General features: G+C 63.0%; 109 protein-coding genes (2 of these 109 running past the window's edge). 64 read left to right on the top strand and 45 right to left on the bottom strand.

The genetic code is table 11. The features are described from left to right. Positions 1-686, top strand: partial view of a CoA transferase gene (locus ACSMXN_RS20630; protein ID WP_196811442.1) — the 3' portion only. The gene continues 550 nt to the left of window position 1, outside the view; the window shows 686 of its 1236 coding nt (coding positions 551-1236); its start codon lies beyond the left edge, outside the window; the stop codon is at positions 684-686. A 448-nt stretch (positions 687-1134) separates the two neighbouring features. On the opposite strand, the gene ACSMXN_RS20625 is transcribed toward ACSMXN_RS20630, so the two are convergent. Then, positions 1135-1425, bottom strand: coding sequence for a Dabb family protein (locus ACSMXN_RS20625; protein WP_155958545.1), 291 nt, complete (start codon positions 1423-1425; stop codon positions 1135-1137). Positions 1426-1610: 185 nt separating this feature from the next. Next, positions 1611-2021: an acyl-CoA dehydrogenase family protein gene (locus ACSMXN_RS20620; RefSeq protein WP_155958546.1), complete on the bottom strand. Its 411-nt coding sequence runs from the start codon at positions 2019-2021 to the stop codon at positions 1611-1613. Between the two features lie 299 nt (positions 2022-2320). On the opposite strand from ACSMXN_RS20620, the gene ACSMXN_RS20615 reads away from it, so the two are divergent. The 21 genes from ACSMXN_RS20615 to acs all read left to right on the top strand — a co-directional run bounded on the left by ACSMXN_RS20615 (position 2321) and on the right by acs (position 28682). Then, positions 2321-3154, top strand: a complete 834-nt coding sequence (locus ACSMXN_RS20615; protein WP_022915435.1) for an enoyl-CoA hydratase/isomerase family protein — start codon at positions 2321-2323, stop codon at positions 3152-3154. Between the two features lie 173 nt (positions 3155-3327). After that, complete coding sequence (locus tag ACSMXN_RS20610) at positions 3328-4206, top strand: mycofactocin-coupled SDR family oxidoreductase (protein WP_022915436.1); 879 nt, start codon at positions 3328-3330, stop codon at positions 4204-4206. A 1717-nt stretch (positions 4207-5923) separates the two neighbouring features. After that, on the top strand, positions 5924-7321 hold the full coding sequence (locus tag ACSMXN_RS20605; RefSeq protein ID WP_022915438.1) for an amidohydrolase family protein: 1398 nt from the start codon (positions 5924-5926) through the stop codon (positions 7319-7321). A 182-nt stretch (positions 7322-7503) separates the two neighbouring features. Continuing rightward, entirely contained in the window at positions 7504-8772 is a 1269-nt protein-coding gene (locus tag ACSMXN_RS20600; protein WP_081649354.1) for an ABC transporter substrate-binding protein, read from the top strand. A 142-nt stretch (positions 8773-8914) separates the two neighbouring features. Next, positions 8915-11629 (top strand): branched-chain amino acid ABC transporter permease/ATP-binding protein, encoded by a 2715-nt coding sequence (locus ACSMXN_RS20595; protein ID WP_022915440.1) that lies wholly within the window; start codon positions 8915-8917, stop codon positions 11627-11629. A gap of 38 nt (positions 11630-11667) precedes the next feature. Further along, entirely contained in the window at positions 11668-12414 is a 747-nt protein-coding gene (locus ACSMXN_RS20590; RefSeq protein ID WP_035944733.1) for a branched-chain amino acid ABC transporter ATP-binding protein, read from the top strand. 56 nt (positions 12415-12470) lie between these two features. Then, a complete protein-coding gene (locus ACSMXN_RS20585) occupies positions 12471-13256 on the top strand; it encodes an enoyl-CoA hydratase-related protein (protein WP_022915442.1) in 786 nt (261 codons plus the stop codon). Positions 13257-13296: 40 nt separating this feature from the next. After that, a complete protein-coding gene (locus tag ACSMXN_RS20580; RefSeq protein WP_155958547.1) occupies positions 13297-14472 on the top strand; it encodes a hypothetical protein in 1176 nt (391 codons plus the stop codon). A 316-nt stretch (positions 14473-14788) separates the two neighbouring features. Continuing rightward, positions 14789-15220 carry a zinc ribbon domain-containing protein gene (locus ACSMXN_RS20575; protein ID WP_022915444.1) on the top strand — a complete coding sequence of 144 codons (432 nt, stop codon included), beginning with the start codon at positions 14789-14791 and terminating at the stop codon, positions 15218-15220. Next, positions 15217-16395 carry a thiolase family protein gene (locus ACSMXN_RS20570; protein ID WP_022915445.1) on the top strand — a complete coding sequence of 393 codons (1179 nt, stop codon included), beginning with the start codon at positions 15217-15219 and terminating at the stop codon, positions 16393-16395. The genes ACSMXN_RS20575 and ACSMXN_RS20570 overlap by 4 nt, the downstream gene beginning before the upstream one ends. A gap of 36 nt (positions 16396-16431) precedes the next feature. Next, positions 16432-17211 carry an enoyl-CoA hydratase/isomerase family protein gene (locus ACSMXN_RS20565; protein ID WP_022915446.1) on the top strand — a complete coding sequence of 260 codons (780 nt, stop codon included), beginning with the start codon at positions 16432-16434 and terminating at the stop codon, positions 17209-17211. Between the two features lie 76 nt (positions 17212-17287). Further along, positions 17288-18922: a flavin-containing monooxygenase gene (locus ACSMXN_RS20560; protein ID WP_022915447.1), complete on the top strand. Its 1635-nt coding sequence runs from the start codon at positions 17288-17290 to the stop codon at positions 18920-18922. Between the two features lie 11 nt (positions 18923-18933). Next, positions 18934-19890, top strand: a complete 957-nt coding sequence (locus ACSMXN_RS20555; RefSeq protein WP_022915448.1) for an alpha/beta hydrolase — start codon at positions 18934-18936, stop codon at positions 19888-19890. Between the two features lie 109 nt (positions 19891-19999). Next, positions 20000-20770: an IclR family transcriptional regulator gene (locus tag ACSMXN_RS20550; RefSeq protein ID WP_155958548.1), complete on the top strand. Its 771-nt coding sequence runs from the start codon at positions 20000-20002 to the stop codon at positions 20768-20770. Between the two features lie 568 nt (positions 20771-21338). Then, positions 21339-22541, top strand: coding sequence for an amidohydrolase family protein (locus ACSMXN_RS20545; RefSeq protein WP_022915450.1), 1203 nt, complete (start codon positions 21339-21341; stop codon positions 22539-22541). A 191-nt stretch (positions 22542-22732) separates the two neighbouring features. Next, a complete protein-coding gene (locus ACSMXN_RS20540; RefSeq protein ID WP_022915451.1) occupies positions 22733-23029 on the top strand; it encodes a Dabb family protein in 297 nt (98 codons plus the stop codon). 8 nt (positions 23030-23037) lie between these two features. Then, a complete protein-coding gene (locus ACSMXN_RS20535) occupies positions 23038-23907 on the top strand; it encodes an SDR family NAD(P)-dependent oxidoreductase (protein ID WP_022915452.1) in 870 nt (289 codons plus the stop codon). A 196-nt stretch (positions 23908-24103) separates the two neighbouring features. Then, a complete protein-coding gene (locus ACSMXN_RS20530; protein WP_022915453.1) occupies positions 24104-25468 on the top strand; it encodes an FAD-linked oxidase C-terminal domain-containing protein in 1365 nt (454 codons plus the stop codon). Positions 25469-25671: 203 nt separating this feature from the next. After that, complete coding sequence (locus ACSMXN_RS20525; protein WP_027139968.1) at positions 25672-26109, top strand: heme-binding protein; 438 nt, start codon at positions 25672-25674, stop codon at positions 26107-26109. A gap of 173 nt (positions 26110-26282) precedes the next feature. Beyond that, positions 26283-26435 carry a hypothetical protein gene (locus ACSMXN_RS20520; RefSeq protein ID WP_022915455.1) on the top strand — a complete coding sequence of 51 codons (153 nt, stop codon included), beginning with the start codon at positions 26283-26285 and terminating at the stop codon, positions 26433-26435. Between the two features lie 279 nt (positions 26436-26714). Then, complete coding sequence (gene acs, locus ACSMXN_RS20515; protein ID WP_051149065.1) at positions 26715-28682, top strand: acetate--CoA ligase; 1968 nt, start codon at positions 26715-26717, stop codon at positions 28680-28682. 749 nt (positions 28683-29431) lie between these two features. Here acs and ACSMXN_RS20510 read toward each other — a convergent pair. The 3 genes from ACSMXN_RS20510 to ACSMXN_RS20500 all read right to left on the bottom strand — a co-directional run bounded on the left by ACSMXN_RS20510 (position 29432) and on the right by ACSMXN_RS20500 (position 32203). After that, positions 29432-30391, bottom strand: a complete 960-nt coding sequence (locus ACSMXN_RS20510; protein WP_022915457.1) for an NADP-dependent oxidoreductase — start codon at positions 30389-30391, stop codon at positions 29432-29434. Positions 30392-31488: 1097 nt separating this feature from the next. Then, positions 31489-31926 (bottom strand): universal stress protein, encoded by a 438-nt coding sequence (locus tag ACSMXN_RS20505; RefSeq protein WP_022915458.1) that lies wholly within the window; start codon positions 31924-31926, stop codon positions 31489-31491. 1 nt (position 31927) lies between these two features. Continuing rightward, the gene (locus ACSMXN_RS20500) at positions 31928-32203 is read right to left on the bottom strand and encodes a hypothetical protein (protein ID WP_455407631.1); all 276 of its coding nucleotides are present in this window, start codon (positions 32201-32203) and stop codon (positions 31928-31930) included. 96 nt (positions 32204-32299) lie between these two features. On the opposite strand from ACSMXN_RS20500, the gene ACSMXN_RS20495 reads away from it, so the two are divergent. From ACSMXN_RS20495 to ACSMXN_RS20460, 8 genes are all read left to right on the top strand, one after another. Beyond that, positions 32300-32773: a LysR substrate-binding domain-containing protein gene (locus ACSMXN_RS20495; protein WP_455407630.1), complete on the top strand. Its 474-nt coding sequence runs from the start codon at positions 32300-32302 to the stop codon at positions 32771-32773. 605 nt (positions 32774-33378) lie between these two features. Continuing rightward, positions 33379-34533 carry a substrate-binding domain-containing protein gene (locus ACSMXN_RS20490; RefSeq protein ID WP_081649382.1) on the top strand — a complete coding sequence of 385 codons (1155 nt, stop codon included), beginning with the start codon at positions 33379-33381 and terminating at the stop codon, positions 34531-34533. Positions 34534-34552: 19 nt separating this feature from the next. Next, positions 34553-36124: a sugar ABC transporter ATP-binding protein gene (locus ACSMXN_RS20485; protein WP_081649381.1), complete on the top strand. Its 1572-nt coding sequence runs from the start codon at positions 34553-34555 to the stop codon at positions 36122-36124. After that, the gene (locus tag ACSMXN_RS20480) at positions 36121-37125 is read left to right on the top strand and encodes an ABC transporter permease (RefSeq protein ID WP_022915731.1); all 1005 of its coding nucleotides are present in this window, start codon (positions 36121-36123) and stop codon (positions 37123-37125) included. Before ACSMXN_RS20485 ends, ACSMXN_RS20480 begins: the two co-directional genes overlap by 4 nt. Next, entirely contained in the window at positions 37122-38099 is a 978-nt protein-coding gene (locus ACSMXN_RS20475) for an ABC transporter permease subunit (protein WP_022915730.1), read from the top strand. Before ACSMXN_RS20480 ends, ACSMXN_RS20475 begins: the two co-directional genes overlap by 4 nt. Before the next feature lie 118 nt (positions 38100-38217). Beyond that, positions 38218-38559, top strand: coding sequence for a Dabb family protein (locus ACSMXN_RS20470; RefSeq protein WP_022915729.1), 342 nt, complete (start codon positions 38218-38220; stop codon positions 38557-38559). 196 nt (positions 38560-38755) lie between these two features. Then, positions 38756-39985, top strand: coding sequence for a CoA transferase (locus tag ACSMXN_RS20465; RefSeq protein ID WP_022915728.1), 1230 nt, complete (start codon positions 38756-38758; stop codon positions 39983-39985). Further along, positions 39982-41151 carry a CaiB/BaiF CoA transferase family protein gene (locus ACSMXN_RS20460; protein WP_051149087.1) on the top strand — a complete coding sequence of 390 codons (1170 nt, stop codon included), beginning with the start codon at positions 39982-39984 and terminating at the stop codon, positions 41149-41151. The genes ACSMXN_RS20465 and ACSMXN_RS20460 overlap by 4 nt, the downstream gene beginning before the upstream one ends. A 6-nt stretch (positions 41152-41157) precedes the next feature. Here the strand turns inward: ACSMXN_RS20460 and ACSMXN_RS20455 are convergent, their stop codons facing one another. Next, entirely contained in the window at positions 41158-41949 is a 792-nt protein-coding gene (locus ACSMXN_RS20455; RefSeq protein ID WP_196811463.1) for an IclR family transcriptional regulator, read from the bottom strand. 203 nt (positions 41950-42152) lie between these two features. Here ACSMXN_RS20455 and ACSMXN_RS20450 point away from each other — a divergent pair, with 203 nt between their 5' ends. Both ACSMXN_RS20450 and ACSMXN_RS20445 read left to right on the top strand, forming a co-directional pair. Further along, positions 42153-43298 carry an acyl-CoA dehydrogenase family protein gene (locus tag ACSMXN_RS20450; RefSeq protein WP_196811462.1) on the top strand — a complete coding sequence of 382 codons (1146 nt, stop codon included), beginning with the start codon at positions 42153-42155 and terminating at the stop codon, positions 43296-43298. Positions 43299-43647: 349 nt separating this feature from the next. Further along, entirely contained in the window at positions 43648-44319 is a 672-nt protein-coding gene (locus ACSMXN_RS20445) for a nitroreductase (RefSeq protein ID WP_022915724.1), read from the top strand. A gap of 363 nt (positions 44320-44682) precedes the next feature. Here the strand turns inward: ACSMXN_RS20445 and aceA are convergent, their stop codons facing one another. Then, positions 44683-45972 (bottom strand): isocitrate lyase, encoded by a 1290-nt coding sequence (gene aceA / locus ACSMXN_RS20440; RefSeq protein ID WP_027140037.1) that lies wholly within the window; start codon positions 45970-45972, stop codon positions 44683-44685. Positions 45973-46166: 194 nt separating this feature from the next. Between aceA and ACSMXN_RS20435 the strand changes: the two genes are divergently transcribed. After that, positions 46167-47582 (top strand): short-chain fatty acyl-CoA regulator family protein, encoded by a 1416-nt coding sequence (locus ACSMXN_RS20435; protein ID WP_455407629.1) that lies wholly within the window; start codon positions 46167-46169, stop codon positions 47580-47582. Positions 47583-47881: 299 nt separating this feature from the next. Continuing rightward, complete coding sequence (gene panD, locus ACSMXN_RS20430) at positions 47882-48301, top strand: aspartate 1-decarboxylase (RefSeq protein WP_027140036.1); 420 nt, start codon at positions 47882-47884, stop codon at positions 48299-48301. 473 nt (positions 48302-48774) lie between these two features. Here the strand turns inward: panD and ACSMXN_RS20425 are convergent, their stop codons facing one another. From ACSMXN_RS20425 to ACSMXN_RS20405, 5 genes are all read right to left on the bottom strand, one after another. Then, complete coding sequence (locus ACSMXN_RS20425) at positions 48775-49002, bottom strand: hypothetical protein (RefSeq protein WP_155958575.1); 228 nt, start codon at positions 49000-49002, stop codon at positions 48775-48777. Between the two features lie 103 nt (positions 49003-49105). Then, positions 49106-49912, bottom strand: coding sequence for an HpcH/HpaI aldolase/citrate lyase family protein (locus tag ACSMXN_RS20420; protein ID WP_035944907.1), 807 nt, complete (start codon positions 49910-49912; stop codon positions 49106-49108). After that, positions 49896-50393, bottom strand: coding sequence for a MaoC family dehydratase (locus tag ACSMXN_RS20415; protein WP_022915719.1), 498 nt, complete (start codon positions 50391-50393; stop codon positions 49896-49898). Before ACSMXN_RS20415 ends, ACSMXN_RS20420 begins: the two co-directional genes overlap by 17 nt. Then, positions 50390-51037, bottom strand: a complete 648-nt coding sequence (locus ACSMXN_RS20410) for a CoA transferase subunit B (RefSeq protein ID WP_022915718.1) — start codon at positions 51035-51037, stop codon at positions 50390-50392. Before ACSMXN_RS20410 ends, ACSMXN_RS20415 begins: the two co-directional genes overlap by 4 nt. Beyond that, positions 51034-51744: a CoA transferase subunit A gene (locus ACSMXN_RS20405; protein WP_022915717.1), complete on the bottom strand. Its 711-nt coding sequence runs from the start codon at positions 51742-51744 to the stop codon at positions 51034-51036. The genes ACSMXN_RS20410 and ACSMXN_RS20405 overlap by 4 nt, the downstream gene beginning before the upstream one ends. Positions 51745-51983: 239 nt before the next feature. On the opposite strand from ACSMXN_RS20405, the gene ACSMXN_RS20400 reads away from it, so the two are divergent. Further along, positions 51984-52766 (top strand): IclR family transcriptional regulator, encoded by a 783-nt coding sequence (locus tag ACSMXN_RS20400; protein ID WP_022915716.1) that lies wholly within the window; start codon positions 51984-51986, stop codon positions 52764-52766. Between the two features lie 598 nt (positions 52767-53364). Here ACSMXN_RS20400 and ACSMXN_RS20395 read toward each other — a convergent pair. Next, positions 53365-54504 (bottom strand): FAS1-like dehydratase domain-containing protein, encoded by a 1140-nt coding sequence (locus ACSMXN_RS20395; protein ID WP_022915714.1) that lies wholly within the window; start codon positions 54502-54504, stop codon positions 53365-53367. Between the two features lie 172 nt (positions 54505-54676). Between ACSMXN_RS20395 and ACSMXN_RS20390 the strand changes: the two genes are divergently transcribed. The 6 genes from ACSMXN_RS20390 (at position 54677) to hpnH (ending at position 62497) form a co-directional block, all read left to right on the top strand. Then, a complete protein-coding gene (locus ACSMXN_RS20390) occupies positions 54677-56275 on the top strand; it encodes a class I adenylate-forming enzyme family protein (RefSeq protein WP_027140033.1) in 1599 nt (532 codons plus the stop codon). Then, the gene (locus ACSMXN_RS20385; RefSeq protein ID WP_022915712.1) at positions 56272-57495 is read left to right on the top strand and encodes a CaiB/BaiF CoA transferase family protein; all 1224 of its coding nucleotides are present in this window, start codon (positions 56272-56274) and stop codon (positions 57493-57495) included. Before ACSMXN_RS20390 ends, ACSMXN_RS20385 begins: the two co-directional genes overlap by 4 nt. Then, positions 57492-57848 carry a hypothetical protein gene (locus tag ACSMXN_RS20380; RefSeq protein WP_022915711.1) on the top strand — a complete coding sequence of 119 codons (357 nt, stop codon included), beginning with the start codon at positions 57492-57494 and terminating at the stop codon, positions 57846-57848. The genes ACSMXN_RS20385 and ACSMXN_RS20380 overlap by 4 nt, the downstream gene beginning before the upstream one ends. A gap of 26 nt (positions 57849-57874) precedes the next feature. Then, the gene (gene shc / locus ACSMXN_RS20375) at positions 57875-59842 is read left to right on the top strand and encodes a squalene--hopene cyclase (protein WP_455407628.1); all 1968 of its coding nucleotides are present in this window, start codon (positions 57875-57877) and stop codon (positions 59840-59842) included. Between the two features lie 100 nt (positions 59843-59942). Beyond that, a complete protein-coding gene (ispH, locus tag ACSMXN_RS20370; protein WP_455407627.1) occupies positions 59943-61484 on the top strand; it encodes a 4-hydroxy-3-methylbut-2-enyl diphosphate reductase in 1542 nt (513 codons plus the stop codon). Next, positions 61484-62497 carry an adenosyl-hopene transferase HpnH gene (hpnH, locus tag ACSMXN_RS20365; RefSeq protein WP_455407622.1) on the top strand — a complete coding sequence of 338 codons (1014 nt, stop codon included), beginning with the start codon at positions 61484-61486 and terminating at the stop codon, positions 62495-62497. The genes ispH and hpnH overlap by 1 nt, the downstream gene beginning before the upstream one ends. Positions 62498-62523: 26 nt before the next feature. Here hpnH and ACSMXN_RS20360 read toward each other — a convergent pair whose 3' ends face one another. Next, positions 62524-62868, bottom strand: a complete 345-nt coding sequence (locus tag ACSMXN_RS20360; RefSeq protein ID WP_022916087.1) for a hypothetical protein — start codon at positions 62866-62868, stop codon at positions 62524-62526. A 77-nt stretch (positions 62869-62945) separates the two neighbouring features. Here ACSMXN_RS20360 and ACSMXN_RS20355 point away from each other — a divergent pair, with 77 nt between their 5' ends. The 4 genes from ACSMXN_RS20355 (at position 62946) to ACSMXN_RS20340 (ending at position 66220) form a co-directional block, all read left to right on the top strand. Beyond that, the gene (locus ACSMXN_RS20355; RefSeq protein ID WP_081649420.1) at positions 62946-63941 is read left to right on the top strand and encodes a phosphatase PAP2 family protein; all 996 of its coding nucleotides are present in this window, start codon (positions 62946-62948) and stop codon (positions 63939-63941) included. Further along, positions 63923-64405 (top strand): hypothetical protein, encoded by a 483-nt coding sequence (locus ACSMXN_RS20350; RefSeq protein ID WP_022916089.1) that lies wholly within the window; start codon positions 63923-63925, stop codon positions 64403-64405. The genes ACSMXN_RS20355 and ACSMXN_RS20350 overlap by 19 nt, the downstream gene beginning before the upstream one ends. Before the next feature lie 67 nt (positions 64406-64472). Continuing rightward, positions 64473-65027, top strand: coding sequence for a glycosyltransferase (locus ACSMXN_RS20345; RefSeq protein WP_081649421.1), 555 nt, complete (start codon positions 64473-64475; stop codon positions 65025-65027). A gap of 89 nt (positions 65028-65116) precedes the next feature. Beyond that, positions 65117-66220 carry a lysylphosphatidylglycerol synthase transmembrane domain-containing protein gene (locus ACSMXN_RS20340; RefSeq protein WP_155958622.1) on the top strand — a complete coding sequence of 368 codons (1104 nt, stop codon included), beginning with the start codon at positions 65117-65119 and terminating at the stop codon, positions 66218-66220. Between the two features lie 392 nt (positions 66221-66612). On the opposite strand, the gene panC is transcribed toward ACSMXN_RS20340, so the two are convergent. Together panC and ACSMXN_RS20330 are read right to left on the bottom strand one after the other, a co-directional pair. Then, positions 66613-67458, bottom strand: coding sequence for a pantoate--beta-alanine ligase (panC, locus tag ACSMXN_RS20335; protein ID WP_022916092.1), 846 nt, complete (start codon positions 67456-67458; stop codon positions 66613-66615). A 303-nt stretch (positions 67459-67761) separates the two neighbouring features. Then, on the bottom strand, positions 67762-69315 hold the full coding sequence (locus ACSMXN_RS20330) for an MFS transporter (RefSeq protein WP_455407626.1): 1554 nt from the start codon (positions 69313-69315) through the stop codon (positions 67762-67764). A 95-nt stretch (positions 69316-69410) separates the two neighbouring features. Between ACSMXN_RS20330 and ACSMXN_RS20325 the strand changes: the two genes are divergently transcribed. Beyond that, entirely contained in the window at positions 69411-69923 is a 513-nt protein-coding gene (locus ACSMXN_RS20325) for a MarR family winged helix-turn-helix transcriptional regulator (protein ID WP_455407625.1), read from the top strand. A 122-nt stretch (positions 69924-70045) separates the two neighbouring features. Here ACSMXN_RS20325 and ACSMXN_RS20320 read toward each other — a convergent pair whose 3' ends face one another. From ACSMXN_RS20320 to ACSMXN_RS20300, 5 genes are all read right to left on the bottom strand, one after another. Further along, positions 70046-70975, bottom strand: coding sequence for an NADP-dependent oxidoreductase (locus ACSMXN_RS20320; protein WP_455407624.1), 930 nt, complete (start codon positions 70973-70975; stop codon positions 70046-70048). A gap of 115 nt (positions 70976-71090) precedes the next feature. Then, positions 71091-71342, bottom strand: a complete 252-nt coding sequence (locus ACSMXN_RS20315; protein WP_022914557.1) for a hypothetical protein — start codon at positions 71340-71342, stop codon at positions 71091-71093. Between the two features lie 73 nt (positions 71343-71415). Further along, positions 71416-72099, bottom strand: a complete 684-nt coding sequence (locus ACSMXN_RS20310) for an NAD(P)-binding domain-containing protein (RefSeq protein WP_022914558.1) — start codon at positions 72097-72099, stop codon at positions 71416-71418. 91 nt (positions 72100-72190) lie between these two features. After that, complete coding sequence (locus ACSMXN_RS20305) at positions 72191-72673, bottom strand: nuclear transport factor 2 family protein (protein WP_022914559.1); 483 nt, start codon at positions 72671-72673, stop codon at positions 72191-72193. Between the two features lie 134 nt (positions 72674-72807). Beyond that, positions 72808-73590 (bottom strand): SDR family oxidoreductase, encoded by a 783-nt coding sequence (locus ACSMXN_RS20300; RefSeq protein WP_022914560.1) that lies wholly within the window; start codon positions 73588-73590, stop codon positions 72808-72810. Positions 73591-73686: 96 nt separating this feature from the next. Here ACSMXN_RS20300 and ACSMXN_RS20295 point away from each other — a divergent pair, with 96 nt between their 5' ends. Continuing rightward, positions 73687-73833 carry a hypothetical protein gene (locus ACSMXN_RS20295; protein WP_022914561.1) on the top strand — a complete coding sequence of 49 codons (147 nt, stop codon included), beginning with the start codon at positions 73687-73689 and terminating at the stop codon, positions 73831-73833. A 19-nt stretch (positions 73834-73852) separates the two neighbouring features. On the opposite strand, the gene ACSMXN_RS20290 is transcribed toward ACSMXN_RS20295, so the two are convergent. After that, positions 73853-74398 carry a helix-turn-helix domain-containing protein gene (locus tag ACSMXN_RS20290; RefSeq protein ID WP_022914562.1) on the bottom strand — a complete coding sequence of 182 codons (546 nt, stop codon included), beginning with the start codon at positions 74396-74398 and terminating at the stop codon, positions 73853-73855. 171 nt (positions 74399-74569) lie between these two features. Here ACSMXN_RS20290 and ACSMXN_RS20285 point away from each other — a divergent pair, with 171 nt between their 5' ends. The 3 genes from ACSMXN_RS20285 (at position 74570) to ACSMXN_RS20275 (ending at position 79521) form a co-directional block, all read left to right on the top strand. Then, positions 74570-75484 (top strand): SDR family NAD(P)-dependent oxidoreductase, encoded by a 915-nt coding sequence (locus tag ACSMXN_RS20285; RefSeq protein WP_051148977.1) that lies wholly within the window; start codon positions 74570-74572, stop codon positions 75482-75484. 55 nt (positions 75485-75539) lie between these two features. Then, positions 75540-76994 carry an aldehyde dehydrogenase gene (locus ACSMXN_RS20280; RefSeq protein WP_022914564.1) on the top strand — a complete coding sequence of 485 codons (1455 nt, stop codon included), beginning with the start codon at positions 75540-75542 and terminating at the stop codon, positions 76992-76994. 1711 nt (positions 76995-78705) lie between these two features. Further along, complete coding sequence (locus tag ACSMXN_RS20275) at positions 78706-79521, top strand: hypothetical protein (protein WP_196811380.1); 816 nt, start codon at positions 78706-78708, stop codon at positions 79519-79521. 726 nt (positions 79522-80247) lie between these two features. On the opposite strand, the gene ACSMXN_RS20270 is transcribed toward ACSMXN_RS20275, so the two are convergent. Next, the gene (locus ACSMXN_RS20270) at positions 80248-80886 is read right to left on the bottom strand and encodes a cation transporter (RefSeq protein WP_022914569.1); all 639 of its coding nucleotides are present in this window, start codon (positions 80884-80886) and stop codon (positions 80248-80250) included. A gap of 145 nt (positions 80887-81031) precedes the next feature. On the opposite strand from ACSMXN_RS20270, the gene ACSMXN_RS20265 reads away from it, so the two are divergent. The 4 genes from ACSMXN_RS20265 to ACSMXN_RS20250 all read left to right on the top strand — a co-directional run bounded on the left by ACSMXN_RS20265 (position 81032) and on the right by ACSMXN_RS20250 (position 83562). After that, on the top strand, positions 81032-82093 hold the full coding sequence (locus tag ACSMXN_RS20265) for a cation diffusion facilitator family transporter (RefSeq protein ID WP_022914570.1): 1062 nt from the start codon (positions 81032-81034) through the stop codon (positions 82091-82093). Between the two features lie 108 nt (positions 82094-82201). Then, entirely contained in the window at positions 82202-82804 is a 603-nt protein-coding gene (locus ACSMXN_RS20260) for a cation transporter (protein ID WP_027139748.1), read from the top strand. A gap of 192 nt (positions 82805-82996) precedes the next feature. Further along, positions 82997-83188 (top strand): hypothetical protein, encoded by a 192-nt coding sequence (locus tag ACSMXN_RS20255; protein ID WP_022914572.1) that lies wholly within the window; start codon positions 82997-82999, stop codon positions 83186-83188. Positions 83189-83316: 128 nt separating this feature from the next. Beyond that, the gene (locus tag ACSMXN_RS20250) at positions 83317-83562 is read left to right on the top strand and encodes a hypothetical protein (RefSeq protein WP_155958480.1); all 246 of its coding nucleotides are present in this window, start codon (positions 83317-83319) and stop codon (positions 83560-83562) included. A 98-nt stretch (positions 83563-83660) separates the two neighbouring features. Here the strand turns inward: ACSMXN_RS20250 and ACSMXN_RS20245 are convergent, their stop codons facing one another. From ACSMXN_RS20245 to ACSMXN_RS20175, 15 genes are all read right to left on the bottom strand, one after another. Next, a complete protein-coding gene (locus ACSMXN_RS20245) occupies positions 83661-84110 on the bottom strand; it encodes a DUF1931 family protein (protein WP_027139749.1) in 450 nt (149 codons plus the stop codon). A gap of 118 nt (positions 84111-84228) precedes the next feature. Next, on the bottom strand, positions 84229-85032 hold the full coding sequence (locus ACSMXN_RS20240; protein ID WP_022914574.1) for a DUF2267 domain-containing protein: 804 nt from the start codon (positions 85030-85032) through the stop codon (positions 84229-84231). Between the two features lie 137 nt (positions 85033-85169). After that, positions 85170-86420 (bottom strand): hypothetical protein, encoded by a 1251-nt coding sequence (locus tag ACSMXN_RS20235; protein WP_196811381.1) that lies wholly within the window; start codon positions 86418-86420, stop codon positions 85170-85172. Next, a complete protein-coding gene (locus ACSMXN_RS20230) occupies positions 86413-86541 on the bottom strand; it encodes a hypothetical protein (RefSeq protein WP_022914576.1) in 129 nt (42 codons plus the stop codon). Before ACSMXN_RS20230 ends, ACSMXN_RS20235 begins: the two co-directional genes overlap by 8 nt. Further along, the gene (locus ACSMXN_RS20225) at positions 86538-86966 is read right to left on the bottom strand and encodes an STAS domain-containing protein (protein WP_022914577.1); all 429 of its coding nucleotides are present in this window, start codon (positions 86964-86966) and stop codon (positions 86538-86540) included. The genes ACSMXN_RS20230 and ACSMXN_RS20225 overlap by 4 nt, the downstream gene beginning before the upstream one ends. A gap of 109 nt (positions 86967-87075) precedes the next feature. After that, on the bottom strand, positions 87076-87531 hold the full coding sequence (locus ACSMXN_RS20220) for an Hsp20/alpha crystallin family protein (RefSeq protein WP_022914578.1): 456 nt from the start codon (positions 87529-87531) through the stop codon (positions 87076-87078). A 163-nt stretch (positions 87532-87694) separates the two neighbouring features. Further along, positions 87695-89389 (bottom strand): FAD-dependent oxidoreductase, encoded by a 1695-nt coding sequence (locus ACSMXN_RS20215; protein ID WP_027139750.1) that lies wholly within the window; start codon positions 89387-89389, stop codon positions 87695-87697. Continuing rightward, positions 89367-89630: a UBP-type zinc finger domain-containing protein gene (locus ACSMXN_RS20210; RefSeq protein ID WP_022914580.1), complete on the bottom strand. Its 264-nt coding sequence runs from the start codon at positions 89628-89630 to the stop codon at positions 89367-89369. Before ACSMXN_RS20210 ends, ACSMXN_RS20215 begins: the two co-directional genes overlap by 23 nt. Then, positions 89627-90085, bottom strand: a complete 459-nt coding sequence (gene trxA, locus ACSMXN_RS20205; protein ID WP_022914581.1) for a thioredoxin — start codon at positions 90083-90085, stop codon at positions 89627-89629. Before trxA ends, ACSMXN_RS20210 begins: the two co-directional genes overlap by 4 nt. Next, a complete protein-coding gene (gene clpB, locus ACSMXN_RS20200; RefSeq protein ID WP_022914582.1) occupies positions 90082-92709 on the bottom strand; it encodes an ATP-dependent chaperone ClpB in 2628 nt (875 codons plus the stop codon). Before clpB ends, trxA begins: the two co-directional genes overlap by 4 nt. Next, positions 92700-93047 carry a chaperone modulator CbpM gene (locus ACSMXN_RS20195; RefSeq protein ID WP_022914583.1) on the bottom strand — a complete coding sequence of 116 codons (348 nt, stop codon included), beginning with the start codon at positions 93045-93047 and terminating at the stop codon, positions 92700-92702. Before ACSMXN_RS20195 ends, clpB begins: the two co-directional genes overlap by 10 nt. Further along, on the bottom strand, positions 93044-94018 hold the full coding sequence (locus ACSMXN_RS20190) for a J domain-containing protein (protein ID WP_022914584.1): 975 nt from the start codon (positions 94016-94018) through the stop codon (positions 93044-93046). The genes ACSMXN_RS20195 and ACSMXN_RS20190 overlap by 4 nt, the downstream gene beginning before the upstream one ends. Positions 94019-94024: 6 nt before the next feature. Then, entirely contained in the window at positions 94025-94630 is a 606-nt protein-coding gene (gene grpE, locus ACSMXN_RS20185) for a nucleotide exchange factor GrpE (protein WP_022914585.1), read from the bottom strand. Between the two features lie 10 nt (positions 94631-94640). Further along, complete coding sequence (gene dnaK / locus ACSMXN_RS20180) at positions 94641-96542, bottom strand: molecular chaperone DnaK (protein WP_022914586.1); 1902 nt, start codon at positions 96540-96542, stop codon at positions 94641-94643. 246 nt (positions 96543-96788) lie between these two features. Continuing rightward, the gene (locus tag ACSMXN_RS20175) at positions 96789-97283 is read right to left on the bottom strand and encodes an Hsp20/alpha crystallin family protein (RefSeq protein WP_022914588.1); all 495 of its coding nucleotides are present in this window, start codon (positions 97281-97283) and stop codon (positions 96789-96791) included. A 206-nt stretch (positions 97284-97489) separates the two neighbouring features. Here ACSMXN_RS20175 and ACSMXN_RS20170 point away from each other — a divergent pair, with 206 nt between their 5' ends. Beyond that, on the top strand, positions 97490-99208 hold the full coding sequence (locus ACSMXN_RS20170) for a helix-turn-helix domain-containing protein (RefSeq protein WP_022914589.1): 1719 nt from the start codon (positions 97490-97492) through the stop codon (positions 99206-99208). Between the two features lie 141 nt (positions 99209-99349). Continuing rightward, positions 99350-99958 carry an MEDS domain-containing protein gene (locus ACSMXN_RS20165; protein WP_022914590.1) on the top strand — a complete coding sequence of 203 codons (609 nt, stop codon included), beginning with the start codon at positions 99350-99352 and terminating at the stop codon, positions 99956-99958. Positions 99959-100022: 64 nt separating this feature from the next. On the opposite strand, the gene ACSMXN_RS20160 is transcribed toward ACSMXN_RS20165, so the two are convergent. After that, complete coding sequence (locus ACSMXN_RS20160) at positions 100023-100472, bottom strand: hypothetical protein (protein WP_155958482.1); 450 nt, start codon at positions 100470-100472, stop codon at positions 100023-100025. Positions 100473-100703: 231 nt separating this feature from the next. Here ACSMXN_RS20160 and ACSMXN_RS20155 point away from each other — a divergent pair, with 231 nt between their 5' ends. Further along, positions 100704-101762 carry a trypsin-like peptidase domain-containing protein gene (locus tag ACSMXN_RS20155; protein WP_051148980.1) on the top strand — a complete coding sequence of 353 codons (1059 nt, stop codon included), beginning with the start codon at positions 100704-100706 and terminating at the stop codon, positions 101760-101762. A gap of 53 nt (positions 101763-101815) precedes the next feature. Here ACSMXN_RS20155 and ACSMXN_RS20150 read toward each other — a convergent pair whose 3' ends face one another. Together ACSMXN_RS20150 and ACSMXN_RS20145 are read right to left on the bottom strand one after the other, a co-directional pair. Then, the gene (locus tag ACSMXN_RS20150; RefSeq protein WP_022914593.1) at positions 101816-102829 is read right to left on the bottom strand and encodes an AraC family transcriptional regulator; all 1014 of its coding nucleotides are present in this window, start codon (positions 102827-102829) and stop codon (positions 101816-101818) included. Positions 102830-103408: 579 nt separating this feature from the next. After that, positions 103409-103858: a hypothetical protein gene (locus tag ACSMXN_RS20145; RefSeq protein WP_022914595.1), complete on the bottom strand. Its 450-nt coding sequence runs from the start codon at positions 103856-103858 to the stop codon at positions 103409-103411. A gap of 575 nt (positions 103859-104433) precedes the next feature. Here ACSMXN_RS20145 and ACSMXN_RS20140 point away from each other — a divergent pair. Further along, entirely contained in the window at positions 104434-106779 is a 2346-nt protein-coding gene (locus tag ACSMXN_RS20140; protein WP_022914596.1) for an arylsulfatase, read from the top strand. A 25-nt stretch (positions 106780-106804) separates the two neighbouring features. Here ACSMXN_RS20140 and ACSMXN_RS20135 read toward each other — a convergent pair whose 3' ends face one another. The 3 genes from ACSMXN_RS20135 to ACSMXN_RS20125 form a co-directional block, all read right to left on the bottom strand. After that, complete coding sequence (locus ACSMXN_RS20135; RefSeq protein WP_022914597.1) at positions 106805-108316, bottom strand: amidase; 1512 nt, start codon at positions 108314-108316, stop codon at positions 106805-106807. Positions 108317-108420: 104 nt separating this feature from the next. Further along, positions 108421-109014: a TetR/AcrR family transcriptional regulator gene (locus ACSMXN_RS20130; protein ID WP_022914598.1), complete on the bottom strand. Its 594-nt coding sequence runs from the start codon at positions 109012-109014 to the stop codon at positions 108421-108423. A gap of 27 nt (positions 109015-109041) precedes the next feature. Continuing rightward, on the bottom strand, positions 109042-109668 hold the full coding sequence (locus ACSMXN_RS20125) for a TetR/AcrR family transcriptional regulator C-terminal domain-containing protein (protein ID WP_022914599.1): 627 nt from the start codon (positions 109666-109668) through the stop codon (positions 109042-109044). Between the two features lie 223 nt (positions 109669-109891). Here ACSMXN_RS20125 and ACSMXN_RS20120 point away from each other — a divergent pair, with 223 nt between their 5' ends. The 6 genes from ACSMXN_RS20120 (at position 109892) to ACSMXN_RS20095 (ending at position 115043) form a co-directional block, all read left to right on the top strand. Then, positions 109892-111106, top strand: coding sequence for a cytochrome P450 (locus ACSMXN_RS20120; protein WP_155958483.1), 1215 nt, complete (start codon positions 109892-109894; stop codon positions 111104-111106). 72 nt (positions 111107-111178) lie between these two features. Next, the gene (locus ACSMXN_RS20115; protein ID WP_022914601.1) at positions 111179-111808 is read left to right on the top strand and encodes a TetR/AcrR family transcriptional regulator; all 630 of its coding nucleotides are present in this window, start codon (positions 111179-111181) and stop codon (positions 111806-111808) included. A gap of 98 nt (positions 111809-111906) precedes the next feature. Next, positions 111907-113139: a CoA transferase gene (locus tag ACSMXN_RS20110; RefSeq protein WP_027139754.1), complete on the top strand. Its 1233-nt coding sequence runs from the start codon at positions 111907-111909 to the stop codon at positions 113137-113139. Between the two features lie 70 nt (positions 113140-113209). Further along, positions 113210-114070, top strand: coding sequence for a TIGR03619 family F420-dependent LLM class oxidoreductase (locus tag ACSMXN_RS20105; RefSeq protein ID WP_022914603.1), 861 nt, complete (start codon positions 113210-113212; stop codon positions 114068-114070). Between the two features lie 282 nt (positions 114071-114352). Further along, positions 114353-114757, top strand: a complete 405-nt coding sequence (locus ACSMXN_RS20100; RefSeq protein WP_022914604.1) for a DUF6325 family protein — start codon at positions 114353-114355, stop codon at positions 114755-114757. Positions 114758-114794: 37 nt separating this feature from the next. After that, positions 114795-115043: a hypothetical protein gene (locus ACSMXN_RS20095; RefSeq protein ID WP_022914605.1), complete on the top strand. Its 249-nt coding sequence runs from the start codon at positions 114795-114797 to the stop codon at positions 115041-115043. A 49-nt stretch (positions 115044-115092) separates the two neighbouring features. Here the strand turns inward: ACSMXN_RS20095 and ACSMXN_RS20090 are convergent, their stop codons facing one another. Further along, on the bottom strand, positions 115093-115343 hold the 3' end of the coding sequence (locus ACSMXN_RS20090; RefSeq protein WP_027139755.1) for a phospholipase D-like domain-containing protein. The gene runs 856 nt beyond the window's last position; the window shows 251 of its 1107 coding nt (coding positions 857-1107); the start codon falls outside the window, past its right edge; the stop codon is at positions 115093-115095.

Below are 115343 nucleotides of genomic sequence, written 5' to 3'. Positions count from 1 at the left end.
CCACGTACGCGGTGCTCGCAGGTTTGGTGAAGCGAGGGTTAACGGGCATGGGAGGCCGAATTGAGGTTCCGATGCTCGATAGCGCCCTAGCATTCGTCCTGACTGAACACCTATCTGGCGCCACGATGCCGGGCGGGACTACTGGACACGCTCGCATCTTGACTCCGTTTCGTCGACCGCACCGCACAATAGATGGTTACATATCAATTTTGCCTTACTCTGACCGCGACTGGAGGTCGCTCTACACGGCTGCGGGTCGAGATGCAGAACTTTCCGATCCGCGATTCAAAACACGTGAGTCAAGGAACCAACACCCGGAATATGTGTATGAGAGCTTAGGACAGCTGGCTCGTTCCTACTTGACGCAAGACCTTTTAGATATCTGTAGGAATCTTGACGTTCCAGCCTCGTCCGTGAACTCTCTCGAAGATATAGTCGCCGACCCAGCCAAGCACCGATCAACCATTACGAACGCCATGCATCCTGTAGTAGGCGAGTATCTCAGTATTGCTTCCCCGGCGATATTTGATGGAGAGCGAGCCAAGGTGCGACGGCACGCTCCGCTAGTTGGCGAGCACACCGTCGAGATACTCCAAGGGCTTGGGTATGCGCGCAAGCGAATTGAAACATTGCTGAGCGACGGTGTTATTGCTGAATCCATGCCCGTATCAGCGACGTCTGCCTAAGGACCTGGTGTATCGTCGAGTAGTTCCCGTTCCCATGAGAAGCAGGTCGACGATGCCGTGAGAAGCTGGTGCTTCGTCATGACTACCTCGATTAACCTGTCGGGATGAGCGAACAAGCCAGCCGTGGCTATATGGTCATCATTAACTAATCGGCAATGGGTGGCAATCCATCCTTCATTGCCCTAAGCTGATCCGCCCACCAGGCTTCCTCCAACTCGACCACCATCTCGTAGGGAACGGCAGATCCCGCCGCCCAGGCGCCTCTTATGAACCCAAGAAGCCATCGCGAGCGACGAAGACTTCGAAGAATTTGCCTTATGTTGGGTTCGTCGTTGGATTTCATTCCCACTGCCACTGCGCCTCCCTGCAGACATACGCTTTCTATGCAACGCACTCCTAGCTGGTGCGGTGGGCCATTTTCGGGTGGTGCCGCACGCTGGCCAGTCGCTCAATCAACGGTGTAGGAGATCGCATTGCGCTCGAGCACCATCGGCGTCACTAAGTCGACTGCGGCGTGATGGGCGGCGTGCGAGTCGTACCTGAGGAACGCCTCCTCGTTATCCAGATCTATGATCACCGCGAGGTCAGCCTCGCCGGCTGCTGGTCCCCCTACGCCCACTTCGACCCGACGCACATCTGGAATCTTCTGTTGTAATGTCGCGATCGTTTCAATGACCCTCTGGAGCATAAGCTCGGAGTGGTCCGCATGAAGTTTGAGTAGAACGATGTGTCTGTACATTTCAGCCCCTTCGAAGAAGATGGTTACGGGTAGATCCCAAAATGCGATGAGCAATGGGAATGGGCGGAATGTCGGTTGTGCCTTCACGCATCAGAGCTGGGTCGCATCACTCTCCGCGACAAAAGTTCTCCGTGGCATAGCAACCAAGACTCGGGAGCCCACCCGGCAGGCCATGGCCGCCAACTTCAGCGGGGATCGTTGATGTTGCGCAATGGGCTTGCCCGTTCAGGTGCGGAGGCGGCCGTGCGCATGAGCTCCGCAAAGTACGCGGAGTCAGCGGCCCCTACGCCGCGCGGCGCGACACTGATCCACCCGACCTTTGAACCTACGAAGGTCTGCTCGAAGCCCTCTCCCTTGGCGCCACCGATTAGCTGACGTACCGGTACTCGAACGCAGTCTGAGATCACTTCACAGGCATCGATGCGGCGGTGTGTGAGTACGTCAAACATCTTGCTGACCGAGTGGCTGTCGTCTTTCCCGACAGAGAACAGCGACATGTGCGCCGGGCCAATCTCAGTGCCTGCCTTGCACACCACCGCAAGACAATTTCCGCTAGTCATCGCTGCTAGCAACTGCCCGTTCCATCCGTAGGTCACCGTACGCCACATCGTTTGATGTGTTGTCGGTGTGGCGAATCAGCGAAGGTTCCACATTCTAGACGTTACCAATAAAACCATATAGAATCTAGGCTACAGGCCTGCAGCGCAGGCAGTAGTTATTCGCTAGACAGAATAAATCGCGTATTGCGAGGTCGGGCGCCCCAGGTTATGTTGAGCGCGAACCACGGCGCGTTTCTATCCTGCCCCGTTATCCGCCAGGCGCTTCCCTGCGCGAGGCGGGGGCCGCTCGATATCCCCGGGCGAGAACCGTTGCCCATCTTTCACTAGGAGTCGCCATGCGGACGTTTTCTTCGTTGCAGGTAATACGCGAGGGGCAGGTTGCGACGATCAAGCTCAGGCGCCTCGAGGAGCTTCTAGAGGTGCGGCCGCAGCCGGATATCCACTGGGACCTCGGCGCCGCGCTGACCGACCTGCGGGAAGACCACGGTATTCGAGTCATCGTCATCTGTGGAGCAATCGATGGCGAGTTCTTGGTGACGCCGCAAGCAAAGAACTTCCCTCGGGAAGGAGCGAGCTATCGCCTTGCTGACCCCAAAGGGGCTTGGACGATGATGATGGGAAACGTCCGTACTAATCGGCTGATGGCTGAAATCGAGAAGCCGATCGTCGCAAAGGTGAACGGCGACGCGATCGGCTTTGGCCAGAGCATAGCCTTCGGCTCTGATTTCATCCTCGCTCGAGCGGACGCCAAATTTAATGACATGCACCTCGGCCAAGGCGAGGTCACGTCGTCGGCGGGCACACCGATCGGTCCTCCGTTCGGGATGGTTCCAGGCGATGGCGCGGGTGCGTTGGTGCCACTATTCATGAGCCCCGTCAAGGCCAAAGAGTATTTGATGCTCTCGACCGATATGACTGGTGAACAGCTGGCCGCAATGCATTGCATCAATGCGGCTGTATCCGCAGAGTTGCTCGACGACGCGGTGGACGATTTGGTACAGCGTCTGCTGAGTAAATCAGCGTATGCCTTAGCTTGGACGAAACAGATTATCAACCGTCGCGTCGTCGACCAGCTCAACGGCAGTCTCGAGCTGAGCGTTGCCTACGAGACCATCAATTTTCTCCAGATCGAGCGTCTGGGATTCCGGGACCCCCTCAGCTTGGACTGATCCGGAAACGTCTTGGACTGATGCGGAAACGTCTTGGACTAATGAGGAAACGTCGGTTTTGATCGCCGGCTGTTAAGCCGGACGCCGCCGGTACCGGCTGAGAGTCGGTGCGTGCAGCTTCGATATCGGCGCGATTAGTCCTTTCCGGTTAAACCGTTGAGATAGGGGAAGATATGGATAGTACAACCGGGTGGGAAGGCAAGACTCTCGTCGGAGGGCAAGGACGGGTAGCAGGGCAAGTCGCCCTAGTAACCGGTGCTGCTCGCGGCCAGGGTAGGGCTCATGCGCTGCGCCTTGCTGAAGAGGGAGCGGCTGTCATCGCTGTCGACGTCGGCCGGCCTGTCTCGCATCTTCCATACGACCTCGCCACGCAGGAAGACCTTGATGAAACGGCTCGGCTGGTCAGGCAAGGCGGCGGCACGATTATCACCGCGCGGACCGACGTGCGTGATGTGGAAGAGCTTGCCCAGGTCGTCAACGATGCGGTAAGACAGCTCGGACGTCTGGACATAGTAGTCGCCAACGCGGGCATAGGAACCTTGCCTTGGAAGACCCACGAGATGCCACCTGAAGTATGGCGCACCATGATCGATGTCAACCTCACGGGCGTTTGGAGCACGGCCAGGGCCGGCATCCCACACATCATCGAAGGCGGGTCTGGCGGATCGATCATCATGATCAGTTCATCCGCCGGCCTCAAAGGACAGCCAAACATTTCGCACTATGTCGCTGCTAAGACGGGTGTTGTAGGGCTGATGAGGAGCCTGGCATCCGAGTTGGCCGAGCACAGTATTCGTGTCAACAGCATCCATCCGACGCAAGTGCACACACCCATGATCATCAACGAACAAATGTTTCGGCTATTCAGCCCTGAATTGGACCAACCGACCATAGACGACTTCAGCAAAGTCGCCCAGAGTATGAATCTGCTTCCGACGCCCTGGGTTGACGCTCGTGATGTCAGCAACGCGGTGCTGTTTCTCGCTTCGTCGGACGGTCGGTACATCACGGGTACGGCGCTACCCGTGGATGCGGGCGCGGTTCTTCGCTGAAGGAAGCGCAAGGTGGTTGCTTAGCTCCCATCAGCTGAGCCTGCCTCACCGTCGATCCGAGTGATGACGGACGGATCGCTTGCACTCGTCCGCGGGAGAGCGCGACGCCGCTGAGCGGGGGAGACGATTTCGTTTGCGAACCGTGCCCCTTCCTAGTCGCTGGCAAGCGAAAGCGAACTACCGTTGGGCAACCGAAATATGACCAGTTTCCCGAAACCTGTGAGCCGCGGAGATCGGGCAGCGTGATTTCTGTTCCCGACATCCGGGTGCCAGTCGACTTAGATCGTCACAGCACGCCTAGGCAGTTGCCGGTGTTGACCGTAAGAGCGGATATGCGCGCTGGTCTCCGCGATGTCGATTCCGACGCCTAACGCCGAAGATCGTTTCGCTGGCTGGTGGCAGTTGATCGCGGCGTTGCGTGTCTCGCCAGCGAACTTCAACACCCGGCTATAGCGCTGGCCGGTCCGGGCCGACTACCGTCAGACACCCCAGGATCGGTTGCCCACCGGCCTGCGGCTCGAGGCCGACAGGCAGGCGATGCTGACCCTGCCACCCGTGCTCGGCTGGCGGTCATCGCAGCGACTGCCGCGCGATCACGGCATCCGCCTGACAACAACGACTATTCAATGCAGCGCTCGAGGCCGGGCGGTGCATTGAGATCACCACACACACGAGGGATCAGGGAGTTCGGCGACGGCAGGGTCGTCGCCAACCACGAACGGGTCTTGGCCAAACACGAGAAGATCGACGACCCCGAATACCTCGCCGCTGCCGAGGCTCTCGCGAGCGGCTCGGGTGGCGCGACCGGTCCTGGAGTCGGACGTCGAAAGGGGGCCCCCTCCGTGACTACGACACGCTGCTCGGCCTCGACGGCGGGGTCTTCTCATGGCCAAAACAAAATCGGGTGACGGGGGCTCGAACCCGCGACACCGGTGTCGCGGTCGCGTTCCTGGCCGCGTGCCGAAAGCAGCCATTCAGCGGCCGCGATCCAGCGGCTCGCCGAACGAGCTAGGGCCGAGTCCTCGACGCTGAGGAGTGCCTGACCGCGTGCCCGCAAAGGCGAAGTATGGACACGAGAATCGCGCGGCAGCGAAGGCCGAATCCGCGCTGCGAGATTCCCGCCCATACGTCGATAGAGATGGACAGATTTCGATTGCCGGAAACCGGTAAGAGTTTTCGCTTGCCGGGACATTCCCCTCATACTGCAGACAATAATCACCACCTGCGTCGCGGACCGGTCATGCCCTAGCAACTCCCAGTCCGCGTGTCTCTCACGCGGCGTCCCCGCCTTTGGCCTCAGATTCGCCTCTCGACGAATTCGAGCAGACGGCCCACCCGCTGCGTAGGAGGGCAAGACCGAGGCCAAGCCGTGAGCCATCGCTGGCGAAGTCGGTCATCCAGCCGGGGCCTAAATCGCAGTCATGCCAGCCAAGCGTTTATTCGGTGCGCCGAATCGATCATCGTCCATAGGGATCGAATTGTTACCGTCAAAACGCTTTACAGGGCAAGTTTTCCGGGTGTAGTGTCGCGCAACGTAGCCGAAACCCAGCGTTCACTATTCGCTATCACGAATATAATTTGGCCACTAGCAGGGCGAACCCCGCGATAAATCAGACTGGGTTGGCGCACCACCCCTATCGATAACGTCACGCGAAACATGGGGCTACCGACGGGGCACGACGGTGGCTGATCCAATCAGACAGAGGAGATACGTACGATGGCGAATGAAATCGGCACTCCATCGATCCTGCAAAACCTTCACACCGAGGAGTTCGCTGCGGTTCCTCTCACCAAGCACGATCTGCGTGGCGCCGCCAATGTAGCCGAACGCGGAGAGGCCATCGCGCCTAAATTGGGAGTCAGCCACCGGGAATGGGCGGCGAGCAGGCTCGGTACCGCCGCCGGACTCCGCGCCCTGAATCAGGAGCACGGCGGAGCGTTCTACAACGTTCCCCAAGCAGCCGAGACGGATCGTGACGCTGCCGCCGAGGTATTCAACAGCGACGTTCCGGTCATTGATGTTCAGTCACACTTCATAGCACCCGGTGTGCAGAACGAGACGATGCACGGATTCTTGGCTGAGTTCCGCAAGATCGCCGGTCCCACATGGTGGGCGGACAACCCGCAGCAGTTCTGGATGGACGAGTACTTCAGATGCCTGTTCGTCGAGAGTGAGACGGCGGTCGCCGTGCTCACATCTGCTCCCGGCAACAGCGGTCACTACTTCCTGCGTAACGACGAGATGGCTGCAACCCGTGAACTCACCGAGCGCCTCGGCGGCGCTGGGCGCCTTCTCAACCACACCGTTGTACGCCCGAAGAACCCTGGCGATCTCGAGGCCATGGCGGGCTGGTCCGAGCGGTTCCAGACCGTGGGCTGGAAGGTCTACACCCTCGGTGAGCTAACAGACTCAAACCGAAACGAGTGGGACCACACCAATTCATGGATGCTCGATGACGACGAGACGGGGGCGGCCTTCCTCGACCGCGTCATGGAGGTCGGGCCGCGCCTCGTATGCGCCCACAAGGGGATGAGTCAGCTTGCGCCGAGTGGATCTCCGCGGGACGTAGGACCCGCTGCTAAGGCCTACCCAGACATTACGTTCCTGATCTACCACTCAGGCATGGAACCGCCATTTGCGGACTACTACAAAGAAGGCCCTTATAGCGAAGAGGTGTCCGATCTCGGCACCAACCGACTGGTGAAGTCGCTCCGCAACGCGGGCGTTTCACCGGGGTCTAATGTGTACGCCGAAATTGGTGCGACGTGGTTCGTTGTGATCAAAAGGCCGATCGAAGCTGCCCACGTGCTCGGCAAACTGTTGCTGGCTGTGGGTGAGGACAACATTGTGTGGGGCACAGACAGCATCTGGTTTGGCCCAACGCAGCCCTTGATCGATGCGTTCCGAGCGTTCCAAATTCCAGCCGAGCTTCAGGAACGGTACGGGTATCCCGCCCTGACGCCGGCGATCAAGAACAAGATCTTATTCTATAACGCGGCCAGGGTTTATGGCATTGACATTCCTTCCGCACGACAGTTCCGCGACGACGATGTTGAGTGGGCACGCGCCGCAATGCGCGAGTACCAGAAAAATGGCGTTCCCACTCTCGCGTAGAGCACTCGCAGTAGCACTGACGAATAAATCGGCGTTATTGGGCCGCGAGACAAAAGGCTCGCGGGCTTAATGCAACTGTGCCGATCGCAATCACATGGCTTAGAGGCTTTATGGGAACGTGCGTTAACCCATTCAGTCGTTGAACCGGACAAAACATCCCACTTCCAGGAAGAGAGATCGCGATGTCATCTGCCCCTAAGTGGCCGGCGAGACGCAAACACAGCCGGACCGGTGCAATAACGCTTGTCTGCCTGATCGCTGCGGGCTTACTGGCTGCATGTTCTTCGGACTCAAAACCAACTGCTGAGGCCTTGGGTAATCCCTCGGCAAGCGGAGGGGCCGGGAACTGTAATGGCTCGCCAACAGCCACAAAGAGCACGATCGTTGTCGGCACCATCGGGAGCTACAGCGGGCAAGCCGAGGCAACCACTGGTCCAGCGCTTGCAGCGATCAAGGCGTGGGCTTGCAACGTGAACGCTCACGGTGGCCTCAACGGTCATCCCGTCAAGCTCATAGTCAAGGACGACAAGACGACAGGGTCCACTGCCATCGCAGCGGCGAAAGAACTCGTCGACCAGGAGGGTATCGTCGCTGTCCTAAACGACTGGTCGGGATTCGATACCCAGTGGGCGACTTTCTTGCAGAGCAAGAATGTCCCGGTGCTAGGCGGTCATAATTTAGGCGAGTTTTCTACGAGTCCGCTGTTCTTCCCCAGCGGGACGACCCTCGCGAACCTACTTGCGGTCGCGTTCAAAGCCGCACATGGTCTCGGCGCCGATCAGATCGGCGTCCCATATTGCTCAGCTACTCCAGCATGCAAACAAGGCGTCGATTTTGCGGCCTCCGCAGCGGCGAAGTCGGACTCCAAGGTGGTGTGGTCGGGCGCCTTCTCCGAGTCCTCAACTGACTTCACTTCTCAGTGTCTCGCAGCACGGGATGCTAAGGCGAATGGCATGTTGATCCAGGATGTTACGGATGTCGTCGTCCGCTTTGCGGCGTCCTGTGAGCAGCAGGGCTTCCTCCCGCGGCAGATCACGTACGCCGGCACGCCAGGCGACGCGATGCTGAAGGATAAAGCCTGGGAAGGACTCATCGGAGCCGAGAGTAACGCTCCGTGGTACGACACCTCAACGCCGGCGACGAAGGAATTCGCAACCGCTATGGCAACCTACGCTTCTGGCTCTAAGGTGAACGCGGCATCCATGCAAGCCTGGGCCGCTGGAAAGCTATTCGAGGCGGCCTATACGGCGGATGGATCACCAGACAAGCCAAGTTCGGCCGACATCCTAAACGGTCTCTACAGCTTCAAGGGAGAGACCCTGCAGGGTCTGGCGCCGCCGCTGACCTACTCAAAGGGCCAGGTCGCGGACATCAAATGCGGCTTCCTTATTGGTATCAAATCCGGCCAGTGGTCCGAGCCAGACGGTATGAACACGAACTGCGCCCCGTAACTTTTGCGGCCGTAATTCCACCTAAAGGCGATGCCGAGGCGGGCCGGGGGAGTGAACAAATCCCCGGGCCCGCACGCACCGCTTAGGTGGCACCTCGCAGATAACGACCTTCCCGTTCAACCGATCGCTATAGGTGAAATCGATGAGCTCACTACTACCCTTCATCGTCTCCGGACTGGTGGCAGGCTCGATCTACGGACTGGCCGGCATCGGTCTCGTGCTTACGTACAAGACTTCTGGAATCTTCAACTTCGCCTACGGTGCGTTGGCGGCGGTGGGTGCGTATACCTTCTATGGCTTATTCGTTCAGGTCAATCTCAGTTGGGGTGTTTCGGCCGCCCTGGCCGTGCTTATCGTCGGGCCAGCGCTTGGTATCGCGCTTGAACTAATCGCTCGCCGCGTCGCCGCTACCTCCCTCGTGTGGCAGATAACAGCGACCATCGGAATCTTGCTCGTCATCGAGGCGAGTTACCAGCTGCTCTACGGGAGTGAAACGCGAACCGTCGATCATTTTCTACCGCGCGAAACGTTCAATCTATTCGGTACCCGGGTGTCGTACGAGTCCCTCATCATCTTTGTTCTGTCGGTGGTTATCGCGGTCGCGCTATTCGTCTTCTTTCGAGTGTCGCGCGTCGGAAGCGCGATGCGGGCGGTCGTGGATGACCCAGCATTGCTCTCAATCACGGGTACGAGCCCGACGACTGTCCGACGGTATGCATGGATTGCGGGAAGTTGCCTGGCCGTGCTCTCCGGGATCTTGCTTGCCCCGAATGTGAGCCTGCAGGCGTCCTCGTTAACGCTCCTCGTGGTGCAGGCGTTCGGCGCGGCCGCAGTCGGGCGATTCTCCAACTTGCCGATGACCTGGGTAGGCGGCATCATCGTCGGCGTGTGCGGCTCAGTCGCCACGAAGTACTTCAGTTCAACTTCCATCCTGGGAAGCCTTCCCTCGAGTCTGCCGTTCGTACTTCTGTTCGTCATTCTCCTGACGTCGCCCCGGGCCCCGATGCTGTCGAGAAGCGGCCCACGCATGCGTCAGCGGCCTGCAACCACCTCTCCACTCGCTATGCAGGCCCTGATATCCGTCATCGTTATTCCAGCGTTGGCTATCGTGCCCCTTGTCGTCGTATCGGCCCACCTTGTCATCTGGACGTCGGGCCTGATAGCGGTCGTGCTCTTCATGTCGCTGGGACTCCTGGTGCGCACATCTGGTCAGATATCTTTATGCCAAGTTGGCTTCGCAGCAATCGGCGCGGTCGTCTTTTCCCGATTGCTCACCGAAGTACACGTGCCGTGGATAGTGGCTTTGCTACTGGCAGGTCTCGCCACGGTACCATTTGGGGCCTTTATAGCGATTCCCGCCATACGGCTCAACGGGCTCTATCTTGCACTCGCTACCCTGGGCTTCGGTCTGACATTGAACTATATGTTCTATAGCTCGAACCTTATGTTTGGCCCATCAACAGGTGGTCTTATGGTGCCGCGGCCCCATCTTGACTGGCTGAGTGTGGACTCCGATAAGGGGTTCTATTACGTCGTATTAGTGATAGTCGTTCTTGTTGGTATTTCCATCGTCGCCCTGGGCAGAGGCCGCTTCGGGCGTTCCCTCATGCGAATGTCGGACTCTCCCGTCGGACTCTCAACCTCAGGCGTAAATGTTGATTTGCTTCGTTTGCTAGCCTTCTGTATATCGGCGGGTATCGCCGGAATATCCGGTGCTCTTATGGGATCATCGCTGACCTTCGTATCAGGAACGGACTTCGATCCATTCAACTCCCTCGTCTACGTCGCGGTCATAATGATTGCCGTTGGCAGCTCGCCTTGGAACGCCGTAGTGGCTGGCCTAGGGCTAATCGTCATCCCGGGGTATATCGCCAGTCCAGACGCAGCCGACTACCTGCAAATCGTGTTCGGCGTCGCGGCAGTCGCGGGCGCCCTTGGGATTGAGCCGAGATTTCGCCGGCCGCGGGCGAAGTCACCCACCGACTCAGCTGTCCTACAGCCGATATCAGCGCAAGTCGTTCCTGGTAGCACCGTCGACGGGATGAACGGGATACGGACGACCCGGTCAGACATTCTGGTGCCACAGACCTCCCGTATCACTGGTAAGGGAATACGAGTCGCATTTGGCGGACTCGTAGCCGTTGATGATGTGCAGCTATCCGCAAAGGCAGGCGCCATCGTTGGACTGATCGGCCCTAACGGAGCGGGTAAGACGACAACTTTCAACGTGCTCTCGGGCATTGCGACGCCGCAGTCAGGTTCAGTCTGGTGGGGCGAACACGATATCTCTAGGGTCGGTCTTCCGAGGCGCGCGAGGCTCGGCATTGGCAGAACGTTCCAGCAGCCCGAGCTCTTCGACTCACTCACGGTGGAGCAGAACGTATCTGCCGGATACGAAGGTCACTTGGCCGGCGCGCACCCACTACGACAGTTCTTTTCCGCGCGTGGTGAAAACAAGCTAATTCAAAGGCGAGCAGATGAGGCGTTGGCACTTTGCGGGGTGGCAAATCTTGCCGACCGCACGGTTGGGTCTCTCACCACCGGGCAACGGCGCCTAGTGGAGTTGGCTCGTTGTCTGGCCGGACGGTTCAACATCATTCTCCTGGATGAGCCATCCGCAGGACTTGACAAGACGGAAACTGCCTTATTCGGTGCGGTGCTGCGTACTGCAGTTCGGACGCGCGGCATTGGCATCCTCTTGGTCGAGCATGACATGGAACTCGTGATGGACCTTTGTGACTACATATACGTCCTTGATTTTGGCAAGTTGATCTTTGAAGGCACACCGGTCCAGGTCCAGCAGGATGTGACCGTTCGTGCCGCCTATCTCGGATCGGATGCAGTCCCGGCCACCTAATGAGGTCCAACCAAGCATCTGAGCGGAAAGGAACTGCCATGACAGACAGGGATCCAGATCCGAATGTCGTACATGCTGATCTCGATCTGTCCGGAGTAGAGGCGGGGTACGGCCGTTCGGTCGTGCTGTCCGACTTCAACCTGCGCATCTCCGCGTCAGAGGTCATCGCGGTCCTCGGACCGAACGGAGCGGGAAAGAGCACAGCCCTGAAGGTGGCCGCGGGCCTTCTGCCGACAAACGGCGGAAAGGTCAATATTGGTGGCAAGGACGCGACGCGGTTCAGTGCGGAGCGGCGCGTTCGCGCAGGCGTTTGCTTGATCCCCGAAGGCCGAGGGATATTCCGCTCGCTGAGCGTGCGGGAGAACCTCGAACTCCAAGTGCCGTCGTGGCGGAAGGATCTGTCAATCGAGCCGGCGCTCGTAGCTTTCCCGAAACTGGGGCAACGCCTCCGACAACAAGCGGGTTCGATGTCTGGAGGAGAGCAGCAGATGCTTGCCTTGTCTCGTGCGTTCGTCTCGGACCCACGGGTCGTACTGCTCGACGAGGTCTCGCTCGGCCTGGCCCCAGTAATCGTCGATCAGATTTTTGAGGCATTAGCGGCGTTGGCCGGTACCGGTGTCGCGTTGATCATCGTTGAGCAGTACGTACAGCGCGCGCTTGCCATTGCAACCCGCGCTTGTGTGATTAGCAGCGGCCAAATTCGATGGCAGGGCGCTGCTTCCAGTCTTGACCAGGACGTCCTGCACGCGACGTACTTCGGCGACGGGGTTGCCACTGTGCTGTGACGGTAGGTCGGGTTGGAGTGCGTTCCATTTCATCAAGTTAAGAAAGCAGAATCAGCGTGACATATGAAACAATAACTTACGAAACCAACAAGAGCATCGCGCGAATCAATATCAATCGTCCTGAGCGCGGAAATTCGCTGGCGTGGCTGACGATGCGAGAGTTGGCCCTGGCGTTCCAGCGTGCCTCCGCGGATGATGAGGTTCGCGTTGTGGTGCTTTCCGCAGCCGGCTCAAAAGCCTTTTGCACCGGGGCTGATCTGGCGGGCATGCGCGCGGGCGGGAGCTTTATCGAGCTGCACGACGGGCGTGGCGCTATGCCGAGGTTGATGAAGGAGATGTGGGACCTCGGCAAGCCGATCATTGCTCGCGTTTTTGGCAACTGTCTGGCCGGCGGCTTTGGGCTCGCGCTGTCATGCGACTTCATCGTCGCTGCCGACGATGCGGTTTTCTCGACGCCCGAGATCGACCGAGGTATCTGGCCTTATATGATCAGCGTGCCGTTACGGCGGTCGATGCCACCAAAGCTCGCCCTAGAGCTCCTAATGACCGGCCGGAAAATGTCTGCGCTCGAGGGCGTGACCGCGGGATTCGTTAATCGGGCAGTTGCCTACGCGGACCTCGACGCAGCCGTGGACGAGCTCGCTACCGTCTTGGCATCGAAACCACCGGTGGCAATGCGGCTCGGGCGCACGGCGTTCTACGAATCCTGGGAGAAGCCGGCCGAGGATGTGCTACCGATGTTGCACGCACTGCTGACGGTGACCGCGTCAACACATGAAGCCGAAGAGGGCATCGCGGCTTTTGTTGAGAAGCGTACCCCAGTCTGGAAGGCGCCGAGCTAGATCACGGCGCGGCGTCCGTTCACAAAGGTAGGTCTCGGAGATGGCTCGAATAAGTTTGTTCACGTATCCGTGGGACCTACTCGTCCCGAGTATTCACGACATCCTCAGCGAGCTAGAAGACCTGGGAGTTGCGGGTATAGATGTCGCTTCGGCTTATCACGCGATAGAAGCATTTTCGCCACGCCGGATGTCCCTGTTCTCCTCGCCCCGTGGAGAGGTGCACGCTCCCGTAGCTGCGGAACGATTCTCGGGAATCCGCCCACTCGCTCGCGTCGAGGGATCCGCTGGATGGCATCGCCTTGCAGAGGCCATACCCGGCCATCGACTGAAGTTGAACGCGTGGACGGTGCTAACGCTTCAGCCGTGGATGGCACAGGACTACCCAGATACCGCTCGCGTGTTCTCGACCGGGGATCCAAGCGACGTTGCGGTGTGTCCGTTGAACGAGGATGTCGTGGAGTTCTTCGTCACCCTGGTGGGTGAGCTCTGCAAGGGATTTCCGCTCGAGGAGGTGAGACTGGAAGCCTGCGGCTTTATTCCTTTCGACTACGGTATGGTCCGCCCCCGTGTGCTTGTGCCAATGGATGCGTTCACGCGGTGGAATCTCGGGCTCTGCTTCTGCCGTAGTTGCACGGAACAGGCGGTCGCGGTAGGCATCGATGTGCCCGCGTTGCAGTCTCGGACTGCTGGACGGGTCGCCGCTGGTTTATATGCTCAGCACAAACGTGATCCGCAATGGCAGGCGAGCCTTCTCGCATCAGACCCTGAACTAGCGACGTTTCTGAATCAGAAGACCGACGGGGTAGCCCAGTTCGTGGCTGAGCTCAGCCGTGTTGCGGGCGAATATGGAACTGGCTTATCGATTAGCTACCCCACGGAGCTGAGCGGGGCTCCCACTCTGTCGGTGGACAGAGCGGCAGGCCTAGTCAGCAGCGTGTTGGTGCGCGCCGGCGATGCCGCCGCTGCTCGGGCCGCGGCTGAGTATCGGGCACTGTTCCAACGGAACGGGTCCGATGTCGAACTGCGGGCGTTCGCACCCGACTGGATGATGGCCGCCGGACCGTTCGACATCCGTTCGCCGCAAGGCTTACGGGGTCTCGCAGAAGTCGGACGGTCCCACATAGATGAGATCACACTTTTCCACTTTGGTTTGCTCCGCCCGGAGGATCTCTCTGTCCTCGTTCGCACCGCATCGGGGAATGCGACTTCTACTTGATTCAAGCACATGCATCACAGCGTCACGATCTCCCCACACGTTCCTTCAACGTTATTCGGACAAGCGAATCAAGCAATGAAAAGTGAGAGCATTTGCTCTACGATTATACTCGCTAACCTGATACGCTAACGTTGATACGAACCGAAACCAGATGGTTTCGGGTGTTCGGAGCCCCGAATGCGGGCCCGTCGTCGGGTTCACTCTTCACCGTCGTAGAGACCAACGGCTAGCAGCGAAGGCCTTGGCCAGCAGGTAGGCGAAGGCGACCCCGACCCCGACGTGGCCGTGGAAACAGACTTCGTAAAAGGACCTGACAGTGACCGTTCGATCGGAACCCGTTCTCGAGGAGTACTCGAGGCCATACTGGGACGCCGCGGCGCAAGGCACCCTGAGTATTCAGCGATGCATCAGTTGTGACGCAACTGTTTTCCCGCCGTATCCGGAATGCCTCGAATGCGGGTCGCAAGATCTGAAGTGGATCGAGACGAGCGGGCGCGGTGTTGTTCACTCAGCATCGGTGGTGAAAAGCGAAATTCTGCCCGGCCTCGAAGACCGCCTCCCCCTGGTGTGCGCCCTAGTTTCCCTGGACGACGCGCCGGATGCTTTGATCCCCACAAACATCATCGATGCGATCGATGTACCGGTATTGCATGGAACCTTGGTCGAGTTGGCATTTGAAATGGCGGGAACGGTCGCCTTGCCCGTCTTCAGACCCCGGAGTGACGAGGACGGAGGCGCTGCCGCATGACCTCGCCCAAGGATATCCTGGTCGTTAGTGCTGCTTACTCGGAGATTCAGCGAAGATCCGCCAAAACGGTCGGTCAGCTCTCCGCAGAGGCCGCGCGTAAGGCAATCGCCGTCGCGGGCCTCAAAGTGCACGACATTGACGGCCTTGCAAACTTCCCGAGTCCGTCCCGACCGGGAGCAGGCGCACTTGACGGCGTGGATATTGCGTCCCCGGTCTACATGGCGCAAGCCTTAGGCTTGTCCGGCCTTCGGTGGCACACATCGCTCACTCGCGGCTCATTCACGGCCTCTGTCGCCGAGGCTGCCAATGCCCTGGCTGCGGGAGCGTGTGACTACGCACTGGTGTGGCGTTCGATGAGGAACCCCCCTGGCAAGTACGGTCGCGTGAAGCCCGGCCCGGTGTCTGGCGACGACGCGTTCACGGGCCCCTACGGCTTCAGTAACGAGGTCGTGAAAGCATCAATGATCTATTCCCGTTATATGCATGAATACGGGACTACACGTGCCGACATGGCCGCCTTCGCTGTGGCTAATCGGGCGAACGCAGCCAAAAACCCAGACGCGGTCTTTTACGAGAAGCCGATTACGCACGACGAGTACATGAATGCGCAACCTATCGCAGACCCGCTCTCTTTGCTCGACTGCGATATGGCGGTGGATGGCAGCGCAGCAATCGTCATGTCTCGCCGCGAAAACGCGCCGCGTACGGAACTACCACCAGTTCAACTGGTTGCGCATCTCAACCTTGGAATGCCGCCGAAGCGTCGAAATTACTACGTACTTGAAGAGTTCGAGGATGCTGCAAAGAACATGGCCAATATGGTGTTGGAACAAGCCAAGATGAGCGGCGGAGATTTGACCGTACTTCAATTCTACGACGGATTCGTCTACTTCCCGTGGCTCTGGATGGAAGCATTCGGCATCGCAAAGCGCGGCCAGGCAGCGTCGTTGATGACGGAGGGCGAAACGGGGCCTCAGGGTCGTCGCCCGCTGAACACAAGCGGCGGCTCCCTCGGCATGGGCCGCATACATGGAGGCGCGCAGGTCATTGAAGCAGTTCGTCAGCTGCAGGGCGCCTGCGGATCTCGACAGATTGCGACCCTGGGCCCGGCAGTTGCGACGTCTGGATCCCCCTTATCCGGCTGCGGTGCCCTAATCTTCGCCCCTACCAACTGATACGACTCGTCACATTCGCTCGCGAGGAGGCATGAGATGGCACCAGTTCACCTCGATCAGTACGTCGATAAGTTTGAGCATGTGCGCCTCGCACGTGACGAGCACGGGATTCTCGAAGTCACGTTCCACACAGCAGGCTCCGACCTCGTTTGGGGACTCGTCGCTCACGAAGAAATCGCTGAGGCATGGGACAGCATCGCGCGCGATTCGGACAATCGAGTCGTAATCGTCACAGGCGCCGGCGAGAGCTTCATAAGCGAGGGTGGCATCTTCTCTGGCAGTGGAAACTGGATCACACCGGAGGGCTGGAAGCGGGTTCATACCGTAGGTCGCCGGATGGTGATGAGCCACCTGGATATTGAGGTACCGATGATTGCGGCCGTTAATGGCCCAGCAACAATTCATTCGGAGCAGGCGCTGCTCTGTGACATCGTCATCGCATCGGACGATGCTCTGTTCGCCGACCGTGTCCATTTTGTTCACGGGGTTGTGCCCGGAGACGGCATTCAAGTGATCTGGCCCCACCTTATAGGCCTCAACCGTGGCCGTTACATGATGCTCATGGGGCAGGAGTTCAGCGCTAAAGAAGCTAAAGAGCTGGGCGTGGTCAATGAGGTCGTGCCGAAAGGAAACGTCCTGGCGCGCGCGAGAGAGATCGCTCAAATACTCGCAGCTAAACCGACAGTTGCACTCCGATCGACGAGGATGCTTCTTGTCAGCGAACTCAGAAAGTCCATGTCCGACGGCGTTGATCTAGGCCTTATGGCCGAGGGGATCGCTGGTATGCAGCACTGGCCGCAAGCGGACACACGATAACTTACCTGCACCAGACACATATCGGTAGTTTGCGGGCGCAAGGATCGAGCTGAGCGCTTGAAAATGGAGAAAGGAAGTGGTTCTGATCGTCAAAGTACCCGACTATGACGTGATCGTTATTGGAGCAGGGTTTTCGGGCCTCGGTATGCTCCACAGACTGAATGACTTGGGATTCAATGCGTGCATCCTCGAGCGTGGTGATGATATTGGCGGAACATGGTTTTGGAACCGTTACCCAGGTGCTAGGTGCGACCTTCAGAGCGTCGAGTACAGCTACAGCTATCCCGAAATTCAGGATGATTGGGAGTGGACGGAGCTCTTCGCCGCGCAACCGGAGATCGAGTCGTATATCCACTTTGTCGCGGATCGATGGAAGCTGCATGACCAGATCCACCTGTCAACAACAGTGAAGTCGGCGTCATGGGATGGTGAGTACTGGACCATCGGGACTGATTCTCGCGGCTCCCTAATAACACGAACGGTAGTCGCTGCGACCGGTGGTCTTTCCGAACCGTTAGTTCCTCAAATTGACGGCATTGAGCGCTTCAATGGGGACGTACTGATATCGGGTACGTACCCGAAAGAAGGCTACGACTACACCGCAAAGAACGTGGCTATCTTTGGCACCGGCTCCTCCGGTGTCCAAATGGTTCCGCATCTGGCTCAACAGGCAGACAACCTTTACATCGTTCAGCGTTCGGCTGCCTACGCCCGTCCTGCGCACAATCGACAGCTAGAGCCAGGCGAGATGGACCAATTAAAGAAGGAATATCCCGAGCTGCGAGCGGCACAGCTAGCCTCGCCGATCGGCACTGTGCGACTCGGTGCTTTGACAGCCCCGCCGCCGCTGGCGACGGGACCGCAACCCGATCGGCGCTTGCTCGAAAGCACGCCAGACGAGCGCGCCGAGGTTTTGCGAGAGTTAGGATGGGCGGGGCCGTGGGCTTGGGCAGACTTGTTGACTGACCCTGAGGCAAATCTGGTCGCCAATGGGATGTTTCGGGACTTGATCGCGTCCGTAGTCGAAGATGATGGACTTGTCGATTCGCTGCTGCCCCAATATCCGATCGGCTGCAAGCGGCAGGTTCTGGGTATCGACTATTTCGAGACATTCAATCGTGAGAATGTGCACCTCATCGACCTGAAGAAGACGACAGTCTCAGTCGGCGAAGGCGGCGACTCGTTAATAGCCGAGGCGGATTCGATCCACATCGACACCATTGTCCTTGCGACGGGCTTCGACGCCATGACGGGCGCGCTGTCGAAGATCGATATCCGCGGTCTCGGGGGCACCTCGCTCGCCGACACGTGGGCCAGTCTGGGCCCGGTGAATTACCTGGGCCTCCAAATCAGTGGATTCCCGAATTTCTTCATGATGACGGGTCCTGGCAGCCCCTCGACCAATGTCAATTTTCTGCCGGCTATCGAGCAGCACATTGACGTCATCGGTTCCATGCTGGTGTACCTACGCGACAGCGGGTTCAGCTCGATGGAGGCCCGTAGCGAAGCTCAGAGTTCGTGGATCGAGACCGTCGCGGCCGCCGCCCATGGATCCGTGCGAACCTGGAGCACATGCAACTCCTGGTATCTCGGATCAAACGTGCCCGGGAAGCCCAGAGTTTACCTGCCGTATATGGGAGGCATGCTGAAGTATCGCGCGATCTGTGACTTAGAGGCGGCGTCTGATTATCCACACTTCGTCTTCAAGTGAGGTAGGGAGATTTGCTAGACAGAGAGATAGCAGCTGCGATCGGTCGGTCTGGCTTCGGCGATGAGCTGAGCGCCGAGACACTTGGAGACAATCGATCTCTAATCGACAACTGGTCGGCGGATGCTCAGGTTGCGATCCCCGATGTAGAGGTCCGCGATGTCCATATACCGGGAAGCAGGTCGTTACGTTTGCGGATCTTTACCCCTTCGCGGGCGACGGGTCCGCTGCCTGTGATCTATTCGATCCATGGTGGCGGTTACGTGAGCGGATCGTACCGGCAGGATGACGGACGCCTGTCAGAGTGGTGCGATCGGTTTGCCTCGCTCGTCGTATCGGTCGACTACGCGCTAGCGCCTGAGCATCCGTATCCGGCCGCACTACACGATTGCCGGCTTGGGCTTGATTGGATCCGGGAGAACCATGACGAGGTTCGGGCGGATCCCAATCGGATCGGCTTGTCGGGCTTCAGCGCTGGCGGCGGGCTCGCCGCCGCACTATCGATCTTCCTTCGAGACCACGCTGGGCTTCAAGGCATAAAGTGGCAGGTATTAGCGTATCCAATGGTAAACGACCGAAATGTACAGCGAGCAGAAGACGTGCCGGTCTGGAACGCACGTTCGAACGCATTCGCTTGGCAGAGCTACCTCGGTGAATTATTCGGATCAGAAGACGTCTCTCAGTATGCGGCTGCCAGCCGCGCCGTGGATCTGCAGGGTCTCCCGCCGACATTTCTTATGGTCGGCTCTGCGGATCTTTTCTACGAAGAGGGCGTCGCCCTAGCGCGTCAGCTCTTAGCCGACGGCGTAGAGACGGAGTTCCACGTCTATGCCGGAGCACCCCACGGATTTTTTTCTTTGGCTCCGGAGGCCGAAGTGACTCGGCGCGCCGCCTGCGCGTTGGAATCTTGGCTCTCCGACCAACTGCGACGCGGTCAAACTGCGACGGCCGAGCGGGCCGGCTCACGCTAACTTCGGCACGGCGACGACCGCTGAACTCCTGCTACCGCTGGGTTTATCTGGCAAGTCAGGCACTACACTGGCTGAGCGAAGATGGACGAGAGGGCAGGCGGTGGCGGTAGTGTCGACTCCGGAGCCGAACGGCGATCGCAAGGTGCCGGCGGTCCTATCGGCGATGAAGATTCTTGATTACATCGCGTCTGTCGGGTGTGCACGAGGAAATCAGGTAAGGGTTGCTCTTGGCCTCAACCCAAGTACTTGTCACGACACCTTACAAACGCTGCTCAGCGGCGGTTACCTGAGCCGCGACAACTCGACAAAGGAATACTTCCTGGGCCCCATCCTGACTGCAGTCGGCGTCAAAGCTTTCAGCGAAGAGTTCGTAATCCGCGTAGGTCGACCAGTCCTCCGTCAGTGGGTGGTCCAGACGTCCTTCTCTGCCTTCTTGGCTCGCGCGCTCCCTGATATGTCGACGGTAGTGATCGATTCGATCGAAGGCACGCAACAATTCAAGTTGGTCGTCGGGGTCGGTCAAAGGTTCCCACCGACGGCCGGGGGCCTCGGCAAGATTTACTATGCCTTTGCGGATCCTGCAGTCCGGCTACCGGTGGAACTGCCGAGGTTCGCCGAAAATACGATAAGTGATCTCGACGAGTGGAAGAGGGATCTTGAGCTAGTCCGTACTCGAGGCTGGGCCGAATCTCGTGGCGAATATTACGGCAGTGGAAATGCCGTTGCCGCGCCTATCCTTGGCCCGAACGGCGAAGTCGTAGCCGTACTCGGAAGTATCGCTCCAGGCCAAGAGATGAAGGACGAAGATCTACACGACTACGGCAGCGTGATCCGTGACGCGGCCCGCTCGATCGCTGAAGGACTGAAACCCCGCCTTTGAGGCCATGGCCGCCATGTTGCTCGGAATCCTATCTGCGCCAATTGAATACGACTGAGACCGAGCCGTCTCAGTCTGTTATGCCGAGAAATCCGTCGCGAAGGGCCAATTCCCAGGTGCCGTGTACTACGGGAAAGGCCCAGATTCGAACAAGTCGCCACTGCCTAGACGGCATTGCAGGGTAGTGAGCTCATAGTTCAATTCACGATCCTGCCTGCCGCGGCACTAGATCCAGTCTGAGAATAACGCTCACGAGCGTGACCAAAGCGGAAGAAAGCACCGGCACGGCGGTAAATTCGGCAGCCCGAACATAGATCGACGACGCAACCGAATCGTGATGTTGAAGAGGGCTCATAATTTCACGGAAACCTGTACACGCGCCTGACTGCGGGCTACAGTGTGAGGCACGGCGTAGCCACCGTATTCGGTATACCGACTATACGTCGGAGGCGAGCACGTCGCGGTTTCCGGAGAGCCTGCAGGCCGGCCCAAACGTCGATCTCCTACCGCTGGTCAAGGCTCGCCAACCTAGCCATCCGCACCAATGATCAGTTCAGGGAGGATCGTTAACATGACCGAAATCGACTACAAATTTATCGATTCAGACACCCACTTCTACGAGCCCGACGATTGCTTCTCTCGGCATATCGAACCGGCATTCCGGGACAAGGTTATTCACCTGGTACCCACAGAGGATCCGAACCTCAGCCAGTGGGCCCTTGGCGACAAGTTGGTCGTTGGCACGCCGAATAACCTCGCGGACGCGGTTCCGGCTCCGGGCGCGTTCGAGGAGATGTTCGCGGGCAAGGCCTCGCCCGAGCAGACCGAGCTGATTCGCCCGCGCGATGTCCCCGCACTGATGATGCGCGAGGCGCGCTATCCACTGATGGACGAGCAGGGCATTCAGGCGCAGATCATGTTGCCGACGGTTGGGCTGGCGGTCGAGCATGACTTCGAGAATGATGTTCCTGCGCTGTGCGCGAACTACCGCGCCTTCAACCGCTGGTTGGAAGATGACTGGGGCTACGGGGGCGACGGTCGAATCTGGTCGGTCCCGATGATCACAACGCTCGATGTCGAATGGGCGGTCAAGGAGACCATCCGCGTCGTCGAGTTGGGCTCGCCGTTTATCTATGTCAAGACTGGGCCGGTCGGCGGGAAGTCTCCGGCTGACCCCTACTTCGACCGATTCTGGAAGACCGTCGAAGACACCGGTGTCAAGGTCATCTTCCACATCGACTTTACTGACTTCAACCACATGTACGCGAGCCACTGGAGCGAGGACCCTGTTCGCTCCGTGTTCCAGTATTCGCCGTTGCAGATGTACTACAGCCTAATCGAGCGGCCCATCATGGACACCATGGCCGCGCTGCTTCTGCACAACCTCTTCGGACGCTTCCCGAAGGTGCAGGTGCTTTCGATCGAGTGGGGCTCAGCGTGGATCCGCCCACTGATGCGCCTTGCAGACAAGGCGGCGAAGATGGGGGCGAAGGGCGGCAGCTGGCTGGGTGGTCCGCTGAAGGATTTGCCCAGCGAAACCCTAGCCAACCATTTGACTGTTGCGCCGTACTTCGAGGAGGACATGATCGAGCTGAAAGAGACGATTGGGGTCGACCGAATCCTTTTCGGTTCGGATTACCCCCACCCCGAGGGGCTGCGCGTTCCGCGGCACTTCCTCAACGGACTCAAGGGATATTCGGACGACGAGATCCGCATGGTTATGCACGACAACGCAGCGAAGCTGCTCGGGCTACCGGTCCTTGCACCGGTGTAGTCTCGCTCGCTGATACGCGCGTGGCTGGTTTACGTTATCTCCATTGACGATGGCCCGCGCCCCGCAAGCAAGCAACCGAACGAAGACGAGTACATCGTACGAGCCGTAGACCGACGGTATGGGCGGCGAAAGACGCCCGTGCCGTCGGCTTCGCCATTGCGCGTATTTTCATCGAACTTTGAGCAGTAGGGATGTCAATGTTGCGTCATGTAGTCACCATTAAGTTCGACGGATCAGTGTCGCCCGCGCAAAGATCCGAGATCGCCGCATCGCTGCTGGCGCTTGGCGACGACATCGCCGATGTACAAAGTCTCGAGTTCGGGATGGATGTAAGCAACGAGGAGCACAGCTCCGATGCCGTGCTCATCGTAGATCTCGCGGACGACGCCGCGTACCGGCGGTACGAGGCCCACCCAGCACATATCGCGGCGACGAAGCTGATCGGCCCAGCGTTAGCGGGCAGCAGCGTGCTTCGCTACGAGCGCTAGTAGACAGGGTGAAGACCATCAACGATTCAAGTCCGGTCGCCGTCGTAACAGGCGCTAGCCGTGGCACGGGCAAGGGCATTGCAGTCGCGCTGGGGGCTCGTGGGGCGACGGTCTATGTGACGGGGCGATCGCGGCGTGGTCAACACGCGGAATACCCTGGCTCCATTGAGGAAACTGCTGATTGTGTAACGGCGGCCGGCGGCAATGGAATCGCAGTACCGTGCGATCATGCGGACGATAGAGAAGTCGAGCGACTGTTCACCCTCGTAGGGGAGACCGAGGGACACCTGGACATCTTGGTCAACAATGCGGCTCACGTTGACGAAGGCATCCTTGCCCCCGGGGGGTTTTGGGAGAAACCAGTTGCCGTAGCTAAGATCCTCGACGTAGGACTACGTTCCAGCTACGTATCTAGTTACTACGCCGCCCCGTTGATGGTCGCACAGAAGAGCGGGCTAATCGTGAACACGTCGTTCTACGGTGGCGTTTGCTACTTCCATGGCCCTGCTTACGGCGCGCAAAAAGCTGGGCTGGACAAGTTGGCTGCCGACATGGCGGTTGATCTGCGCCCACACAATGTTTGTGCGGTCTCTCTGTGGATGGGTTTCGTCACAACGGAAAGAACGCTCGCCGCCATCGGAGCCGATCCGGACCGTTATGGAACGATGTTGGATCAGTTTGAGTCGCCGGAATTTAGCGGACACGTTATCGCCTCGATGTACCACGATCCAGAGCTGATGCGTATGTCCGGAAACACGGTAATTGGCGCCGAATTGGCGGTCACCTACGGGATCAAGGACACCGATGGACGCCAACCCCCGTCCTACCGCGAGACCATGGGCGCACCACGTGAGCCACAGGCCGCCGTTTTCGGTTAGAGCTGATTGTGTTCGTGTGGGTTCTGCGGCCAAGGCTGCCAATGACCGCGCAGCCCGTGCCGAGTGCGCCATTTCTGCGCGGGCTAGAACGACCGGAGCGGTTTCTATTGAGTAGCAATCTTTGTGACGCCGCGATGTCGCGAATCAGTTGGAAACGTCTGCGATAAGTACGGAAAGAGATGAGGCCCGTAAGCGTATGAGTGCTCTCGATGATCTTGTCAGTGCTTTGCCACCTGGAATGGTGCTGACCGATCCGGATCGACTAGATAAGTACCGTTGGGACCGTGCTATCGACCCCGGCGCCGAAATTCCAATGGCAGCCGTTCGAGCTGAATCCACGGATCACGTCGTTCAGACGCTGCGATGGGCCAGCCGGCATCGCGTTCCGGTAGTTCCGCGGGGCGCTGGAACGGGCTTGTCTGGAGGCGCCACGGCGTTGGCGGACGGCATTGTGCTATCCACTGAGCGGATGCGCGGAATTCGCATAGACGCGCAAACCCGGATGGCCGTCGTGCAGCCTGGCTTGCTGAACGTCGAGGTCAAGCGCGCAGCAGCCGATGCTGGCCTTTGGTATCCACCGGATCCGTCCTCGTTCGAGATCTGCAGTATCGGTGGCAACGTCGCGACGAATGCTGGCGGGTTGTGCTGCGTCAAATACGGTGTTACTTCAGACTATGTGCTAGGCCTCGAGGTGGTCTTAAGCGACGGTGCGGTGGTCCGCCTCGGAGGTTCGCGCCTAAAGGATGTCGCAGGGTTGTCGCTGACCAAACTCTTCGTCGGTAGTGAAGGAACGCTAGGCGTTGTTACGGAGATTACGCTACGCCTAATGCCCCCTCAGCCTGAATCGCACACAATTGCTGCGTGGTTCCGGACATCGGCCGAGGCTACAGCCGCGATACTGGAGATAGCGTCGAAGATTCGTCCATCGATGCTTGAGTATATGGATCGTGTCTCGATCAATGCGGTCGAGGACATGTTGAAGATGGGGCTTGACCGAACGGCGGAGGCGCTCATCGTTGCTCGTTCCGATTCGTGGGATCCCGACGGCACTGAAGCTAAGGTGCTATATGAAGCCTGTATAAACCACAACGCGATCGAGGTATTGACAACGAACGACGCCGAGGAGGGCGAGGCGTTTGTGACGGTCAGACGCATGGCTATCCCTGCAGTCGAGCGGCGTGGGCGGCTGCTTCTCGAAGACGTCGGCGTTCCCGTACCTCGACTACCAGACTTGGTAAGCGGCATCGAGAAAATCGCGGCCGAGCATGACGTGCTCATCGCGCTGATTGCACACGCAGGGGATGGCAACACACATCCACTGATCGTGTTTGACCCGGCAGATCCGATGATGGAACAACGAGCCCAGCTTGCATTTGGCGAGATTATGGATCTTGCGATTCGCCTTGGCGGGACGATCACAGGTGAACACGGCGTGGGCAGGCTGAAACGGCCGTGGTTGGAGAGTCAGATCGGCCATGAGGTGATGGGTCTCTCTTGGCGCATCAAACGTGCTTTGGATCCCCTCAACATATTGAATCCAGGCTCCATCTTCGCGAAGTGAAGCCTGTCTGTCTTCCAGCTAGCTCGTCGTCGATTCGTGCGGCTGTCGACTGCCGTGGCCAGTGCGCCGGGCAAACCACCTCGCAGCGAAATGCGTAGAGGAAATGCGACGGCGTGTCGCCGAGTCACCGGTATCCGACTCGCTGTGGTCGATCCGTTGTCTCCGATTAGATGCATTTCAACGCTCACATCGAAAGGCAAGTCATGACTAACGACAGCATCACCCTTTCCGTCGCGAGAACGATCGTTGCGGGCTCGCTCGCCGAGGGCTTGAAGCGACAATTCAAGCCACTCTCCGTCGCCGTTCTTGATGCTGGTGGCCATCTTACCGCGTTCGAAAGGGAAGACGGCGCTTCCAACATGCGGTTCCAGATTGCGTTCGGTAAAGCCCACGGTGCGCTAGCCCTCGGATTGGGCTCGCGAGCACTCATGAATCGAGCTGAGCAGCAGCCTTACTTTATCGCGGCCGCGACTGCCGCCATCGGCGGTTCCCTCATTCCGGTGCCGGGAGGAGTTCTCGTCCTCGATACTGAGGGAAACACGATCGGCGCAGTCGGTGTTTCAGGCGAGTCTTCTGACAATGATGAGGCAGTTGCGGTGGCCGGAGTGGTGGCCGCTGGGTTTCTGCCGCAGACCGGGTGAAGCTAGATTCGAAGGATGCCTACATGGACTCGACACCGTGGTGACACGCTGCATGACGAGATCAAACCCAGGCCAGAATCCCTAAACCGACGCGGCGAGGGAATGGTCATCTTCGAGCGCACTGGTAGGAACCAGCGAGGTCGTCGCTGTGGCAATCCGCAAGGCTCTGGTTCATGGATCCGACTCGCAAGGCGCTGCGGGTCAATGCGGCAGACACCGACGCGCACGTGGCGGCCTTGCAGCTGTGTCTCGACAAGTTACCGGGTGGTGATGCCGGCCAAACCGAGGCCGCTGAACAGAGCGCGGCGCTGGGCCAATGGCCGTAACGGCGTAGATCGAATCGGCGTCGGCGTGGCACGTGTCCTCGATTGCGCAGCAAGCGAGAACAAGGTGCTGTCATCTGAGGCGCCGAGGATCTGATCGCATCCGTGGACGGCATTCGCGGCCGCCATTACGTCGGTAGTGCGATCGTGCTCGCGGGTCACCGCACTTGGGCATCGCGCCGCACTGTGGCAACCGTCGTCCGGCCGGCCGGCGGCATCATTCGGTCAACGGGACAAGTTGGTGCCCGGCGAGATAAGTGGGGAAGCTTCATGTCTATGTCTATGTCAGCTGAGGGATTGTCGAATCTGTTGGATGAAGACAGGCGGTTCGGGCCGTCGGCAGAATTCGTCGCGACGGCGAACGTGACCGCGCGCGCGTACGAGGCGGCGGGCTCGGATCGGTTGGGGTTTTGGGCTGAGCAGGCCGGACGGTTGGACTGGTCGAGCCCGTGGACCGAGGTGCTGGATTGGTCGGCTCGTCCGGTGGCGAAGTGGTTCGTCGGGGGCCGGTTAAACGCGGCGGTGAATTGCGTGGATCGGCACGTGGCTGCTGGGCGCGGTGATAAGGTCGCGATCCATTTCGAGGGCGAGCCGGGCGACACCCGCACGGTGACGTACGCGCAGTTGGGCGAATTGGTCTCCCAGGCTGCGCACGCGTTGACCGGGTTGGGGATCGCACGTGGTGACCGGGTAGCGATCTACCTTCCGATGAGTGTCGAGGCGGTCGTGGCGATGCTCGCCTGCGCGAGGCTCGGAGCGATCCATTCGGTGATCTTCGGTGGGTTCTCCGCGCCCGCGATCCATGACCGGGTATTGGACACTGAGGCCAGACTCGTGATAACCGCTGATGGCGGGTACCGGCGGGGAAAGGTCTTCGCGTTGAAACCAATCGTGGACGAAGCGCTGGCTGGGGGCGACACGAAGATCGAGCATGTCCTAGTCGTCAAGCGAGGCGGCAACGACATCGACTGGGTCGACGGCAGGGATCTGTGGTGGGACGAACAACTGACGCCTCACCCGACGGCCCACGAGCCGGAGTTCTTTGACTCCGAGAATCCGTTGTTCATCCTCTACACCTCGGGCACGACCGGGCGGCCCAAGGGAATCCTGCATACAACCGGGGGTTATCTCACTCAGGCCGCGTACACCCATTGGGCGGTATTCGACCTCAAACCCGACACCGACGTGTATTGGTGCACAGCCGACATCGGCTGGGTGACTGGGCACTCGTACATCGTGTACGGGCCATTGGCCAACGGTGCCACCCAGGTGATCTACGAGGGCACGCCCGACAGCCCGCACCAGGGCCGGATCTTCGAAATCATCCAGAAGTACGCGGTCAGCATCTTATACACGGCGCCGACCACGATCCGGACGTTCATGAAGTGGGGCCAGGACATCCCGGCCAAGTACGACCTGACCAGTCTGCGGGTACTCGGTTCGGTCGGCGAACCGATCAACCCCGAGGCCTGGATATGGTATCGCCAGGTTATCGGTGGCGACCGCTGTCCGATCGTCGACACGTGGTGGCAGACTGAGACCGGGGCGATCCTGATCAGCCCGCTGCCCGGGGTCACCGTGACGAAGCCCGGTTCGGCGATGCGCAGCATCCCGGGCGTCGCGGTCGAGGTAGTCGACGAGAAGGGTACCCCTGTCGATGACGGGTGCGGGGGGCTACTGGTGGTGTCCGAGCCGTGGCCGGCGATGCTGCGCGGGATCTGGCGGGATCCCGAACGGTTCGCCGAAACCTACTGGTCCCGTTTCACCGAGCAGGGTTACTACTTTGCCGGGGACGGGGCCAAGAAAGACAACGACGGCGACTTGTGGCTACTCGGCCGGGTCGATGATGTGATGAGCGTGTCCGGCCACCGCATCTCCACGAGCGAGGTCGAATCAGCTCTGGTTTCCCATCCGGCGATCGCCGAGGCCGCCGTCGTCGGCGCAAGTGACCCGACCACCGGTCAGGGCATCGTCGCATTCGTCATCGTCAGGGCCACCGAGGGCGCGCCCGACCCGGACCTGGTCACCGAGCTGCGCAACCACGTGGCCAAGGAAATCGGCGCCATCGCCAAACCACGTCAGATCCTGATCGTCGACGAACTACCCAAGACCCGGTCCGGCAAGATCATGCGCCGCCTGCTACGCGACGTCGCCGAGAACCGCACCGTCGGAGACGTCACCACCCTGGCCGACTCCTCAGTCATGGACCTCATCAGCCAAGGACTCGCTATCGCCAAAGCGCAAGACTAAGGCTGAACGGCAGGCGGAGCTGATGAATGGCGCGCCAAAAAAGCCGCGTTGCCTATACCTGGCAACGAGAAACGCGGCCTGGTTGACCAGGCTTGATTGTCCCCAAGGTTTGCTCGCTGAGGAAGTGTCGCAGAGCGTCCAGCACCGATTGGAACGAGCAGTCTGCACCGCAGTGACGGAAACCAGCTCGTTGTCGGTACCGACCGTTTGAGCGCGCCTGGCCGCTCGGGCCCGCGACGTCCTCGCGTCTACCCGTGCAATCGATCAACGACGAGCCCTCAGGCCGGATGCACCCGACACGAATTCGCATGAGCGCTAATATCCTGTGCTGGTCGAACGCGGTCCTGGGCATGCTGGTTCCGCTGGATCTGTCCGGGCTTACCACGTGAACTCCAGTCGCGGGCCCGTAGCCGGGCCTGGTTAGGCAGAGGGTGGTTGTGGAGGTGCAGTGGCCATGGCGAACCGGTCCAGCCTGTCTTCAGCCCAGGACCAATTCGCCGCTAGCCATAGAACCCTGATCAGTTGCCTGCGGATCGTGTCGGTGGTCGCCTCGCGCAGAACCGCGGCTCCACTGCACCTACGGCGGGAGTGACGTTGCGGGCCATCGCCGTCAACGTGAGCCAGGCGTCGTCTGGCGTTGAACCGACCCGAGGGCGGGTGCGCGAACGACACTCATTTGACTGTCGTGAGGGCAGATCCTGTCGTGGTGTAAGGCATCCTGCGTCTGCGCCGCAGTCACGTGTCCGCGGTTATCGGTGAGCCAGAACTCGCGTCTGGGATTGGGGGATCACACGTAGGACGATGCGGCCTTTTCCGTGGCGGGTGGCGGCGAGTTCGTGGGCCTGGGTGGCGGCGGCGAGCGGGAACACGGCTCCGACGTGGGGGCGTAGGTGTCCCTGGGCGGCCAGGTCGGCGACGGCGTGCAGGTCCTGGGAGGCGAGTCGGGCGAGCACGGGCGTGGTTCGGTGGTCGGTGAAGTCGACGACTGAGGCGTAGCGGGTGGCGTTGTGTCCGATGGCGTCGGCGACGGCGCTGATGGTGCCTTGGCCGACGGTGTCGAAGACCGCGTCGACGCCGTTCGGTGCGAGTGCGGCGATCCGCTCGAGGGCGGGTCCGGCGTCGCTGACTGGGTGGGCGCCGAGGTCTCGGAGCATCGCTGCGCGGTCGTCGGCGTCGACGCCGATGACGGTTGCGCCGCGGGCGATGGCGATCTGGACTGCGGTGGATCCGACGCCGCCGGCGGCACCGTAGACGAGCAGCTTGGCCCCGGCCTGGACGTCGAGCGCTCGGGCGACGGCTTGGTAGGCGGTGAGTCCAGTCAGGGGGAGGGTGGCGGCTTGCTCCCAGGAGAGGTTGGCGGGTTTCGGGGCGAGTGCATGTGGTTCGGTGGCGACCTGCTCGGCGTAGCCGCCGTGCTGGTGGGCGACGCTGGTGCGGACGTAGCCGATGACCTCGTCGCCGGGCTTGAAGTCGGTCACGCCGATGCCGATCTGCTCCACGACCCCGGCGATGTCCCAGCCGGGGATGACGGGGAAGTAGGTCGGGACGGTGGCATCACTGTGTCCGGCGCGCATCGCGAGGTCGGCGGGGTTGACGGCCGCGGCGTGCACGCGGACGAGGACAGAGTCGACATGCACCTTGGGCGGTGCCACCTCGGCGAGTTCGAGGACTTCCGGGCCGCCGTAGCGGTGGTAGACGACCGCCTTCATCGCACGCCGCCTGAAGGCAATTGGCTGGTCGAGGGCGATCGTCTGCTGCGCGATGCACCACTGACTATCGATCCCGCTCGGGCGGGACCGATACTAACCGGACTCGATCGGGGGTGATTCACCGCTGGGTGCTGGCTGAACAATGCGGACTTCCCCGCTCCGTTGCGGCGGTTGGCCGCTCGCACGTGGCTTGCGAGCACCTGCGCCACATCCCTCTCGTCGTCCATCGCCTTGCTCCGATCCGTCGTCGTTGAAGCCCAGCATCGGGGAGGACGTGCAGGTCGTGCGATGACGAGGTCGGCAACCATCGTTACCCTGTGGGTATGGATCGGCTGGAGGCCGACTAGATGGCGCCGGACACGAGGGGGAGTCGCTGGCCCGGGCGGCCAAACAGCGAGCGATGTGCTGGCATATCTGGCCGGAGTCGGTCCGTCAGGAGCATCGATTTACCGCGCCGATCGGATACTGGCTCGCTCTCGCCGAGGGGCGGGTCGACAGTTTGGTCCTGCTGTGTACGCCGTTGCGTGCGTGGACGGGGCCAGGCCGGGGCCGCCAATATCGCTGGCTGAGGGCGGCGCCGGCTCACGCTGTGGAATGGCAACGTTGACGGGGGCCGCGGCCACGGGAGTTTCGCCGGATGTCTGCTGCCGCGCATGAGCTGACAAGTCTGCTGGTCCAATGGTGTTTGGGCGCCGGCGACGTTTACCGTGCCCGCCGCTGACGCCGCAGTGCTCCGAAGCCGAGGCCTGCAGGCGTTCGTGGTTCAGCGCCGTGGCGACGCTAGCGCTGCACGGAAATCAGCGGCAGAGGCTGCGGCGGCCGGCTGGGTCCGGTACTGGTCACGTGTAGGGCGCGCAGAAGACCGGAGCGCCGATTCGTGAGTGCCAGCCCTAGGTGAGCGATCTCATGTCCACAAATGTCGTACCCGAGCAGTGGAAGCAACGCGGCGCGCTTCCGTGCGCCATCGTGTGCGGGTCGTTGCCCGCGATCGGCAGGGGGTGCCGTCGGCCGTGTCGACGGGGCGAGGCGGGGGCCTAAGGCCCGTTCGCTTAGTGGGGCGGCCAATGCCGCAGGCGGTTGCGCTGGTCAACGGGCGCCTAACTGGGTTGGTGAACGTCCAGCACGCTCGATGAGAAGTGGGCTAGGACTGCTGGGGTCACATGTCCGAGTAGGCGTCCGACCGGGCCGTGGCGGTGCGCGCCCAGCACAATCAGCTCCGCCCCTGCGTCCTCTGCAGCGGTGATGATTCCCTGCCAGATCGGGGATCCCTGCACCGCCAGGCCACGCGCGGAGAAGCCCGCCTTCGTTGCCAACTCAGCTCCGTGCGCCGCGGTCGCTTCAGCGGCCGCGTGGACTTCTGTCGCCCGGTCGGCGTCGAAGTGCTGGCCCCCGATCGGTGTGAACCCGACATCGGCCGGCTGCCAGACGCAGACCACCAGCGCATCGCGCGGAGTCGCGAGCTGAGTTGCCGCGTGCTCGATCGCGAACGCTGCAAGGTCGGAACCGTCGTATGCGAAAACCACAGTTGCGCTCATGTCAGCTCACCGGCTCAAGGACGGGCGGATTCTCAACGATTTCTGTAGGCCGGAGTTTGGCGAATAGCGGTGGTGATGGCCAGGCCGGGTCCGGACCCGCAAGGAAGCCCTCGATGTTCGGTGCTTTCGGTCGAGCTCCAGAGAGTGCGTACACGGCCACGCCCAACCCGGCGCCGACGATCGCGGGCACGACGGTGGCGCCGAGGCCGCCGCCGGTGATCACGGCGGTCCTGCGGGCGGGGCCTGGTATCTGCGCCGTGGCTCTCTCGTCGTCCATTGTCCTGCTCCGATCCGCCGTCGTGGAACACCAGCGTGGGGGAGGCAGGGCGGGTAGGGCGATGACGGGATCGGCAATCATCGTTACCCTGTGGGTATGGATCGGCTTGAGGTTCGGCAGCTCGAGTACGTCGTGACCGTGGCGGAGGAGCTGCACTTCGCTCGCGCGGCGGATGCCTACACCGCGCTGCGAGCGGTCGACCGAGCGGTGGAGCGGGTGCGGGCAGCGCAAGCTGTCTTGCGAGTGGCGGCGGCCCCGGGCACGGGGTCCGGGCTGCTGCGCGAGCTGCATCGTCGCTACGAGGGACGTCACGGCCCAGGGAGCATCGATGTGGTGTTCACCCGTCGGCAGGCCGCGGCCGTGCGGGAGGGCAAGGCCGATGTCGCGCTGCTGTGTGCGAGCGAGGACATCGACCGGTTGGATTCGGCCGACGTCGGCGTGGAGAACCCCGTCGCGTTACTCCCAGAGTCGCACCGGTGGGCCACACGCGGCCGGCTCACGCCTCAGTTGCTCCGCCGCGATCCGTCCTACCGGGCGGAGTGCCCTCGCGTCGGGGGTGCCACCAGCTAATCCACCCGCGGCTGGCTGCCCAGCGGGGGCACCATCCCTTCACCCGGGCGATCGTGGGTTTTCAGACACTCGACTATTGATGGCTCAGCTCGGGCATCGCGCCGATGCCATCGCGCAAGTCCGCGACGTCGCCACCCAGCGTCCGTGAACGATCCGTGCCCGTTCAGAAGGAGTGGACTCCTTCTCGAGTCAGAACCACGACGGACACATTCTCTTGAAAGGCCGCCCGACCGAACGCCACGCGAAGCTCATTCATCACGTGCCAGGCCATTTCGTCGTGCGTTAGGGCGGGTTGATTCGTTATCAGCGCGGTATTCCTCGAAAACTTCGTATCGACCTTTGGCTTCCTGCGTAGTGCTTGCTATAGCCTCTAGAAGCTGTAGGAGAGAATTCGGTGACCCGAATATGATGCGTGCCGGTCCATGGCTAAGCGGTCTGGCTGTTCATCCAAGAAAGTTCTTGACATCAGTAAAAGGCAGATCTAGCGTACTAAAAGTCGCTAGATCAGGCCGTGGCCGCCTAGCGTAAATGATTCGGTATAGCGAATTATTATCTGCGGCCAGGGCGCCGGAATCGCGAACCTATCTCGACGAGGAGACTTAGACATGCGTGGTCGACGTTCAAACAGGGCCGTCTGGGTAGCAGGCGTCCCAATTGCTGCGGCCCTTATGGGACTTGCCGCGTGCAGCTCGTCGGGTGTCAAGGCTCCGGCGAGCGTAACCGCTGGCGTTGCATCCAGCGGCTCTTCTAGCTCAGCGGGTGTAAATGGTGGCGGCCGTCAGATTGTGTATTTCGGCCAGACCGCAGCTTCTTCTTATGTGGTAGCCGAGATCGCGGCGGTGAAAGCGGAGGCAGCGCGGCTCGGATTCAAGATCACAGTTGTCCAGGACTCTGATGACACACAACCCACGCAGGACGCTCAGGTTCGTCAGTACCTCGCCTCGGGCAAGAAGCCGGCGGCGTTCTTAATTCAAACGGCTAACGGCGCCGCTGCGGTCAACTCGGTTCGTCTGCTCTCGAAGGTCGCGCCGGTGATCCAAGGTGACTCGGCAGTCGCCTCGGACGAGGCGCCGTACGTAAAGGCGTACGCCGGGCAGGATAACGAGCAGATCGGGCGCAACGCCGGACAGTTGCTCACCGCATTGCGTACGAAGCTGGTCGGCGAAGGAGTGAAATTGCACAGCACGCAGGGCAACTTGCTTACGCTGAACTTCCCGGCTGGCTTCCAGGGTGGCATCGATCGTTCCACAGGGCTCAACGCAGCGACCGCGTCGTCCCCCTTTAACCTGCTTAACGACATCCCGGGAAATTACTTCGACGCGCAAGACGGCTTTGCGGGCGCCAGCCAGGTACTTCCGAAGTACGTTAGCGACGTTGACTTCATCTTCGTGGGCACGAGCAGCGCCGGGGTCGGGGTGGCGAAGGCACTCGCGGATTCTGGGCTCACGCTTAATAAGAATGTGTGGATGGTCGCTGGTAACTGCAGCGGTGGCCTGAGCACGATGGCTTCGGTTTACGGGGCAACGATGCAGTCAGCTGCGGCGGACGGCCGCATCCAGATAGACGTAGTTGCCCAGTATCTGGCAACGGGTAAGACGAAGCCGGGGACGTATTTGGCTCCCCCTACTGCTACCGCCCCTATCGTGACCGCAACACCGCCCGCCGCGACATCGATCATGCCGCTCAAGTCCGTGGTGGGAGAGACACAGGCAGCGGGTGCGACCATCTGGGACAGCAGCCCTGCGGCTGTCTGCGCATGAGATCCGTCAGGCAGAACAGATGAGTCAAGGCAATCCGATCGGCGTCTCGATCTCCACCGAGGCCGATGCCTACCTGTCGGGCGAGCCGGGCTCCGCTCTTCGGCTGCAGATCAGCTCCGTCAATAAGCGCTACGGGAACGTCCGCGCGTTGGATGAGGTCAACCTTCAAGTTCGTCCAGGCGAGGTCATGGCGCTTGTAGGTGAGAACGGCGCAGGCAAGAGCACCCTTGTGAAGCTGCTCTCAGGCGCAATAGCCATCGATGGCGGATCAATCTATGTCGACGGGCGCGAGGTTAGCTTGGGCACCACCAAGCGATCGCATGCAGCCGGTATCGCAGTTGTCCAGCAGGAGGTCAGCGTTCTCGGCAATTTGTCGATCGCGGAGAACGTCCTTCTCGGCCGGCCGGGAGCCCCCGCGTTTTGGCTCCCCCGGCGGATCGCGCGGGAGGCCCGACCGCTGCTCCGCAAGGTCGGTCTTGGTCATCTCGATCCAAGCGCCCCGGCTGCGGACCTCAGCATTGGAGACCGCCAGCTCATCGAGATCGCGCGTGTGCTTGGTTCCGACGCCCACATCATCGCCTTCGATGAGCCCACCGCGGCGTTATCCGATGCTGAAATTGCTCGGGTGCTTGGCCTCATACGCGAGCTGGCTGCGGAAGGTAGGAGCATCATCTACATCTCCCACAGGCTCGACGAGATCTTCGCCGTCGCTGATCGGGTGACAGTGCTTAGGAACGGGCGCAGTAGTGCGCCGTCGAGCGTTGCAGACATCGAGGTCCGTGATCTTGTGACCGCGATGCTTGGCCGGGAGCTCACCCAGCTCTTTCCTGAGCGCACAGCACTGGGCGAGACTTATCTCGAGATCGATCAGTTGACAGGAACCGGTTTGGCCTGCCCAGTTTCGCTGACCGTCCGACGGGGCGAGATCGTTGGGCTTATCGGTCAGATCGGTAGCGGCGCCGCTCAGGCGCTCCGAGCATTGGCGGGGATGTCCGACGGCGTTGCCGGACAAGTACGCCTGGACGGCGCCGCCGTCGATCTATCTAGCCGTACAGCGGGTCTCACCCACGGGATCGCCTATTGTTCTGACGACCGCAAGAGCGATGGGATCTTCGCCGAACTGTCTGTCGTTCGGAACTTGTCTTCGCCGTGGCTGACACGCATCGCGCGCGCCGGAATCCGAAGCACGAGCAGCGAGCGTGCTCTTGCCACAGTTGCTTGCGACGCATTCGGCGTTGACATCAGTCGCCTGGATACAGCCGTCGGCCGTTTAAGTGGAGGCAATCAGCAAAAGATCGCCCTAGGGAAGTGGCTGGGCACATCGCCGAGGGTGTTACTGGTCAATGAGCCCACCCGTGGTGTCGACATCGGCGCTCGTGCAGAAATCTACGCTCGGCTCCGCGACCTTTGCGCGACGGGACTTTCTATAGTCCTTGCCTCATCGGATACTGCCGAGGTACTCGGGCTATGTGACACCGTTGGGGCGTTCTTTCGAGGCCGCCTTGTCGATCTGCGCGCACATTCAAACTGGACCGAGGCAGAGCTGCTTCAAGCCATCGTGCACCGAGCGGATAGCGAAGTGTCGGCATGACGCGAGTAGATCCGGACGTCATAGGGCGTCGACGTCTCCGGTTCAGCCCCGATATAGCCAGACTTCGCGGTCAAAACGCAACCACGCGCATTGCCGGACTCGTTGTCATCGTGCTGATTGTGGGGCTCTTTCTGACGCCACACGCGCTCACCGTTGCCAACCTGCGAGCGGTGCTCGTCTCGTCGTCGGTGACAGGCATCGTCGCAGTCGCCATGACACCGATGACGATCTCCGGAAACTTCGTATCGCTTGCCAGCTCCCAGACGGTGATGGTTGCTGCGGTTACCTTTGCCGCCCTGATCGGCCGAGGCGACAATGTTGTGCTAGCACTTGTCGTTGTCGTTGCGGTCGTCGTCGCCTCTGGCCTAGTCCAGGGCGCCCTCGTTGCCGCCGGCCTAAGCCCGGTCATCACCACTCTGGCCGCGGGCGCAGCCATGATCGGGATCGTGTCGTGGCGTACAAACGCAGGCACCGTGACCTTCAACGGACGTTCTATCGACTGGCTGGGATCTGCAAGGCCGTTGGGTATACCCGTCCAGGTGTACTACTTCATCGGCATCACGGTCCTACTCGAGATGTGGATGTCTCGCACCGTCGGTGGCCGGCGTGTGCTGCTCAGCGGATCTAACGCCCGCACCGCAGCCCTCTCCGGAATAGCCGTCAAACGAGTGGCCCTGATTTCGTTCGCGATCTTCAGCGTCGGCTGCGCGCTCGCCGGCCTGCTCGCGGTTTCCCAAGCGGGTTCAGCGAGTTCTACATTTCTGAGCTCATTGACGATTGACGCGATTACGGCGGTACTCATCGGCGGCACTTCCGTTCAGGGCGGTCGAGGGTCGGTGCTGTGGTCAGCAGGCGGCGCGATACTGATCGCGCTCATCCAGAACGAGATGCTCCTGCGTGGCTACTCGTTCGGTGTCAGCGCCACAGTAGAGGGCGCAATCGTAGTCATGATCGTCCTTGCCTTGAATCTAAACGAGAGGCGACGAGGGACCGGGACATGACCACACACATATGGCGCCGCATTGAGAGCTATACGTTTCCGTTCCTGCTCTTCGTGGTTGCGTGGACGGTAATGGTCGTGCAGCGATCGGGTATCGGCGTAGCCGGTATCTTTCCTATCCTCGACAACTTCAGCCTCTTGGGGCTCGTTGCGCTTGGCGTCGGAATGACCCTGATTCTCGGTCAGCTAGACCTATCGGCCGTCGCAGTAGTGACTCTCGGCGGGATTCTTAGTGTCCACCTGCAGGGGTTGGGTTTGGTGGGCGCGCTAATCGCAACTGCGCTCGCCGGTGGCCTGTACGGATCGGTCCAGGGCTATCTGATCCGTCTTTTGAGAATCGATTCAGTTGTCTTCACAATCGCTGCATCGATATTGCTCGGCGGGGTTGCGCACATACTTGCGCCCGTGGGCGAAATAGTAAACGACCCCACAATCGGCGATCCGCTTCTCGGTCGTTACGGCGCGTTTTCCGTTGGCAGCATAGTCGCCCTGTGCATCTTTGGGGCGGTGGGGATATTTTTAAGCCGGACTCGGATCGGTAAAGAGGTATACGCTGTCGGCGGGAGCTTGACAGATTCGACGGCCGCCGGCGTCGCCGTGACAAGAACGTTTGTCGTGTCCTTCGGGATTTCCGGAGCTTGCTCGGCACTTGCAGGTGCGATAGCCGCATTCCAGGGCGGGAGTGCGAACTCAACCAGCTACACGGATCTACTTCTCACGGCGGTATCAGCGGCGATCATAGGCGGAGTCGTTCTCGGAGGCGGACGGGGCAGCGTTGTTCACATCGCGCTTGGAGTCGGAATTCTCGGGTCGATCTCCGCTGGCCTGGCTGCGCGCGGCGAAGCGGCTTATGTCAATCAAATCGTCACCGCGGCTTTGTTGGCATTCGTGATCGGCGGCGAATTCATTATTGTCCGTATTCGCCGAATTCGTCTGCGTCCGCCCCCGATCCACACATCTGGCCTCACAAATTGATCGACACCGAGGAAAATATGTCGATGCGACTTACTCGTTGCTGTTGCCTCGTGTTCACGGCACTCTCCTATTGACTGCCCCAGAACTCGTCCGATACGGACACTACGCTAGAAGGGCCATGATGATTACTCATATCGTGCTTCTCGGACTCACGGAGTCGACCGAAGATGTTGATCGCATCCGCATCGTGGAAGCGATAAGTAACCTTCGTATACGGATTCCTCAGATTCGCGCGCTGACCGTACATACGGATCTTGAATGGTCTCCGGGGAACGCTGGCCTTGCGGTGATAGTAATACTGGATAACCGTGAGGACCACGCTCTCTATGAGGCGCATCCCGCGCACAAGGAGGTTGAACGAATTATCGAGCCATTCGTTACCTCGCGGGCGGCGGTCCAGAGCGATGATACCTCCACTACTGCGCGGAGGACCCGGTGCTTTCGAGGGCTTGCGAGCTAGCAGCCATACCTCATACCAAACCGTCTATTGCGCTCCGGTCCACCGGCATGCTCTTGATCCAGACGCAAGCTGATGTGTGACGGCGTGGACTTTGGCCTGATGCCGAGGGCATTTCGGCAGTGGACTACTGGCCAAGCAGCATCACGGAGTCGAAACTCCAACGGCCCAGGTTTTCTAATGAAGGGATTTGAGGTCCATGAAGGGAATTGAGGGTCTCGTCGTCGTCGAGGCGGCTGAAGGTATCGGTGGCCCATACTGCGGACAGGTCCTTGCTGATCTAGGTGCAGAGGTCATCAAGATCGAGCCGCCGGGAGGTGATTGGGCTCGCACACTGGGTCCTCCGTTTGTTGACGGAGTGAGTCCTACCTATTTGTCCTCCAACCGCGGCAAGCGAGGTACAGCGGTCGATCTCCGTACCGATTCAGGAGCCCGCTTCGTCCGCGACCTGGTCGCTAGGGCCGACGTCTTCATTGCCGGTTACCGCCCGGGTGCGCTCGAGCAGCGTGGCTTGGGTCCGGACGACCTGATTGCTGGCAACCCGCGACTCGTGCACTGCTCACTATCTGGTTTTGGCAACCGTGGCCCCAAGCGAGAGCGGCCGGGCAGCGATACCATTCTTCAGGGTTACTCCGGGATTATGTCCATTACCGGAAATGAGGAACTGGGCCCAGCCAGGGTTGGAACGCCCATCGCCGACACTGCGGCTGGAATATATTGCGCGCTCGCCGTTATGACCATGCTGGTGCGGCGCGATGCCACGGGTGTGGGCGGACGATGTGACACGTCGCTTCTTGAGACGCTGATCCATCTCCAAGGCGTCTCCTTCGCTGGGCTGTTCGCTGGCGACCAGCCGGTCCGGCTGGGGAGCCGGTCAAGCCTCGCGGCCGTTCCGGCAGAGGCGGTAGCCACCTATGACGGTTGGATCACCCTCTCGTGCCACAGTCCGCGCCAGTGGTCGAAACTGTGTGCCGCCTTGGAGCATCCAGAGTGGGAGCACGAGAGTGGAATGGCGACGAATGCCGACCGAGTCGCTGGCCACGACCAAGTTATGTCACGCATCTCGAGGGTCTTGGCCGACCGAACTACTGCCGATTGGATGCGTATCTTCACCAGGGAGGGCGTCAACGCCGATGTGATTAATACGCTGGAGATGGTTTCGGCTGACCCTCACGTCGCGGCACTAGGCATATTCGGAGGGCCGGTCGACAGTCCTACCCACGTCGGGTTGCCATTGACATTCGAAGGGGAGACGACCTCATCCCCGACAGGGAGAGCGCCCGCCCTCGGCGAACACACCGCGGAGGTGGCCCGTGAACTTGGCTACGAGACCACGACGATAGCTGAGCTGTTTGCGGCTGGAGTACTTCACGGCGACGACAGGTTGCTTAGGTCCGGTTCGGTTGCGGCGAGAGCGCAGTCGAAATGAGTGAACGGAGTGTGGACGCCGTAGCCGGGCAAGGTCCGCTGGCTGGAGTGCGAATTGTCGAATACGCGGGCATCGGTGCGGCGCCGTTTGGAACGCTTTTACTCGCGAACTTGGGCGCCGAGGTCATTCGAATTGACCGCGTATCGAGCGCGCTTGGAGATCCGGGCCTCGATCGAATGATGGACAGTATTGGCCGCGGGCGACGATCGATCGCGATTGACCTTAAGCAGGCCCGCGGCACCGAGATTGCACTCGAACTCTCGGATTCAGCTGACGTCGTCGTCGAAGGGTTCCGGCCGGGGGTGATGGACCGTCTGGGGCTCGGCCCGGCCGCCTGCCTGACGCGCAACCCAAGGCTGATTTTCGCCCAGGTCACAGGTTGGGGGCAAAGCGGCCCGTTGCGGGATCGAGCCGGGCACGACATCAACTACGCGGCGCTCGCTGGCGCCGTGCACGGACTAGGTGAGCCGAGCCAGCCGCCCCCGCCGCCGCTGAACTACGTCGCCAATTCAGGTGGCGGTGGCGCCTTCCTTGCGATCGGAGTTCTCGCAGCGCTAGTCCAGCGACAGAGGAGCGGTCGGGGCGAGGTATTGGACGTCGCGATGCTTGACGGCTCGGCCGCCCTTACGTCACTTATGCATGGTCTAGCCGCCATGGGGGAGTGGAGTGACCAGCGGGGTTCCAATCTCGTAGACGGCTCGCATCCGTACTACAGGTGCTACGGCACTTCGGACGGGAAGTACATGGCGGTGGGGGCGATCGAACCGAAGTTCTACCGCAGGATGCTCGAGGCCCTCGGACTCAACCCGGCGTCGTGGGACCAACAAGATCGTACGAAGTGGCCCGACCTCACGGCTGAGCTCGGGCGACGCTTCTCGGCCAGGACTCGTGACGAGTGGACGGAACACTTCGCCGACATCGATTCCTGTGTAACCCCCGTGTTATCCATTGGCGAGGCGCCACTTGATCCGCACAACGCCAGCCGCGGCGTCTTCGTGCATCAGGGCGATTACGTTCAGCCGGCGGCGGCTCCTCGATTCCGTGAATCGATCGCTCCACCAAGCGCTGCGCCGATGTTCGGTGGAAGTACGCGCGAGATCCTCGGCGAGCTCGGGCGATCGGTTGAAGACGTTGACGCCTTGTTCGACGCCCGAACTGTAGCGTGACGCTATTCAGCCAGATGTTCGAAGCTGTGCTGTGATTGTCATCGCCGTTCTCTTCATCGACTGCCCGTACTCGGCCAGGCGATCGTCGGCAAGATCAGACGACGACGCGAGCGAGCCCACAACTGCGACGACCTTCCCGCGTGGGTCGAAGATCGGAGCGGCCACAGCGTTTCCGCCGCCGTAGTACTCGCCGCGGGACTCGGACCAGCCGAGTTCTCGCACTCGATGCAGCTCGCTGCGCCAAGCGGGAAGGTCATGAATGGTGTTCTCGGTATAGCGACCGAGCTCAACACGGACGGCGTCGAGTTCGTCAGCGTCAAGGTGGGCCAAGAAGATTTTGCCAATAACTGCAGCGTCAGCAGGAAAATGCTGCCCAACCTCGACAGTTACCTTTATCCGCCGAGTGCTCTCGATCTTGTCGACGATAACGCTAGACCAGTCAGGAAGAGGCTTCGCGACAAACGCCGTGAAGCTGGTCTCACGAACCCATTGGCGCATCGCAGGACGGGCCGTCGGCACGAGGACTTCATCGGAGTATGCGCGCACACCAGCGGCAGCAAGCGCGGGGCCGAGCGAGTAGAGCTTGCGTGTTTCGTCGAAGCCTATGTAGCCGCCTCGCGCGAGTGTCTTGAGGGTGTCGTGACAGGTGCTCGCATTCAGTTCCAGTGCAAGCCGTACTGCCGTTCCGCTTGCATCGCCGTGACTTGCCAAGTAGTCCAAGATCCGCATCGCCGTTAGAACCGCCGGGACGTAGCGATCGGCGCGCCCTCCGGACTCATCACGTTCGCCCTTGCTCACGACGATAACCACAGCCTTTCGTAATGCCGAATTTGCGAACCCGTGGTAACCGAGAGCAAAACGGCCTATTTCCTTGACTATTACCTGCAATCGAGATACTTTCGAGAACAGTTCGGGCTCTCGCCGCCGACTTCGATTCGGTAAACCGAATCTACATCGCATACACGATGTCAGCAAGCTCCACTTCCCGCCTTGGAGACATGATGACCCCCCCAGAAGACACCACGCAGGACATGCTGGCGGCGCTGGACCGTTGGCTCGAAAAGGACGTCGTGCCGTACGTCCTCGAATTGGAGCATGCCGACGAATATCCGAGCGCCATGGTGGAGCAGATGCGCGACTTCGGCCTGTTTGGCGCGACAATCCCTGAGGAGTACGGGGGTCTCGGCATGACCGCCTCGTCCTACGCGAAGGTGGTCGAGAGGCTGTCCTCGGTGTGGATCTCCTTGAGCGGGGTGATCAACTCCCATCTCATGATGGCCGAGCTCATCCGGCGATTTGGAACCGAGGAACAACGACGCGAGATCCTGCCGGCGTGTGCCAGCGGTGAGCTGCGAGGTGGCATGGCGTTGACTGAGCCTCAGTGTGGCTCAGACTTGCAAGCGATCCGCACGCGTGCCGATCGCACTGAGGCTGGCTACACCATTAACGGTGCGAAGACATGGATTACCAACGCGGGTAGGGGTAACTGTCTCGCAGTGCTCCTAAAGACGGATACGGAGATCGAACCCCGCCACAAGGGGATGTCGCTGTTCTTCGTCCGCAAGTCAGACGGCTACATGATCGGCAAGAAGCTGGGCAAGCTCGGCTACAAGGGCATCGACACGGTCGAGGTGTTTTTCGACGATGTCGCCGTCGATGCCGAGCAGCTCATCGGCACGCAGGAGGGCCTGGGCTTCAAGCAGACCGTAGGCGCCCTTGAGCTCGGGCGTATCAATGTAGCCGCGCGTGGCGCCGGTGTCGCCGACGCTGCGCTTCAGGCTTCGCTTGAGTACAGCCGGATTCGGACAACGATGGGCAAGCCCATAGGTCAGCACCAGGCCATCCAGCTAAAGCTCGCGGACATGGCGTGTCGTGTCGCGTCTTCGCGTGCACTTATTGCCATCGCTGCTGAAGCTTTCGACAACGGTCAACGATGCGATCTTGAGGCTGGAATGGCTAAACTGGTCGCCTCTGAGTCGGCGCTCGCCAATGCGACAGCCGCCCTTCAGATCCACGGTGCGTACGGATATTCGACCGAGGTCGGTATAGAGCGGATCTATCGCGACGCGCCAGTCCTATCCATCGGCGAGGGAACCAGCGACATCCAGCGCATGCTCATCGCACAAAGGTTACTCGAACGCGGCTGAGGCTGTCGATTGCTGTCGTGTTCAAGCCAGTTTCACTCCGGATGGTGGCTTGGGCCCCTTCGGCGCTCAGGAACGTTCGGCACATCGCTGCTGACTCGGGCGTCGGATAGCGATGAATTCCGGACTGTTGCGTGGACCGTGATCGGTGCGGTTTGAGTTTGCTGGAAACGTCATTCTACTGTTTTCGTAGGGTGACGCAATCGGCACGATGAGATCACGGACGCTTTGCTTTGATCGAATATGAGAAACGTCAAAGGCTCCCGACCCGGAGTGCGGGTAGCCGCACATAGAAGCGCCAACATGGACGGCGCGACTGCTTGGCGATGTTCCGCAACTGAGAGGTGGACCAGTGCGACCGGATGAGGTCCTCGAGAGCTTGTTTCGTGAGCGCTACAGCTGCCGGGCGTTTCGCCCTGACAGGGTTCAACATTCGTTGATGAGCCGTATGTTCGAAATCGCACAGCTGACACCGTCGTGGAACAACTCCCAGCCGTGGCAGACGATAGTGACTAGCGGAACCGGGACAACCCGATTCAGAGAACGGCTTTATGACGCCGCCGAGAGTCAACCGCAGAGTCCCGATCTGGATCCGCCTGCAGAGTATCGCGGCAAGTATCTGCAACGCCGCCGTGAAACCGGCTACGCACTCTACAACGCTCTCGGCATCGACCGCAGCGACCGAGAGGCTCGCCAGCGTCAACTGATGCGCAACTTCCGGTTCTTCGACGCACCGCATGTCGCGGTTATCACCTCGGACACGATGCTCGGATCCTATGGCTACGTCGACTGTGGCGCATATATCGACTCGCTGTTGCTGGCCGCGCAAAGTCTTGGTCTGGCAGCGGTACCGCAGGCCGCGATTGCCATGTATTCAGCGGTCGTCCGAAAGCACTTCAGCATTAGTGACGATCGCGCGGTGGTGTGCGCGGTATCGTTCGGCTATGCCGCCGATACCGCGGTGAACAAATTCCGGACCCGCCGAGAAACGGTGGAGTCAGTCGTTCAATGGATCGACGATTGAGATGGCCAACCGTTCCAAGTCCTGGATGTCCTTGGGTCTACAGCCGTTTCATTCGACCGAGCTACGCGAGTGTCGGCTCTAGGGACCAACTTCTACATTAACCCCGAGCCAGATCGCCTCGGGCTTAGGGTGGCTACAGCCCAGTTCGCAAGCCGGCGACGCTGAAACATTGACCCGATTGAACTCAGGAACGCGATCTTCGAGTACGTGGGGGCGGACGGACACCCTCGCACCTTGTTGGATTAACCCCAGACGTGTCAACGGCGAGGTCACCTTGCGAGGGTCACCTAGCCCATCCGACTCGGTTGCAGCCGTCGGCAGCCCGAACCTCGTTTGCGGTTTGAACGCCACCCTGAAGTCAGCTCATGCTTGAAATTGAGCGTGTTCGGTCGAGCCGGTCAGGGCCGTCGTTTCAGAGTGCGGGTTGAGGGCGGTGCTCACGAGGTCGAAGTAGCCGGTGCCGACCTCTCGCTGGTGTTTCGTGGCGGTGTAGCCGGTAGCCTCGGACGCGAACTCGCGCTCTTGCAATTCGACGTAGGCCGTCATGCCATCGGCGGCGTAGCCCCGGGCCAGGTCGAACATCGAGTGGTTGAGGGCGTGGAAGCCGGCCAGGGTGATGAACTGGAACGCGTAGCCCATGTGGCCGAGTTCGCGCTGGAACTTAGCAATAGTGGAGTCGTCGAGATGGCGGCGCCAGTTGAACGACGGCGAGCAGTTGTAGGCGAGCAGCTGGTCGGGGTACTGCGACTTGATCGCGTCGGCGAAGGCTCGAGCCACCCCGAGGTCGGGCAGCGAGGTTTCCATCCAGAGCAGGTCGGAGTACGGGGAGTAGGCCAAGCCACGGGCGATACATGGCGCAATCCCGTTGGTGACCCGGTAAAAACCCTCGGCAGTGCGCTCACCGGTGATGAAGGGACGGTCGCGCTCATCGACATCGGTCGTGATCAGCGTCGCGGCTTCGGCGTCGGTGCGGGCGATGATGATTGAGGGGACGTCGAGCACGTCAGCGGCCAGCCGCGCGGAGTTCAGAGTGCGGATGTGCTGCCCCGCCGGGATCAGCACCTTGCCGCCGAGGTGCCCGCATTTCTTCTCCGAGGCGAGTTGGTCCTCCCAATGCACGCCCGCGGCACCGGCGACAATCATCGATTTCATCAGCTCAAATGCATTCAACGGACCGCCGAAGCCGGCCTCGGCATCGGCCACGATCGGGGCCAGCCACTCGATGTCAGTGTCGGTGCCCTCGGACCAGGTGATCTGATCAGCCCGCAGCAGAGCGTTGTTAATCCGCCGGACGACAGCCGGCACCGAGTTGGCCGGGTACAGGCTCTGGTCGGGGTAGGTCTGGTTGGACAGGTTCGCATCGGCCGCGACCTGCCAACCCGACAGGTAGATCGCCTGCAGCCCAGCCCGGATGCTCTGCACGGCCTGATTACCGGTGAGCGCGCCCAACGCGTGGACGTAGTCATCGGTGTGCAGCAGCTTCCACAGCCGCTGCGCGCCGCGGGTGGCGAGGGTGTGTTGCTCGACCACCCGGCCGCGCAGATTGATCACGTCGTCGGCGGTGTAGCTGCGTTCGACGCCCGCCCAGCGGGAGTCGGTGCGCCAGCTAGTCGCCAGCTCAGCAGCGGCTTGGGCGCGAGTGATCTCGATCATCTCGTCTCCGTAAGGTTCAGGGTCGCGGATGGGTGATGTTGGCACCATTGCGAAGATCGGTGACCATCTACCGAAACTGTGCCTGAGTCTCGATGCCATCGCTAGAGACGCAACTTGCGAACTTCTGCGAGTCTTTTGGCCCAATCTTGTTAATTCTGTGAAGACTGGTTCGGAAGGAGCGGGGTAGTATTTATGTGGTGGAGAGGATCTTCGCGGGAGCGCGGCTGCGCCAGCTACGGGCCGAGCGCCGTCTCAACCAGGCGGAGATGGCCCGCGAGCTCGACGTGTCGGCGAGTTACCTCAACCAGATGGAGCACAACTCACGGCCGCTCACCGTCCCCGTGCTGCTGAAGATCAGCGACATCTACGGCATCGACGCGGGCTTCTTCGCCCCACAGGACACTATCCGGTTGATCGCCGAGCTACGGGACGCACTGTACGACGCCGGCGTGCACTCCAGCGCCGTCGAGGCCGAGATCGCCGATATCGCCTCGACCCACCCGGCGGTCGCCCAAGTTGTGCTGGCGGTGCACCGCCGGTACCGATCGTTGGCGGACCAGCTGGCCATCGCCACCCGGGAGCAGCCGGAGCGGGCCACGCTGATGCCGCACGAGGAGGTCCGGGACTTTTTCTACGACCACAACAACTACGTCGACTCCCTGGATCGCGCCGCAGAGGACTATGCCGGCAAAATAGGGTTGAGCGACAAGGAGAAGCGGCACGCGCTGGTCGACCGGTTGCGCGACGCGCACGGCATTAGAGTCGTCGTAGCCAACGACCCGAACCCGGATGCAAATGAGCTATCACGCTACGACCGCGCGACCCAGACCATCCGCTTGTCGCCACAGTTGCTGTGGGGGCAGCAGGTCTTCCGCCTGGCGCATCAGCTGGCCAACCTCGAGTTCGCCGACCAGATCGCCGCGATCGTGGCCCGCACACCGTTTGAGGATCCGCAAGCCAGTGAGCTGCTGACCATCGGCCTGGCCAACTACCTGGCCTCAGGAATGCTATTGCCGTACACAGTCTTTCGTGAAACAGCCGAGGATTTCCGTTACGACATCGAGCGCTTGTCGGCCCATTTCAACCTGGGTTTCGAAAGTACCTGCCACCGACTCAGCACACTGCAACGGCCGCGGGCCCGCGGCGTGCCATTCGCCTTCGTCCGGGTCGACCGCGCAGGCAACATGTCGCAGCGCCAGTCAGCCACTGCGTTTCACTTCTCCCGGGCCGGTGGCACCTGTCCGTTGTGGAACGTCTACGAGGCCTTTGCCTCGCCGGGTAAGCTGTTAACTCAGGTTGCGGAGATGCCCGACGGCCGCCGATATCTTTGGATGGCCCGCACGGTGTTCCGCAGCCCTCAGCGTTACGGTGCGCCCGGCAAACTCTTCGCCGTTGCGCTCGGGTGCGAGATCCGCCACGCAGGCCGCCTCGTCTATTCCGCTGGCCTGAACCCTCGCGACCGGGAGGCCGCCACGCCAATCGGCGTTGGCTGCAAAGTCTGCGAGCGCACCGGCTGTCCCCAACGGGCGTTCCCACCGGTTGGTCGCAAGCTCGACATCGACCCCGACCGGGGAACCTTCGTGCCTTATCCAGTGCAGACGAGCGGCTGAGCGCAGCCCAGCTAGGTTGATCGTTTGATCCCCGCGCGGTGGCACGTGTTTAGCCTGGCGAGCCAACGCGGAAGTGTCATGGGCGTGATGAGCCCACGCTCGGGGCCCAGAGGTGCACTGCGGCGCGCCGATTCTCACCGCATCCTCCCGTACGAGCTCACACCCTTGCGAGTGCTGAGCCTTTGCGGTCGTCGTGATATGCCTCACCGCACCCAAGTCGCGTTGCTCAGCGGGGTGAGAATGATGGGGTTTGAAGAGCCCATCACGTGGGGACTGACCGCGCGAACAAGGAGAAGGAATTGCAGCGCACGATGCTCAGTGCGAAGATCCATCGGGCAACCGTTACACACGCGGATCTGCACTACGTCGGGTCAATCACCATCGACGCGGAGTTGCTCGCCGCGGCGGACTTGCTGGTCGGCGAGCAGGTGTCGGTGGTCGACGTGACGAACGGTGCGCGCCTGGAGACCTACATCATCGAAGGCGAGCCGGGCAGCGGTGTCATCGGGATCAACGGCGCCGCGGCGCATCTTGTTGGAGTCGGCGACATGGTCATCGTCATTGCATACCAAACGATGACGGACGCCGAGGCTCAAGCGTTTCGTCCGCGCGTTGTACATGTCGATTCACAAAACAGGATCCTCGAGGTTAGCTCCCAACCAGCGCGCGCGCTCGCACCCGACGTACTGACAGCGCCGTTCGCAATGCTTGAGAGGTAACGGACCGCGGCGCTAGCGCGACCTTCGCTGGGTGCGTCGCGGTTGCGGTAACGACTGAGCGGCGAGCGAAGGATGACCGCGGCGATGGGGTGCAGTTCGAGTCGCCGGGCCTCTTGAATCCGCGGCCTCAGGCGCATCTGGTCCGTAGTTATGGAGGCAGACCAGCCACGGGCGCGCGTCATGTCGAGCCGGAAATCCCGCCGCACTCTAAGCGAAAGCTACGTCGACCGTTCTGGCGGCAAGGACGTGCTCGACATCTGGCAGCTACCTAAGGCCTACGGCCAGCGGGCCCCTTGGCCTGCCACAGTTCAAGCCACGACGCCGCGACCATCCTGCGACGCGACCTCGGTAGTTATCAAGCAAAGGCCTGCGGGCCGCTACCGATTCCAGAATCGAGCAAGCTCAAATCCAAGCTCTCGTATTGAACCTATCCGGCTTGTAACCGTCCTGCATGTCGCTGAAGTTGCCGCCGGCTACTGGGGAAACGCAGCGAGTTCTGCTCCACCGATTCGTTGGATAGCTGTCGTACCGGGGTGGTGATCCCACCGAGGCTCGTCATGGACGAGGAAGGAGAACGCGGCCGTCGGCATGGCGCTGCTGGCCAGGGCAGCCTGCCTTCGCTGAACATCGTCCCGCCGGTCCGAGGACGCCTGCGCTGTACCCCGCCGTCCATCACGTCGTCGCAGGACTGTCGTACTCACATGGTCGATGGAAACCGGGCGAATTTCCCGTTCGACCATGACGTGCCCAAGTTCGCTGATGTGATGGCAAGCCGCAGGGAAGGAAGCGCAGGTGCTACTGGCGTCACGAGGAGCGAGAGATGATTGCCCGCGCCTGCCGAAGTACTGGCTCGTCGACCATCAGGCCATCGAAGGTGAACACGCCCGGTGCGGTCTCGGCGGCCGACAGCACCCGGCGCGCCCAATCCACGAGATCGGCTGCGGGGCGGTACGCGTCTCGGACGACGGCGACCTGGGTGGGGTGGATGCACGCCTTGGCTGCAAAACCGCTGGCGACAGAATCGGCGGCTTCAGCCGCCAAACCGTCCAGATCCGCGATATCGAGGTATACCGCGTCGATGGCTGCGGTCTTCGCGGCTGCGGCGGCAAGGAGGACCAATGCGCGGGCATGTAGCGCGACGTCGCGATAGCCACCGGTAGCGTCCCGGCTCGAGTGGCCCCCGATCGCCGCTATTAAGTCCTCAGCGCCCCACATCAGCGCCGTTACATTGGCAATCGCAGCGATCTCAGGCGCCGCCAAAACACCGGCTGGGGTCTCACATAGGGCGACAACGGTGAGCGGATCGAGCGCAGCGACCTGCGCAGCGCTCTCGGTCTTGGCCAGCATGACCGTCTGGAACTCCGTGCGCGCCAGAGCGGCAAGGTCCGCTTCGTGGTCGGCGGTGCCGGACGGGTTAATCCGAATGACAGTGCGCGTCGGATCCAAGCCGACCTGCACGAGCGCCCGCCGAGCACTGGCACGATCAGCGGACGCCACGCCGTCTTCCAAGTCCAGGATCACGACGTCAGCGCGGTCTGCGGCCTTGGCAAAACGTTCCGGCCGGTCGGCGGGACAGAACAGCCACGCGGTCCCGTCAATCACCGGTAACACTCCGATCGGGGTCACGCAGCATCATCACCTGCCGCGTAGCGATCGCCACGACCGTGCCCTCCTGGTTTCGCCCGGTGTGCTCGAACGTGACGATGCCGGCATCGGGGCGTGACGACGACAGTCGCTTGTCGAGGACGACGGTCTCGCCGTAGAGCGTGTCGCCGTGGAACATGGGGTGAGGGAAGCGGACGCCGCTGAAACCAAGGTTCGCCACGATCGTCCCCCGGGTCACGTGGGCAACCGACAGCCCGACCAGCGTGGCAAGCGTGAACATGCTGTTGACGAGCTGCTGACCGAACGGTTGAGCGGCACTATAGGCGGCGTCGACATGCAGTGCCTGCGGGTTCATAGACAGCGAGCTGAACAGCACGTTGTCGTACTCGGTCATCGTCCGTCCGGGCCGGTGGTCATAGACGACGTCGGGGTCGAGCTGCTCGAACCACAATCCGCGCTGTTCTACGCGCTGACGCTCGGAGGTCATGCCGATACGTCCGTGTTCACGATGAAGGGCGCTCCGGTACAGGCGCGTAGTTCCTCGACTGTCACGTCTGGTGCCATCCGCACTAGACGCAATCCATCCTGAGTAACGTCGAGCATCGCCCGATCAGTGATGATGCGGTCGACGACGGCGATTCCGGTCAGCGGGAGCGTGCACGTTGTAAGGATTTTTGGCGTGCCGTCCTTCGCGATGTGGTCGCTCAGCACGACCACCCGCCGGGTGCCGGCGACAAGGTCCATGGCCCCTCCCATGCCCTTGACCAGGCTGCCCGGCATCGCCCAGTTCGCCAAGTCGCCAGTCGCTGAGACCTGAAGCGCGCCGAGAATCGCGATGTCGATATGACCGCCGCGAATCATCGCGAACGACTGCGCAGAGTCGAAGAAACTGCCACCGGGGTTGACCGTCACCGTCTGCTTGCCCGCGTTGATGAGGTCGGCGTCCTCTTCGCCCGAATAGGGAAACGGCCCCATGCCTAGCAGGCCATTCTCGCTGTGCAGCGTCACCCGCACGCCATCGGGAATGTAGTTGGCAACCAGCGTCGGTATGCCGATGCCGAGGTTGACGTAGTCGCCATCGCGCAGCTCACCGGCCGCGATCGCTGCCATATCGGTACGGGACCAGGTCATCGCGTCACGACCGACGGCCGTTCGCGGACGGTGCGCTGCTCGATGTCCTTCTCCCGGGCGCGTGCCACGACCAGCCGATCCACGTAGATGCCCTGGGTGGCCACGAGATCGGGCTCGATGGGCTCGTTCGCGCGATCCTCGATCTCGGCCACAGTTACCCGTCCGACCGTGGCCACGACGGGATTGAAGTTGCGTGCGGAGTAGCGGTAGGTCAGATTGCCGTACGCGTCGCCTCGGTGCGCGCGCACGAGCGCCAGGTCAGCGACGATGCCCCTTTCAAGGACGTAGGTGTCGCCGTCGAAATCGGCGGTCGGCTTGCCCATAGCGACCTCGGTGCCAACGCCGGTTCGGGTGTAGAACGCGGCGATGCCGGCGCCGCCGGCGCGCAGTCGCTCGGCCAAGGTTCCCTGTGGGTTGAACTCGACCTCGAGATCGCCATCAAGGTACTGGCGGGCGAACAGCTTGTTTTCACCGACGTAAGACGCAATGACCTTGCGCACTTGGCGATTCTCCAACAAAAGCCCGAGCCCCTTGCCGTCGACGCCCATGTTGTTAGAGACAATCACGAGGTCGCGCACATTCGAATCGCGCACAGCCTCGATGAGATCGACCGGGACGCCGCACAGCCCGAAGCCGCCTACCGCGATCGTCATCCCGTCGGTGAGTAGGCCGGCGACCGCTTCTGATGCCTCCACCACATTGATCATGACGCTCTCCCTTCTCTGTTCGTTCAGCAAACTGCTGGCACTAGTTAAGAAAGTCGTTCTGGCAGGGTGAAGCGGCCGCAGCTAGACAGCGTCTTCCAATCCTCGAGACGCTGTATCGTGTTCGTATTACTGAACTTGGACACGTATACCAGTACATTAAAGTTCGGTTCCGGAACCGTCAAGGGCAGGAGCGAACCTCAGTGCGCTACGTCTGCCTCTCGTCCAAGTAACCTCGTCGCATGGATGCCCTACCTGAGCATGAGTCCTCGGCCGACGAACAGGCCGGAGGACATCGAGGTGTAGAGCGGATAGCTCGCATCCTGGAGGCTGCGGCCGCCAACCCTGCGGGAGTGCGGCTCATCGACGCCGCCACGATGCTCGATGCACCACGCTCATCGATTCACAGCCTGCTCAAGGGCCTCACCTGGGTGGGCTACCTCGAGGAACGAGAAGGTCGGTACGTCATCGGCCGGGGCCTGCAAGCGCTACTGGCCCCGCATCAGACGTCGTGGCTGGTCGACCTCGCCAGTGACGCGGTGATCCAACTCAGTCGCGAGGTGGGCGAGACGGCGCTGCTCGGCGTCCACACCGGCGACTCGATCGTTTATATCTTCCAGGCCGAGAGCAACCAGTCGATCCATTACACGGCAAAGATCGGGGAACGTCGGCCGATATACCCAACCAGCATCGGCAAGCTGTTCCTGGCCGATATGGACCACCGGTCGCTCGACGCGTTCTTTCGCGTCCACGCCAAACTGAACCGCCCCCGGGTGACGAAGGAACTCGAGCGAATCCGGCGCGAGGGCATCGCCTACAACCGTGAAGAGACGGTCAAGGGCGTCACCGCCGCCGCCGCGGCGATTCATGCCCCGGACGGCTCGACTCTGGCGGCCATCAGTGTCGTCGGCCCTGTGTATCGGATGACCGATGAACTTCCGCACATCGCTCAAAAGGTGTCCGTGCTCGCCACTAAATTGACCAAGCTCGTGCGTTCCAGCCCGTACGCCCGTCCCGGCCAATAGCGCATCGATGCCGTCTCGATCCCGATACCCTATGGGGATGGTTCGGGCACCACGTCACCTGACCACGCGTCCGATGTCCCATCGTATGTGCCCCCGCAGCCGTGCGGCTTTCCCGCCCGCACGCCGCGAACAATCCCAACGTGGCCCCGGCGGGCCGGTCCTCGCCGCCTCGGCGGCGAACACGCGATCGCCGCACATGGCATCAGCTCCAGCAGCGCCTCGGCGTCGACACAGAGTCGCAGCGTGTGCTGACCTGAGTGCGGAATCGCTGCGCGGCGGGGCTCTATCAACGACGCCGTAGTGGCCGAGGAGGTCGAGCGCCGATGGGTGTCGCTGCGCCGCTACGTCGGCGACAAACTCTGCTCACCAGATCGGCCGGCGCTACGGCCGACCTTCTGACGACGACAAACCCGGGGCGAGCAGCGTGGCTCACGCGGACGTTCACCGCCCGCCGAGGCAGGATTAAGCGAGCTTCTCGCGCAGCTCCGCGACCCGCTTCAAGGGTGGTTTCATCGCTGGCCGGGCGCGAATCGATAGCCGAGGTAAGGAGGTTATCCGACACGAAGGTCACGTCCTCCGGTTGACAATCCCGGCGCCCTCAGCTCGCCGTTCCGGAGCGGTTGGGTAGCTTCACCTTCGCGATACCGCGAGCGGATTCGCGTCCATCTTGGTTGAGTGCGTCGATCTTGACGTCAGCGATTCCCGTCGTCGTGTCGACACCAGTGATCTCCGCGTCGACGGTGACAAGCTCGCCAAGCACGTTGTGCCGGCGCACCTGTACGTCGAGGAACTTCAGGAACCCGTCGTCGCCCATCCAGTCGGTGACGATGTGACTCAACCAAGACACCCGCTCGGGGCCGTAGTCATAAGCACCTGGCACGCCGACCCGGCGAGCCAGATCCGGGTCCCAGTGGACTCGTTCTGGCGGCTCCGGGACGCCCCACTCGTTCGGGATCCCCAATGCTGGGTGACGTTCGAACAGATCGAAGGCGTCGCCGTGGGCGCGGACGTAGAGTCCCCCCCAACCCAACAGGTAGGCAATGGCGGTGGTGGCCGTGTAGGGGCCCTTGGTGATTCTTGGCAGCTTCTCGCCGACGCTGACATCCTCGATATAGCGAGTCTCGGCGCCGCGGCGACGGGCGTCTTCATCGAGATAACGTTGAGCGATCTCGGCGATCTGCTCAGGGGTCCACTCGACGCGGATAGGCTCGTACTTGCCTGCCTGCCGCGCGCTATCGCGCTCGATACGGAAACAGTATGAGTGACCGAGGCAGACCAGTTTGTCATCCTGATCGACGAACGGCACTCGATAGATTTGCTGCCACGAGCGGCCGGCGAACCTACTCGGACGCTCGATCAGGTCCTCGAGCGTCGCCGCACCGGTGAGGCGGTCGCCAATCCGAAGCGGGCGCTCGAACTCGAAGGTTGCTCCGGCGTACATCGCGTGGATTCCGGGCAGGCCGGTGACGTATCCGCTAAACACCTTGTCCATCGCGAGCAGAGCACTCGGCGGCGCCAGTTGCTGGATGCCGCGCTCCGCGGCATACACCGGATCGGTCCACAGCGGATTGCGGTCCCCGATCCCGAAGGCGTAATGCCGGATCGCGTCCGACGTCAGCTCGGTGACATGCGGGCGGTCGCTGCGAATGGGCTTGCCGATCATCGCACGCAGCTGATCGACCTGAGCCGAGCTGATGGATGCGAACTCGCGCTCGCTGTTCTGCAGGTCCGTGGGCATCTACGCTCCATCTGTGTACGTATATATGGATGAATTTTCGTTATCTCGAACACCATAAGGACGGGTTTCGTCGTCTGTCAAGTGCGTTGCGGAGCCGAGTCGATTGACAGCGACCGGGATGCCTCCTAACGTATATATGTATTGCTGTACACATATTCGTACGAGGAGGACGATGTCCACCACCCGATGGGGTGACGCCGTTACCCGCGGCGTCATCCACGGCCATTCCTCGCTGGTCTACGAGGAGCACCCCGACTCGGTCGGCGCTGTGCTCATCCAGTCACGCCGATGGGGCCAGCGGCCGTTCATTTTCCACGGCGATCGGGTGGTGACCTTCGCTGATCACGAACAGATCGTGCGCCGGGTCGCTGCGCGGCTTCGATGCGAGGCCATCGGACGAGGAGATCGAGTTGGAATCTATGCCGCCAACAGCCCCGAATGGGTGGCCACGTTCTTCGGCATCCTCGAAGCCGGAGCGATCGCCGTGCCGTGCAACGGCTGGTGGTCGGCCGAGGAAATGGAGCACGCATGCGAGGTCGCCCAGCCCAGCGTCATCATCGCTGACGACAAGAGATCGTCCCGCGTACCTCACTCGATCCGCCGGATCGGATTCGCAGCGCTCACCGAACCCGACGACACTGACGAGCACTCCAAGGCAGACGCTGTACTGCACCCCGAGCAGCACAGCGAGGACGACCCGGCGGTCATCTTGTTCACTGCGGGCACAACGAACTTCCCGAAGGGGGCGACACTCTCACACCGCGCGCTGATCGCGAATCTGCAGTCGTTGCTGATCGTAGCCAACAAGTTGCCTCACCAGATTCCCGACGACATTCGAGCCAGTGTGGCGTTGGTCGGCCTGCCACTCTTCCACATCGGCGCCATCCAGCTGATCATGGTGCCCCTGATGACCGGCAGCCAAATCGTGTTCCTCGAAGGACGCTTCGATGGCGGCGAAGTGCTTTCGCTGGTCGAGGGGCGGGGGGTGACCATGTTCTCGGGCGTACCGACGATGATGGAGCGACTCCTCGCTCATCCCGACCTCGCTACGCGGGACGTCACCTCCCTCCGCACGGTGGTGCTCGGCGGGGCGCCGGTCGACGACGGGCTGCTCTCGCGTATCGCCGCGGCGTTCCCGAGCACAAGCCGCGGAGTCGGTCAGACGTACGGGCTGACTGAAGCGGGCGGAGTGGTGAGCACAGGCGTCGGAGGCGAACTGCGCAAGCACGCCGGGTCGTCCGGTCGACTGGCCCCCGTGGTAGAGGTGCAGATCCGCCACGCCGACGAGGACGGCAACGGCGAGATCTTCGTCCGCTCGCCCGCCGCGATGGACGGCTACTGGGGCCTCATCGGCGACACCACCATCGATGCCGAAGGATGGATCCGGACCGGCGACATCGGGCACGTGGACGAGGAACGCTACCTCTACATCACCGGCAGATCGAAGGACATGATCATCCGCGGCGGCGAGAACATCGCGCCGGCCCGCATCGAGGCGGTGCTGCGCGAACACCCGGCCGTAGCCGAGGTGACGGTGATCGGGCTCGCCCACGACGACCTGGGCGAACTGGTCGCTGCGGTCGTGCGCCTCTCCCGCGGCGCACACGTCTCCGGGGAAGAGCTGGCGGCGTTCGCGGCGCACCGGCTGGCGCACTTCGAGATGCCGGCCCGGTGGATCTTCCGTGACGACGCCCTCCCCACCAACGACTCGGGCAAGATCCTCAAGTCCGCGCTGCGCACCGAGTACGCCAGCGAAGCGGTCATCCGATGACCTTCGGCGGACTCGCCCACGATGAGAGGCTACCCGCCGGAGCACTGGTCGGGCTGCGCGTAGTCGATCTGTCTCGAGTGCTTGCCGGCCCGTACTGCGGCCAACTGCTCGGCGACCACGGCGCCGAGGTGATCAAGGTCGAGCCGCCGGCGGGTGATGACACGCGTACCTGGGGGCCGTATATGCCCGACGGCCGTAGCGCCTATTACCAGGCGATCAACCGGAACAAGCAGAACATCTGTCTCGACCTAAGCCAGCCGGCGGGGAGGCGCGTCCTGGAACGGCTGCTCGAGGACGCCGACGTGGTCGTCGAGAACTTCAAGCTCGGGACTATGGCCCGCTGGGGATTCGACTACGAGGGCGACCTCGCACCGAAGTTCCCGCGGCTGATCTACTGCCGAATCACCGGGTTCGGCGTTGACGGCCCCCTCGGCGGCCTGCCCGGCTACGACGCCGCACTCCAAGCCTACGGCGGCCTGATGAGCGTCAACGGCGAGCCCGACCGCGATCCGATGCGCATCGGCGTACCGGTGGTGGACATGGTCACCGGCATCTTCGCATTCTCGGCGATCCTGCTTGCCCTGAACGAAAGGCACACATCGGGACGCGGGCAGCTCATTGACTCCACGCTGCTCGACACGGCGATCACACTGCTGCATCCACACTCTGGAGGGTGGCTAAACAACGGCGTGCTGCCCGTCCGCACCGGCGCCGCTCATCCTTCGATCGCGCCCTACGAAACGTTCACGACCCGAGGGGGGTTGCTTTTCGTCAGCGCGGCCAACAACCGTCAGTTCGAAGCGCTCGTTGGTGTCCTCGGACAACCGATGTTGATCTGGGACGAACGGTTCGCCAGCAACGAAGCCAGACTGGCCAACGTCGCACAGCTGCGCGCCATCCTCAGCGAGCTGTTCATCGATCGCGACCCGGAACTGCTCAGCCAGGAGCTGGTCAAGCGCGGAGTGGCCGCGGCCCCCGTTCACGACGTTGCTCAGGCGTTAACTACGCCACAGGTCGAACACCGCCAGACAGTTGTTGAACGTGACGGCTACCGGGGCATCGCCTCCCCTATCCGGCTCACCCGTAACCCTGCCGCGACCGCGGTTCCTCCCGCCACGCAGGGCCAACACACCCGAACCGTGATGGCTCGGCTCGGATTCGACGAAACAGAAATCTCGGAGCTGATCGCCGCGACGAACCGTTCTTGGGCACCCATATGACCAGCTCGCTGCTGTTCGAACGCCGCAAAGCGGTTTGCGTCATCACGCAGAACCGACCACACGGTCGCGACCTGATCGACAGCGAGATGGCCATCGAGGCGGCGCTCGACACGATCGAGGCCGACGGTACCGATGTCTGGGATCGGCTCGCCGCCAAGTTGGCCGAGGGTCCCCCGACGAGCGAGGACAACATCGAGCTGATTGCCGGTTTTGTTCACGAGGCCGGCGGCGTGATCTGGACGAGTTCGCAGGCAAAGCGGCGCCTGGCGATATCGCATCTGGAACCGCTGAGCTATCGATGCCTCGGCGCTTCGGAGGCGTTAGTGCAATGCGTGCTGGGACCAGATAGCTAGCTAAGCAAACGAGAAGGATGGTTCTGATGTGTGGGCCCCTGGTGAAGGGCCGGGAGCCCGGTTATTGCACCCACGATGGTCCGGCTGTACGGCGTGCCGCGGAGGCTGCGGCTGATTATTTGCTTTCGCGTCAGGACGAGGCGGGATTCTGGCGGGGCGAGTTGCGCACCAACGTGACCATGGATGCGGAGGATCTGCTGCTTCGTGCCTTTCTGGGCATCTTGCATCCGGCCGATCTGGACGCCGGCGCCCGCTGGATCCGGTCACAACAAAATGTCGATGGGGGCTGGTCGACGTTTGAGGGCGGCCCGATCGATCTGTCCACGACGATCGAGGCTTACGTCGCGCTCCGGTTGGCCGGCGATTCCCTTGACGCCCCGCATCTGAGCGTGGCGCGGGAGCTGATCCTCGAGCTCGGCGGCATCGAGAGCAGCCGGGTCTTCACGCGAATTTGGTTGGCACTGTTCGGTGAGTGGTCCTGGGATGAGCTGCCGGTCATCCCGCCGGAAATGATCCGGATTCCGAAGTGGGCGCCACTGAATGTCTATGACTGGGGTTGCTGGGCTCGGCAGACGATCGTGGCGCTGGCCGTGGTTTCGTCGCAACGTCCGGTAGCCGAACTCGGGTTCAGCGTTTCCGAGCTGCGGACCAATCTGGTTCCTGCGGAGCTGCGCCCGCGTCGAGCCTGGACGATCGCGCGTGGTTTTCAACACCTTGATCGGCTGCTGCACCGCTACGAACGTCTGGCCATCAAACCAGGCCGCAACTCGGCCCTGCGGGCGTGCACCGAGTGGATCGTGGCTCGCCAGGAATCTGACGGTGGATGGGGCGGCATTCAGCCACCCTGGGTGTATTCGATCCTGGCGCTCCGGCTGATGGGCTATCCGCTTGATCACCCGGTTCTTCGGGCGGCGATCGAAGGCCTTGAGGGCTTTCTCGTGCGCGAACAGACACCGGACGGCCCGGTTCGCCGCTTGGAAGCCTGCCAGTCACCGGTGTGGGACACCTGCCTGACCGTGATCGCGCTGTTGGACGCCGGACTTCCGACGAAGCACCCCGCCGTGCAGAAAGCTGCCCAGTGGCTGCTCGACGAGCAGGTTCGGGTGCCGGGGGACTGGTCGGTGCGCCGACCTGAGCTGGCCCCTGGCGGTTGGTCGTTCGAGTTCGCGAACGACATCTACCCGGACGTGGATGACACGGCTGAGGTCGTACTCGCTCTGGATCGGGTCATCGGCGGTTCAGCCAGCGCGGAGGGCTCAGACGGTGTCGAAGGTGCCATCCAACTCGGGGTCGACTGGCTCATCGGTATGCAGTCTTCAGACGGCGGTTGGGGGGCCTTCGACGCTGACAACACCGCTACGTTGGCCGCAGATCTGCCGTTCAGCGATTTCGGCAACCTGAGCGATCCGCCGTCGGCAGATGTCACGGCGCACGCGGTCGAGATGCTCTGCGCTCGGGGCTACCTCGACGCCCCCGCTACCGGACGCGGCGTGCGGTGGCTGCTCGCCGCTCAGGAGCCGGACGGTTCCTGGTACGGCCGGTGGGGTGCGAACTATGTCTATGGCACCGGCGCGGTCGTGCCGGCCCTGATAGCGGCCGGTGTGCCTACCTACGCCATGGAAATCGAGCGCGCCGTCGAATGGCTGCACGCTCACCAGAACGACGACGGTGGCTGGGGCGAAGACCTGCGGTCCTACGTCGACGGGTCCTGGAGCGGACGCGGCGAATCGACCGCTTCGCAGACCGCATGGGCGCTGCTAGCGCTGTTGGCCGCCGCGGACACCTCCGCCTCGGTCGAACGCGGTGTGCAATTTCTGCTGGATTCTCAGCAGGCGGATGGCGGATGGCTCGAAACCCGTTATACCGGCACGGGTTTTCCAGGCTTCTTTTACATCAATTACGAGATGTACCGGCACGTTTTTCCGTTATCCGCGCTGGGCCGCTACGCGAACAGATTGGACGGGGAGATGAGCACCGTGAGGCAGATCAGATAGCCGGACCGACACCCGATGTTGCACGAGCTGGCAACGGCGGGTGCCCAGCAGATCGAAGACCAGCCGGCAGGCGTGGATGCCGCAGACGAGGGGAGAACCAATGACACCGGGTCTCGTCGTCGTCGCCGCACTGCGGATCGAGGCGCTGGCGCTCAAGCGCGGCCTTGGAGAAGACGCGGCCGTAGTGCACGCAGGCATCCGCGCCACGAAGCTGAAGGCCAACCTTCGCAGCTGGTCGGTTGAGTCCGCGAACTCTCAGGCGCCCAACTCCCAGATCACGGCGGTGGCGTTGGCCGGTGTCGGTGGGGCGGTCGGCGATACGCTGCGGCCCGGTGACATCGTCGTCGCCAGTGAGATCCGCGACGATCAGGGCACCGTCGAGCTTCCGGCCGCAGCGCCACTCGTTGCTGAGCTCAGGGCAATGGGGTTCACGGTCCGACGCGGGCCTATCTTCAGCAGCACCAAGGTGGTGCACGGGTCCCGGCGCGCCGAGATCGCGGCGTCCGGGGCGATCGCGGTCGATATGGAGTCCGGGCCGGTGGTGCGGGCCGTTCTGGCCGAATTCCCGGGCGCTCCGTTGGCGGTCGTCCGGGTGGTGGTGGACACCCCCGACGAGCCGCTGGTGCGGATGGCCACCCTCGCATCAGGAACTCGGGCATTGCGGATCCTGAGCCAGCTCGGGCCGGCCCTCGAGGGCTGGAGCGCCTCGGTCAGTGACCGACAGGTGCTGTTGGCGGCGCCGCGGTCCTTCTGTGCGGGGGTTGAGCGCGCCATCGACATCGTCGAGCGAGCGCTGGCGCGCTACCCAGCACCGATTTATGTGCGCCGCCAGATCGTGCACAACGCCCACGTCGTCGCGAGTCTGGAACGCAAAGGCGCAGTCTTCGTCGAGGAGCTGGAAGAAATCCCGGACGCCGCGACGGTGATTCTGTCTGCTCACGGTGTTGCGCCCGCCGTGCGCGACGAAGCGGCCAAGCGGCAGATGCGGGTCATCGACGCAACCTGCCCGCTGGTCGCGAAGGTCCATACCGAAACTCGGCGGTTCCTCGCCCATGGCGACACCGTGTTGCTGATCGGGCACGACGGTCACGACGAAACCGAGGGGACGCTCGGCGAAGGACCCGGCCGCGTCCTGCTGGTGGAGAACAGCCAGGACGCCAGCACGATTGAAGTACCCGATCCCGACCACCTCGCCTACGTCACGCAGACAACGCTTGCTGTCGGCGAGGCCGAGCGCGTCGCGGCTACCCTTCGACAGCGTTTTCCTGCTATCTCCGCCCCGCCGACCGATGACATCTGCTTCGCCACCACCAACAGGCAGAACGCAGTACGTGCCATCGCCGCCGACGCCGACGTGGTTCTCGTGGTCGGCTCGCACAACTCCTCCAACTCCAGGCGGTTGGTCGAAGTCGCGGTGCACTCCGGTGCCCAAGCCCACCTCGTGGAAGATGTCGAGTCCATCCGTCCCGGTTGGATTCGCGGTGCCGCGACTGTTGGCGTGACCGCCGGAGCCTCCGCGCCCCCACACCTCGTCGATGAGGTGATCAAGACCCTCGGCGCCCTCGGTCAGGCCGATGTGAGCACGATCGATGTCGCCCGCGAAGAAGTCACATTCACCCTCCCCAAGGAAGTAGACAGCTGATGGCAATTCCACTCAGGCAAGGTCTTCGGGTAGCCAGCTATGTCGCGGCGAACAAGATCAAGCGAAACAAGAAATTTCCGCTGATCGTCGAGCTCGAACCGCTCTTCGCCTGCAATCTCAGCTGTCCTGGCTGCGGCAAGATTCAGCATCCGGTCGACCTGCTGCGGCAGCGGATGCCGGTCGAGCGGGCGTTGGGCGCCATCGAGGAATGCGGCGCGCCGATGGTCTCGATCGCCGGCGGCGAGCCGTTGATGCACAACGAGATCGACAAGCTCGTGAACCAGCTCGTGAAGCGTAAGAAGTACGTCTACCTCTGCACGAACGCCGAATTGCTACGCAAGCGGTTCGATCGCTTTGATTTCAAGCCGTCGCGCTACTTCGCGTTCGTGATCCACGTGGACGGTCTGCAGGATCGCCACGACAAGGCGGTCGACAAAGAGGGTGTGTTCGCCGAAGCTGTCGCGGCGATCCGCTTCCTGAAGGAGCGTGGCTTCCGAGTGACCACCAACTCCACGTTCTTCAATACCGACACGCCGCAAACGATCATCGACGTCCTCAACTTCCTCAACGACGAAGTCGAGGTAGACGACATGATGATCTCGCCCGCCTATGCGTACGAAAAGGCGCCCGATCAGGACCATTTCCTGGGAGTCCAGGAGACGCGTGAGCTGTTCGCCAAGGCTTTCGCGAACGGAAACCGCAAGAAATGGCGTCTCAACCACTCACCGCTCTTCCTCGACTTTCTCGAGGGCAAGGTCGACTACGAGTGCACGGCCTGGGGTATCCCGTCGTATTCGCTACTCGGTTGGCAGCGGCCCTGCTACCTGATGGCCGACGGCTATGCCGAAACGTACGCCGAGTTGATCGCCACGACTGAATGGGAGAAATACGGCCGGGGCAAGGACCCTCGTTGCAACAACTGCATGGCCCACTGCGGTTACGAGCCCACTGCGGTTCTGGCCACCATGGGTTCGTTGAAGCAACAAATCCGCGCCCTCCGCGAGCAGGGTTGATTCGTGTGGGCCGCGCTGACTCGTTCTCAGCCGAATCGGCGGCCAAGCGGTTCGTAGACCGATGGCACAACGGCTTTGAGTCCAAGGGCGACGGCGAGGCGGCGGGGGACAACCGTGCGGGCGCGGTTGCCATCGAATGCGCGGATGGGTTTGGCTGCGGCCCGGGCGAGGCGGTACAGCGTAGCTTCGGGACCGGGGAGGTCAGTCGTGAGCTCGGCGATTCCCGGCTCGCTCGCGATGCGCCGTGGTGCGCCGCGACAGCCAAGCGTGATTACCCTCGCCGCGCGGGAGCTCCGCGATCGCGCGATCGCGAAACTGATTCCTCGGATCGAACCGGGTACCAGGGCAATCGAACCGCTGGGCTTCACCATGTGGACCTGTCCGCCGGTGCTCGACCGATGCGCAGGCGACCCAGAGCTGCGCGTCACAACCAGCACTGGGAGGCCTGATGACGGTAATCGCGAGGCCTGGTGGCGATTGCTCCGAAGATGAGTCGAGGAGTTTGGGCGAGGACCGTCCGAGTGCCCAAGTATCGACGCTGGACCGGACTCTTCCGGCCGGAGCCAATCCGGACTCCTTACTCACGGACGGCCCCTTCCAGCAGAAGGAGAATCGCGCTCGCCTGAAGGAGGTAACGCGGTTTCGGCGACTCGCGCACCGAGTCGTGAACGGGGTGCTTCAGCTGCTCTGCGCACTGGCACTGTGGACGCTTTACCTCCTGTTGGTCCACAACGTGTCCAACGATCCGGTGACCGGTCGTCGAAACGGCCACGACCTGTTGCGTATCGAGCAATGGCTACACATCGACATTGAGCGCTGGCTGCAAAGCGGCCTGTTGCACAGCGACCTATTGGGCATTCTGGCCTCTTGGGAATACGCCCTTGTCTATGTGGTTTCCACCTTCGGCGTGCTGGGCTTGGCGTGGTGGCGCCCCGGCCATGACTATCCGTGGGCGCGTAATGTGCTGGCCTGGACGACGATGATCGCGTTTCTATGCTTCGCGCTGTATCCAGTCACACCGCCCCGCTTGCTTCCCGGCGCAGGTTACCTGGACATCGTGACCCAGCACCGGCCACCGTTCTCCTGGGGTAACGCCAAGGTGTCGGCTGCGGCCGATCAGCATGCCGCGATGCCCAGCCTGCACACCGCATGGGGGATCTGGGTCCTGCTGGTGGCGGTCCGGGTCTGGCGCTCGCGACGGGCGGTCGTGCTGGCCGCGGTTCAGCTGAGCATCACCGTGTGGGTCATTATGGCCACCGGCAATCACTACCTACTCGATGCCGTTGGTGGCGCCATATTGGTTGCCGTTGCCGTGCTGGTCGAAAACCGACGTAAGGCCGCGTGGACGCGGATGGCTCCTTGGATTAGGACCAGACTCATGCGCACGCCGCTGCACCCTGTCATTAGGGTGCTGGCTGAGCGCGGATGCCGACCGAGCCGGTGATGGGGATCGCGCTGGCGTGGCCTGGAGCGGGCGAGTTCGATGTGACGTTGCCGTTCCCGGTCATCCGCCGACACGGCTACCTGCTGTTTCGGGATCTACGGCGCATCCCCGAGCGGCACCGGGCCGACGTCGGCTGGATCACCGCCATACCGCCGTTCGGGCTGCAGCCGCCGATGTTGCGCCGCACCGTGCAGGATCAAGTTGTCGCTTCCACGCATGGCAAGGAGCTGGGGTGGCTGCGCGCCTGGCCGACTCGGATTGCCGTGGGACGGATGGCCGGGGCGGTCGACACCGTCACCTACCTGAGCGAGACCACCCACGAGCGGCTGCATCCGGGTGCTCGGCCGGCGCACGGAGTTGGTGCGGCTGCCGGTGGCATCGAGAGATTTAATCCCGGCGTCGGCGTCGGCGTCGGCGCTGGGCTGCGCGAGCGGCTTGGCGTCGGTGACGATCCGTGGTCGTGAGAGTGGCTCGGCTCGTCCGGCGCAAGGGCTATGGCGTGCTCAGCCAGTCCTGGCGGGAGGTGCGCGGATGATTCCCTGCCGCCGGCTGTTGATCGTGGGCGCTGCGACGATGTTGAAGCCCTTGCAGGCACTCGCGGATAGGCAACCTACTGGCGGGGTCGCGGTCACGCGGCCACCGCCGCGGGAAGATTTGCCGGTTTGTTGCGACTGTGGAACGGTATTCGTCCTCGCCAGCAGAGGCTGCCGGGGGGGCCCGCAGGCCGAGCGGCTGGGATTGTGCGTTCTGGAGTCGTCCGCATCCGGTCTACCGGTCATGGTCGTTCGATCCGACCGCAGTGATAATGCGGTGCGCCCCGGCAAGACCGGGTTGTTGATCCATGCCCAGCTTCCGCAGTGGGGTGCGTGGAGCCTGGTTGGGGTACTCACGCCCAGCAGTCGGGTGCATGCCTTCGGCGAGGCCGGCCGCCGGTGGGTCCAGGAGCAGTTAACCTGGCCGCCCGCAACTGCGTGGGCTGCGATTCTGCGCTGCGAGCATTTTGCTTACCTGCCGGGCGATTCCTCTTCGCGCAGACACGGTCATCTGCCCCAGACGTTGAAAACCCCGTGCAGGAGGACCGTGTGAACGAGGGAGGATCGCGCAAAGGGGAATCGAGCGACGAGCGATCGATCGATCGTGGTCGACGCCCAGAGCCAGTCCCCGAAACTGCTCCGATGCACAAGCTGTATTCCCACCATCCGCTGCGCTGGGCGGTGGTCGCCGCGGCGCTGGCAGTATCGGGAGTCTTCCTCGCGCCTAAGGTCGACGAGGCCGGCAAGTCCCTGCGGGAATTGGGCTCTGGCTCGGCCAGCTGGATTGCCCTGGCCTGTCTGTCCGAGGTCGCGTCCCTGATCGGGTTCAGCCTCGTCACCTTTGCCCTGCTTCCTGGAGCCAATCGCCCGAGAATCTTCCATGTTTTCCGATTGGATCTGGTCACGATCGCGCTGAGTCATTCAGTGCCGGCCGGTTCAGCCGCTGGTACCGCGCTGGGTTATGGGCTGCTGGCCGAGGAGGGCGTCGGTGCGGTGCCGGCTAGCTCTGCGAAGGTGCTGCAGTCCATCGTGTCCGGCGTGATGCTGCAGGTGATCCTCTGGGTGGCGCTGGGCTTCGCCGCCCTAGGGCACTCAGCATCGCGGTCCTATCTGGCTGTTTCAGCCGCGGGGGCCCTGACGCTGGTCCTGCTGCTCGGTTCGCTCTGGGCGATGATCCGCTTCAGTGCGGCCGCAGGCCGTATTGCGGGGCGCTTCTTTGGGTCGTTACCGCGGATGACTCCTGACCGGGTAAGCGAATTTGTCGTGCGACTGTGCGCGCGGATGGCCGAACTCATGGAACGTCGGGCACTGTCGGCCTGGGTGTGCGTGTGGTCGGCGGCGAACTGGGGCTTCGACTTGTTCTCGCTGTGGGCTTCGCTGCGTGCCTTCGGCGCGCCCTGTGCCTTCTCTGAACTCACCATTGCCTTCTGCATTGCGCAGGTGGCCGGTACGATTCCGATTTCACCTGGTGGTCTGGGCCTAATCGAAGGGTCGCTCGTTCCGCTGCTCACTGGCTTCGGTGTCGCGTCCTCGGTGGCGGTGCTCGGCGTGCTGATGTGGCGGCTGTTCAACTTCTGGCTGCCACTGCCGGTTGGTTTGCTCGCCTATCTGGGCATCGTTGCGGATCGCCGGCACGGCAGACTGCCACATCGGGCCGGGAGCGGTCTGGACGGTCGCTTGGCCATCGGCGCCCACCCGGGCCGAACGCCGGTGGCCTCAACGGATTCGACTGATTCCTCTTTCTGAGCGGATGAACTCGTAGGTCCCGATCACCCGCAGCAGAGCGATTCTCGAAGCATCGAATTCCTCTTCCCTCATGGGGTACAACGTGCGCGTCCTCGCTGGGGAGCCGCTTGCGAAATTGAGTATTCAACGATGAAGGAGGTGCGAGGTGAGGTCCAGAGGCGTCCCTCTTCGGGGTCCTGACCGGGGTGTCCCCCGGCGCCCAGTGCTGCCTCAAGTCCTGCCGTGGGCCCAGCGAGTGGAGTGGCGGAGAGCATCTGGGTGACGAGCAGGACGCGTAGCGCCACTGCTGGCTGATGCGCAGTGCGGTGTCAGGGCGCCGATTCCCGAACCGACCGCGTCCGTCTCGGTCCGCCAGCCGCCTTCGGACGCCAACAGCGGCCCGGGCCGCAGCGTCATCGTGAGCCGCCGAGTTCGATTGCGAGGTTATCGATCAACCGCGTCGGGCCCACCCAGGCCGCGGTCAGCAGGCGGGCCGCCCCGGCCGTGGGCGCCGGAGCGAGATCGACGGCGCGCAGTTCGAGGTAGTCCGCAGTGACGGTCGGCTCCGCGGTGTAGACCGCCCGTGCGGCATCGAGCACCGCCGTTGGGCCACTGGCCGCTGCGGCCTGCCCGGAGCGCAGCGCTCGGGACAGCACCAGGGCCCGCTGCCGGTCGTCGGAGCCGAGATAGACGTTGCGACTGGAGAGGGCGAGCCCGTCGGGCTCACGCACCGTCTCCACCCCGACGACCTCCACGCCGAGTTCGAGGTCCACGTTCATCCGGCGGATGAGCGTCAACTGCTGGTAGTCCTTCTCGCCGAAGAACGCGGCGTCGGGACGGATCAGCGCGAAGAACTTGGCGACAACGGTGAGGACGCCCTCGAAGTGGGTTGGCCGCACGGCACCCTCAAGGTCTGCGCCGAGTGGCCCCGGGACGACCGAGGTCTGCGACGGCCCGCCGCGGTATATCTCCTCGACCGCGGGCACCCAAACAAGGTCGGCGCCATGCGCTTCGCATAGTGCGAGATCGGCGTCAAGCATCCGCGGGTAGGTGCTCAGGTCTTCATTCGCGCCGAACTGCATCGGGTTGAGGAAGATCGTCACGAGCACCGAGCCCGATCCGCCGCGGGCCCGTCGCGCCGCGTCGATCAGCGAGGCATGCCCGGCGTGCAGGGCTCCCAACGTCGGGACGAGGCCAACTGGCGCCGGCAAGTCGCGACGAACGGCCGCCAGCTCAGCGCGGGAGTGGACGACGATCACGAACGATCCGAGCTTTCGCGCGAGTCTACGAAGTCATCCATCAGTGGACTCATTTCACCACGTGCCGGCGTCTGGGAATTACTTCTGGGCCCGAGATCTTCGTGTCTCATTTGGTGTCGGACCCTCTGTTCTCAGGGGGTTGCATAACATTGTCTTGACGGTGCACGACTCCTCTTCCTCTGCCGGTTGTTCTTACCCAACGGGTCGAGAGCCTGCCCGGTCGACGTGTGTCCAGGCCCAGGCTGGTGCTGCAACAGACGGGAGCCGCTTAGCGGGCCTCGGGCGTGACGAGCGGCGTGGTTGTCAGGATCGGTGTCGCTCGGGCTCGGCCGGTGGCTCTGGCGAGGTTGGCTGGTCGAAGTCCTTGGTGCGCACGAGGACGATCGAGATGAGCGCGCCGGCTGCCACGGCGATCGCCCCGATGACGAAGATCGTGTGCAGGCCCGAAGCAAAGGCGACATGGGCCGCGGCGGCGGTCCTCGGCTGGCCGTGAGCGGCCGCCGTGACGCCGGCCGAGGAGACGACGCGACTGACTTCGGCGGCGTGCGGGCCGACAGTTGAAGACAGCGAGGTCGTGACCCGCTGCTGGAAGACCGCGCCGAGCGCCGCTACCCCGGTCGCGAGTCCTGCGATGCGGAAGGTGTTGCTGATGCCAGAGGCCATGCCGCTGCGTTGGGGTGGCACGACGCCGAGCCCGACGCGGGCGATCGCGGGGTTGGAAATGCCAAGGCCGATACCGCAGAGCACCAAACCGGGGATGAGGACCGTCCAGTTCGAGTCGGGGCCGACGGCGAGCATCGCGGCGATTCCGCTGGCGGTGATGGCGAAGCCGGTACCGAGCACGAGGCCAGGTGGGAGCGTCTGGGCTGGCCCGCGGAAGAGGAACGGCACGAGGAAGGCGAGCACCGTCAACGGCAACAGGCGTAGGCCACCTTGGAACGGGGAGTAGCCCAGGTCGTTCTGGAGATACAGGGTGAGGTACGGCAAGAGCGCGAACATGCCACCGCCGATGGCGAAAGTGGCGACCGAGACCCCGCCGAAGCTCGGCTTGCGGAAGAGTGAAAGGTCGAACATCGGGCGCGTCTGGAAAAGCTCGACGAGGACGAAGGCAACAAACGCCGTCGCCGAGCCGGCGAACATCGCCACAATCGTCGCGCTGGTCCAGCCGAGGTCGTTACCGCGGATGAGTCCGAACTCGAGCAGGAACATGGCCGCGGCGAAGGTGATGAGGCCGAGGCCGTCGAGTCGGGTCGCGCCGGGATCCGTCTGATTGCGCATCTTCGTCAAGGAGATCCAGATCGCGACGACGCCGACCGGCACGTTGACGATGAAGATCCAGCGCCAGCCGATGCCGCTGGTGAGTGCGCCACCGACGATCGGTCCGACCGCCGCTGCACCCCCGACGGTGGCGCCCCACGCCGCGATCGCCTTGCCGCGCGCCGCGCCTTGGAAGTCCTGGGCGATGAGGGCAAGGCTCGTGGCGAACATTGCCGCGCCACCTACGCCTTGCAGTGCCCGTGACCAGATGAGCATGTTGATCGACTGGGCGAGACCGCAGAGCAGCGAGGACACCGTGAACACGGCCAACCCTGCGATGAAGACCCGTTTCCGCCCAAAGAGATCTGAGATCGACCCCCACGTGAGGATGAGGGTGGCGAGGGTCAGGGCGTAGGCGTCGATCACCCACTGAAGGTCGGTGAAGGAGGCGTTGAGGTGTTGCTGGATCGTCGGCAGAGCGACCTGCACGATCGTCACGTCGACCAACAGGATGAAGGTCGCCGCGCAGACCGCGATCAGCGTCCACCGGCTGCGCGCGGTGCTCTCGGATGGGACGACGGGTGGAGCGGTAATGGACATGACGTGTGCCCTCTCAGCTAGTTCACTTGAAGCAACAACTAAACTGTAGAAGCGATAAGTTTACGCGTCAAGTTATTTCTGGTAACCTTTGGGGCATGAACGGGACGGATGCGCATGCCGAAAGTGGGATCTGGCTGAACGAGGACGAGCAGCGTGCGTGGCGAGGTGTCGTACAGCTCTTCATGAAGTTGCCTGCGGCCATCGATAGCAACCTGCAGCGCACGGCTGGTGTCACCCAGTTCGAGTACGCGGTTCTGGCCCTGCTGTCGGAGTCCGATGAGCGCACGCTTCAGATGTCCGAACTCGCCGCGGGGACAAACGCCTCGCTGTCTCGACTCTCACACGTGGTGTCTCGCCTCGAGGGTCGCGGCTGGATCACCCGCCAGGTCAGCCCCGGTGACGGCCGGGCAACTCAAGCTGTGCTCACCAATGCCGGTCTGGCAAAGATCGTCGAGACTGCTCCGGACCACATACGCCTCGTGCGCGAACTGGTCATCAACGCACTCACGCCGACCCAGCTTCGCCAGCTGGGGTTAGCCGGAGAGAAGATCGGGCAGCGAATCGAGGCCTGGCACGCCGAGCGTGCCGCGGACGCAACCAAGCGCTGAGGCGAGACTCGGCCTCGGTGATACCGAGTGACTGCGTCCACCTCGCCTTCGTCGTGTCCAGCGTCAGCGATGCCGCGACCAACCAAGTTACTAGCCCCGCCAAGGCTGCGACTGCTGAAGGTTCACGAGGTGGTCAGGACGAGTCGACCGCGCAGGCCACCTTCGGCCAGGCGTGCGTGGGCCTGTGCAGCCTGCTCCAGCGGGTAGGTCTGGGCCACTCGAAGAGTCAATGCGCCCGCAGCGGCAAGGTCGGACAGGGTGGTGAGCATCGCGGCGTCGGGCGAGACCCGGGTCAGTCGCACCCGGATGCCGCGCTCGGGCTCGGGGACGCCGTCTATCCGGGTGGCGACGAAGGTGCCACCGTCACTGACCGCGCCGATGATGCGACTGCCGAGGGTGGCGGTGTCCAATACTGCGTCCGCGCCGTTCGGGGCGAGCTCGCGCACAGCTGCAGTGGGGTCGTCGTTGGCCGGGGCGAACACGTCCGCACCCAGTACGGCCGTGACGAAGTCGCCATCGCCGGCGCGAGCGCTGGCAATCACCGTCAGGCCGCGGCGTTTGGCAAGTTGCACCGCGAACCCGCCGACCGCGCCCGCCGCGCCGGTGATGAACACGCTCTGGCCTGCGCTCAGGCCGAGCAGTTCCACCGACTGCGCGGCGGTGAGTCCATTCAACGGGATGGTCGCGGCATGTGCGGCGTCTACGCCGGCCGGCGCGATGGCGGCGGCGTTGCTGGGGACGATGGCGTATTCGCCCTGGGCTCGCACCACGCCGGTCGCGCCTTGCACGATCGCGACTACGGGGGTTCCGGGTTCCCACCCCGCATACGGCCCGACGGCGTCGACCGTGCCGGCGACGTCCCAGCCGAGCCCGAAATGAGTCCCTGGCGGGGGCGCCGGGAACAGGCCGCTCCACGCGGCCACATCGGCCGGGTTGAGGGTCGCGGCGTCGACCTTGATCCGGATCTCGAAGATTCCCGGCTCCGGTAATTCAACCTGGGCAACCTCGATGACCTCAGGGCCCCCGACAGACCTATACACAACTGCTCGCATGATTCGTTCTCTTCTCATTTCGCTGACGACATATAACGGGCGCTGACTGTCGTAAGGGCAGATCCTGTCGTGGTGTGAGGCGTCCTGCGTCTGCGCCGCAGTCACGCGTCCGCGGTTATCGGTGAGCCAGAACTCGCTTCTGGGATTGGGGGATCACACGTAGGACGATGCGGCCTTTTCCGTGGCGGGTGGCGGCGAGTTCGTGTGAGGCGTAGCGGGTGGCGTTGTCTCCGATGGCGGGGTTGACGGCCGCGGCGTGCACGCGGACGAGGACAGAGTCGACGTGCACCTTGGGCGGTGCCACCTCGGCGAGTTCGAGGATTCCCGGCTCCGGGCCGCGGTAGGGGTGGTAGACGACCGCTTTCATCGTGCTCCGCCGGGGGCGGACATCGCCTGTTTGAGGGCGATGTTGTGGTGTAGGTGGAAGACCATGGTGGGGCTCAGCGTCGGGCCGAGGCCAGTGCCGTGCGGACCTCGTCGGCGGAGGCGGGGGCGGCTGGCTGGCCTAGGTAGTGGTTGTCCTTGGTCACCGCGTATGGCGCGCAGAAGGCTGGAGTGCCGACCTGTGAGCGCCAGCTTTCGGTGAGCGGCCCCATGTCCAGGAAGTCGAACCCAAGCAGTGAGAGCAACTCGGCGGCGTGCTTGTTGGCGCCCGGGTCGTTGCCGGCGATCGGCAGGGTGGTGCGGTCGGCGGAGTCCACGGGCCGCGGCAGGGCCGCAAGGTGTTTGTGGTTGATGTTGTTGAACGCTTTCACGACGTGCGCCTGGGCCAGGTGGCGCTGGAGTATTTCGCTGTCGGTGAGCGTCTTCGCGTCGAGTTCCGGGATGGCGCCGTCACGCGGGGCCCAGTAGTTGCCGGTGTCGATGACTGTTTTGCCGACGAGGGGTTCCCGGGGCATTGCCCCGACAGCGCTGAGCGGGATCGTCACGACGACCCAGTCACCTGCGGCGGCTGCCTGCGCGGGAGTGCCAGCACGGGCCCGCGACCCCAGTTCGGCCGCGAGCCCGGACAGCGTCGCCGGTCCCCGGGAGTTGCTGAGCACGACGTCCAAGCCGGCGTCGACCGCCAGCCGAGCGAGGGCGCTGCCGATGTTTCCACTGCCGATCAGTCCAAGTGTTGCCATGCCTGCGATGACCTCCTGTTTGAGGGTTGGATGGCCTGAAGAACCGGGGCCCTCCACAGCCCGCCGTAGGGGCTGCGGAGGCCCCGGATGCTCAGAAGGCGTAGGGGATGTCGTGGATGACTTCCTGGTGGCGGATCTTCCACGTGCCGTCGGTCCGGCGGAGGTTAAAGCGGTAGTACCCGGACTCGATGGGCGTGATGCTGCCCTGGGCGCCGAAGGTACCGGCCGGCCACCCGCCCTCGGGCTTGGCGGCTCCGACGACGTTGTAGGTGATGAACTGGGTTTCGATGCTGGCCTCGTCGCCGTCGATGCTGACCAGGTGGTCGTAGGTGGTGTGGTGGCTCCAGCCCAGGGGCGGGTGCGGCGCCATGGCGTTGGTTACCGCCGCCTCGATCTGATCTGCTCCGGTGAGTTTCCCCAACGGTTGCCTATCGTCTGGTCCACCAGGTCCGTGAAGATAGATCTCGGAGACTCCGTCAGCCTCGAAGAGCGCGGCCATCGCCGCGCCGTCGCGCCGGTCCGCGGCCCGGGTGTAAAGGGACACGACCTGTTTGATCTCGTTCTCAATACTCATGATGTTCTCCGGTTCTCGTCGACGTGCCTGCTAAGCACCTAATCTGCTGTGGGAGGTGTAGGCGGCTTACGGTCTGCGACCGCGACCGTGAATCAGCCCTGCCCAATCAAGGTGGCCGCGGTGAGATGCGGGCTCTATCCGCCTCGAGCCATCCAGGCGCCGTCAACGGGCACAACGACGCCTGAGACGTAGGACGCACGGTCGGAAAGCAGGAACCCGATGACGTTCGCGATCTCTTCTGGCGTCGCGAGTCGCCGCATCGGTTGAGCAGCGGAGATCGCTTCCAGTTCGGCTGTGACGGTTCCGAGCAACATTGGTGTCGCCGTTGCCCCTGGCGCTACGCAGTTCACTCGGATTCCGCGATCCGCATACTCAGACGCTGCGGTACGCGATAGACCCAAGGCGGCGTGCTTGCTGCTGACGTAGCCGCTTAGCCCGTCGAACGCACGCAGTGCAGCAATCGACGCGACATTCACGACCGCTCCGCCGCCCGCTTCCAGCATGGCGTTTACCTCCGCACGCAGACTGAGGAACACGCCGCGCTGGTTCACCAGATAGTTGCGCTCGAAGTCCGTCAGCTTCGTGTCCGTCAGCGGACTGAACTCTTGCGGCACCCCGGCTATGTTCGCCGACAGGTTCAGGCCGCCAAATGACGTGACCGCCTGCTCTACCAAGGCGGCGGTGTCGCGCTCGGTTGTGACATCACATCGCTGAAAAATGGCCGTTCCGCCGTTGGCGTTGATCTCCGCCGCGACCCGCTCGCCCCCGGCAACATTGATGTCACCGACTACGACGTTGACTCCGGAGCCCGCGAGCAGCTTGGCTGTCGCCTCGCCAATGCCGCTTCCGCCGCCGGTGACCACGGCGGTCTTGCCGGCGAGGCCGGGTACCTGCGTCGTGGCGCACTCGTCGTCCATTGTCCTGCTCCGATCCGCCGTCATGGAACACCAGCATCGGGGAGGAAGGGCGGGTATTGCGATGACGGGGTCGGCAATCATCGTTACCCTGTGGGTATGGATCGGCTTGAGATTCGGCCAGACCAGGCACATCCGCCCGCCCTGCCGCTGGGCGGCACTGATCCTTCCTGGTCCGTAGCGGGGGCAGCGATTCGGTCCGGAGCTGATGAGCACACCGACGCCAGCCCAAGCGGGGCCGCGTGAGGTGTCTAGGCGGCGGTCTTCAACGCAGCCCGATGCCATTCAGCAGTGTGGCGACGATGAGATCGGCGGCCCGAGGCGCGTCGAGGTCGGCAAAGTCGTGGGCTGCGCGGTCGACCAGGCTGTCGAGCGTTGAACGGGCCCAGCCAGCTGGCAGGTCCGCCCGAAGCAGACCCTCATCGCTGGCTCGTTGCACGAAGCGGTCCAGCCGTTGGCTTTGTTGTTCGCGGCGAGCGTTCGCGGTGGGGTCGGTCTGCATCATCCTTCGGGTGTCGAGTGGCCATTCCCGGCTGACTGAGATGATGCCTTCCACGTAACGGTGCAGTGCCACCGCCACCGGCGCCTCTACGAGGCGGGCCTCGTCGAGGACCCGTTGCGCGGAGTCGAGCTTGGCCTGGAACACTGCGCCAAGCAGGGCTTCGCGGGTGTCAAAGCGTCGGTAGACAGTCCGCCTGTCGACCCCCGACTGTGCGGCGATGGCCGCGATGGTGGTGGTCGGGTCCTCGGCGAGCAAGCGCGCTCCGGTCCGTAGGAGCCGGGACAGGTTGCGGGATGCGTCGGCTCTCATATCGGTGTCATGGTATGTGACCTGGGCGGCGCCGCCGTACGTGCACGAGCGACAACTCGTGGCTCTCGTGTCTGTACATCGGCGCGCGAGTGGTTCTTGTGGTCGGAATCACCACCTAAAGATGGCGACTTACTCATTAAATGTCACATACATGTGGCATATATTGAGAGCATGGCATCCGTAGAGCGGCACTTGTCTGCGATGCAGACCTGGTTGATCACCGGCGCGGCCGGCGGCCTCGGAAGCGAGTTGGTCGCCGCTGCCCTTGACGCAGGGCACAACGTGCTGGCCGCCGATCTGAACGGGGACGAGCTGCCGACGCCGGACGACGGGGCGGCCCGCAGGTTGCGGGCTATGGCGCTCGACGTCACCGACACCGGCGCCGCCCGTGAGGCGGTCCAGTATGCCGTCCGCAGTTTCGGTCGCATCGACGTGCTCGTCAACGGCGCCGGCTACCGCAGCGTCGGTTCCATCGAGGACATGCCGGAAGACGACTTTCGCCGCAACATCGAGACGAACCTCTACGGCTCGGTCAACATGGTCCGCGCGGCACTGCCCGTACTGCGTCCCCAGCGATCTGGTCACATCGTGAACATCTCGTCGATCGGCGGACGGCGCGCCCAGGCCGGGCTCGGCGCCTATCAAACCTCGAAGTGGGCGCTGGGCGGCTTCTCCGAGATCCTCGCCCGCGAGGTCGAAACTCTCGGCATCCACGTGACCGTCGTCGAACCCGGCGGCATCCGCACCCCGTGGGCCGCTGCGCCGATCTCGGTGGAGAACCTGCGGGAAGAGTACGAACCGACGGTCGGCGTCTTCGCACGGACCTATACCGAGAACGCCGACGTCCAGCGCGGCGACCCGGCCCGGATGGCGCGGGCCATCTTGACCGTCACGCAGGCGGCCGAGCCGCCGGTCCGGCTTTTGCTCGGCTCCGACGCGGTCTGGCTCGCGCCGCAGTACGCCGCCGCTCGCGCCGCCGAAGACATCGCCTGGCGCGAGCTGAGCGTCTCCACCGACTTTGCCGGCCTCGGCGACTTCGCCGAGACGGCCGTCGCCCGGATGGTGCGGCCACCCCATACTTCCTGATCCCACACCCCGAAAGCACGCGCATTCCCATAGCGCTGAAGGAAAGAAGAAGCTGATGATCACGCGAGACAAGCTGTATATCGGTGGGACATGGGTCGAGCGGAGCGACCCCGAACTGTTGGAGATCCGTTCGCCCCACGACCAGTCGGTGCTGGGGCAGGTGGCCCAGGCCACCAACGCTGACATCGATCGCGCGGTCGCGGTGGCCCGCGAGGCATTCGACCACGGCCCGTGGCCGCAGACCACTCCCGAGCAGCGACAGGACGTCATCCGGCGCCTGAACGCACTGCGGGAGGCCCGCGCCGACGAGGTCGCGGCGGCCATCTCGGCCGAGAACGGCTCGGCGCTGTGGTTCACGAAAATGGGCCAGCCATTCCTGACCCGCCAGGTCACCGCCTACATCAAAGCGGCCGAAGATCTGGGCTGGGAGGAGACCCTCGAGCCGTCTGACCCCTCGGCGCCCTACGACACGATCGTGCGGCGCGAGGCGATCGGCGTCGTCGCAGCGGTGATCCCGTGGAACTCGCCGTTCTCGGCGGCCACCGCGAAGCTCGCCCCGGCCCTGCTGGCCGGCAACACCGTCGTGCTGAAGGTGTCGCCGGAGAACTCGCTGAGCATGATGCTGTTGGCTGATCTGTTCACCGAAGCGGGGCTTCCCGACGGCGTGCTGAGCATCTTGGCGGCCGATCGCGAGACGAGCGAGCACCTCATCGCGCACCCGGACGTCGACAAGATCGCCTTCACCGGCTCCACCCGAGCCGGTCGGCGCATTGCCTCGATCGCCGGCGAGCAGCTCAAGCGGGTCAGCCTGGAACTGGGCGGCAAGTCCGCGGCCATCATCCTCGACGACGCCGACATCGCCGCTGCCGCTGAGGGCCTGAAGTTCGGGTCGTTGGGCAACAACGGTGAGGCGTGCATCCTGCAGACCCGCATCCTCGCCCCCCGCAGCCGCTACCAGGACGTCGTGGACGCACTGAAGGGCATGGTGGAGTCGCTGAAGGTCGGCGACCCCACGGCGCCGGACACGTTCATCGGCCCGATGATCCGCCCCGACCAGCAACAGCGCGTCATCTCCTACATCGAGCTCGGTATCGAGGAAGGCGCCCGCCTGGTCACCGGCGGACCCCAAATCCCCGACGGGCTGGAGAACGGCAACTACGTCACGCCTACCCTGTTCGCCGACGTCGATAGCAGCATGCGCATCGCGCAGGAGGAGATCTTCGGGCCGGTCGTCGTGGTCATCGCCTACGACGACATCGATGACGCCGTCCGGATCGCCAACGACTCCGAATACGGCCTGTCCGGAGGAGTGTGGTCGGCCAGCACCGAGCAGGCCCTGCAGGTCGCCCGCCGGATCCGCACCGGCACCGTCACCATCAACGGGTCCCCGATCAGCTTCGACGGCCCGTTCGGCGGCTACAAAGCCAGCGGCACCGGCCGCGAGTACGGCGCCGTCGGCCTGAGCGAATACCTCGAGCACAAGAGCGTTACCCGAAGACACTGCACCTGATCGCCAGCGCTGGCCCGTGCCGACGTGTCAGGTGGCGAGCGAACGGACCTACTCGCCCTGACATCGCGGCTCACTGCTTTCTAAGGCCGCAACGATCCAGCTCAGTCTCGCATACTTCCGCGGCGTCAAACCGATCCGAGATCAGTCACGGCTTCCAGGCGGCTCAGGGCGACACATGCCAAGAAGACCCTCTGGAGTGGTCAGGCGTAAACAGATGCCAGCAAGGTCGTGTCGGGCGGCTCGGTTAGTGGGAGACTCACCGGGGTGGGCCAGCGTTTTCATGTCCCTCTGGAACATCCTGATGGATGTGTATACGAGATGTGGCCGCTGTGGATGTCGCTGAGGCAATTGCGACCGCCGAGGCGTGGCTCGAATACACCCAGCGGGTGGGCGTCGGGGACTACCGCGGACGAGGGAGAACGGGCGCGTTTAGGGGTGGCAGGCTCTGGGCGAACCTTGTGGCTGAGCGCCCAGGGCCTGACCCGCTATTGCGGACAACCCGCCCCGACGGAACGATCGCCGAGTAATAAGACGCCCGCTCATCGCCCGCAGACCGGCAACCGGTCGCCGCGACGATCGCTGGGCGGAACGGGCGGGAGCCCTTATACGAAGCCCGATGGCACCGCCGTTATCGACCTGTACCTAACTAACGGCCTTTGCCGCCGACCTGCCTACACCTACGTTTCGACTCTCGCAGGCCACTCGGCGGCCATCGATCCGGACTCCTTCATCTATCCGACTCAAGCCGCCGCGTGACGGACGATCCCGATGTTGGGCGCTGGCCGCCGGTCAGGAGAAGGGCGATCTCGGCAGAGTGCGAGCGCTGGATGTATTGCCGTGGCAAGGCTCGCAGAGTCGTCGAAGTGCCGACCTCGTCCCAGTCGCCATGATCAGTCACCCGAAGATCACCGCCGAACTCATTCAGGACGCTGCTCAGACGACCTGCTGACGCTCGCGACGATTGCCACGCTCCACCAACCTCAGAGTGGGGCACTCGGGCGTGGGTGACGTCCTGTCCGGCCACGTCTCGCGTCGCTGACAGAATGCTCACCCGATCGCGCGAACACGACGACATCTGACGCTCGCGCAAGGGCGCGATCGCTCGACAGGTCCTTCACCATTCGATGACGCGTCGTGGGTTGCGGGCTTGCCCTGCCCGATCAGCGCTCTGCCCAGACGCAGTCCTGACCTCCGGGAGCGGTGAGTCCTGCGCTCACACACCGGGCGGGACGTCGTTCTACCCAGGTTTACCACGTGATTGGTCATGCCGGGTGATGTTGACCCAGGAGGCTTGGCTGGGACTGTGTGAGCCCTGGATCAGAGCGCCGGTTTTCCAGCTGGCCGGTGGCCCCGGTCCTCAGGTCGCCGAGCGTCCGACCTTCGTGAGCAGGTCGGAGCGGCCGGAACTCACGCACTGAAGTGCCTGTACTTGGTGACCCGATCTCTTGGACCCCTGCCGGGTCGGTCGGGCACGATGGGCTGTGCGGTGGAAGGCAGCGCGTAACGCCTTAGCGATCCCTTGCCGACCGATTCCAGGCCGCCGAAGACTACTGATGGGAAACCGCAAGAACACCGACTACGCGATAGACCCGCTGCCCTGCGTGTGGTGGTTGGTCGGGCCGGGGGACGGTCGGTGCGATCATGGGGAGCGATGCGGCGATTGTTTTGTTCGAGTTGGCGTAAGGGAGTTGGTTTTCGGGTGCGGAGCAGGGTGCAGAGCATTAGTCCGAAGCGGGCGGCGGAGTTGTTGGATGCCAATACGGCCAACCGTCCGGTGTCTAAGCCGGTGGTGCGGGGGTTCGCGGAGGCGATGCGGCGTGGTGATTGGTTGGTCACGCATCAGGGGATCGCTTTTGACACCGATGGTGTGTTGGTCGATGGGCAGCACCGTTTGGCCGCGATCATCGAGGCGGGTGTGCCGGTGGAGTTGACGGTGTTCACCGAGGTGGATGCGGGCACCTTCGATGTGCTGGACACCGGTAAGCGGCGTAATGCTGCGGATGTGCTGGCCATTGAGGGGGAGAAGAACAGCACCATGCTGGCGGCGATGGTCCGCACGGTGTGGCTGTATGAGAACCGCCCGGATCTGGGCTGGTCGGGCGGTCCGACGGCGGTCACCAACCACCAGATCGTACAAACTTTGGATCAACATCCGCGGCTGCGGGAGTTCGTGAGTGTGGGGGAGCAGGTCGCGACGGCCACCGGGATGATCAAGTCTGCGGCGGGGGCAGCGAGTTATCTGGTGACGCAGGCTAACAAGCGGGCCGACCTCGCGGATTGGTTCGAGGGGATCGTCGACGGCGCCGGGTTGGTGCGTAATGACCCGCGGCTGGTGTTTCGGCGCGTTATGTTCACGATGGCGCGTAAACAGGCCGGGCAGGTGCAGCGCCGCCGCGACACCCGCGAGCACGTCGCGCTGTATGTGAAGGCGTTTAACGCCTGGGCCACGGGCGAGCCGATCACCGGGCTGCGGTTCAGCCCACGTGAGGCGATGCCTACCATCAGCCGCGGTGTGATGCCCCACTGAGGGGTGCACGATCAGCCTGTGGCCGCAACCCTGGATGGCGAGAGCCACAGCATTCTCGCCATCGACGTCTAACCCCGAGCCTTGAACCGTCCCCGGTTAGGTGACTGGCTTGAAGTCCCCGCGGGAGGACTTGTGGAAATCCGAGGGAAGCGGGCAAACGCGTGCGTCAGCACCTAGTGCGGCCGCTTAGGTGAGCCACAGCGTCGAGAACGTCGTCGCCGCGCTCGTCGCATCAAGATGAGTGTCCCAACGAGTGTCACAACGAGTGTCACAACGAGTGTCACAACGAGTGTCACAACGAGTGTCACAGTCGCCTACATGCGCCCCGTGCCGAACGGTGTCAGCACGGGACGAAATATACGTCAATAACCGACGAAAGTTCCCTGACTGGCACGGACTAACACAGGAAATCATGGGTCTATCCGACTCGTAATGAGAAGGTCTAGGGTTCGATTCCCTAAGGCGGCTCCAACAGATACGGGGCTTAGATCAATTTCTAGTCCATGGACCGGTCTGGTGCTTACCCTCGGAATCTCGGTACTCGCCACCGGATTGGCTCTTATGACCACGGTCATTCTCGCCACGTGCGACAACTGCGACATAACCTGGACCATCGCCTGAAAGACGAATAGGCCGCGCCAGACCGAAGTCTGATTGGGGCCAGTCGATCGTGCTGATTGCCATCCGGACATGTCGATGAGCGCGCGACCACGCCGCAAGACTCGGTCAACAGCAGTCGTCGCCTTGCCACGCTTCGACGCCTTCACGGATCGCCCAAGCAGCGAGGAGAAGTGCGATCGCGGGGTCAACCCAGCTCCACCCATACGCGCCGGTGACGGCGAGGCCGATAAGCACAGCGGCGGCCTGTCCGGCGCAGATGAGATTCTGACTGCCCTCGCCAGCGGTCGCTCGTGAGTCAAGACGAGCTCCAAGGCGGCGCTTAGCTACGCCCAGCACTGGCATAACGACGAGGCTGGCGGCGGTGATCGCGATACCTAGCGCACTGGTGTCGGCGGTGTGCTCGCTCGCCAGGTCGCGCACGGATTGGATGACAAGGTACGGCGCAAGCAGGAAGAACGATGCTGCCACCGCGCGTTGCGCCCGCTGCTCTGCAGTCTCAGACAATGTGCGGGCTCCCGTGAAGCGCCAGATAACAATGATCGAGGCGAGACCCTCAATCACTGAGCCGACCGCCCAGCCGAGCAACGAGATCGACCCCGCCTCGACTCCCGCGACGAGTCCGAGGACGCCTTCCGCGGTCATCCATGCCAGCGACAGCCACGACAGGAGCAGCGCCGACCGGGCCGCACGCAGCCACTGCACGTCCCGCCCGCGTTGGTCATGGTGAAGCGCTGGCACGGACACCCGAACATCGTCTCACCCGGACGGTGTTCGATGCATCGCTCATGCCGGGATGATGCTCGTTGCATAGGTAGCGAACTGTGAATGTGTTGCTATTGCTATTGATTCGCAATTAGGACATATGCGAATGGCTCCTTAACCTAAGGGCATGGGCCACCTCATACAAGCCGTCACCGAGCACGACGATGAACACGGCCACTACCGCGACCACGAGCACTCTCCTGATCACGGGCACTCCCATGACCACCAATCGGGACGATGGGGGACGTTCAGGCACGCGGTGTCTGAAGCTATCGGCGGCCATGGCCATGATTCAGCCGATCAGATAGATGAAGCCCTCGAAGCCGACAACGCGGGGCGACGCGCGCTGGTGATCAGCTTCGCGGGGCTGGCCGTGACTGCGGTCATCCAGTTGGGCGTCGTCCTTCTGTCCGGGTCGGTCGCGCTCTTGGGTGACACCCTGCACAACTTTGCCGATGCGCTGACCGCCATTCCGTTGTTTGTCGCGTTCACCCTCGCTAGGCGTGCACCAACCAAGCGGTACACCTACGGCTACGGACGCGCTGAAGATTTAGGCGGACTGTTCGTGATCGCGATGATCACCCTCTCCTCGGTGCTGGCCGCCTACGAGTCGGTCCGTCGCCTCATCCACCCCGAGGACGTCACCCACCTCTGGGCCGTCGCGGGGGCAGCGCTCATCGGCTTCATCGGCAACGAGGTCGTGGCGCGCTATCGCATCCGAGTGGGCCGCAGCATCGGTTCAGCCGCGCTGGTAGCCGATGGCCTGCACGCCCGCACCGACGGATTCACCAGTTTGGCGGTCCTGCTCGGCGCCGGCGGGGTCGCCGTCGGATGGCTCTGGGCTGACCCCGTTGTCGGGCTGCTGATCACGATCGCGATCCTTGGCGTACTGCGCTCGGCCGTCCGCCAGGTTGGCGCCCGGTTGATGGACGCAGTTGATCCCGAATTGGTCGATCAAGCTACGGAGGCCATCCGTTCCGTCGAAGGCATCCACGACGTGCGTGACCTGCGGATTCGCTGGATCGGGCACACTCTGCGCGCCGAAGCCGACGTTGAAGTGGACTCCAATATCAGCGTCGCCACCGCCCACGGCATAGCCCACCACGCCGAAGACCACCTACTAGCGCATGTCCGCCGACTTACCGCCGCGACAGTCCACGTCAGCCCCGTCGGCGCCCACGTCGGCTAGGCCCTGGACACCCGCAATTGCCGCGATGTGCGCTCGGTCCGAGACGCGGTCATGCCGATGACCGCGCTGCGCCATCGAGCCTTCGATGGCCTTTGGCAGACTCACCCTGTGGCCGTATCCGGTTTAGATGAGCGTCGTCGAGTCGACCTGTTGAGGAGGGGTCGGCAGCTGGAATTTGCGACTCTCGGCTGGAACGTCGTTGGTATCGGAGTTCTTGCAGCAGCCGCGATCAGCGCTCGATCGGTCGCGCTGGTCGGCTTCGGTCTCGACTCCCTGATCGAGATCGGCGCCAGCACCGTCGTTTTATGGGAACTCGCCGACACCGGGGAGCAGCGCCAGCGCCACGCGCTGCGCTTGATCGCAATTGCCTTCCTAGGCCTAGCCGCCTATCTGCTCGTGCAAGTCGTCGCCGTGTTGGTCGGCGGATACCACCCCCGTCACAGTCCGCTCGGGATCGCCTGGGCCGCTATGACCGCACTAGTCATGTTTGGGCTCGCAGCGGGGAAGCGACGAACAGGTACGGCGCTCAATAACCCGGTTCTGCTCACAGAGGGGCGGGTTACCGTCATTGACGGCCTGCTCGCCGTCGCGGTGCTGGTCGGCCTGGTTCTCAATGCGACCATCGGTGCGTGGTGGGCCGACCCGATCTCGGGTCTAGTGATCGTCTACTACGCGATCCGTGAAGCGCGAGAGATTCTGCGACCCAGGTGACCTGTCCGGGCCTGAGGAACTTTCGCGCAGTGGCCGCGGTGACGCTCGTTTCTCATCGCATTACGAGTCAAGAAACCGCGATGTGTTCCTCGCGACCCCAGCTTCTACTATCTGACTTGTAGTTGTCAGGCTAGGGTCCAACCGTGGCCAACTCAGCGAGGATCACCTCGGCGGGCTGGATTATGGGAGCAGGTGCGAGCGCGCACACCGCTCCAATTGGCTGCGTTGGTGTTGCTCGTGTTGGCGGTTGCGGTCGGCATAACGGCGCTGGCGCTGGGTGACCGGACACTCGGCTCCCCCCTCATCGGCGTTAGCGTCGTCTCAATGGCGACTTACATGCTCTGGATGCGCTCGACGACCTTGCCAACGAGTACCCGGCAATAGCGCTAGGCGCCACCCGCAATTGCCGTGGACAGGTTCGTTCACCAAGACGCGGAACTGCCGGGGAGCGCGGGGGCTCGACGCGCCTGTCTGAGCCTAAGGTTGGCTACAGCAGGGAAAGGAGGCGAACAATGCCGCATCTTGAAGGGGAATCTGGTCAGTCTCGTTGCGCGCTGGACGGAGCGGTACCGACCAAGTTCCTTCCCATGAGCGACCTGGGCGGCGAGCCCTTGCCGCCCTTGCCGCTGTGCAGTAATTGTTTCGAGAATTGGATTTCCCGCGAGGACCTCGTCGGCAACTGCCGCGCTTGTCGTTCCTGGGGACGGGCCTTCACCATGTGCGCCTGCGGCAACGGAATCCACCTGCCCGTCCAGTGAGGCGAATCTGCGCGCATCGACCGTAGCCGCAACGGGTTTCCGTCGAGAGTGATGGATCGCCGGGCGATCCTCGCGAGACCTCTGCGGCGGGTGAACTGTTATAGAAGCAGGTTGAACAGCGCGATAGCCTCGTTCCACTGGTCAGTGCCCGGGTTCTTGCGATGCGGCGCGATGATGACAAAGCATTGCGCGAGGGCAACGCTTAGGCCACCGATGACCGCCGGTAACCGCGCCTCCAACTCCTCGCTGGTGGCGACGTCGAGGGGCGGGTGTGTCGCCAGTTCTTCCATCACCGTCTCGATCGAGATCTGTTGCTCCAACCTCGCGAACTCGTGTATCCGCTCTTGCAGTCCTTTGGTCAGCGGCAGGTCGCAAGGTTGAAGGATGTCGCGGTTATTTGCCTTCGCCGAGGCGACGGCCACCAGCAGTAAGTCATAGAGCTTGTCGTAGACGAAGTCTCGGTATCGCTTAACGTCGCTGGCATCGATCGTCAAACCGGACGTGGCGCGAAACAGTTCTTTGACTCGGTTGGCTGCAGCTACCGCCATCGGTCCCTCCATCTGGGCGTCGTAGTGGAGCGGGTGGCACCGACTCTGAGTCTCGCTTTCGGGACACGCAGTGCGCCTGAGCCCCCTAGGTCTACTTTCGTCCTCCGGCTCGCCCCCATCAGGCCGAACCGTGGCCTGCCGGGCCCCCTGCGGGCGAGCGTGAGCGATCCATCCACCTCACCGCGTAGCCCGACGGCAGCCGGAAGGCGAGATGCCGGGCCAGGTGCAGGAGCTCGATCTCGGGGTCCGCTTCGGTGCGCACGGCTAGCATCGGCCGCTCCGGTTGCACATCCAACATCGGACAGCCGTCGTCGCGCTCGGCCACATGGTCGAGGAGCCGCTGTAGTCGTACGTGCTTGCCGGTACCGGGGTAGATATGGCGAGCGTGCCTGAGCACGGGGCGCAGCTCCGCCGGGAGCCGTTCGACGAGTCCATCTACTGCAACCGGGCCGATCCGCTCGGCCAGCGTTTCCAGGACGGCATCAGCGAACCGCTTCGGCACGTCCTCGACCACGTGGGCGGGTGCCACGATCCGGCCGAAGTAGAAACTGAGCGGGACCACCGAGGCCACCGGAGGCGGCCGTACCGCCGAGTCGTCATCCGACCGTTGGATGGCCCACCGCTCGAAGACCTCAGGACCCAGCACGTCCAGGAGCGTCGGCACGCCGGCCTCGGCGCTGCGATACCTGCTCGCGCGCTTCGGCTGCCTGCGCTCACGGACGCGCGGCCGATACTCGTCCACATCGATGTGGACCGGCGGCCCGTCCGGCGGTGGCGTCGGCGCGGGATCCCGGGCCAGACGCACGAACACCTGACGGTCCGGCACCCCGGACAACCGATCGGCCAGCGAGCGGAGGGCGACCGGTCCATCCGCCGGGCCTACCGCGTCCTCCACCGAAGAGATGAACTGCTCGTAATCCATCGCCAGCTCCGCGTTTCTAGATAAGCGATCGTCTGTCGATATCATTTGAACTCGGCAGGCGCCCTCGCGGCGTTACCTCGGCATGCCCAACTACGTGCGGACAATCTGCACCCTCAGGCCCAGGGCGCCCGCAGTCTTCACCGATTCTCACCACTCGATGGGGCGGCCTGATCATGCGTCGGCCCTTCGCTTTGCTGCGGTCGAGGTCGTCCCCGGTTTGCATACGCCGCCCTGCGTACCGCCTCGTCCGTTTCGAGTCCGGCCCCGAGGGCACCGGCGACGGTCGCAAGCGAGCCGCCAAGCCAAGCCAGCTGTACCTTGTCAACGTACGTGGCGTGATGCTGCAGGACAGTCGACAGCAGTTCACCGGGGACCAGCAATAACACCCCCAACGCGCTGAGCAGGAAGAGCATCACGTACAACGCGAACACGCCGAGCACGACGGTTGCCGTTGTCGCGGTGTTGAAGAGCATCACCTGCTGTCGAGCTCGAGGATATGGGCTGCGTTCCCACAGGCCTGCGCCGATGATCAACGTCGCCGTGATCGCGACGATGGATCCTACTGTCGCGAGGACAAGACGAGCGGTCCCCATGCGATCGGCGATCCGCCAAATGTCGGACGTGACCAGGACTGCAGCAACGGTCGCCGCCGCCGCTGTCAATGACCGGGTCAGATGCAGCGTCAGGCGCCAGGGCTGATTTGCACGGAGCATGCCGGCGAGCAGGTGCAGATTGCCGAGGATGACCCGCGCCAGAAATACCACGCTGGAGGGATGTGGCGAGACGGGGGTACCGAGTTCTCGGATACGGGCAGCTGCCCGCATCCGTTTGCCGGGCCGTCGGGTAGCCGGGTTGTCTGTCGGGTCCGGCAAGACGCTCGCGCCCATCAAGGTGCTTACGGCGTTCGCCATGCTCCGGCGCGTCTTGCTCTTCAGCGACAGAGCGCCGTGGGCGGGGAGCGAGACGACGGCGACGCCGTGGGCCCGGCTTGCGTGACTGAGCACCGGATGGCGCCCGACCTTCAGCGGCAAGTCGGTGATCAGCACTACCAGGTGCCATTGATGTTCGAGCAGATGCTGGCGGCCGCGGCTGAGCAGATCGGATATCTCCACGGGAGGCGACACATCGCTGTCGACGAGTGTCATGACCTGCCAATCGATCGCAGGAAATGAACGGCAAAGATCATCAAGAAGCCCGGCGCCGAGCGTTTCGAGCATTGCCTCTGAAATGCCTGGGGTGGCAACAATCCCTATCAGTACTGGGCCTTCGGGGATCGGCTCAGCGCCGTCCATCCCGTCTTGTGTCGGCTCCCGCCCCTCAACACGGATCGAATCCTGCGATTGAATGGGCTCGCCGCGGTGATGTCGCATGCCACCAACCTCAAGCATCCGCGGACTTTGTGGAAATTCCATCCAGTGATGCGTCCCAAGGAGCAAACGATACGAATTCCCCGTCCGTGATCAACTCCTCGGCACGGTCGAACGCCTCCTCGTTCAGCGTGACGGTCATCGGCGCTCACTCCTCATCGACTTCGGGGTCTGCCTCGGAATCATTTCGTCGCTGATGAACAACGCTTCGGAGAGTCCGGTGAGCTCGAGCAGTCGGGCAGCCGGACCTCCGACCTTGGTCAGGATGAGGGCGCCGCGGTGGGCGAGGCATTCATTGTGTGCATGCACCAGGGTGCGCAGCCCGGCGCAGTCGATGAAGCACAGTCCCGACAGATCTAGGTGAATGATCAGTCGACCGCTCTCGAACTGCTGGTCGAGGACGCCGGTCAAGCTGTCAGCAGTCGCGAGGTCCAGCTCGCCGCACAGCCGTAGGTACGCCCAAGTGCCTTCGGCCACGACTGTCCGAACAACCAACATGCCGGTGTCGTGACCGACTGCGGCCACGCGCAGGTACGCGGATTCGCAAGAGGCTTTGAACGGAAGCATCCGGGCTCCTGTGGCGATCGGGGGCAGGCAGCACAATGGCCGCTGTCGGAGTCGAAACGCGCACAGCTTGCGAGAGCGGGCGCGGGCGCGAAGCCGAGGTGAGAGGTAGCTACTTGACCTCGATCTGCCGCCGTTGCTGCCCCGTCCGCAGCTTGGGTACCCGCAGTTGCAGCACCCCGTCGTTCATCGCGGCCTCGATATGGTCGCCGTCGATCTCGTCCGGCAGGACGACCTCGTATCGGAATTGACCCCAGGAACGTGCGTGGCGGCGGAGCAGGCCGCCGCGCGCCTGTTCCTTTCGCTCACCGCTGACGGTTATCCGCGAGCCGTCCGTCTCGACGTGGACGTCCTTCTTCTTCAAGCCGGGAAGCTCGACATCGACAAGGTAAGCGTCATCGGTCTCTTCCAAATCCGCCAGCGGGACGAAGCCACCTTGCCTGGCCACCGCGGACAGCGACCACTGGTCGTCGAAGAGCTGGGAGAGCTCCTGGCTGATCCGGTTGAATTCGTCGGCGGGCGTCCAGCGTTCGATCCCGGTGTCATTGTGCTTAACGGGCGTGGTCATGTTCGTGTCCTTTCGTTATCTGCGGTTGCGGCATCGAGTGCCTCTCTGGCGCTCAATCCTGTCTGGTCGGCGGGGCGCCGGCGTCGTCCTTGCAGCGCCAGAATCCGCAGTCGGGTCGACCTCGCGGTACGACTTGCCGCCTGGACAGCGGCTGCTTGCTGAGTCACCGCAGCCGCTCGTGGACAAGTCGCACTGCCATCGAGCCCTCGCCGACTGCAGAGGCGACCCGCTTGATCGAACCGCTGCGGACGTCGCCCACGGCAAAGATTGCCGGCAGGCTGGTCTCGAGGAACAACGGGCGTGGGCCTGTCTGCGCGTCCGGCAGATGGTCGCCAGTCAAGACAAATCCGTGGTCGTCAAGCATGACCGTGTCGGCGAGCCACGCCGTGCACGGTGTTGCGCCGATGAATACGAACACGGCACGTGCGTCGAGTTCGGTCCGCTCACCGGTGCGGTTGTTCTGGACCACAATTTTATCGAGGGCGTGTTCGCCGATCAGTTCGCGTACCTCGGTATTCAGCAGGACTTGGATACGCGGGTTCGCTTCGATCTGAACGACGAGATAGCGCGACATGTCGCGGCCGAGATCATCGCCACGTACGAGCAGGTGGACGCGAGGCGACTGCTGCGCGAGGAAGATCGCCGCCTGGCCCGCGGAGTTGCCGCCGCCGACTATCGCAACCGGGTCGGTCGAGCATTCCTGAGCTTCGAACCGCGTCGCGGCGTAGTACACGCTTGTCATCTCGAACTCGTCCAGGCGCGGGACATCGAGCCTGCGGTACTTCGCGCCAGTAGCGAGGACGACGGCTCGCGCGGTCAGGTCGAGCGATCCCGAGCCGTCGACCCTGATCCGGTAGTGCCCGTCCTCCTTGCTGAGCGCAACTGCGTCAGCGGGCACCGTGATCCGCGCACCGAATTTCTCCGCCTGGATCGTCGCTCGCTCGGCCAACTCCGCCCCGGATATCCCCGCGGGGAAGCCGAGATAGTTCTCGATTCGCGACGACGTCGCTGCTTGCCCACCGACCGCGACGCAGTCGACGACGACGGTCGTCAGACCCTCGGATGCGCCGTACACGGCTGCGGCGAGCCCGGCCGGTCCCGCTCCGACCACCGCAAGGTCGCAGATCTCCTTTGCGGGCACCGGTGAGCCAAGCCCGATGCATGCGGCCAACTCGGCGTTGCTCGGGTTCCGCAGCACCTCTTCGCCCCGCACGATCACGACCGGTAGGTCCTGCGTAGGCACCCGTAGCGCAGCCAGCAGCCCTTCGGCATCGCTGTCTTCCTCCACGTCGGTGAACCGGTTTGGCAGACGGTTTCTCGCAGCGAAGTCGCGCAACCGATGGGTATCCGGCGAGAACCGCGAACCGATGATCCGCAGCCCGGCGCCCTCGCCGATCAGCATCGAGCGTCGCACCAGATACGCGCGCAGCACCAGGTCACCGAAGTCGGCATCGTTGCGGGCGAGTTCGCGCAGTCGGTCGACCGGAACGGCCACGACCTCGCCAGGGACATTGATCGCGGTGGTCACGAACTCGATTTGCCCGATGACCAGACTCAGCTCGCCGAGGAACCGGCCAGGCCCATGTACCCGGATCAGTTTGGGATCAGGCCCGAAGTAGTCGCTCACGACGACGGCCTGGCCGCGGAGCAGGACGAAGAATTCAGTGCTCCGTTCGCCCTCCCGCAACAGGACCTGGCCGCGTGCTGTGGCTCGGCGTTCGCCGACTGCCTCTAGCGCCTTGATGTGCTCATCGGTCAACCGGGGATATGCCCCGTGCAGGTCCGGCGTCTCGGGCAACGGCCCTTCGGGGAGTCCGCCCCTCATGCCGCCCTGGTCAGACGTAGGTCTCGTCGACATAGCACCACCGCCACGACTCTCCCGGCTCGAACGAACGCACGATGGGATGGCCGTCGGTCCCCGCGTGCGCCCGTGCGTGGCGCATGGGCGAGGAGTCGCAGCACCCCACATGCCCACACGTGAGGCACAGCCGCAGATGCAGCCATGGCGACCCGATCAACAGGCACTCCTGGCATCCCTCCGTGGTCTGCGGCATCACCGGCCTGATGTACACGATGTGCGGATCGGTCACGGTCGTCACGTCTTCTCTCCGTCCTGAGCGCCAATCGCGTCTTCGACCCAGCGCCGGATCGTCGCTGCCGGGGCCGCGCCGGACTGTCGCGCGATGACCGCGCCGTTGCGCAGCATCATGAGCGTGGGCACTGCCTGCACGGTGAACCGCTGCGACAGTTTCGGCGCCGCGTCGATGTCGACCTTGACCAGTTTCACGCGCCCCGCGAGTTCGTGAGTCACCTGTTCCAAAGCGGGGCTGACCATCCGACACGGGCCGCACCAGATTGCCCACATGTCGACCAGGACGGGCAGCGTGGCCCGTTCGGCCACGTCGCTGAACGAGTCGTCATCCGCATCTACGATCCATGGCAGCGGCCGGTGGCAGTTGCCGCACCGCGGAATGCCGTCGCTTACCGCAGGCACCCGATTCTTCTTGCCACAGTGCTCGCACTGAACGACCGTGGTCATTACTGCCGTGCTCATGCCGCCACCGCCGCGGGAGCCGTGCTGTGAATCACGAGCTCGTCGTCCACGAGCTCCACGGTGAGGACCGACTCGTCCGCGATCTCGTCCGCGAGCAGGGCTCGACCGATCCGCGTTTCAACCTCACGGGCGATGTAGCGACGCAATGGCCGGGCGCCATACACCGGATCGAAGCCCTGCCGAGCGATGAACCGGCGAGCCGACTCGGTGACCTCTAGTGAGATCCGCCGCGCGAGCAACCGGTCGCGCAGTTCGTCGAGCATCAGGTCGACGATGCGCTCGATCTCCTTCGGCACGAGCGGCTTGAACAGCACGATGTCGTCCACTCGATTGAGGAACTCGGGACGGAACCGCGAGCGAAGTTCGCCCATCACGAGCTCGCGGGCTTCGGTCTTGAGGTCACCGTCGGGTGTGACACCGTCGAGCAGGTACTGCGATCCGACATTGGACGTCATGATGACCACGGTGTTGCGGAAGCTCACGGTGCGTCCTTGGCCGTCGGTGAGTCGACCGTCGTCGAGTACCTGAAGCAACGTGTTGAACACGTCGGGGTGCGCCTTTTCGATCTCGTCCAGGAGCACGACCGAGTACGGCCTCCGGCGGACCGCCTCGGTGAGCTGGCCACCTTCCTCGTAGCCGACGTATCCCGGCGGCGCACCGACGAGGCGGCTCACCGTATGCCGTTCCTGGTACTCGCTCATGTCGATACGGACCAGGTTCTGTTCGGTGTCGAAGAGTGTGGCGGCGAGCGTCCGGGCCAGCTCCGTCTTACCGACCCCGGTAGGCCCGAGGAAGATGAACGACCCGATCGGCCGACGCGGGTCTTTGATCCCGGAACGGGCCCGGATCATCGCGTCGGTCACCAGCTGCACGGCCTCTTCCTGGCCGATCACCCGCTCGTGCAGGATCTGATCGAGTTCGAGCACCTTTTGCCGTTCGCCTGCTTGCAGCCGGGTGATCGGGATGCCGGTCCAGGCCGCCACCACCTCAGCGATCTCGTCATCAGTCACCACCTCGCGCAGCATGCGGCTGCCGCCCTGTTTGTTGGCGAGCCGCTCCTCCTCGGAGGCCAGGCGCCGCTCCAGTTCGGCGGTCTCGCCGTAGCGCAGCTCGGCCGCGCGGTTCAGGTCGTACTGGCGCTCGGCCTCCTCCGCTTTCTGCCGCAATCGCTCCAGGTCACTGCGTAGCTCCTGGATTCGGCGTAGGGCCTGTCGCTCGGCCTCCCATTGGGCCCGCTTCGCGTCGGCCTCGGCCCGCAGGTCGGCCAATTCCTTTCGCAACTCCTCCAGCCGTGCCTTGCTGGCCTTGTCCTTTTCCTTTTCGAGGGCCGCCTCCTCGATCTCCAGTCGCATCACCAGGCGGGTCAGGCTATCGAGCTCAGCCGGCATCGAGTCGATCTCGGTGCGTAGCCGGGCCGAGGCCTCGTCCACCAGGTCGATCGCCTTGTCGGGCAGGAACCGGTCGGCGATGTAGCGGTGGCTGAGCGTGGCGGCGGCGACCAGCGCGTTGTCCTGGATCCTGACGCCGTGGAAGATCTCAAGGCGTTCGCGCAAGCCGCGCAGGATCGAGATGGTGTCCTCCACGGAGGGCTCGTCGACAAGGACGGGCTGGAACCGGCGCTCGAAGGCAGCGTCCTTCTCGATGTGCTTGCGGTACTCGTCGAGCGTTGTGGCACCAATCAGGTGCAGTTCGCCCCGCGCAAGCATCGGCTTGAGCATGTTGCCGGCATCCATGCTGCCCTCGGCCGCTCCGGCCCCGACCACCGTATGCACCTCGTCGATGAACAGCAGGATCCGACCCTCAGCGGCCGTGACCTCGGCGAGCACGGCCTTGAGCCGCTCTTCGAACTCGCCGCGATACTTCGCTCCGGCGACCAACGACGCCATGTCCAGGGAGAAAATCGTCTTGTCGCGCAAGCCCTCGGGAACGTCGCGCCGCACGATGCGCTGCGCGAGGCCTTCGACGATCGCGGTCTTGCCCACGCCAGGATCGCCAATGAGCACAGGGTTGTTCTTCGTTTTGCGCGACAGAATCTGGATGACGCGCCGGATCTCCTCGTCCCGGCCGATCACCGGGTCGAGGCGGCCGTCTCGCGCGTCGTCGACCAGGTCGCGGCCGTACTTCGCCAGCGCTTCGTACGCTCCCTCGGGCGTCGCGGAGGTCACCCGCTGGTTGCCGCGAACCTCGGTGAGCGCGGCGAGCAGCGAGTCCCGCGTGAGGCCGTGATCAGTCAGGTTGATCTTGCCGGCTCCGGAGCCACCCTCCTCGATCAAGCCGAGAAGCAGGTGTTCGACGGACACGTACTCGTCCTTGAGTCGCTTCGCCTCGCGGTCGGCGTAGTCCAGGACCCGGCCGAGGCGTTGGGTTATAGAAACCTGCCCTGGCGTCGTGCCGGATCCCGACACCTTTGGACGGCGGGCCAATTGGGCCTCGACATCGGCGCGCAGCCCGTCGACATCGGCACCGGCCAGGGACAGCAGTCGCGGCGCGAGTCCGTCCTGGTCCAGCAACGCCGCCAGGAGCACGTGCTCGCTGTCCACCTCGGTGTGCCCCGAGCGGGTGGCGATGCTTTGCGCCTCCTGCAATGCCTGTTGGGACTTCTGTGTCAACCGGTTCATGTCCATGGTTGGCTCCTCAATGGGCGTTGTTTGCGCAGTGCGTCCTCGAGACGCTGGATGCGGTCGAGCAGGTCGATGACCACGCCGAGACCGGCATAGTTCACTTGCAGACCGGCCCGCAGTCGACGAATGCGCGCCAGCTCAGGCAATTGGTTCGGCGCGAACCACAGCGCGCCGTTCGCGTCACGATGCTCATCGAGGAGACCGAGCGCGACGTAGCGCTCCACCATTTCAGGGTGTACGCCGGCGCGGCGGGCGAACGTCTCCAACCCGACGCGTGGCGCGCTCGGCACGATGGCGATCGCGTAGCCGGCCCCGGTGCTCCCTGACCTCGGCATGGTCATTTCTTCTCGCTTCTCGGATCGAAGCTCGACACGGATGCCAGCTCCTCGAACAGCTCTCGCTCACGTTTCTTCAGCCGCTTCGGCACCATGATCTGGACGACGGTGTACAGGTCGCCGGGCTTCCCCTTGCGATTCGGCATCCCTTCGCCGGCCAGCCGCAGCCGGCGACCACTCGACGTGCCGGCCGGCACCGTCACCTTGAGCTCACCGCCTGGCCCCACCACGGGAACCGTTGCCCCGAGCGCGCCCTCCCACGGCGCGATGGGAAGGTCGACGTAGATGTCGCGGCCCTCCACCCGGAAGCGGGGGTGCGGTTTGATGCGAACCACCAGGTAGAGGTCACCGCGGCCGCCGCCCTGGCCGCCCTGGCCGCCCTGGCCGGCCAGCCGGATGCGCTGGCCGTCGGTGACGCCGGGCGGGATCGTGACGTCGTAGGACCGCTCGCCCACACCGGAGCTGAGCGTGATGTGCCGCTTGCCGCCGGTGAGGGCTTCTTCGACCGTGAGCTGGATCTCGGCTTCCTGATCAGCTCCGGCGACCGGGCCGCTGGCACGGAAGGAGTCGAAGATGCTGTCGAAGCCACCCACGCCACCACCCATGCCGCCGAGCAGGTCTTCGATGTTGATCCCGCTGCCGCCTTGAGAGGTGTACACGCGCGGGCCGCCGCCGGGTCGCTGAGCTGATCCGGATGATCCGGCGCGACCGAACCCGCCGGTGCCACCCGCTGCAGCGCCGACGAAGTCGTCCGGGATCTGCCGGAAGTCGGGCCCGAACCGGTCATATTTAACGCGGGTATCAGGGTCAGCGAGGACGTGATACGCCTCGTTGACCTCCTTGAACCGATCCTCGGCGCTCGGGTCCTTGTTGACGTCAGGGTGGTACTGGCGGGCCAACTTGCGGTAGGCGCGCTGTACCTCGTCTGGTGAGGCGCCCCTGTCGACGCCGAGTACCTCGTAGTAGTCGCGGGCCATGTCGGATCATTCCGGCTTGCGCGATACCGCGACGGCCATCGGGCGCAGCTGCCGTTCGGCGTCCCCGTAGCCGGGCCGAAGCACCTGAACCACCGTGCCCGGCGGGGCATCGGGGTCCTCGACGACGGTCAGGACCTCGTGCTGTGCCGGGTCGAACGGCACGCCAGTTTCGTCGCGACGTGCGTAGCCCAACCGAGCCAGAACGGCGACCGCCTGGTCCCGTACTGCGCGAACTCCCTCCACGATGCTCGCCGGGTCGGCGTCTGCGTGGGCCAGGGCTAGCTCCAGGTTGTCGATCACGGGCAGCCAGCCAGCCGCGACTTGCGCCCGCTCGGCTGCGCTGGCGCTCTGCAGTTCACGGACGTGTCGTTTGCGCACGTTGTCGAGGTCGGCCACCGCGCGGCGCGCGCGGTCCTCCCAATCGTCCACCGGAGCATCGGGGCGACGCCCGTAGCCGTCTGGTGGGCTCTGGTCCGCGCTATCGAGATCCGCACGGTCGGGATCTGGACGGTTGGGATCTGCACGGTTGGGATCTGGACGGTTGGGATCTGGACGGTTGGGATCTGCACGGTTGGGATTTGCACGGTCGACATCCGCGCTGTCGGGCGGCATCCGGTCCTCCTCAGGCGGGGTTGAAGTCGGCGTCGATCACGTCGTCGTCGTCCGCCTCGGCCCCGAAGCCACCCCCGGGCTCCGACTGGCCCGACGACCCGCCTGACGAAGACCCGCCGGCCCGTGCAGCACTCAACGCCTGCGCGGCCTGCTGCAGTTCGCCGGTCAGTTCGCGCACCCGGGCGAGCGGCGCCTCGTCCTTCAAGGCTTGCCGGGCGTCGGCGATCAACATCTCGGCGCGCGCCTTCTCGTGCACGGGAGCGGCGTCACCGAACTCGGCCAGCCGCCGCTCGAGCTGGTAGGCGGCGCTGTCGAGCTCGTTGCGCGCGTCGACCTGCTCACGTAGGGCCTGATCCTCGCCGCGGTTGCGCTCGGCTTCGGCCACCATCCGCTCGACCTCGGACTTGTCGAGGTTCGCACTCTCGCTGATGGTGATGCCCTGCTCTTTGCCGGTGTCCTTGTCGCGTGCGTTGACGCTGAGGATCCCGTTCGCGTCGAGGTCGAACGTGACGTCGATCTGCGGCTCACCGCGCGGCGCCTGCCGGATGTCGGTCAGCTGGAAGTGTCCGAGCACCCGGTTGTCCGACGCCCGCTCGCGCTCACCCTGCAGCACGGAGATGTCGACGGCCGGCTGGTTGTCCGCCGCCGTGGAGAACGTCTCGCTCCGCCGCGCCGGGATCGTTGTGTTGCGATCGATGATCTTGGTCATGATGCCACCGCGAGTCTCGACACCGAGCGAGAGAGGGGTGACGTCGAGCAGCAGCACGTCGGAGACCTCGCCCTTGAGTACGCCGGCCTGAATGGCGGCACCGAGCGCGACGACCTCGTCAGGGTTGACCGTCATGTTCGGGTCCTTGCCACCGGTGAGTCGGCGGACCAGGGCCTGAACGGCAGGGACGCGCGTGGACCCTCCGACCAGGATGACCTCATCGAGGTCGTTCGCGGTGACCTTTGCATCGCTCATCGCCTGTTGCACGGGGCCGAGCGTGCGTTCGATGAGATCGTGGGTGATCTCTTCGAACGTGGCCCGCGTCAGGGTGCTGGTCAGATGCTTCGGGCCATCGGCCCCGGCGGTGATGAACGGGAGATTGACCTGAGTCTGGGTCACCGAACTCAGTTCGACCTTGGCCTTCTCTGCCCCCTCGAACAGACGCTGCAGCGCCTGCGGGTCCGAGCGCAGGTCGATGCCCTCGTCCCGCTTGAAGTTGTCGGCCAGATAGTCGACCAAGCGGCGGTCGAAGTCGTCGCCGCCGAGATGGGTGTCACCGGCGGTCGAGCGCACCTCGACCACACCGTCGCCGACATCGAGAATGCTGACGTCGAAGGTGCCGCCACCGAGGTCGAAGACGAGCACGGTCTCGTGACCCTTCTTGTCCAGCCCGTAGGCCAAGGCGGCCGCGGTCGGCTCGTTGATGATGCGCAGCACTTCCAGGCCCGCGATGCGGCCCGCGTCCTTGGTGGCCTGGCGCTGAGCGTCGTTGAAGTACGCCGGCACGGTGACGACGGCCTCGGTGACCCGTTCGCCGAGGAACTTGCCGGCGTCCTCGGCGAGCTTGCGCAGCACGAGCGCGCTGATCTCCTCCGGGGCGTAGAGCTTGTCGCGCACCTTGAGGCGGGCTGCCCCATCTGGGCCGGGGACGACATCAAACGTAACTGCCTTTGCTTCCTCTTCGACCTCGTCGTATTTGCGGCCGATGAACCGCTTGGCGGAGTAGATGGTGCCCTTCGGGTTGAGGATCGCCTGCCTGCGGGCCAGTTGGCCGACCAGGCGTTCACCGGATTCCGTGAACGCGACCACCGAAGGTGTGGTCCGCTGCCCTTCGGCGTTGGGAATGACGGTGGGTGCCCCGTTCTCCCAAGCGGCGATAACAGAGTTGGTGGTGCCCAGATCTATACCTACGGCCTTAGCCATGGCGCGGTCCTCTCCTGATCGTCGTTTAGACACCCGACTGGTTCTTGCCACCGGGGGGCGAGGCCCGGTTCAGCAAATCGAGTGCTTGGTCTGCAACTTCGGAATCGACGAGCACCTCATACCTGCTCGGCAGATCACCCGGATCGATGCGAAGGGCGGCGGCCCAGTGGGCGAGGGCCCCCAGAGTCGGCGCAGTTGTTGTGAAATCCGGTGACGCGCCGATCCCTTGTGGTCTTCATGGCCTCCTCAGGCGTGGGCTGGCTGTTGGTCGCCGGCTGGTTGTTGATCGCCCGAGCCGACGTCGACGGTGCGGGCATCGTCGATTTGCCCGTGGCGTTCGCGGTCGCCTGAGGCGATCTTGATCTGGCGCGGCTTGCTCTCCGGGGCGACCGGGATGGTGATGGTTAGCACCCCCTGCTCGTAGGTCGCATTCAAGTTCGCGGGATCGAGGTTGTCGCCGAGAAAGAATTGCCGGCTGGAGCGGCCGTGTGGGCGCTCGTCCACCAGGATTTCGTCCCCGTCCTGGCGGGGTGAGATCCGTTCTGTCTGCACGTTCACGACGTTGCGTTCCACGGTGACCTGTATGTCTTCGGTCCTGACACCGGGCACGTCGATCAGCACGTAGAAGTTGTCGCCTCGGCGGAATGCCTCGGCCGGCATGGCGCGCAGCGGGCCGCCTGAGAGCATCCGCTCGCCGAGCTTGTCTAGCTCGCGGAAGGGGTCGAAACGCATCAGTGTCATCAGATCCTCCTCAAGTGGATATGCCAGTTACACGTTGGCAAGGGCGGCCCCAGTGGCGCGTGGTCCCTGCGGGGCCAACGTCACGGTCCGAATCCACCTGGGAGGTCAGGATGAAGGTGCACCTAGCGTCATAGTCAGCCCCGTTTGGGAGTACATTTCTCCAACGCCACAATTAGCGGCGGCCTCTTCCGTTCGGAAGTGATCGCATGACGGATCTGCCGCAGGGCACCGGGTATGCGCAGGCCACCGGGTATGACGGTGCGACAGGCCGCGCGCAGGTCTCCGATCTGTATGGGCTCTTTACCGTCTCCATGATGATGTTCGGCGAACGGGACGGCGCAGCGATCATGCGACTGTGCACGTCGTCCTTCCCGTCCTTGGGTTCGTTGCGAGTCGAGGCGGCCTTTCTGAACGAGGCTGACTCGATGGTGCCCGTTGATATCGGCCGCGATGTCCCGGAGAGCCTGGCCAGCCAAGTTGCGGACGCCGGCGCACAGGGCGGCCGGGTGGACGTCGACGGTTCGCCGTGGGGCTGGGCGATGCCCTTGATCAGCCTGTCAGGCTGCCGGGGATGTGTTGCGGTGAGCGCCCCGGAGGAGCCGCAGAGATACGAGCTCTTCTTGCTCGACGTGCTTGTCCGACAGACCGCGGCCGCTCTGGAAAATGCGGCCCTCTACCGCGAGGTCGCGCAGTACACAGTGGGCCTGCGGGCGATGAACGAAGAACGCGCAGCCGTCAACGAGCAACTCCGGACCACCGTGCAGGATCTGGAACGCCGGACCCGCATGCACGAGATGCTCACTGAGGCATCGAGAGCTGCCGATGTCCCAGCCGCGCTAGTGAAGGCGTTGCGCGACCTCACGGGATTGGCCGCCGCGGTCGAGGACGCGTTCGGCAACATTCAACAATGGGCCGCGCAGGACAGCCAGAACAAGTACGAACCGCTGTCCAGCGCGGTACGTGACGAGATCTGTCAAGCCGCAATCGCCCGCGCCGGCCGTGCAGTCCGGGCCAAGGGCCGCCTGCTCGCGCTGGCCCGACCGGGCAACGAGATACTCGGCGCGGTGGTGCTGGCCGATCCACGTCGGGTAGCGGGCGACTACGAGTTCTTCGTGCTCGAACACGCAGCGGTGGTGCTCGGGATGGAACTAGCCCATCGCCGCAGCCTGGTCGAAGTCGAACTGCGACTGCGCCGTCAGCTCGTCGACGACCTGATAACGGGAACCGACGACAGCGACAACGCCGTCGTTCGGGCCGCGGCCGTCGGACACGACCTCACGGTGCCCCACCGAGCGGTCGTCATCCGCTGGAGCGGTTTGGCCGACGACGAACTCCTCGCGTCTTCCGTTGAACGCGCAACCACTCAGCTCGGACTCAAATCGCTGATCGCACGACGCTCCAAAAACATCGTCCTGCTGGTCGCTGGCGACCCGCCGGCCAAAGACCTCTACAACCGAATCTGCCGTGAGCTGCACAGCGTCACCGGTTCTGTTGGCATTGGTGGACCGGCTAACGCCTCTGGTGACCTGCCCAGGTCGTACGAGGAGGCGAAGCACGCAGTGGCGATTCGGGCCAAGTCGAGGACGCCACACGGTGTCACGACATTTGAGGACCTCGGCATCTACCGCATCCTCGCGATTGGTGAGCTGGGCGGTGAGATCGCCGCCTACGTCACCCTCTGGCTGGGCTCGTTGATCGAATACGACGCCAAGAGGCACACAACTCTCGTCGAGACGCTGGCAGAATACCTCGACCACGGCGGTAACTACGACCTGACCGCCGCGGCACTCCTCATCCACCGGAGCACCCTGCGTTACCGCCTGCGCCGCATCCGTGAGCTGAGCGGATTCGATCTGGCCGAGGTCGAGAGCCGCCTGAACCTGCACGTAGCGACCCGCGCGTGGCGGATCGTCGACAGCGCCTAACACGACATAGTCACTCAAGGAGGCCGCGATGCCTGTGCCAAGACCTGAATTATCACCGGCTCGTTCAGGAAGTTCGATCTCTCGCCGGTCAATCCAGGCTAGGAATCGGCGACCGCGTCGCCAGAACGGACCAAGGTCAGCATGAACATTCCGGCACCCGGTACCGGCGCCATTTCCGCCGGCGAGCACGTCTGCGCGCTATACACCCGTCATGCCCAGCGGATGGACACGATGGTGCCCTATGTCCGCGAGGGACTTCGCTCCGGTAGCAAATGCATCGCTTTCGTCGGGGATCCCACTCCCTCGGAACTGGTCGACGGCCTCGACGCAGACCTCGATCCACAGGGCCGCATCAGCTCTGGACAGCTGGAGGTCGGCGGCACTGACGACACCTTCTTCACACCAGACGAGTTCGACATCGAGAAGATGTTGGCTTTCTGGCAAGCACGGATCGACCAAAGCGTCAGAGCCGGCTTCGACACGGTCCGCCTGACCGCGGACGCCGCCTGGTGGGGCTCGCAGCTGCCCGCCGGAGACGCATTGATTCGGTACGAGTCGGAGCTCAATCGCCTGGCAGGCCAGGGTCCTCAGTCGATCCTGTGTCTGTATGACCTCAGCAATGCGAGCGGCTCGTTCGTCCTCGACATTCTCAAGGTCCATCCGAGGGTGTTCTTAGGGGCTCTCGAGATGCCCAATCCCTACTACCTGACTCCCGACGAGTTCCTTGCCATGCGAAATACGCCGGCCTAACGACTCCCGCGAGAACGACTGGAAAATGTTCCCGATCAGAGAACCTGATGCAGCGGCTTAGGTGTCAGGCAGGTGGCGAGTGAAGCCGTAGTTTGGCCAGCAGGAGGATGTTAGGCGCCGAGCGACGAATCTGTGCCTCGTGCCGCGCTTCATGAAGACCGAACCCGGAGTCGCCGTGCGGTCCCGCCAAGACTGACGTTGCCTCGGCGTACGCGGCGATCCAGTTGTTCCAGCCCTCGTCATCGTCGGGTCCAGTCGGAGATGCACCGACCCGGTGCGGACCGGGCAGGTACGGATCGGACGGCGCGCTGGCGAGTAAGTAGTGGCGCAGGGCGTCGACGTCGTGCCACAGCACGTGCCCGTACGCGCTGACTTTCTCGAGTGCCTCAGTCAGCAGACGTACCTTTTCGGCCCCGTCGGCCATCTCCAAGCTTGCTTTGAGCGATGGTCGGTTCGGGTCGAGCACTTCAGGCAACGGCATGGGTATTGGTGCTGGGGTCGGTGTGGCTTCCATTCCCTACCCTTTCTCCAAGTCGGCGACGGCAAACGTCCGCTGAGCGGCCGGAATCAGATTGCCTCCTGACGGGCGGCCTGATCTTCGGCCCCATGGATTCATTTCCGCACCGTGGTTCAACCCGGCAGACCAAGTAGGCCGTCCGATTGATCCCGCAGAGCCACCAATACCGCGCAGTTCACTACGCGAGGTCCACGACGCCGTGGGCGACTGAGTTTGAGGATCAGGACCATGAACCGCACTTCTCGTCGAACTGTGGCCCTGGCCCTGGTCCTGGCAGCAACGCTGCTGGTGGCTGGATGCAGGTCCTCGTCGCGACGGCAGGCGACGGCGTCAGCCTCAGCGACCGCGTTGTCGGCCCCCGCCAGCAGCAACGCTCTCGAGACCGAATTCGTGACGACGATCCGAACCGTGCTCCCCTCGGTTGTCCTCATCAGCACCGGCACCTCCCTTGGCTCCGGTGTCGTGTTCGACGACAAAGGCGACATCGTCACCAACGCCCATGTGGTGGGCCACGCGACGTCATTCGAGGTCACCCTCGCGGACAGCACCGTAACCGTGGCCGCCACCTTGGTCGGCAGCTATCCAGCAGGCGACCTAGCGGTGGTCAAGGTAGGCGGAGTGAGCAATCTGCACCCGGCCGCCTTCGGCGACTCGAGCAAGCAGGAGGTCGGCGACATCGTCCTGGCGATGGGCAACCCGCTAGGGCTGGCCAGCAGCGTCACGAATGGCATCATCTCGGCGACGGGTCGCACGGTCACCGAGCCGGCCTCGGCCGATTCGCTTGGAGCGACACTGACCGATTGCCTGCAGACCAGCGCAGACATCAACCCGGGCAACAGCGGTGGCGCGTTGGTCAATCTGGACAATCAAGTGATCGGCATCCCCACCCTGGCTGCCGTCGACCAGGAGCTCGGGGGGACCGCGCCTGGCATCGGATTCGCGATTCCCAGCAACACTGCAAAGGACATCGCCAGCCAGCTCATAGCCACCGGCAAGGTGACCAACTCTCATCGCGCGGGGCTCAACGCCACCGTCACAACCGTGGCCGACGCCAGTGGCAAGCCGGTCGGCGCCGGCATAGTCAGCGTCCAACCGGATGGAGCCGCGGCCAAGGCAGGGCTCAAGCCAGGCGACACCATCGTGGCAGTCAATGGTGTGTCCACTCCGACCGCGGAGGTGCTCAATGCAGTACTCGCGACCCTCCGCCCCGGTCAAACCGTGGACGTGACGGTACACACCAGTGACGGCAAGACCCGAACCGTCAAGGTGACACTCGGCACCGTGTAACGATTGAACTCTCGTTCGAGGCATGATGTGACTGCGATGTCCAGACCCGGAATTCATTCGTATGTAAAGGGAATACAGTGCGGCTTTGCCTTGAGGGTATCTGATGGCCGTTCTCCGAAGTGGCCCCGATACGCGGCGGCGAACCAGCCCAGGTGGGTGAAGCCCCATCGCGCGGCAACATCTGTCACCGTTACGGAACCAGGTTCAGCGGCTGCCAGTTCGCTGCGCACCCGCTCGAGCCGAAGCCGACGGAGGTATGCCATCGGTGCGCAACCTAACGATCTCCGGAAGCCCTCCTGCAGGCTTCGGACGCTGATCGAAACCTCGAACGCCAACTCGGCAACGGTCCAAGCATGTCCAGGTGTCGCCCGCAAAACCTCGACCGCCCGAGCGACCGGACGCGCTCCCGCGGCAGCTGAATCGGCGCGAAGCGCGTCGGAGTAGTTGTGCGGTTGGGACAGCAGGAGGCTCTGCACCAAAACCTGCTCTAGCCGCTGCGCCGCAAGGGGATACTCCAACACCCCAGCGCCATCCTCGGAGGCGGTATCGATTATCTGCAACGCTTGCAAGAACATCCGACCCGATGTGGTGGTCAGGTCCATCTCAGAGGAAAAATCGAGCGGTCGGTTGACACTTCGTCCGAGTAGTTTCTCCAACTGCGACTGCAGCTCCGCCGGAGCCAACATCAAACACACTTGGGCTAAATCTCGATCGCAGTCGAGATCCGCCGGTAGTCCTGGCATGAATACCGCCGCCGTGCGGCGGGTGCAGTAGACGCGATCGCGGCGCCCGCTCCGCATCGTCGCCCGACCGGCCACCGGGATGTCGATGTGATAGTTCGTCGCGTCTGCGGTACGCACTCGGATGGCGTCACCGAGCCGCAGGTAACCCGCTGTGACGTGCCCGACCTTGATCACATTCAGTGACATACTCAGGTTCGTAGAGGTCGAGACATCGACCAGGTCAACCGGCAGAAACGCCTCGCTTATCGCGGATTGAGCCTGGTCGACATCGCTCGCGGACGCGACCGGATGACGCCTGAAGACTTCATGTGAAGGGGTAAACATCTCCCCAGCTTATTGGGTGGCGGGAGCGGCCGCGCCGGATCCGGTGCGAGGACTCCTCGCGTTCAGCGGATTGAGGACCACGCTTTCAGGATTTTGCCGGACTGACGTGATGATTACCGTGAGTAGGCACGTCGATCAACGGTAGCCGGAAGGGCAGCGATGACAGGTAGAGAACTTCGTCGAGTGTATTGCCCACTCTGCAGCCGGAAGGCGATCCTCACGCTCCACCGGAACCCGAGCTCCTCCGGCACGATGTCGATGCCGACTATGGAGACTTTCGAATGCCGGTCGGGGTGCGACCCGTCGGACGAGCAGCTAGCGTCACTCAGTCGTTGCGTTGTGGATTACGGAATCGTGACTACAGCAAACCGGACGCACAACGATCAGCTTATGACGTCGCAGCAACGTACAGCGGTGTTGGACAGGGAGATCAGTGCCTTGGCGGGCTTCGGCTTTCACTTGGAGTGCCGGGTGGGCCACAACATAGCGGTCCTGTCTAACCATATGAGGCAGCGCATTCAGATCTTCGTTGACGAATTTGGGAATGCTGTCCGTTCCTGATGTTCCGCCGCCGCCGTACTACGCCGGCGGTTCGAGGCGGAAGCGCATGGATTCCGCGGTGGCGCGCAACTGCTCGTTGTGGTTGCGGCCGGCCGCAATGGCGACCATCTCGGCGAAATCCCTGCACAACTCCAATGTGCCGATCATCTCGGCGGCAAGATAAACGCTGACGTTCTGTCGCAGCAGGGCTACCGACGCCCGCTGGATGAGACCGGGACCAGCCCACTCAGGCTCACCTCGTTGGGCCGCGAGCGCCGGTCGATCCAAAGCATCAAGGATACGTCGCAGATCAGCGCGCGTCTCGCAGTCAGCGATGGAGACGCGACCACGCCCGCTCACCGCGATATCTTCGGCGAGCTGGCCGACCCGATCGCCACTTTTTGCCAATACCAGAAGGACATCCCGGACTTCCGGGCTCATGTTGATCAGCGCTGGCTCGTCTGTGGTTGCGCTTGCGATGTCAGCCATGTCCGAAGAGTACCGAAGTTATGGGGCTCTCGTTAATGTGTTGCTTGTCTCGCGTTTTAACTTGCGCGGACAGGAGAAATCGTCCATCCGCCTGGGCTTGTCCTGCGTTTGATTGGAGATTCGCGTGAGACCGTTTGATTGGAGATTCGCGTGAGACACCGTCAACCTTCCGAACCTGTCGACGTCTTCAGTCGGCTGGCATTGGCGGCGAGTGACTGCAACACAGCGACGGTTGTAATTTCAGTAGCTCCACCGTCACTCACCAGAGCGGGCAATGACTGGCCCGATCACCCGGACACGCTCGCCACCCGCAACAACCTCGCCCGCTGGCGGGGGCCATCAACTGAACGAGCTCAAGCTGGCTAACACCTAGGAAACACCGGGCTGCGGACCTCCTCGTCGGGAGAGATTCGGATGGTTTCACCCTCGAGTGATGAGGCCCCGAAGGGGACCGTTGGTCACAGTGAAGATGCACCTGCGCACGACTAGGTCGCCGGTGTGTCCTGTCCGTTTCCGATGGTTAAGCACCTGAGCCCGTCCGCTTCGGGCCGTCACACGTGAGGGAGCAGTCCGAGATGGTCAATGCATTCAAGGGTGTTGTGAACGTCGACATCACCAAGTCGACGCCGGATTGGACGCCGTTCGCGCAGCCGATCGCTCCGGACGAGTCCCCGAACATCCTCTATATCGTGTTGGACGATGTCGGATTTTCGGCAATGGAGCCGTTCGGCGGATTGATCGAGACGCCGAATATCAACCGGATCGCGGGCAACGGCCTTGTCTACACGAACTTCCATACGACGGCGTTGTGTTCGCCGACACGCTCGTGCCTGCTTACTGGACGTAATCACACCACGAACAGCATGGCGAGCATCACCGAGGCGGCGGCAGGCTTTCCGAACTCCAGCGGTCACATTCCTTTTGAGTGTGGGAACTTGGCCGAGGTGCTCGGCGAACGCGGTTGGAACACCTACGCGGTGGGCAAGTGGCATCTGACTCCTGAGGATGAGATGAACCTTGCGTCAACACGTAAGCAGTGGCCGGTGGGGCGCGGGTTCGAGCGGTTCTACGGTTTCCTCGGAGCCGAGACCAACCAGTGGTATCCGGACCTCGTCCACGACAATCACACTGTCGACCAGCCCTCGACGCCCGAGGAGGGCTACCACTTCGGCACTGACATCACAGACCATGCGCTCGCCTTCATTCGGGACGCTAAAGCAGTCGCGCCTGAGAAGCCGTTCCTCCTCTACTACTGCCCCGGCGCCTGCCATGCGCCTCATCACGCGCCGGTGGAATGGTCGGACAAATACCGTGGCAAGTTCGACATGGGCTATGAGGCCTACCGCGGGCTGGTCTTCGACCGCCAGAAGAAGATGGGGCTGCTTGCCGAGCACAGTGAGTTGTCGCCCATCAACCCCTACATCGATGAGCGCAGTGTCTCCGGCGAAAAGGGCTGGCCGGAGCTGGATACGGTCCGCCCCTGGGACGCCCTCAGCGACGAGGAGAAGCGGTTGTTCTCACGGATGGCAGAGGTGTACGCCGGATTCCTCAGCCACGCTGACCACGAAATCGGTCGGTTGCTCGACTATCTCGAGCAGAGTGGCCAACTCGAGAACACGATGATCGTGCTGGTGTCGGACAACGGTGCCTCTGGCGAGGGCGGGCCGAACGGGTCGGTCAACGAGAACAAGATCTTCAACGGCCTTCCGGACAAGATCGAGGACAACCTCGCGTTCTTGGATGTCCTCGGCACCCCACTGACCTACAACCACTATCCGACCGGGTGGGCGTGGGCGTTCAACACCCCGTTCAAGATGTGGAAGCGCTACTCCAACTATGAGGGCGGTACGGCTGATCCACTGATCGTCTCCTGGCCCAGCCGCATTACCGGCCGGGGCGTGCGAACTCAGTACACGCACGCCATCGACATCGTTCCGACCGTGTACGAATGCCTTGATGTCAGTCTTCCTGAGGTTCTCAAGGGTTACACCCAGAAACCGCTCGAGGGCGTCAGCTTCGCCGGCAGCTTCAACGACCCGGCAGCGAAGACGGCCAAGAGCACGCAGTTCTATTCAATGGGCGGAACGGCCGCCATCTGGCACGAAGGCTGGAAGGCCGCCAATGTGTCCCCCTCCGCGCCGGATATGTGGGCTGAATACGCGACGCAGCGCTGGGAACTTTTCAATACCGACCTGGACCCGAGCGAGTGCCATGACCTGGCCGGCGAGCATCCAGAGAAACTGCAGGAACTGATCGCGCTGTGGTGGGCGCAAGCGGGGCAGTATCAGGCTCTCCCACTGGAGAATCGAAGCGTCGTCGAAATCCTGGGAACAGAGCGTCCACAGATCGCGAAGCCGCGCAACAGGTACGTCTTCTATCCCGGTTGCGCCGAAGTCCCGGAGTCTGCCGCGCCGAACCTACGCAACCGCTCGTACACGGTCGCCGTCGAAGCAAACCTCGACAGCACGGACGCCAGTGGCGTGCTCTTCTCTCATGGCGCTCGCTTCGGCGGCCATGCCCTTTATCTAAAGGACGGAAAGCTGAAATACGTCTACAACTGGGTCGGCATGGTCGAGCAATTCGTTGAATCCGATCAACCGATTTCAGCGGGGCAAAGCGTATTTTCTGCCACCTTCGAACGTGATGGCAACACGATGCCGACCGAAGGAATCCTGAGCCTGCATATCGGCACAACAAAGGTTGGCGAAGGCCGGATCAAGACCCAACCGGGCAAGTTCTCGATCGCAGGCGAAGGGCTCAACATCGGTAAGGACACCGCGGAGCCGGTTACCGACGACTACCCGGGACAGTCGCCTTGGCCCCTCGTCGGCGGCACCATCGTGCAAGCAGTGGTGGACGTCAGCGGTGAACCATTTGTCGACCTAGCCAACGAGGCCGCGATGGCCTTTGCCCGCGACTGAGGCCGGCGCCGGCACAGCGCGCTCCTCAGCGAGGGCTCATCGGCGTGGGCCGCAGCTCCTCGGTGGTCAACGGCCGAGCTTGCTCATAGGCGCGAATGACCCGAAGCACGCCCGCCTCGTCGCCGGGTCGTCCGATGACCTGTAGGCCTACCGGAAGCCCGTCGACGAAGCCGCACGGAATGGATGCCGCGGGAGCACCGATGTGATTGGCAATGAAGGTGAAGTTGGTTCCCATGTAGGGATCGGCATACGGCGATCCCCAGTTCGGCGGTGCGAGCGGAGCCAGGACCGCCATCGTCGGTGAACAGATGACGTCATAACGATCAAAGAGCGCCAGCACGCTTCGACGGAGATCGTCCTGACGCTGAATCTCAGCCGCGTCCGGAATCGGCTGCTCACGGCCGATGCTCAGCTGCGAGTGCGGGGCCAGCAGGCCACGATTGGCCGAGCAGAGCTCGAGAAACTCCGCTCGCTGAGTGAACGGGACGGTCTCGGCGAAGACTGACCACATCCAGTCCTGAGCACCGCTCAGGTCGGGCGCCTGTTCGGGATTGTCATTGAGATCCCACGATCGTGCCGCAACCTCCGCCTGAAGGGCGAGCAGTCCATCGGGCTCACCCCACGGGTGCTCGATAGGTCGGTCGAGCAACTCGACGATTGCGCCGAGCTCAGCGAGTTGGTCCACGGCCTGCCCCACTACTTGGCGGATCGGCGCTGCCACGGAGATGCGTCCAAAATCGGGCGAGAAGGCGATGCGGGTTCCGATCACACCCAGCTCGAGGCGCTCGAACACGTCGGGCGGCGCGTCGGTCAACGCAGCTGCGTCTCTGCGGTCCGGCCCGGCGATGACGTGCTGGAGCAACGCGGCATCGCGCACGTTCCGGGCGATGGGTCCGAGGCTGCCTGCCAGGCTGTAGCTGAAGCTGCCGTAACTCGGCACCCGTCCGGGCGTGGGATACAGACCGGTCGCACCGCACAACGACGAAGGGATGCGGATCGAGCCGCCGCCGTCCGAACCCACAGAGAGCGGCACCAGACCAGCCGCGACACACGCCGCCGAGCCGCCGCTGGAAGCTCCCGAGATCCTGGTCGGATCCCACGGATTCACAGACTCCGGGCCCAGTCGGTTCTTCGATCTCGGCCAGGACGCAAACTCGGGCAGGCTGGTCTTGCCAACGATGATCGCTCCCGCCCGGCGCAGCCGCTCGGCCACGGTGCCGTCCCGATCGGGGGTGAACCGGGCAAAGACCAAGGATCCGCCGGACGAGGCGATGCCTTCGGTCCAAACCTCGTCCTTCACCGTGACGGGCACTCCGTGCAATGGGCCGAGCGCAGCGCCGCTGAGCACCGCAGTCTCGGCCTCGGCAGCTTCTTCCAGCGCCCGATCGGCGGCGACCGTTATCAGTGAATGCAGCGTCGGCTCCAGGGTTTCGATGCGATCCAGACAGTCCTGGACCACCTCGATCGGAGAGATCTCACGCCGGGCGATCAAGCCCTGGAGTTGCTCAGCTGTTGCCCAATGCAGGTCGTCGCTCACGAATCTGCTCCTGTCATGGCTTGACGATAGATGTCAAATCATGACAGGATCTCGATCCTTGGGCAAGGTCTCGACCCGACGGGTGATCCATTGCGATCGAAAGGTCAGAAAGCCTCAACCATGGCGGCCTTGAGGCGCCGTATTGCCTCCGCGATCAAGGGTCGACGGTCTTCATTTCGAATGATCGACCGCTCGCTCACCGAGATCAGGACACTCACAGCAACCCCGCCGAAAAGCTCGGCATCACCGCGGCTGATGGCGGGCTGCGTGAGGCGCGCCTTGAGGGCATCGGCGACGAGCGCGCGGAATCCTGACTGAACCACGCCTTCGACATATCGCAGCTCGTCCGGAAGATCTCGACAGATCGTGACCCAGGTCCAGAACTCCTCCTCGGTCGCATCACTCCAACCCGAAGCGGCTCGAAGCGCGGCCTCCAGTGGCGGCTCTTCGCGCGGTCGCGAGGCGATGGCGTCCGGTAGGAACTTCGCCGAACGGAGCGCAAAAGCTGAGAGAATTTGCTCTTTGGAGGAGAAGTAGCGATACACCGTTCTGCTCGTGACACCCACGGCGGAGGCGATGGCGTCCATGCTGACCTCTGCATATCCACGCTCGAGGAAGAGCGCGATCGCATGATCCACGATCGCCCACTTGGCGCTCTCGCGCCGACCTTCCGAGGCGGCCCAACTCAACGACTGCACTGCGCCTCCAGCCAAGACGGTTTCGAGTTACTCAACTGCATTGGTCAGATTCGCTTGTAATCCGCGCAGGATCGCAGCCAGGCCGTAGTCGAAGATCTCATCCGCTGTCCGCTGGTTGTCGGGCCGGTGATACGCGGCGGGGGCATCGACTTGTGCGTGATCCGGGTCGCTGAAGGCCTCGTCCAGCCCCAGCTGGCCGGTGACGAAGGTGAAGAGGGCATCGAAGGCGAGAGTGGCCTCCACTGGGCTGAAGCCGGCCTCGCGCAGGATGGCAATCAGCGCATCCGCCAGCCGGATTGCGTGCGGGGTCGGACCGTACGCGGCTACAACCTGCCGAGAACCACGAACCTGCAGCAGGGCATCTCTGGCGCCGCGCTCGATCAAAGCCACCCGCTGTGCCCAATTGCCCGCGTCTGCCTCGGGCACGTCGACTTCTGCCAGAACCGCATCGACGATGAGCTGAGACAGCTCCTGCTTGTTGCTCACGTAGCCGTAGGCGGTCATCGCCGACACCCCGAGTTCGTCGGCGAGCGCGGCCATGGTCAAGGTCGCGAACCCGCCGCGCCGCGCGATTCGAAGGCCGGCGGCGATCACCTCGGCGCGGGAGACGCGCGGGGGCCGGCCGCGCGTCGGAGACACTTTCGGTTCGGCCATGCACAGACGATACGAGAGCCTCATCGACCGTGCGCCGCACTAGTCGGCTTCGGTCAGGGTCTTGACGGGAACCGATTTATTTTATTAGATAAAACAATCATCGCCGTGGTCGGCGTCACTGGCACGACCCGGATCGACCCAGCTTGGTGCACCGTGGCCGAAGCAGCTGGTGCGAAGGCCCCGAGTTCAAGACTTCGAATCAATTCGAATCAAGGAGAACACCATGACGGTTGCCGACGAGACCTCGCGAACCGAGGTCGGAACTGCCAAGATCCTTCGTCTGGACGAGGTCAACACTGTCGAATCGGGTCCGGGTGAGCATTTCGCGCTCTACGACCAGCTTCGTGAGCAGGCGCGCATGCACCCAGGTGTCGCGGGTGCGGAGGATCACCCGTTCTGGATCGTGAGCGAGATGGAAGACATGCTCCGGTGCTTTCAGGACCCGGAGGTGTTCTCCAGCAGCGCGGTGACGCCCGCCGAGCCGGACCCGCCGTACCTCTGGATCCCCGAGATGCTCGACGGTAAGCGGCACCAGCGCTGGCGTCAGCTGCTGGGGCCATTCTTTGCACCCGGAGCCGTGGCGAAACTCAAGCCTCGAGTCCACGAGGTCATGACCGAGATCCTGGACGACGTGGCCGACCGTGGTGAGTGCGACTACGTCGCCGATGTTGCGCTTCGATTCCCGAACACCGTCTTCATGGAGATCATGGGTCTGCCGGTGGCCGATGCCGCGCAATTCCAGGTCTGGGAAACGGCGATCCTGCACGGTGGCTCCTCACCCGAGATAGCGATGAAGGGAATGATGGATGTCATGGGCTACTTCTCGGCGCTGGTCCAGGAGCGCCGGAAGCAACCTCGCGAAGACATGTTGAGCGCCGCCCTGACGTGGCGGATCGAGGATGAGCCTGTCAGCGACGACGACCTTCTGGCGTTCTGTCTGCTGATGTTCATGGCTGGCCTCGATACAGTCGCCGCGCAGTTGTCGTACTCGACGTACCACCTGGCCAAGCACCCGGACGACAGGCGTCGCCTGAACGAGAATCCAGATCTTTGGCCGGCGGCGATCGAGGAGTTCCTGCGCTACTACTCCTTCGTGTCACCAGGTCGCAAAGCGATGGCCGACGCCGAGGTTGGCGGCTGCCCGGTCAAGGCAGGGCAAATGGTTTGGCTTCCGCTGGCCTCGGCCAACCGCGATCCGAAAGAATTTGTCGACGCAGACAGGGTTGTGATCGATCGAGAAGAGAACAGGCATCTCGCCTTCGGGGCCGGTCCGCATCGCTGCCTCGGCTCACACCTGGCCCGGCAGGAGTTGTTCATCGGTCTCACTGAATGGCACAAGCGCATCCCGGACTACGAGTTGAACCCCAGCGTGCCCATCACAGAGCACGGCGGTCAGGTCGGCCTCGACAACCTGCCGCTGCGGTGGAACATCGGGTAACGATTCGGCCCTGGAACTGCCCGATGGCGAAATGTTGTACTGGGTGCATGAATTCTCAGTAGAATCCCGGGTGTGAACACGTATGAGGCGGACGGGCGCGAACTCGGCGCCCGCGACCGTAAGAAGCTCGGCACCTGGTTCGCGATCAGAGACGCGGGCGTACGCCTGTTCATGGAGCGCGGCTTCGATGCGGTCAGCATCGAGGATATCGCTGCCGCCGCTGGTGTTTCTCGCACGACCTTCTTCAACTACTTCGCCGGCAAGGAGGCGCTGATCCGGGACTGCGAGCCGGGCGAGCGCGAAACCTGGCAGCATTTGCTCGACCGTCCTGAGGACGAACCGCTGTGGGATTCACTCGTCGCCTTGCTGGTCGGGTTTGCTGAATTCAGGGCCGAGAAGCTCATTGCCGCACGGTGGTTGATGCTCAGATCGCCCGAGGTGCAGGCACTGCCGTTTTTTCGGCAGCACGCCACCTGCGAGGACATCGAATCCTTCGTGCGGCGCCGGACCCGTCCTGGCAACGAACTCGAGGCCGAGCTCTTCCTGAGCGTCGCGCTGGCCGCCGGCGAGACCGCGTTTCGCCAGTGGTCACCGACCGTTCCCTTCGCCGAGTTCCTCGCGAGCGCGTTGCTTTGCTTGCAACGTATCGGCCGGGGTCTCGGGGGAGGTCTCGGCCAGAATCCCCTGACACGCGTCTCCTGAGATACGAGCGCGGGCACTTGCGCGCGCTCGCAGAGCCGTCTAGCGTCCAGTCCCGCGGCAATCTATGCACTCAGTCCAACTTTCTTGCGAGGTAGACGATGTCTGGTCCGATGCAAGGCGTTCGAGTTGTTGAGCTCGCCCAGTTCACCTTCGTCCCGGCCTCCGGCGGCGTGTTGGCAGACTGGGGTGCCGACGTGATCAAGGTCGAGCACGTCGAGACCGGCGACTCGCAGCGCGCGCTGGTGAACATCATGGGTCTTGACAAGTTCACCGAGACGGAGTTCTTCCCGATCATGGAAGGGCCTAACCGCGGCAAGCGCAGCATCGGTCTGGACCTGGAGTCAGCGGGTGGTCGAAAGGTTCTGGAGGCGTTACTGAAGACGGCCGATGTGTTCGTCACGAACTTCAGGGAGGCAACCCGGAAGAAGCTGAACCTCGACGTAGCAGACATCCGGGCGATCAACCCGAAGATCATCTACTTTCGTGGCACCGGCCAGGGTGTCCGTGGTGCGGACGGTCCCAGCGGTGGCTATGACCAGACCTCGTTCTGGGCACGATCGGGCATCGCCAACGCGGTAACGCCTCGGAGTTTCGACCGGATGATCCCGCAGCCCACCGGCGCCTTCGGCGACAACATGGGTGGTATGACGATCGCGGGCGGTATCGCGGCCGCGTTGTACAAGCGGGCCATCACCGGTGAGCCTTCGGTGATCGACGTTTCCCTGCTCAGCACCGGAATGTGGGTTGCCTCCTACGGCATCAATCACTCGCTGCTGTTGGGTGAATCGCTGCCGCCGATGGACCCTCCGCAAAACGGCTCGGCGCGAAACCCGCTCTCGGGTGGGCCGTACCGGACCAAGGACGGACGCTTTATCCAGATGGGGATGCTGCAACCGGGTAGGTACTGGCCCGAGGTCCTCGGACGCCTCGGGCGGCAAGATCTCGTCGACGACGAGCGGTTCAACGACGCGCAGAAAATCATGGACAACTCAGCTGAGGCCGCCGTGCTGCTCGCTGAGATCATCAGCGAGATCACGCTCGAGGAGTGGCGTGAAGCGATGAAGGGTGCTCAGGGCCAGTGGGCGCTCATCCAGAATTTCTTGGAGGCCGGCAACGACCCACAGGCCCGCGACAACGGCTACATCCGCACAGTCACCGACCACACCGGCGTCAAACGTGAACTGGTATCGAACCCGGTGCAGTTCGACGAGACGCCGCCGGACATCACTCGGGCACCGCAGTTCGCTGAGCACACCGACGAGATACTGCGCGAGATCGGAATCGACGACGAGGAACTCATCGAGCTCAAGATCGCCGGCGCGGTCACCTAGCCCGCACCGCAATGAACTCAGCAATGAACGCCGCAATGAAATCGGAGTGGCATGTGGAGGGACAAAGCCGGTGAGTGATCTCAAATTCGGGATCCACCTCGGTCGGGTTAATCCCGGCCTCTGGGGTGCGGTCGCTGAGGAGGCAGACCGGCTCGGCTACGACTCGGTTTGGGTCCCGGAGCATCTCATCGTGCCGTTGGCGTCGGAGGGTAGCCCGCATCACGGGTCCGACCACCCACCGATCCCGGCTGACATACCGATCTTCGACGCGCTCGGGGTGCTGTGCTACCTCGCCGCCCGAACCGAGCGGATCCGGCTCGGCACGAACGTCTACAACATCGGCCTACGCCATCCGTTCGTCACGGCGCGGGCCGCTTCGACCGTAGACGCTCTCTCAGGCGGAAGGTTGGAGTTCGGCATCGGTTCGAGCTGGCTGCGAGCCGAGTGGGATGCGGTCGGCCTCGATTTCGACCGTCGCGGCGCTCGGGTGGACGAGGCGATCGAAATCTGTCGCCGGCTCTGGAGCGAGCCGGTGATCGAGTACCACGGTGAGTTCTTCGACTTCGAGCCGGTGGCTTTTGAGCCGAAGCTCGTACAGCCGGTGGACGCGATCTTCCACGTCGGCGGTGACGGCCCCGCGGCCTTCCGGCGCGCGGCCACCATCGGCGCCGGCTGGATGCCGATGAATCACCGACTCGAAGATCTGGCGCCCTCGCTGGCTCGGATCTCGGAAATTGCCGCACGCGCCGGCCGCACGGCTCCGCTCGAGATCACGATGCCAGGTGACCTGAACCGTCCCGAGGACATCGACCGCTACACCGCGGCAGGGGTGACCCGCGTGCTGATCAGTCCGTGGCAACGCTCAAGTGGTGCCCTCGACGGCCTCCGGCGTTTCGCCGAGGACTACGGCCCCTTTCGTCCAGAGTCCTAGCGGTTCAGCCGGTGGTTGATACTCCGGTTGATCTCGGCTTAGCCATCGTCGCGCCCGCGAGTCATTGCCGCCGCCGCGAACCTCGACTGATCCCATCCACCCGGTGGAGACAGGGGCATTCGAACCGAAGGAGTCGGTTCCCTGTCGGTAGCACTGAGACTCATCCCTTCGGGATGAGGTAATGGTCCGTGCAATCCGGTAATTCTCAGATGAGGTGATGGTCTTCGTCGGCTACGGCTCGATCCGACGGTTGACGAGACCATCGCAGGAAGGTCGACTTCGATGGCTCTCAGACCAGTTGAGATCATCGTGATCGGCTTTCCGGTGACCAGGATGAACGAGCGCGTGGTTCCCGCGCTACGTGCTCTGATCGACCGAGGTTCGGTAAATGTCGTGGACGCGATGCTTATCAAAACGAATAGCGAAGGGGACGTTGAGATCATCGAACTCGAGCAGGCCGACCTTGACCCGGCGTTGAAGGAGTACCGAATGCTGGTGGGTCAGACGGTCTATGACGTCGTCTCAGCTGAGGATGTTCAAGCTTTCGGTCGCACCCTCGAACATGGTTCATCGGCTGCGGTATTGGCATTTGAGTACAAGGGCACGGAGCCTCTAGGCGGTGCCCTCGTTGGCAATGGCGAGATCGTGACGAACATCAGAATCTCTGGCCGAACGGCTGGCGAGTAGTGCGTACGATCTCGGCGCGACCCTAGGATCGGCGACCATGGCGACACCGCGCACGCAGTTGGAACAGGCCACCAGGTTCTGTCTGGTGATTGGTGCGATCCTGTTGTTGGTGGGCAATCTCTTGCCTGGCGGCGGGAATCTGAGGTTCACAGTTCTGGCGATCGGTGACGTGCTCGTCATCGTCGGCATCATCGGTGAGGGAGTCTGCTTCGTGCTTCGAAGCTCGCGCAGGGAGCAGCAGCGCAAGCGGCGAGCTGGGAGACAGAGCGGCAGCAAACGTGGCTAGGCATCGCACACGTGGCTAGGGATACGGACGGGCGCAGTTGCCCGGGTCGCTAGCTGTATTCGCTGGCAATGGTGGCGATGTAGGCGGCGTACTGACTGACGAGTGAAGGATCGTGCGAGATGTGCAACTGATTCTCCGCGTTGTGTTCGGCGTTCGCAGAGAAGTTGTACGAGCCGGTAGCCAGCGTCGAGTCGATGATGAGAATCTTGTTGTGCATGAAGTCGTGCGGGCCGTCGGCGGTATAGGGCGCGGACTTCTTCGCCACGAGGTGGGCCTTGACCGTCTTCCAATCGCCGAGAG

It is taken from the genome of Parajatrophihabitans canadensis, from assembly GCF_053764775.1.
This window is presented reverse-complemented; position numbering and strand designations above follow the sequence as displayed.

Excerpts from the sequence above, each read along its gene's own strand:
- ACSMXN_RS20625 (WP_155958545.1), bottom strand. The coding sequence starts at position 1,425 with ATGTACAGACACATCGTTCTACTCAAACTTCATGCGGACCACTCCGAG.
- ACSMXN_RS20615 (WP_022915435.1), top strand. The coding sequence starts at position 2,321 with ATGCGGACGTTTTCTTCGTTGCAGGTAATACGCGAGGGGCAGGTTGCG.
- ACSMXN_RS20610 (WP_022915436.1), top strand. The coding sequence starts at position 3,328 with ATGGATAGTACAACCGGGTGGGAAGGCAAGACTCTCGTCGGAGGGCAA.
- ACSMXN_RS20605 (WP_022915438.1), top strand. The coding sequence starts at position 5,924 with ATGGCGAATGAAATCGGCACTCCATCGATCCTGCAAAACCTTCACACC.
- ACSMXN_RS20600 (WP_081649354.1), top strand. The coding sequence starts at position 7,504 with ATGTCATCTGCCCCTAAGTGGCCGGCGAGACGCAAACACAGCCGGACC.
- ACSMXN_RS20595 (WP_022915440.1), top strand. The coding sequence starts at position 8,915 with ATGAGCTCACTACTACCCTTCATCGTCTCCGGACTGGTGGCAGGCTCG.
- ACSMXN_RS20590 (WP_035944733.1), top strand. The coding sequence starts at position 11,668 with ATGACAGACAGGGATCCAGATCCGAATGTCGTACATGCTGATCTCGAT.
- ACSMXN_RS20580 (WP_155958547.1), top strand. The coding sequence starts at position 13,297 with ATGGCTCGAATAAGTTTGTTCACGTATCCGTGGGACCTACTCGTCCCG.
- ACSMXN_RS20570 (WP_022915445.1), top strand. The coding sequence starts at position 15,217 with ATGACCTCGCCCAAGGATATCCTGGTCGTTAGTGCTGCTTACTCGGAG.
- ACSMXN_RS20565 (WP_022915446.1), top strand. The coding sequence starts at position 16,432 with ATGGCACCAGTTCACCTCGATCAGTACGTCGATAAGTTTGAGCATGTG.
- ACSMXN_RS20545 (WP_022915450.1), top strand. The coding sequence starts at position 21,339 with ATGACCGAAATCGACTACAAATTTATCGATTCAGACACCCACTTCTAC.
- ACSMXN_RS20540 (WP_022915451.1), top strand. The coding sequence starts at position 22,733 with ATGTCAATGTTGCGTCATGTAGTCACCATTAAGTTCGACGGATCAGTG.
- ACSMXN_RS20530 (WP_022915453.1), top strand. The coding sequence starts at position 24,104 with ATGAGTGCTCTCGATGATCTTGTCAGTGCTTTGCCACCTGGAATGGTG.
- ACSMXN_RS20525 (WP_027139968.1), top strand. The coding sequence starts at position 25,672 with ATGACTAACGACAGCATCACCCTTTCCGTCGCGAGAACGATCGTTGCG.
- ACSMXN_RS20520 (WP_022915455.1), top strand. The coding sequence starts at position 26,283 with ATGGATCCGACTCGCAAGGCGCTGCGGGTCAATGCGGCAGACACCGAC.
- acs (WP_051149065.1), top strand. The coding sequence starts at position 26,715 with ATGTCAGCTGAGGGATTGTCGAATCTGTTGGATGAAGACAGGCGGTTC.
- ACSMXN_RS20510 (WP_022915457.1), bottom strand. The coding sequence starts at position 30,391 with ATGAAGGCGGTCGTCTACCACCGCTACGGCGGCCCGGAAGTCCTCGAA.
- ACSMXN_RS20505 (WP_022915458.1), bottom strand. The coding sequence starts at position 31,926 with ATGAGCGCAACTGTGGTTTTCGCATACGACGGTTCCGACCTTGCAGCG.
- ACSMXN_RS20500 (WP_455407631.1), bottom strand. The coding sequence starts at position 32,203 with ATGGACGACGAGAGAGCCACGGCGCAGATACCAGGCCCCGCCCGCAGG.
- ACSMXN_RS20495 (WP_455407630.1), top strand. The coding sequence starts at position 32,300 with ATGGATCGGCTTGAGGTTCGGCAGCTCGAGTACGTCGTGACCGTGGCG.
- ACSMXN_RS20490 (WP_081649382.1), top strand. The coding sequence starts at position 33,379 with ATGCGTGGTCGACGTTCAAACAGGGCCGTCTGGGTAGCAGGCGTCCCA.
- ACSMXN_RS20485 (WP_081649381.1), top strand. The coding sequence starts at position 34,553 with ATGAGTCAAGGCAATCCGATCGGCGTCTCGATCTCCACCGAGGCCGAT.
- ACSMXN_RS20480 (WP_022915731.1), top strand. The coding sequence starts at position 36,121 with ATGACGCGAGTAGATCCGGACGTCATAGGGCGTCGACGTCTCCGGTTC.
- ACSMXN_RS20475 (WP_022915730.1), top strand. The coding sequence starts at position 37,122 with ATGACCACACACATATGGCGCCGCATTGAGAGCTATACGTTTCCGTTC.
- ACSMXN_RS20470 (WP_022915729.1), top strand. The coding sequence starts at position 38,218 with ATGATGATTACTCATATCGTGCTTCTCGGACTCACGGAGTCGACCGAA.
- ACSMXN_RS20465 (WP_022915728.1), top strand. The coding sequence starts at position 38,756 with ATGAAGGGAATTGAGGGTCTCGTCGTCGTCGAGGCGGCTGAAGGTATC.
- ACSMXN_RS20460 (WP_051149087.1), top strand. The coding sequence starts at position 39,982 with ATGAGTGAACGGAGTGTGGACGCCGTAGCCGGGCAAGGTCCGCTGGCT.
- ACSMXN_RS20450 (WP_196811462.1), top strand. The coding sequence starts at position 42,153 with ATGACCCCCCCAGAAGACACCACGCAGGACATGCTGGCGGCGCTGGAC.
- aceA (WP_027140037.1), bottom strand. The coding sequence starts at position 45,972 with ATGATCGAGATCACTCGCGCCCAAGCCGCTGCTGAGCTGGCGACTAGC.
- ACSMXN_RS20415 (WP_022915719.1), bottom strand. The coding sequence starts at position 50,393 with ATGACCTCCGAGCGTCAGCGCGTAGAACAGCGCGGATTGTGGTTCGAG.
- ACSMXN_RS20410 (WP_022915718.1), bottom strand. The coding sequence starts at position 51,037 with ATGACCTGGTCCCGTACCGATATGGCAGCGATCGCGGCCGGTGAGCTG.
- ACSMXN_RS20405 (WP_022915717.1), bottom strand. The coding sequence starts at position 51,744 with ATGATCAATGTGGTGGAGGCATCAGAAGCGGTCGCCGGCCTACTCACC.
- ACSMXN_RS20400 (WP_022915716.1), top strand. The coding sequence starts at position 51,984 with ATGGATGCCCTACCTGAGCATGAGTCCTCGGCCGACGAACAGGCCGGA.
- ACSMXN_RS20395 (WP_022915714.1), bottom strand. The coding sequence starts at position 54,504 with ATGCCCACGGACCTGCAGAACAGCGAGCGCGAGTTCGCATCCATCAGC.
- ACSMXN_RS20390 (WP_027140033.1), top strand. The coding sequence starts at position 54,677 with ATGTCCACCACCCGATGGGGTGACGCCGTTACCCGCGGCGTCATCCAC.
- ACSMXN_RS20385 (WP_022915712.1), top strand. The coding sequence starts at position 56,272 with ATGACCTTCGGCGGACTCGCCCACGATGAGAGGCTACCCGCCGGAGCA.
- ACSMXN_RS20380 (WP_022915711.1), top strand. The coding sequence starts at position 57,492 with ATGACCAGCTCGCTGCTGTTCGAACGCCGCAAAGCGGTTTGCGTCATC.
- shc (WP_455407628.1), top strand. The coding sequence starts at position 57,875 with ATGTGTGGGCCCCTGGTGAAGGGCCGGGAGCCCGGTTATTGCACCCAC.
- ispH (WP_455407627.1), top strand. The coding sequence starts at position 59,943 with ATGACACCGGGTCTCGTCGTCGTCGCCGCACTGCGGATCGAGGCGCTG.
- hpnH (WP_455407622.1), top strand. The coding sequence starts at position 61,484 with ATGGCAATTCCACTCAGGCAAGGTCTTCGGGTAGCCAGCTATGTCGCG.
- ACSMXN_RS20360 (WP_022916087.1), bottom strand. The coding sequence starts at position 62,868 with ATGGTGAAGCCCAGCGGTTCGATTGCCCTGGTACCCGGTTCGATCCGA.
- ACSMXN_RS20355 (WP_081649420.1), top strand. The coding sequence starts at position 62,946 with ATGACGGTAATCGCGAGGCCTGGTGGCGATTGCTCCGAAGATGAGTCG.
- ACSMXN_RS20350 (WP_022916089.1), top strand. The coding sequence starts at position 63,923 with ATGCCGACCGAGCCGGTGATGGGGATCGCGCTGGCGTGGCCTGGAGCG.
- ACSMXN_RS20345 (WP_081649421.1), top strand. The coding sequence starts at position 64,473 with ATGATTCCCTGCCGCCGGCTGTTGATCGTGGGCGCTGCGACGATGTTG.
- ACSMXN_RS20340 (WP_155958622.1), top strand. The coding sequence starts at position 65,117 with ATGCACAAGCTGTATTCCCACCATCCGCTGCGCTGGGCGGTGGTCGCC.
- ACSMXN_RS20330 (WP_455407626.1), bottom strand. The coding sequence starts at position 69,315 with ATGTCCATTACCGCTCCACCCGTCGTCCCATCCGAGAGCACCGCGCGC.
- ACSMXN_RS20325 (WP_455407625.1), top strand. The coding sequence starts at position 69,411 with ATGAACGGGACGGATGCGCATGCCGAAAGTGGGATCTGGCTGAACGAG.
- ACSMXN_RS20320 (WP_455407624.1), bottom strand. The coding sequence starts at position 70,975 with ATGCGAGCAGTTGTGTATAGGTCTGTCGGGGGCCCTGAGGTCATCGAG.
- ACSMXN_RS20315 (WP_022914557.1), bottom strand. The coding sequence starts at position 71,342 with ATGAAAGCGGTCGTCTACCACCCCTACCGCGGCCCGGAGCCGGGAATC.
- ACSMXN_RS20310 (WP_022914558.1), bottom strand. The coding sequence starts at position 72,099 with ATGGCAACACTTGGACTGATCGGCAGTGGAAACATCGGCAGCGCCCTC.
- ACSMXN_RS20305 (WP_022914559.1), bottom strand. The coding sequence starts at position 72,673 with ATGAGTATTGAGAACGAGATCAAACAGGTCGTGTCCCTTTACACCCGG.
- ACSMXN_RS20300 (WP_022914560.1), bottom strand. The coding sequence starts at position 73,590 with ATGGACGACGAGTGCGCCACGACGCAGGTACCCGGCCTCGCCGGCAAG.
- ACSMXN_RS20295 (WP_022914561.1), top strand. The coding sequence starts at position 73,687 with ATGGATCGGCTTGAGATTCGGCCAGACCAGGCACATCCGCCCGCCCTG.
- ACSMXN_RS20290 (WP_022914562.1), bottom strand. The coding sequence starts at position 74,398 with ATGAGAGCCGACGCATCCCGCAACCTGTCCCGGCTCCTACGGACCGGA.
- ACSMXN_RS20285 (WP_051148977.1), top strand. The coding sequence starts at position 74,570 with ATGGCATCCGTAGAGCGGCACTTGTCTGCGATGCAGACCTGGTTGATC.
- ACSMXN_RS20280 (WP_022914564.1), top strand. The coding sequence starts at position 75,540 with ATGATCACGCGAGACAAGCTGTATATCGGTGGGACATGGGTCGAGCGG.
- ACSMXN_RS20265 (WP_022914570.1), top strand. The coding sequence starts at position 81,032 with ATGGGCCACCTCATACAAGCCGTCACCGAGCACGACGATGAACACGGC.
- ACSMXN_RS20250 (WP_155958480.1), top strand. The coding sequence starts at position 83,317 with ATGCCGCATCTTGAAGGGGAATCTGGTCAGTCTCGTTGCGCGCTGGAC.
- ACSMXN_RS20245 (WP_027139749.1), bottom strand. The coding sequence starts at position 84,110 with ATGGCGGTAGCTGCAGCCAACCGAGTCAAAGAACTGTTTCGCGCCACG.
- ACSMXN_RS20240 (WP_022914574.1), bottom strand. The coding sequence starts at position 85,032 with ATGGATTACGAGCAGTTCATCTCTTCGGTGGAGGACGCGGTAGGCCCG.
- ACSMXN_RS20235 (WP_196811381.1), bottom strand. The coding sequence starts at position 86,420 with ATGCTTGAGGTTGGTGGCATGCGACATCACCGCGGCGAGCCCATTCAA.
- ACSMXN_RS20230 (WP_022914576.1), bottom strand. The coding sequence starts at position 86,541 with ATGACCGTCACGCTGAACGAGGAGGCGTTCGACCGTGCCGAGGAGTTG.
- ACSMXN_RS20225 (WP_022914577.1), bottom strand. The coding sequence starts at position 86,966 with ATGCTTCCGTTCAAAGCCTCTTGCGAATCCGCGTACCTGCGCGTGGCC.
- ACSMXN_RS20220 (WP_022914578.1), bottom strand. The coding sequence starts at position 87,531 with ATGACCACGCCCGTTAAGCACAATGACACCGGGATCGAACGCTGGACG.
- ACSMXN_RS20215 (WP_027139750.1), bottom strand. The coding sequence starts at position 89,389 with ATGTCGACGAGACCTACGTCTGACCAGGGCGGCATGAGGGGCGGACTC.
- trxA (WP_022914581.1), bottom strand. The coding sequence starts at position 90,085 with ATGAGCACGGCAGTAATGACCACGGTCGTTCAGTGCGAGCACTGTGGC.
- clpB (WP_022914582.1), bottom strand. The coding sequence starts at position 92,709 with ATGGACATGAACCGGTTGACACAGAAGTCCCAACAGGCATTGCAGGAG.
- ACSMXN_RS20195 (WP_022914583.1), bottom strand. The coding sequence starts at position 93,047 with ATGACCATGCCGAGGTCAGGGAGCACCGGGGCCGGCTACGCGATCGCC.
- ACSMXN_RS20190 (WP_022914584.1), bottom strand. The coding sequence starts at position 94,018 with ATGGCCCGCGACTACTACGAGGTACTCGGCGTCGACAGGGGCGCCTCA.
- grpE (WP_022914585.1), bottom strand. The coding sequence starts at position 94,630 with ATGCCGCCCGACAGCGCGGATGTCGACCGTGCAAATCCCAACCGTGCA.
- dnaK (WP_022914586.1), bottom strand. The coding sequence starts at position 96,542 with ATGGCTAAGGCCGTAGGTATAGATCTGGGCACCACCAACTCTGTTATC.
- ACSMXN_RS20175 (WP_022914588.1), bottom strand. The coding sequence starts at position 97,283 with ATGACACTGATGCGTTTCGACCCCTTCCGCGAGCTAGACAAGCTCGGC.
- ACSMXN_RS20170 (WP_022914589.1), top strand. The coding sequence starts at position 97,490 with ATGACGGATCTGCCGCAGGGCACCGGGTATGCGCAGGCCACCGGGTAT.
- ACSMXN_RS20165 (WP_022914590.1), top strand. The coding sequence starts at position 99,350 with ATGAACATTCCGGCACCCGGTACCGGCGCCATTTCCGCCGGCGAGCAC.
- ACSMXN_RS20160 (WP_155958482.1), bottom strand. The coding sequence starts at position 100,472 with ATGGAAGCCACACCGACCCCAGCACCAATACCCATGCCGTTGCCTGAA.
- ACSMXN_RS20155 (WP_051148980.1), top strand. The coding sequence starts at position 100,704 with ATGAACCGCACTTCTCGTCGAACTGTGGCCCTGGCCCTGGTCCTGGCA.
- ACSMXN_RS20150 (WP_022914593.1), bottom strand. The coding sequence starts at position 102,829 with ATGTTTACCCCTTCACATGAAGTCTTCAGGCGTCATCCGGTCGCGTCC.
- ACSMXN_RS20145 (WP_022914595.1), bottom strand. The coding sequence starts at position 103,858 with ATGGCTGACATCGCAAGCGCAACCACAGACGAGCCAGCGCTGATCAAC.
- ACSMXN_RS20140 (WP_022914596.1), top strand. The coding sequence starts at position 104,434 with ATGGTCAATGCATTCAAGGGTGTTGTGAACGTCGACATCACCAAGTCG.
- ACSMXN_RS20125 (WP_022914599.1), bottom strand. The coding sequence starts at position 109,668 with ATGGCCGAACCGAAAGTGTCTCCGACGCGCGGCCGGCCCCCGCGCGTC.
- ACSMXN_RS20120 (WP_155958483.1), top strand. The coding sequence starts at position 109,892 with ATGACGGTTGCCGACGAGACCTCGCGAACCGAGGTCGGAACTGCCAAG.
- ACSMXN_RS20110 (WP_027139754.1), top strand. The coding sequence starts at position 111,907 with ATGTCTGGTCCGATGCAAGGCGTTCGAGTTGTTGAGCTCGCCCAGTTC.
- ACSMXN_RS20100 (WP_022914604.1), top strand. The coding sequence starts at position 114,353 with ATGGCTCTCAGACCAGTTGAGATCATCGTGATCGGCTTTCCGGTGACC.
- ACSMXN_RS20095 (WP_022914605.1), top strand. The coding sequence starts at position 114,795 with ATGGCGACACCGCGCACGCAGTTGGAACAGGCCACCAGGTTCTGTCTG.